This window comes from Actinoplanes sp. CA-142083, from assembly GCF_050942195.1.
Taxonomy (GTDB): Bacteria; Actinomycetota; Actinomycetes; order Mycobacteriales; family Micromonosporaceae; genus Actinoplanes.
In genome coordinates this window covers 7499784-7611150 of record NZ_CP192076.1, presented here as the reverse complement: position 1 = coordinate 7611150, position 111367 = coordinate 7499784, and the positions used below count along the sequence as shown (strand labels likewise).

Annotated in this window: 105 protein-coding genes and 2 pseudogenes (1 of these 107 running past the window's edge); 58 read left to right on the top strand and 49 right to left on the bottom strand. The window is 70.8% G+C overall.

The features are described 5' to 3' along the window. Positions 1 to 128: 128 nt before the first annotated feature. Positions 129 to 452, top strand: a complete 324-nt coding sequence (locus ACQPZX_RS34860; RefSeq protein WP_433364933.1) for an STAS domain-containing protein — start codon at positions 129 to 131, stop codon at positions 450 to 452. 145 nt (positions 453 to 597) lie between these two features. On the opposite strand, the gene ACQPZX_RS34855 is transcribed toward ACQPZX_RS34860, so the two are convergent. Continuing rightward, positions 598 to 1284, bottom strand: a complete 687-nt coding sequence (locus ACQPZX_RS34855; RefSeq protein ID WP_433364930.1) for a hypothetical protein — start codon at positions 1282 to 1284, stop codon at positions 598 to 600. Between the two features lie 189 nt (positions 1285 to 1473). Here ACQPZX_RS34855 and ACQPZX_RS34850 point away from each other — a divergent pair, with 189 nt between their 5' ends. Genes ACQPZX_RS34850 through ACQPZX_RS34835 form a run of 4 tightly spaced genes read left to right on the top strand, consistent with a single transcriptional unit; the run spans position 1474 to position 4056 of the window. Continuing rightward, the gene (locus ACQPZX_RS34850) at positions 1474 to 2172 is read left to right on the top strand and encodes an energy-coupling factor ABC transporter permease (protein WP_433364927.1); all 699 of its coding nucleotides are present in this window, start codon (positions 1474 to 1476) and stop codon (positions 2170 to 2172) included. Beyond that, positions 2169 to 2552 (top strand): PDGLE domain-containing protein, encoded by a 384-nt coding sequence (locus ACQPZX_RS34845; RefSeq protein WP_433364924.1) that lies wholly within the window; start codon positions 2169 to 2171, stop codon positions 2550 to 2552. Before ACQPZX_RS34850 ends, ACQPZX_RS34845 begins: the two co-directional genes overlap by 4 nt. Further along, a complete protein-coding gene (gene cbiQ, locus ACQPZX_RS34840) occupies positions 2552 to 3313 on the top strand; it encodes a cobalt ECF transporter T component CbiQ (protein ID WP_433364921.1) in 762 nt (253 codons plus the stop codon). The genes ACQPZX_RS34845 and cbiQ overlap by 1 nt, the downstream gene beginning before the upstream one ends. Further along, positions 3310 to 4056, top strand: a complete 747-nt coding sequence (locus ACQPZX_RS34835) for an energy-coupling factor ABC transporter ATP-binding protein (RefSeq protein ID WP_433364919.1) — start codon at positions 3310 to 3312, stop codon at positions 4054 to 4056. Before cbiQ ends, ACQPZX_RS34835 begins: the two co-directional genes overlap by 4 nt. 40 nt (positions 4057 to 4096) lie before the next feature. Here ACQPZX_RS34835 and ACQPZX_RS34830 read toward each other — a convergent pair whose 3' ends face one another. The 3 genes and pseudogenes from ACQPZX_RS34830 to ACQPZX_RS34820 all read right to left on the bottom strand — a co-directional run bounded on the left by ACQPZX_RS34830 (position 4097) and on the right by ACQPZX_RS34820 (position 6479). Then, positions 4097 to 4453 carry a hypothetical protein gene (locus ACQPZX_RS34830; protein WP_433386077.1) on the bottom strand — a complete coding sequence of 119 codons (357 nt, stop codon included), beginning with the start codon at positions 4451 to 4453 and terminating at the stop codon, positions 4097 to 4099. A gap of 541 nt (positions 4454 to 4994) precedes the next feature. Then, positions 4995 to 5381, bottom strand: a pseudogene (locus ACQPZX_RS34825) (DUF6596 domain-containing protein); the annotation flags it as partial. 180 nt (positions 5382 to 5561) lie between these two features. Beyond that, complete coding sequence (locus ACQPZX_RS34820; protein ID WP_433364916.1) at positions 5562 to 6479, bottom strand: NADP-dependent oxidoreductase; 918 nt, start codon at positions 6477 to 6479, stop codon at positions 5562 to 5564. Positions 6480 to 6550: 71 nt separating this feature from the next. Here ACQPZX_RS34820 and ACQPZX_RS34815 point away from each other — a divergent pair, with 71 nt between their 5' ends. Then, entirely contained in the window at positions 6551 to 7192 is a 642-nt protein-coding gene (locus ACQPZX_RS34815) for a TetR/AcrR family transcriptional regulator (RefSeq protein WP_433364913.1), read from the top strand. A gap of 89 nt (positions 7193 to 7281) precedes the next feature. Then, on the top strand, positions 7282 to 7689 hold the full coding sequence (locus ACQPZX_RS34810) for a hypothetical protein (protein ID WP_433364910.1): 408 nt from the start codon (positions 7282 to 7284) through the stop codon (positions 7687 to 7689). A 4-nt stretch (positions 7690 to 7693) separates the two neighbouring features. Here ACQPZX_RS34810 and ACQPZX_RS34805 read toward each other — a convergent pair whose 3' ends face one another. From ACQPZX_RS34805 to ACQPZX_RS34795, 3 genes are all read right to left on the bottom strand, one after another. Continuing rightward, positions 7694 to 8416 carry an SDR family oxidoreductase gene (locus tag ACQPZX_RS34805; RefSeq protein WP_433364907.1) on the bottom strand — a complete coding sequence of 241 codons (723 nt, stop codon included), beginning with the start codon at positions 8414 to 8416 and terminating at the stop codon, positions 7694 to 7696. A gap of 133 nt (positions 8417 to 8549) precedes the next feature. Continuing rightward, the gene (locus ACQPZX_RS34800) at positions 8550 to 9413 is read right to left on the bottom strand and encodes a GNAT family N-acetyltransferase (RefSeq protein WP_433364904.1); all 864 of its coding nucleotides are present in this window, start codon (positions 9411 to 9413) and stop codon (positions 8550 to 8552) included. Then, positions 9410 to 10327, bottom strand: a complete 918-nt coding sequence (locus ACQPZX_RS34795; RefSeq protein WP_433364901.1) for a DMT family transporter — start codon at positions 10325 to 10327, stop codon at positions 9410 to 9412. Before ACQPZX_RS34795 ends, ACQPZX_RS34800 begins: the two co-directional genes overlap by 4 nt. An 84-nt stretch (positions 10328 to 10411) precedes the next feature. On the opposite strand from ACQPZX_RS34795, the gene ACQPZX_RS34790 reads away from it, so the two are divergent. Then, positions 10412 to 10948 carry a CGNR zinc finger domain-containing protein gene (locus ACQPZX_RS34790; protein ID WP_433364898.1) on the top strand — a complete coding sequence of 179 codons (537 nt, stop codon included), beginning with the start codon at positions 10412 to 10414 and terminating at the stop codon, positions 10946 to 10948. Positions 10949 to 10963: 15 nt separating this feature from the next. Here ACQPZX_RS34790 and ACQPZX_RS34785 read toward each other — a convergent pair whose 3' ends face one another. Continuing rightward, positions 10964 to 12274 (bottom strand): hypothetical protein, encoded by a 1311-nt coding sequence (locus ACQPZX_RS34785; RefSeq protein ID WP_433364895.1) that lies wholly within the window; start codon positions 12272 to 12274, stop codon positions 10964 to 10966. 44 nt (positions 12275 to 12318) lie between these two features. Beyond that, positions 12319 to 13368: an NAD-dependent epimerase/dehydratase family protein gene (locus ACQPZX_RS34780; RefSeq protein ID WP_433364892.1), complete on the bottom strand. Its 1050-nt coding sequence runs from the start codon at positions 13366 to 13368 to the stop codon at positions 12319 to 12321. A gap of 113 nt (positions 13369 to 13481) precedes the next feature. Between ACQPZX_RS34780 and ACQPZX_RS34775 the strand changes: the two genes are divergently transcribed. The 7 genes from ACQPZX_RS34775 to ACQPZX_RS34745 are packed head-to-tail and all read left to right on the top strand — an operon-like array spanning position 13482 to position 18679. Then, positions 13482 to 14141 carry a glycosyltransferase family 2 protein gene (locus tag ACQPZX_RS34775; protein ID WP_433364889.1) on the top strand — a complete coding sequence of 220 codons (660 nt, stop codon included), beginning with the start codon at positions 13482 to 13484 and terminating at the stop codon, positions 14139 to 14141. After that, entirely contained in the window at positions 14138 to 14785 is a 648-nt protein-coding gene (locus ACQPZX_RS34770; protein WP_433364886.1) for a TIGR04282 family arsenosugar biosynthesis glycosyltransferase, read from the top strand. Before ACQPZX_RS34775 ends, ACQPZX_RS34770 begins: the two co-directional genes overlap by 4 nt. Further along, positions 14782 to 15399 (top strand): class I SAM-dependent methyltransferase, encoded by a 618-nt coding sequence (locus ACQPZX_RS34765; protein ID WP_433364883.1) that lies wholly within the window; start codon positions 14782 to 14784, stop codon positions 15397 to 15399. Before ACQPZX_RS34770 ends, ACQPZX_RS34765 begins: the two co-directional genes overlap by 4 nt. Next, a complete protein-coding gene (locus tag ACQPZX_RS34760) occupies positions 15372 to 16583 on the top strand; it encodes a molybdopterin-dependent oxidoreductase (RefSeq protein ID WP_433364880.1) in 1212 nt (403 codons plus the stop codon). Before ACQPZX_RS34765 ends, ACQPZX_RS34760 begins: the two co-directional genes overlap by 28 nt. Further along, entirely contained in the window at positions 16583 to 16975 is a 393-nt protein-coding gene (locus tag ACQPZX_RS34755; RefSeq protein WP_433364877.1) for a hypothetical protein, read from the top strand. The genes ACQPZX_RS34760 and ACQPZX_RS34755 overlap by 1 nt, the downstream gene beginning before the upstream one ends. Further along, positions 16968 to 17675: a response regulator transcription factor gene (locus ACQPZX_RS34750; RefSeq protein WP_433364874.1), complete on the top strand. Its 708-nt coding sequence runs from the start codon at positions 16968 to 16970 to the stop codon at positions 17673 to 17675. The genes ACQPZX_RS34755 and ACQPZX_RS34750 overlap by 8 nt, the downstream gene beginning before the upstream one ends. After that, positions 17672 to 18679 carry a sensor histidine kinase gene (locus ACQPZX_RS34745; RefSeq protein ID WP_433364871.1) on the top strand — a complete coding sequence of 336 codons (1008 nt, stop codon included), beginning with the start codon at positions 17672 to 17674 and terminating at the stop codon, positions 18677 to 18679. The genes ACQPZX_RS34750 and ACQPZX_RS34745 overlap by 4 nt, the downstream gene beginning before the upstream one ends. A 15-nt stretch (positions 18680 to 18694) precedes the next feature. On the opposite strand, the gene ACQPZX_RS34740 is transcribed toward ACQPZX_RS34745, so the two are convergent. Further along, on the bottom strand, positions 18695 to 19654 hold the full coding sequence (locus ACQPZX_RS34740; protein ID WP_433364868.1) for a helix-turn-helix domain-containing protein: 960 nt from the start codon (positions 19652 to 19654) through the stop codon (positions 18695 to 18697). A gap of 148 nt (positions 19655 to 19802) precedes the next feature. Here ACQPZX_RS34740 and ACQPZX_RS34735 point away from each other — a divergent pair, with 148 nt between their 5' ends. Then, positions 19803 to 20372: a hypothetical protein gene (locus ACQPZX_RS34735; RefSeq protein WP_433364865.1), complete on the top strand. Its 570-nt coding sequence runs from the start codon at positions 19803 to 19805 to the stop codon at positions 20370 to 20372. Positions 20373 to 20396: 24 nt separating this feature from the next. Here ACQPZX_RS34735 and ACQPZX_RS34730 read toward each other — a convergent pair whose 3' ends face one another. After that, positions 20397 to 20849 (bottom strand): hypothetical protein, encoded by a 453-nt coding sequence (locus ACQPZX_RS34730; protein WP_433364862.1) that lies wholly within the window; start codon positions 20847 to 20849, stop codon positions 20397 to 20399. Positions 20850 to 20892: 43 nt separating this feature from the next. Beyond that, complete coding sequence (locus tag ACQPZX_RS34725; protein ID WP_433364859.1) at positions 20893 to 21396, bottom strand: cupin domain-containing protein; 504 nt, start codon at positions 21394 to 21396, stop codon at positions 20893 to 20895. A gap of 137 nt (positions 21397 to 21533) precedes the next feature. On the opposite strand from ACQPZX_RS34725, the gene ACQPZX_RS34720 reads away from it, so the two are divergent. The 4 genes from ACQPZX_RS34720 to ACQPZX_RS34705 all read left to right on the top strand — a co-directional run bounded on the left by ACQPZX_RS34720 (position 21534) and on the right by ACQPZX_RS34705 (position 24046). Next, on the top strand, positions 21534 to 21995 hold the full coding sequence (locus ACQPZX_RS34720; RefSeq protein WP_433364856.1) for a hypothetical protein: 462 nt from the start codon (positions 21534 to 21536) through the stop codon (positions 21993 to 21995). 65 nt (positions 21996 to 22060) lie between these two features. Further along, a complete protein-coding gene (locus ACQPZX_RS34715; RefSeq protein ID WP_433364853.1) occupies positions 22061 to 22339 on the top strand; it encodes a hypothetical protein in 279 nt (92 codons plus the stop codon). A gap of 15 nt (positions 22340 to 22354) precedes the next feature. Beyond that, positions 22355 to 23224 (top strand): nucleoside hydrolase, encoded by an 870-nt coding sequence (locus tag ACQPZX_RS34710; RefSeq protein ID WP_433364850.1) that lies wholly within the window; start codon positions 22355 to 22357, stop codon positions 23222 to 23224. A gap of 9 nt (positions 23225 to 23233) precedes the next feature. Next, complete coding sequence (locus ACQPZX_RS34705) at positions 23234 to 24046, top strand: SAM-dependent methyltransferase (protein ID WP_433364848.1); 813 nt, start codon at positions 23234 to 23236, stop codon at positions 24044 to 24046. A gap of 7 nt (positions 24047 to 24053) precedes the next feature. On the opposite strand, the gene ACQPZX_RS34700 is transcribed toward ACQPZX_RS34705, so the two are convergent. Both ACQPZX_RS34700 and ACQPZX_RS34695 read right to left on the bottom strand, forming a co-directional pair. After that, on the bottom strand, positions 24054 to 24878 hold the full coding sequence (locus ACQPZX_RS34700; RefSeq protein ID WP_433364845.1) for a MerR family transcriptional regulator: 825 nt from the start codon (positions 24876 to 24878) through the stop codon (positions 24054 to 24056). Positions 24879 to 24881: 3 nt separating this feature from the next. Beyond that, positions 24882 to 26243, bottom strand: coding sequence for an amidase family protein (locus tag ACQPZX_RS34695; RefSeq protein WP_433364843.1), 1362 nt, complete (start codon positions 26241 to 26243; stop codon positions 24882 to 24884). 136 nt (positions 26244 to 26379) lie between these two features. Here ACQPZX_RS34695 and ACQPZX_RS34690 point away from each other — a divergent pair, with 136 nt between their 5' ends. Together ACQPZX_RS34690 and ACQPZX_RS34685 are read left to right on the top strand one after the other, a co-directional pair. Then, on the top strand, positions 26380 to 27495 hold the full coding sequence (locus ACQPZX_RS34690) for an acetamidase/formamidase family protein (protein ID WP_433364840.1): 1116 nt from the start codon (positions 26380 to 26382) through the stop codon (positions 27493 to 27495). 31 nt (positions 27496 to 27526) lie between these two features. Further along, positions 27527 to 27910, top strand: coding sequence for a VOC family protein (locus ACQPZX_RS34685; RefSeq protein WP_433364837.1), 384 nt, complete (start codon positions 27527 to 27529; stop codon positions 27908 to 27910). Between the two features lie 17 nt (positions 27911 to 27927). On the opposite strand, the gene ACQPZX_RS34680 is transcribed toward ACQPZX_RS34685, so the two are convergent. Both ACQPZX_RS34680 and ACQPZX_RS34675 read right to left on the bottom strand, forming a co-directional pair. Continuing rightward, a complete protein-coding gene (locus ACQPZX_RS34680) occupies positions 27928 to 28926 on the bottom strand; it encodes a Gfo/Idh/MocA family protein (protein ID WP_433364834.1) in 999 nt (332 codons plus the stop codon). A gap of 8 nt (positions 28927 to 28934) precedes the next feature. Then, positions 28935 to 29507 carry an AAA family ATPase gene (locus tag ACQPZX_RS34675; RefSeq protein WP_433364832.1) on the bottom strand — a complete coding sequence of 191 codons (573 nt, stop codon included), beginning with the start codon at positions 29505 to 29507 and terminating at the stop codon, positions 28935 to 28937. A gap of 75 nt (positions 29508 to 29582) precedes the next feature. Between ACQPZX_RS34675 and ACQPZX_RS34670 the strand changes: the two genes are divergently transcribed. The 4 genes from ACQPZX_RS34670 to ACQPZX_RS34655 all read left to right on the top strand — a co-directional run bounded on the left by ACQPZX_RS34670 (position 29583) and on the right by ACQPZX_RS34655 (position 33630). Continuing rightward, the gene (locus ACQPZX_RS34670) at positions 29583 to 30953 is read left to right on the top strand and encodes an FGGY family carbohydrate kinase (protein WP_433364830.1); all 1371 of its coding nucleotides are present in this window, start codon (positions 29583 to 29585) and stop codon (positions 30951 to 30953) included. Then, positions 30950 to 31825: a tagatose-bisphosphate aldolase gene (locus ACQPZX_RS34665; RefSeq protein ID WP_433364827.1), complete on the top strand. Its 876-nt coding sequence runs from the start codon at positions 30950 to 30952 to the stop codon at positions 31823 to 31825. The genes ACQPZX_RS34670 and ACQPZX_RS34665 overlap by 4 nt, the downstream gene beginning before the upstream one ends. 63 nt (positions 31826 to 31888) lie before the next feature. Then, a complete protein-coding gene (locus ACQPZX_RS34660) occupies positions 31889 to 32887 on the top strand; it encodes a LacI family DNA-binding transcriptional regulator (RefSeq protein WP_433364824.1) in 999 nt (332 codons plus the stop codon). Positions 32888 to 32901: 14 nt separating this feature from the next. Next, complete coding sequence (locus tag ACQPZX_RS34655) at positions 32902 to 33630, top strand: SDR family oxidoreductase (protein WP_433364821.1); 729 nt, start codon at positions 32902 to 32904, stop codon at positions 33628 to 33630. On the opposite strand, the gene ACQPZX_RS34650 is transcribed toward ACQPZX_RS34655, so the two are convergent. Further along, positions 33631 to 34617 (bottom strand): LacI family DNA-binding transcriptional regulator, encoded by a 987-nt coding sequence (locus ACQPZX_RS34650; protein WP_433385575.1) that lies wholly within the window; start codon positions 34615 to 34617, stop codon positions 33631 to 33633. A gap of 174 nt (positions 34618 to 34791) precedes the next feature. Between ACQPZX_RS34650 and ACQPZX_RS34645 the strand changes: the two genes are divergently transcribed. The 5 genes from ACQPZX_RS34645 (at position 34792) to ACQPZX_RS34625 (ending at position 39050) form a co-directional block, all read left to right on the top strand. After that, a complete protein-coding gene (locus tag ACQPZX_RS34645) occupies positions 34792 to 35571 on the top strand; it encodes an ATP-binding cassette domain-containing protein (RefSeq protein ID WP_433364818.1) in 780 nt (259 codons plus the stop codon). Next, positions 35568 to 36632, top strand: a complete 1065-nt coding sequence (locus tag ACQPZX_RS34640; RefSeq protein WP_433364815.1) for an ABC transporter permease — start codon at positions 35568 to 35570, stop codon at positions 36630 to 36632. The genes ACQPZX_RS34645 and ACQPZX_RS34640 overlap by 4 nt, the downstream gene beginning before the upstream one ends. A gap of 13 nt (positions 36633 to 36645) precedes the next feature. Beyond that, on the top strand, positions 36646 to 37680 hold the full coding sequence (locus ACQPZX_RS34635) for an ABC transporter substrate-binding protein (protein WP_433364812.1): 1035 nt from the start codon (positions 36646 to 36648) through the stop codon (positions 37678 to 37680). 196 nt (positions 37681 to 37876) lie between these two features. Further along, positions 37877 to 38236, top strand: a complete 360-nt coding sequence (locus ACQPZX_RS34630; RefSeq protein ID WP_433364809.1) for a BON domain-containing protein — start codon at positions 37877 to 37879, stop codon at positions 38234 to 38236. Positions 38237 to 38318: 82 nt separating this feature from the next. Then, positions 38319 to 39050, top strand: a complete 732-nt coding sequence (locus ACQPZX_RS34625) for a CBS domain-containing protein (RefSeq protein ID WP_433364806.1) — start codon at positions 38319 to 38321, stop codon at positions 39048 to 39050. Here the strand turns inward: ACQPZX_RS34625 and ACQPZX_RS34620 are convergent. After that, the gene (locus ACQPZX_RS34620; protein WP_433364803.1) at positions 39035 to 39289 is read right to left on the bottom strand and encodes a hypothetical protein; all 255 of its coding nucleotides are present in this window, start codon (positions 39287 to 39289) and stop codon (positions 39035 to 39037) included. The two genes, ACQPZX_RS34625 and ACQPZX_RS34620, sit on opposite strands and share 16 nt — an antisense overlap. Here ACQPZX_RS34620 and ACQPZX_RS34615 point away from each other — a divergent pair. Then, on the top strand, positions 39284 to 39505 hold the full coding sequence (locus tag ACQPZX_RS34615; RefSeq protein ID WP_433364800.1) for a hypothetical protein: 222 nt from the start codon (positions 39284 to 39286) through the stop codon (positions 39503 to 39505). The two genes, ACQPZX_RS34620 and ACQPZX_RS34615, sit on opposite strands and share 6 nt — an antisense overlap. 134 nt (positions 39506 to 39639) lie before the next feature. Here the strand turns inward: ACQPZX_RS34615 and ACQPZX_RS34610 are convergent, their stop codons facing one another. Continuing rightward, positions 39640 to 40413: an alpha/beta fold hydrolase gene (locus ACQPZX_RS34610; RefSeq protein ID WP_433364798.1), complete on the bottom strand. Its 774-nt coding sequence runs from the start codon at positions 40411 to 40413 to the stop codon at positions 39640 to 39642. Positions 40414 to 40679: 266 nt separating this feature from the next. On the opposite strand from ACQPZX_RS34610, the gene ACQPZX_RS34605 reads away from it, so the two are divergent. From ACQPZX_RS34605 to ACQPZX_RS34575, 7 genes are all read left to right on the top strand, one after another. Further along, complete coding sequence (locus ACQPZX_RS34605) at positions 40680 to 41219, top strand: ArsR/SmtB family transcription factor (RefSeq protein ID WP_433364795.1); 540 nt, start codon at positions 40680 to 40682, stop codon at positions 41217 to 41219. Next, positions 41216 to 42481, top strand: coding sequence for an MFS transporter (locus tag ACQPZX_RS34600; protein ID WP_433364792.1), 1266 nt, complete (start codon positions 41216 to 41218; stop codon positions 42479 to 42481). The genes ACQPZX_RS34605 and ACQPZX_RS34600 overlap by 4 nt, the downstream gene beginning before the upstream one ends. A gap of 57 nt (positions 42482 to 42538) precedes the next feature. Continuing rightward, positions 42539 to 43753, top strand: coding sequence for an MFS transporter (locus tag ACQPZX_RS34595; RefSeq protein ID WP_433364789.1), 1215 nt, complete (start codon positions 42539 to 42541; stop codon positions 43751 to 43753). A 44-nt stretch (positions 43754 to 43797) separates the two neighbouring features. Next, positions 43798 to 44379, top strand: coding sequence for an ArsR/SmtB family transcription factor (locus ACQPZX_RS34590; protein ID WP_433364786.1), 582 nt, complete (start codon positions 43798 to 43800; stop codon positions 44377 to 44379). 42 nt (positions 44380 to 44421) lie between these two features. Next, a complete protein-coding gene (locus tag ACQPZX_RS34585) occupies positions 44422 to 46437 on the top strand; it encodes an ATP-binding protein (protein ID WP_433364783.1) in 2016 nt (671 codons plus the stop codon). Between the two features lie 63 nt (positions 46438 to 46500). Beyond that, a complete protein-coding gene (locus tag ACQPZX_RS34580) occupies positions 46501 to 47910 on the top strand; it encodes an FAD-dependent oxidoreductase (protein ID WP_433364780.1) in 1410 nt (469 codons plus the stop codon). Between the two features lie 24 nt (positions 47911 to 47934). After that, on the top strand, positions 47935 to 48795 hold the full coding sequence (locus ACQPZX_RS34575) for an alpha/beta fold hydrolase (protein ID WP_433364777.1): 861 nt from the start codon (positions 47935 to 47937) through the stop codon (positions 48793 to 48795). On the opposite strand, the gene ACQPZX_RS34570 is transcribed toward ACQPZX_RS34575, so the two are convergent. Beyond that, the gene (locus ACQPZX_RS34570) at positions 48750 to 50987 is read right to left on the bottom strand and encodes a rhamnogalacturonan lyase (protein ID WP_433364774.1); all 2238 of its coding nucleotides are present in this window, start codon (positions 50985 to 50987) and stop codon (positions 48750 to 48752) included. The genes ACQPZX_RS34575 and ACQPZX_RS34570 overlap by 46 nt on opposite strands. Positions 50988 to 51142: 155 nt before the next feature. Between ACQPZX_RS34570 and ACQPZX_RS34565 the strand changes: the two genes are divergently transcribed. Beyond that, positions 51143 to 51967 (top strand): alpha/beta hydrolase, encoded by an 825-nt coding sequence (locus ACQPZX_RS34565; protein WP_433364771.1) that lies wholly within the window; start codon positions 51143 to 51145, stop codon positions 51965 to 51967. A gap of 4 nt (positions 51968 to 51971) precedes the next feature. On the opposite strand, the gene ACQPZX_RS34560 is transcribed toward ACQPZX_RS34565, so the two are convergent. The 12 genes from ACQPZX_RS34560 to ACQPZX_RS34505 all read right to left on the bottom strand — a co-directional run bounded on the left by ACQPZX_RS34560 (position 51972) and on the right by ACQPZX_RS34505 (position 69458). Further along, positions 51972 to 52382 carry a TIGR03618 family F420-dependent PPOX class oxidoreductase gene (locus ACQPZX_RS34560; protein WP_433364768.1) on the bottom strand — a complete coding sequence of 137 codons (411 nt, stop codon included), beginning with the start codon at positions 52380 to 52382 and terminating at the stop codon, positions 51972 to 51974. A 9-nt stretch (positions 52383 to 52391) separates the two neighbouring features. After that, positions 52392 to 53420, bottom strand: a complete 1029-nt coding sequence (locus ACQPZX_RS34555) for a polyprenyl synthetase family protein (RefSeq protein WP_433364766.1) — start codon at positions 53418 to 53420, stop codon at positions 52392 to 52394. Next, on the bottom strand, positions 53417 to 54112 hold the full coding sequence (locus ACQPZX_RS34550) for a hypothetical protein (protein ID WP_433364763.1): 696 nt from the start codon (positions 54110 to 54112) through the stop codon (positions 53417 to 53419). Before ACQPZX_RS34550 ends, ACQPZX_RS34555 begins: the two co-directional genes overlap by 4 nt. Beyond that, the gene (locus ACQPZX_RS34545; protein ID WP_433364760.1) at positions 54093 to 56264 is read right to left on the bottom strand and encodes an NAD(P)-binding protein; all 2172 of its coding nucleotides are present in this window, start codon (positions 56262 to 56264) and stop codon (positions 54093 to 54095) included. Before ACQPZX_RS34545 ends, ACQPZX_RS34550 begins: the two co-directional genes overlap by 20 nt. 3 nt (positions 56265 to 56267) lie before the next feature. Beyond that, entirely contained in the window at positions 56268 to 57449 is a 1182-nt protein-coding gene (locus tag ACQPZX_RS34540; protein WP_433364758.1) for a hypothetical protein, read from the bottom strand. 24 nt (positions 57450 to 57473) lie between these two features. After that, entirely contained in the window at positions 57474 to 60686 is a 3213-nt protein-coding gene (locus tag ACQPZX_RS34535) for an ATP-binding protein (protein ID WP_433364755.1), read from the bottom strand. A 338-nt stretch (positions 60687 to 61024) separates the two neighbouring features. Further along, the gene (locus ACQPZX_RS34530; RefSeq protein WP_433364752.1) at positions 61025 to 61999 is read right to left on the bottom strand and encodes an ABC transporter substrate-binding protein; all 975 of its coding nucleotides are present in this window, start codon (positions 61997 to 61999) and stop codon (positions 61025 to 61027) included. A gap of 204 nt (positions 62000 to 62203) precedes the next feature. After that, positions 62204 to 63493: a serine hydrolase domain-containing protein gene (locus ACQPZX_RS34525; protein WP_433364749.1), complete on the bottom strand. Its 1290-nt coding sequence runs from the start codon at positions 63491 to 63493 to the stop codon at positions 62204 to 62206. A gap of 80 nt (positions 63494 to 63573) precedes the next feature. Then, a complete protein-coding gene (locus ACQPZX_RS34520) occupies positions 63574 to 64593 on the bottom strand; it encodes a glycoside hydrolase family 5 protein (RefSeq protein WP_433364746.1) in 1020 nt (339 codons plus the stop codon). Between the two features lie 81 nt (positions 64594 to 64674). Then, a complete protein-coding gene (locus tag ACQPZX_RS34515; protein WP_433364743.1) occupies positions 64675 to 67527 on the bottom strand; it encodes a glycoside hydrolase family 3 C-terminal domain-containing protein in 2853 nt (950 codons plus the stop codon). A 76-nt stretch (positions 67528 to 67603) separates the two neighbouring features. Then, complete coding sequence (locus tag ACQPZX_RS34510; protein WP_433364740.1) at positions 67604 to 68662, bottom strand: class I SAM-dependent methyltransferase; 1059 nt, start codon at positions 68660 to 68662, stop codon at positions 67604 to 67606. Positions 68663 to 68714: 52 nt separating this feature from the next. Next, complete coding sequence (locus tag ACQPZX_RS34505) at positions 68715 to 69458, bottom strand: AfsR/SARP family transcriptional regulator (RefSeq protein ID WP_433364738.1); 744 nt, start codon at positions 69456 to 69458, stop codon at positions 68715 to 68717. A gap of 53 nt (positions 69459 to 69511) precedes the next feature. Here ACQPZX_RS34505 and ACQPZX_RS34500 point away from each other — a divergent pair, with 53 nt between their 5' ends. From ACQPZX_RS34500 to ACQPZX_RS34490, 3 genes are read left to right on the top strand one after another with little or no spacing between them, the layout of a single operon-like run. Further along, a complete protein-coding gene (locus ACQPZX_RS34500) occupies positions 69512 to 69676 on the top strand; it encodes a DUF1059 domain-containing protein (protein ID WP_433364736.1) in 165 nt (54 codons plus the stop codon). Positions 69677 to 69726: 50 nt separating this feature from the next. Then, complete coding sequence (locus ACQPZX_RS34495) at positions 69727 to 70134, top strand: hypothetical protein (RefSeq protein ID WP_433364733.1); 408 nt, start codon at positions 69727 to 69729, stop codon at positions 70132 to 70134. Then, a complete protein-coding gene (locus ACQPZX_RS34490) occupies positions 70131 to 70319 on the top strand; it encodes a helix-turn-helix transcriptional regulator (protein ID WP_433364730.1) in 189 nt (62 codons plus the stop codon). The genes ACQPZX_RS34495 and ACQPZX_RS34490 overlap by 4 nt, the downstream gene beginning before the upstream one ends. Before the next feature lie 362 nt (positions 70320 to 70681). On the opposite strand, the gene ACQPZX_RS34485 is transcribed toward ACQPZX_RS34490, so the two are convergent. From ACQPZX_RS34485 to ACQPZX_RS34470, 4 genes are read right to left on the bottom strand one after another with little or no spacing between them, the layout of a single operon-like run. Continuing rightward, positions 70682 to 71278 (bottom strand): hypothetical protein, encoded by a 597-nt coding sequence (locus ACQPZX_RS34485; protein ID WP_433364727.1) that lies wholly within the window; start codon positions 71276 to 71278, stop codon positions 70682 to 70684. Next, on the bottom strand, positions 71272 to 73164 hold the full coding sequence (locus tag ACQPZX_RS34480; protein ID WP_433364724.1) for a DUF3488 and transglutaminase-like domain-containing protein: 1893 nt from the start codon (positions 73162 to 73164) through the stop codon (positions 71272 to 71274). Before ACQPZX_RS34480 ends, ACQPZX_RS34485 begins: the two co-directional genes overlap by 7 nt. Further along, positions 73161 to 74144, bottom strand: a complete 984-nt coding sequence (locus ACQPZX_RS34475; protein ID WP_433364721.1) for a DUF58 domain-containing protein — start codon at positions 74142 to 74144, stop codon at positions 73161 to 73163. The genes ACQPZX_RS34480 and ACQPZX_RS34475 overlap by 4 nt, the downstream gene beginning before the upstream one ends. Then, positions 74141 to 75160 (bottom strand): AAA family ATPase, encoded by a 1020-nt coding sequence (locus ACQPZX_RS34470; protein ID WP_433364718.1) that lies wholly within the window; start codon positions 75158 to 75160, stop codon positions 74141 to 74143. Before ACQPZX_RS34470 ends, ACQPZX_RS34475 begins: the two co-directional genes overlap by 4 nt. Positions 75161 to 75375: 215 nt before the next feature. Between ACQPZX_RS34470 and ACQPZX_RS34465 the strand changes: the two genes are divergently transcribed. The 4 genes from ACQPZX_RS34465 to fxsT all read left to right on the top strand — a co-directional run bounded on the left by ACQPZX_RS34465 (position 75376) and on the right by fxsT (position 84794). Then, entirely contained in the window at positions 75376 to 77028 is a 1653-nt protein-coding gene (locus ACQPZX_RS34465; protein ID WP_433364715.1) for a hypothetical protein, read from the top strand. A 465-nt stretch (positions 77029 to 77493) separates the two neighbouring features. Continuing rightward, positions 77494 to 79530 (top strand): hypothetical protein, encoded by a 2037-nt coding sequence (locus ACQPZX_RS34460; RefSeq protein WP_433364712.1) that lies wholly within the window; start codon positions 77494 to 77496, stop codon positions 79528 to 79530. Next, positions 79527 to 80543, top strand: a complete 1017-nt coding sequence (locus tag ACQPZX_RS34455) for an AAA family ATPase (RefSeq protein WP_433364709.1) — start codon at positions 79527 to 79529, stop codon at positions 80541 to 80543. The genes ACQPZX_RS34460 and ACQPZX_RS34455 overlap by 4 nt, the downstream gene beginning before the upstream one ends. A 3-nt stretch (positions 80544 to 80546) precedes the next feature. Next, on the top strand, positions 80547 to 84794 hold the full coding sequence (gene fxsT, locus ACQPZX_RS34450) for an FxSxx-COOH system tetratricopeptide repeat protein (protein ID WP_433364706.1): 4248 nt from the start codon (positions 80547 to 80549) through the stop codon (positions 84792 to 84794). An 8-nt stretch (positions 84795 to 84802) separates the two neighbouring features. Here fxsT and ACQPZX_RS34445 read toward each other — a convergent pair whose 3' ends face one another. The 3 genes from ACQPZX_RS34445 to ACQPZX_RS34435 form a co-directional block, all read right to left on the bottom strand. Beyond that, positions 84803 to 86647, bottom strand: a complete 1845-nt coding sequence (locus ACQPZX_RS34445) for an HEXXH motif domain-containing protein (RefSeq protein WP_433364703.1) — start codon at positions 86645 to 86647, stop codon at positions 84803 to 84805. A gap of 318 nt (positions 86648 to 86965) precedes the next feature. Next, a complete protein-coding gene (locus tag ACQPZX_RS34440) occupies positions 86966 to 87730 on the bottom strand; it encodes a hypothetical protein (RefSeq protein ID WP_433364700.1) in 765 nt (254 codons plus the stop codon). 27 nt (positions 87731 to 87757) lie between these two features. After that, entirely contained in the window at positions 87758 to 88087 is a 330-nt protein-coding gene (locus ACQPZX_RS34435) for a hypothetical protein (protein ID WP_433364697.1), read from the bottom strand. A gap of 80 nt (positions 88088 to 88167) precedes the next feature. Between ACQPZX_RS34435 and ACQPZX_RS34430 the strand changes: the two genes are divergently transcribed. The 4 genes and pseudogenes from ACQPZX_RS34430 to ACQPZX_RS34415 all read left to right on the top strand — a co-directional run bounded on the left by ACQPZX_RS34430 (position 88168) and on the right by ACQPZX_RS34415 (position 91202). Continuing rightward, the gene (locus ACQPZX_RS34430; RefSeq protein WP_433364694.1) at positions 88168 to 89091 is read left to right on the top strand and encodes a peptidoglycan recognition protein family protein; all 924 of its coding nucleotides are present in this window, start codon (positions 88168 to 88170) and stop codon (positions 89089 to 89091) included. Next, a pseudogene (locus ACQPZX_RS34425) lies at positions 89088 to 89243 on the top strand (glycoside hydrolase domain-containing protein); the annotation flags it as partial. The gene ACQPZX_RS34430 and the pseudogene ACQPZX_RS34425, both read left to right, overlap by 4 nt. Before the next feature lie 424 nt (positions 89244 to 89667). Next, entirely contained in the window at positions 89668 to 89976 is a 309-nt protein-coding gene (locus tag ACQPZX_RS34420) for a hypothetical protein (protein ID WP_433386074.1), read from the top strand. Between the two features lie 218 nt (positions 89977 to 90194). After that, positions 90195 to 91202, top strand: a complete 1008-nt coding sequence (locus tag ACQPZX_RS34415) for a GlxA family transcriptional regulator (RefSeq protein WP_433364692.1) — start codon at positions 90195 to 90197, stop codon at positions 91200 to 91202. Here the strand turns inward: ACQPZX_RS34415 and ACQPZX_RS34410 are convergent. Then, positions 91171 to 91791 (bottom strand): dihydrofolate reductase family protein, encoded by a 621-nt coding sequence (locus ACQPZX_RS34410; RefSeq protein WP_433364689.1) that lies wholly within the window; start codon positions 91789 to 91791, stop codon positions 91171 to 91173. The genes ACQPZX_RS34415 and ACQPZX_RS34410 overlap by 32 nt on opposite strands. Before the next feature lie 103 nt (positions 91792 to 91894). On the opposite strand from ACQPZX_RS34410, the gene ACQPZX_RS34405 reads away from it, so the two are divergent. After that, positions 91895 to 92539, top strand: coding sequence for a dihydrofolate reductase family protein (locus ACQPZX_RS34405; protein WP_433364686.1), 645 nt, complete (start codon positions 91895 to 91897; stop codon positions 92537 to 92539). A 102-nt stretch (positions 92540 to 92641) separates the two neighbouring features. On the opposite strand, the gene ACQPZX_RS34400 is transcribed toward ACQPZX_RS34405, so the two are convergent. Beyond that, complete coding sequence (locus ACQPZX_RS34400; RefSeq protein ID WP_433385572.1) at positions 92642 to 93544, bottom strand: formylglycine-generating enzyme family protein; 903 nt, start codon at positions 93542 to 93544, stop codon at positions 92642 to 92644. Positions 93545 to 93552: 8 nt separating this feature from the next. Then, positions 93553 to 95055 carry an arylsulfatase gene (locus ACQPZX_RS34395; RefSeq protein ID WP_433364683.1) on the bottom strand — a complete coding sequence of 501 codons (1503 nt, stop codon included), beginning with the start codon at positions 95053 to 95055 and terminating at the stop codon, positions 93553 to 93555. A 117-nt stretch (positions 95056 to 95172) separates the two neighbouring features. Here ACQPZX_RS34395 and ACQPZX_RS34390 point away from each other — a divergent pair, with 117 nt between their 5' ends. Further along, positions 95173 to 96078, top strand: a complete 906-nt coding sequence (locus tag ACQPZX_RS34390) for an HAD family hydrolase (RefSeq protein WP_433364681.1) — start codon at positions 95173 to 95175, stop codon at positions 96076 to 96078. 161 nt (positions 96079 to 96239) lie between these two features. Here the strand turns inward: ACQPZX_RS34390 and ACQPZX_RS34385 are convergent, their stop codons facing one another. The 3 genes from ACQPZX_RS34385 to ACQPZX_RS34375 form a co-directional block, all read right to left on the bottom strand. Further along, complete coding sequence (locus tag ACQPZX_RS34385) at positions 96240 to 97247, bottom strand: helix-turn-helix domain-containing protein (protein WP_433364678.1); 1008 nt, start codon at positions 97245 to 97247, stop codon at positions 96240 to 96242. A gap of 56 nt (positions 97248 to 97303) precedes the next feature. Beyond that, a complete protein-coding gene (locus tag ACQPZX_RS34380; protein ID WP_433364675.1) occupies positions 97304 to 101005 on the bottom strand; it encodes a S8 family serine peptidase in 3702 nt (1233 codons plus the stop codon). 273 nt (positions 101006 to 101278) lie between these two features. Continuing rightward, positions 101279 to 103000: an RICIN domain-containing protein gene (locus ACQPZX_RS34375; RefSeq protein ID WP_433364672.1), complete on the bottom strand. Its 1722-nt coding sequence runs from the start codon at positions 102998 to 103000 to the stop codon at positions 101279 to 101281. 144 nt (positions 103001 to 103144) lie between these two features. Here ACQPZX_RS34375 and ACQPZX_RS34370 point away from each other — a divergent pair, with 144 nt between their 5' ends. From ACQPZX_RS34370 to ACQPZX_RS34350, 5 genes are all read left to right on the top strand, one after another. Next, positions 103145 to 104164: a LacI family DNA-binding transcriptional regulator gene (locus tag ACQPZX_RS34370; RefSeq protein ID WP_433364669.1), complete on the top strand. Its 1020-nt coding sequence runs from the start codon at positions 103145 to 103147 to the stop codon at positions 104162 to 104164. Positions 104165 to 104246: 82 nt separating this feature from the next. Continuing rightward, a complete protein-coding gene (locus tag ACQPZX_RS34365) occupies positions 104247 to 105575 on the top strand; it encodes an ABC transporter substrate-binding protein (RefSeq protein ID WP_433364666.1) in 1329 nt (442 codons plus the stop codon). Next, positions 105572 to 106411: a carbohydrate ABC transporter permease gene (locus tag ACQPZX_RS34360; protein ID WP_433364663.1), complete on the top strand. Its 840-nt coding sequence runs from the start codon at positions 105572 to 105574 to the stop codon at positions 106409 to 106411. The genes ACQPZX_RS34365 and ACQPZX_RS34360 overlap by 4 nt, the downstream gene beginning before the upstream one ends. Further along, entirely contained in the window at positions 106408 to 107256 is an 849-nt protein-coding gene (locus tag ACQPZX_RS34355) for a carbohydrate ABC transporter permease (protein ID WP_433364661.1), read from the top strand. The genes ACQPZX_RS34360 and ACQPZX_RS34355 overlap by 4 nt, the downstream gene beginning before the upstream one ends. Before the next feature lie 83 nt (positions 107257 to 107339). Further along, positions 107340 to 109337, top strand: coding sequence for a beta-galactosidase (locus ACQPZX_RS34350; protein WP_433385569.1), 1998 nt, complete (start codon positions 107340 to 107342; stop codon positions 109335 to 109337). A 7-nt stretch (positions 109338 to 109344) separates the two neighbouring features. Here the strand turns inward: ACQPZX_RS34350 and ACQPZX_RS34345 are convergent, their stop codons facing one another. From ACQPZX_RS34345 to ACQPZX_RS34330, 4 genes are all read right to left on the bottom strand, one after another. Beyond that, positions 109345 to 109659: a hypothetical protein gene (locus ACQPZX_RS34345; protein WP_433364658.1), complete on the bottom strand. Its 315-nt coding sequence runs from the start codon at positions 109657 to 109659 to the stop codon at positions 109345 to 109347. A 216-nt stretch (positions 109660 to 109875) separates the two neighbouring features. Then, positions 109876 to 110934 (bottom strand): ATP-binding cassette domain-containing protein, encoded by a 1059-nt coding sequence (locus ACQPZX_RS34340; protein ID WP_433364655.1) that lies wholly within the window; start codon positions 110932 to 110934, stop codon positions 109876 to 109878. A gap of 2 nt (positions 110935 to 110936) precedes the next feature. Continuing rightward, positions 110937 to 111092, bottom strand: coding sequence for a hypothetical protein (locus ACQPZX_RS34335; RefSeq protein WP_433364652.1), 156 nt, complete (start codon positions 111090 to 111092; stop codon positions 110937 to 110939). A gap of 105 nt (positions 111093 to 111197) precedes the next feature. After that, positions 111198 to 111367 carry the 3' end of a hypothetical protein gene (locus ACQPZX_RS34330; protein ID WP_433364649.1) on the bottom strand. Its footprint extends 304 nt past the window's final position, so only the last 170 of its 474 coding nucleotides appear in the window; the start codon falls outside the window, past its right edge — the gene reads right to left on this strand; the stop codon is at positions 111198 to 111200.

The window sequence follows — 111367 nt, the reverse complement described above, 5'->3', positions numbered from 1 at the left end:
ACACCGAGCCCATCGCCGGCGACCTTGGCTGACCATCGGATCCTTCATTCCGGCCGCGAGTCGTTTGATCGCAGGCGCCGCTGGGTACCGCGCGACCGTCGACTGGCCCGCGTACACGGGAGTGAGCGATGTCCCTGGAGTATCGGATCGAGCGCAGCGCCGACCGCGTCACCGTCACGCCCGAGGGCGACATCAGCCTCGAGACGGTCGACGTCCTGCGCGAAGTCCTCCGCCATGTCCTGAACAGTCAGAACGCCGCCCACATCGACGTGGACATGCGCGCCGTGACTTTCCTCGACTCGAGCGGTATCGGCGTGCTGATCGCCGCCCACCGAGCCGCGGCCGCCCAAAGCGTCACCCTGATGCTGAGTGAACCGACCCCGATGGTCCGCATGGTGCTGGAGATCGCCCACCTCGACGGCATCCTGCTGCGCGACAGCCCGGTCAGCTGACCGGCTGGGCAGCCACGCGAGTAGCGGTCGGTCAGCTAACGGCCGCGAGGCGGACGGCTGCGACGGTTACCAGGTCGGCGCCGAAGAGGACGACGGCCCACGCCGGGGGTGTGGACGAGGTCCTGCCGCCGGTCGGACAGGGCGGTCATGCCGTCACCGCCCGCCGGCGCAGCCGTCGCGCGATGAGCACGCAAGCCGCCGCTATCAGCAGGACGGCGCCGATCACCGCGGCGAGCTGGACCAAGGCGCTGTGGCCGCGGCCGGTCTCGGGCGCCGGGGGCGCGCCGATCAGGGTCCAGGCATGGGCGTCGTCGGTGCCTTCGTAGACGGCGCGCTGACCGCTGGGTCCGGTGGCGAGTGTCTTGTAGGCGGGGTTGAGGTCGGTGAGCATCCGTACCGTGACGGTGGCCGCCGTGACCGGGCCGGCGCAGGTGTAGTCGATCGTGGCGCCCTTGAGGCCTAGGGCGGCGACGGGTTGAACCTGTCCGGTGCAGGGGCGGGAACCGTCGGTGACGGTGATTCGCTCCAGGAGGTAGGTAGTGAGCTTCGGGGACTTCCCGATGACGCCGGGGTCGCTGTACTGGTAGTCGACGGCGCCGTCGAGGCCGATCCGATCGTTCGGCAGCAGGCCGAGCGAGACGCCGAGCAGGGTGAGGTCGTCGGGCCCGCCGGCCCGCCATTTCACGTGGACGACTTCGGGTCGCTTCGCGTCGGGGGCGATGCTCACTGTCTGCGGGTCGCCGAAGGGATGCGCCTGGGCCGGGCTGGGAACGAGCGTGACGATCCCGATGACGGCCAGGGCGATCAGCGCGCGGGTGCTGTGTAAGGCCAAGGAACTCACTCCGGGCGGTGTGGTGCTGCGAACCGGCCCAGTCTGTAAGCGGTCACGTACGCGGGAGTGATCTTGAGGGGTCGCAAGTGTGAACAATGCGCGGACTGCCATGTCGTGTCAGTTGCAAAGTCTTGGCAACAACGAAAGCAGGGCCATATGCTCCCCGGTAATCGGCTGGGGAGGGGCGGCATGGATACAGTGGCGATGCACATCGCCAACGGGATCGTGGATGGGCCGGTCTCGGCGCTGTTCGCGGTGTTCGCGGCGGTGGCTCTGGCGTTCTGCGTGTACAAGGCGCGCGCGGATCTCGATGAGCGGCTCGCGCCGATGGCGGGCCTGGTCGCGGCGTTCATCTTCGCCGTGCAGATGCTCAACTTCCAGGTGCTGCCCGGTGTCTCGGGGCACCTGCTCGGCGGCACCCTCGCGGTGATCCTGGCCGGCCCGTGGGTGGGCGCGCTGTGCGTGTCGACGGTGCTGATTGTGCAGTGCCTGCTGTTCGCCGACGGCGGGCTGACCGCGATCGGGCTGAACATCACGAACATGGCGCTGATCGGCACGGCCGCCGGTTACCTGCTGGTGGCCGGGCTGCTGCGGGTGCTGCCGAAGACGCCGGCCGGGCTCGGCGCGACCGCGTTGATCGCGTCGATCATCAGCGTGACCGTCGCCTCGCAGGGCTTCGTGCTGGAGTACGCGCTGGGCGGCACCACCGAGCTGTCGATCCCGACGATCTCGGCCACGATGGCCGGCGTGCACGTGCTGATCGGCATCGGCGAGGGCCTGATCGCGGCGACCACGGTGGCTACGGTCGCGAAGGTACGGCCCGACCTGGTGTACGCGCTGCGCCGCTTCCGTAAGCCCGCCGCCGTCGAGATCGGAGTGCCGGCATGACCAAGAAACTCGGCTGGTTCCTGGCCGGTGGCCTGCTGGTGGCCCTGCTGCTGGCCGGCGTGGTCAGCAACTTCGCCTCTTCCAGCCCGGACGGCCTGGACGCGACCGCCCGCGACGGCTGCACCTTCGACGCCAACGATGAGATCACCGGCGGCACCTGCATGCTCCAGCAGGAGCAGGGCCACCAGATGGCCGACAGCCCGCTCGCGGACTACGGGATCAAAGGCATCGACAACGCGTACGTCTCGACGGGTCTCGCCGGGGTCGCCGGTGTCCTGATCACCTTCGGGATCGGGGCGGGCGCCTTCTGGGTGCTGCGCCGGCGTGGCGGCTCGGCGACCGCGACCGCCCCGGCCGAGAAGACCGGCGCGGAGGCCTGATGGGCGCGGGCCACGCTCACCCGTTGCACCTCGACCGGGACAGCGCGGTCCATCGCCTGGCGCCCGAGGTGAAGATCGTCGCGGTGCTGCTGTTCACGATCGTCGTGGTGATCACCCCGCGGACGGAGTTCCTGGCGTTCGCGGGGTACGCCCTGCTGCTGGCCGTGGTCGCGGCACTCGCACGGGTGCCGGGCCTGTGGCTGGCCAAGCGAGCGACGATCGAGCTGCCGTTCGTGCTGCTCGCCGTCGCGTTGCCCTTCCTCGGGCACGGTGAGCGGGTCGAGTGGCTGGGCATGTCGCTTTCGGTCGACGGGCTCTACGGCGCGTGGAACATCTTCGCCAAGGGCACCCTCGGTGTGGTGGCGTCGTTGCTGCTGGCCGCGACCACCACGATGCGCGACCTGATCCTCGGTCTGGACCGGTTGCGCTGCCCGCAGGCGTTCACCCAGATCGCCACGTTCATGCTGCGCTACCTCGACGTGCTTGCCGACGACGCCCGCCGGATGCGCATTGCCCGGCTGTCACGCGGCTACGACCCCCGGTTCCTGTGGCAGGTGAAGGCGTTCGCGGTCGGTGTGGGGTCGCTGTTCCTGCGCGCCTACGAGCGTGGTGAGCGGGTCTATCTGGCGATGGTGTCGCGCGGCTACAACGGCCGGCTGCCCCTTCTCTCGGACGAGCGGACGCCGGTGGCGCAGTGGGTGACCGCCGCGGTGCTGCCGGCCGCGTCGGCCGGTATCGCGCTGGCTACGGTGCTGTCGTGACCCCTTCGCTGCGCATCGCCGGCCTGCACTTCGCCTACCCGGACGGCAGCGTCGCGCTGCGCGGCGTCGACCTGACCGTCGAGGCCGGCGAGCGGGTCGCGTTGCTGGGGCCGAACGGCGCCGGCAAGACCACCCTGGTGCTGCACCTCAACGGCATCCTGCAGGGCGGCGCCGGCGCCATCGAGGTGGCCGGCATGCGGGTCGATCCGGCCGACCGGCCCGGCCTGGCCGAGATCCGGCGCCGGGTCGGGATCGTCTTTCAGGACCCCGACGACCAGCTCTTCATGCCGACCGTGGCCGAGGACGTCGCGTTCGGCCCGGCCAACCTCGGAATCCGCGGCGACGAGCTGAACCGGCGGGTCGACGAGGCCCTCGAGGCGGTCGGCATGGCCGAGCACCGCGACCAAGTCCCGCACCATCTGTCGTTCGGGCAGCGCCGCCGGGTCGCCGTCGCGACGGTCCTCGCCATGCGTCCGGAGATCCTGGTGCTGGACGAGCCGTCGTCGAACCTCGACCCGGCCAGCCGGCGGGAGCTTGCGGAGATCCTGGAGTCGCTGCCGGTCACCGTGCTGATGGTCACGCACGATCTCCCGTACGCGATGCAGCTGTGCCCTCGCTCGGTCATCCTCGACACCGGCCGCATCGTCGCCGACGCACCCACGCGCGAGTTGCTGGCCGACGCCGAGCTGCTGCGCACCCACCGCCTGGAACTGCCGTTCGGCTTCTACCCCGCCGCGAGGTGAGGCCGGTCAGGCGGCGGCCAGGGTGAGGCTCGCGAAGTTCTTACCAGTCGAGTTGTGCGTCGGGGACCCCGGCTGAACGGGCGTAGTTCTTGACCTCCTCGCGGGCCGGGTCATCGCCCTTGCTGTAGTGGAAGACCTTGCCGGGGAAGATGACGTAGGTCTCATCGTCGGTGTCGTAGCTGGCGTACCAGCCGCGGCCGGACAGGGCGTCGGCGAGGTGGGAGGCCAACTCGGTGGGGTCGGCGTCGCTGGAGAACTCCACCAGGGTCCAAATTTTTGGTTGCTCCGCGGTGTTGTCGGCCACCTCCACGCGCGAAAGCTTGCGCAGCGTGAGCTGAGTACCTTCGAACTCCGCGCCCGGACGCAGGCTCTCGACGATTACGGCACCGTTCAGCATGGGAATCCTCTCTCCACCTCGGACTTACCGCGCGCGATCGTGAGTCCAGGGAATCACGCCGTGGCGCGTTGCCCGGAGCGCTCACGGCCTGCGGGCTTGCGTTGCGCGACGGGTGAGGTAGCGCTGCTCGGGGAGGCTCGCGGTCATCCGGGCGGCGCGCAGGTACGACTGGTACGCGGCCTCGCTGTCGCCGGACTGTTCGAGCAGGTGGGCGCGGACGGCTTCGGAGGCGGTGGCTGTGGGCCAGCCGGTCGTCGGCGTCGAGGGCGCCGAGCGCGGCGAGGCCGGCGGTCGGTCCGTGCACCATGGCGAGGGCGACGGCGCGGCTGAGCGCGACGGTGGGGCCGGGTGCGATCCGGGTGAGTACGTCGTACAGGGCGAGGATCTGCGGCCAATCGGTGCGGTCGTCGGAGGGCGCCTCGTCGTGCAGGGCGGCGATGGCCGCCTGGATCTGGTACGGGCCGACAGGGCCGGCGCCCAGGGTACGGGTCAGCAGCCGCTGTCCCTCGGCGATGGCTGCCCGGTCCCAGAGGTCGCGGCGCTGGTCCGCCAGCGGGACGAGGTAGCCGTCGAGGTCGATCCGGGCCGCGCGGCGGGCATCGGTGAGCAGCATCAGCGCGAGCAGGCCGGCGACTTCGCCATCGCGTGGAAGAAGCCCGTGCAGCAGGTATGCGAGCCGGATCGCTTCGCGGGTCAGGTCGACCCGGGTCAGTTGTGGGCCGGAGGTCGTCGTGTAGCCCTCGTTGAAGACCAGGTACAGGACGTGCGGGACCACACCGAGCCGTTCGGTCCGCTCGGCGGGGGTGGGTGCGGTGAACCGGGCGCCGGCTTCGCGGATGCGCTGCTTGGCCCGGCCGATGCGCCTCTCCATCGTCTCCGCGGGCACGAGGAACGCCGCGGCGATCTGCGCGGTGGTCAGCCCGCCCACCGCGCGGAGCGTGAGGGCGAGCTGCGAGGGCCGGGTGAGGCTGGGGTGGCAGCACAGGAACAGCAGGACGAGGTGTCGTCGGGTTCGTCCGCGGGTGGCCGCTGGGCCGGATCGAGGACTGTCTGTTCTTCGCCTCCCTCGACCGGCGGACCGCCGCGCTGCCGGTGAAACAGTGGCCGCTCACGGACGGACGCTGATGATCGTCTTTCCCTTGAGCCGCTCGGTCGGGTTGAGGGCGGCGACGGCATCGTCGAGTGTCGCGACGGTGCCGATGTTCGTGCGCAGGCGCCCGTCCCGTACCCGATTGACGATCTCGACCAGTTGGGCCCGGTCGGCCTCGACGACGAAGTCGACCGCCCGGCCGTCGGCGGGCCGTGCCTCGGCCGGCCCGACGATGGACACCAGCGTTCCTCCCGCTCGAACGAGACGTGCGGATCGCTTCTGGATGTCTCCGCCGATGAGGTCGAAGACCAGGTCGACCCCGCCGATGTCGTCCAGAGTGTCGTTCTCGAGGTCGACGAACTCCTGCGCGCCGAAGTCGAGCGCCTTCTGCCGGTCGGCGGCGCGTCCGGTGCCGATCACGTACCCGCCGAACTCACGCGCGAGCTGGGTCACCATCGTCCCGACCGCGCCGGCCGCGCCGTGCACGAGCACGCTCTGACCGGCCTGCAGGCGGCCGTGCTGGAACAGTCCCTGCCACGCGGTCAGCCCCGAGATCGGCAGGCTCGCGCCCACGGTGAAGTCGACGTCGCCGGGCAACGGCGCGAGGTTGCGTGCCTCGACGGCGACGTATTCGGCCAGGGTGCCGTCGCGATGCCAGTCCGCGAGGCCGAACACCCGCTGTCCCACCGACAGGCCCGTCGTGCCGTAGCCGAGGGCGCTGACCACGCCGGCCAGCTCGTGCCCCGGTATCGACGGCGTCCGGTCCCGGTCGCGCCGATCGGTCCAGGTCGAGGGCCAGTCCATCTCGGTCGGTACGAACCCCGACGCGTGCACCTCGACGATGACGTCGTTGATCGCCGCCGGCGGCTCGGGTCGCTCCGACAGCGTCATCCCGGCCGTTCCGGCGGCTTGATCGGTCACCACGATCGCTTTCATGGCTTGTCTCCCTGGTCATGTCTCGTCGTTGGAAATATTGGCGGGCGGAAGGCTCGGGTAACCTGGCGGCCATGGTCGACTCGCAGGTCAGGAGCGAGGGCGCCCGGCTGACCGCTCGCGGCGCGGCCACCCGGGAACGCATCGTGCTGGCCGCCGCCGAGCTGATGGCCGCCAAGGGCGTCGCTGCCACCACTCTCGACGAGGTCCGGCTCGCCAGCGGCACCAGCAAGTCCCAGCTCTACCACCATTTCGCGGCCAAGGAGGAATTGGTCCGCGAGGTCGTCACCCATCAGGCCGGCGTGGTGCTGGAACGTCAGCACCAGTTGCTGCGCGGCGTCAACTCGTTCGCCGGGCTGCGCCGATGGCGCGACGCCGTGGTGCAGCGCAACGAGCTGCGCGGCGGCGCGTACGGATGCGAGATCGGCACCCTCGCGGCGGAGCTGTCCGACACCGACGAAGCCGCCCGGCAGGCGCTGGCCGGCCACTTCGCCACCTGGGAACAGTTGCTCGCGGACGGCTTCCAGCGGATGCGCGACAACGGCACGCTGCGCGCCGACGCCGACCCGGCGACGCTGTCCGTAGCGGTGATGGCCGCCGTTCAGGGCGGCTACCTGCTGGCTCAGACGGCGCATGACACCGAGCCCATGCGGGTGGCCTTGGACATGGCGCTGGCACACGTCCAGACATTCCAAGTGGGCACAACGGGACTATAAAGTCCAGTTGCACTGGTTTGCAAATGCCCGAGTGATTGAGGTTGGACGCTATAGTCCAACGGAGAGCTAGTCACCGTCAGGGAGGGGCCATGACCGGACCGCACGAGAATGTCAAGATCTTCGGGCTTCGGCCGGTGGAGGCGGTCGCGGGCCTCGTGCCGGGCGGCAGGCATTGCGCGCCGATCATTGCGGCCTTGCCCGGGCTGGGCATCGAGACCGACATCGTCGGCGTTCTGCATGGCGCCGACGGCCTGCGCATCCTCGACCCCGAGCCGCATGGGATCGGGCAACGAGTCCTCAAGTTCTTCGAGAGCTGGGGCTACCACGCGGAGATCATCAAGCTTTACGACGAAGGGCTGCGCAAGGGCGAGTCCATGGTTGTCGTGCCGGCGGCGTACTCCGACCGGGTTGTTCTCGGCGAGCTGATGGCAGGCAACGGGGGCCACGCGGTCTTCTACTTCGGTGTCGGGCATGTGGAGTCGCTGACGGGCCCCTGACCGCTCAGATGGAGGCCATCTGCCGCTCGAGAGCCTTGGGATCGACGCGCCACGCCCGGTGGCCGTCGCGGGCCATGGCGTCCGGGAAGATGTCCTCCTCGCCCGCTTCCACGCCGTCCAGGATCGCCTGGGCGACGTCCCGCGGGCTGGTCTTCGGGATCGGGAACGCCCGGATCATGTCGGTGTCCACCGCGCCGGGGAACACCCCGTGCACGGTGATGCCGAGGTCGGTGACCTGGGCTCGTACGGCTTGGGTCATCGACGCGGCGGCCGCCTTGGAGGCGCTGTAACCGCCCATGCCGCGCACCGCGCCCAGCGCCACCAGGCTCAGCATGTTGACGATCGCGCCGCCGCCGTTGTCCCGTAGCACCGGGACGAACGCGCGGGTGACGGCGAGGGTGCCGAGGTAGTTGGTGGTCATGTCGGCGTGGATCGCGGCGAGATCGCCGGTGAGCAGATCGGCGAACTCCAGTGAACCGCCGTTGTTCACCAGCAGCGTGACATCGCCGGCGGCGGCTACGGCGGCCGTCACCCCGCCGGGATCGGTGATGTCCAGCTGCAGGGCGACCACTCGGGCGTCGGTCGCGAAGTCGGCCAGCGTCCCGGCCCGGCGGGCCGTCGCGTACACCTTCCTGGCGCCTCGATCGAGGAGTGCCTCGACGATCGCCCGCCCGATGCCGCGGTTGGCGCCGGTCACCAGCGCCGTGCCGGCGTTCACATCCACCATCTCATGCTCCGTTCGCGTTGATTGATGTGCCACGGCTACGTTCCGCCGGCTCGCGACGGTTGCCCAGAGCACTGTTCAACCCCGGGCGCCGCCAACCTGGGTCCGGCAGAACCACGCACCCCCGGCGGGCGCGTCAGCGGATCGGTCCTGACCGCTCGAGGGCCAGAACCGCCCTGGTGTAGAGCAGGTCGAAACCGCGGCGCTGGGCGTTCTGCTGTGATTTCGAGCCGGGCTGGACGGTGATGACCGCGATGTCGCAGCCGGCCGTGGCCGCGTCGGCGAGCCGGGCGGCCAGCAGGGCGTTCTGGATGCCGCGGCGCCGGAACGCGGGCGCGGTCGCGGCGCCGGTCAGCTGGGCGATGCCGTCGGCGATGTGCATGCTCGCGCCGCCGCCGGGCACCCCGTTCAGCCGTGCCAGGTAGCGCTGGACCAGCCCGGCCGCGTCACGTTCGGCGTTCTCGAGGATCTCCCGGGAGAAGTCCTCGTACCAGGGCACCCCTTCGGCGTCCGGGTGCAGCGACGCCTCGACGACGACGTCCAGCCAGGTCTCGAGCTCCTCGTCGCCGCTGGGCCGGACGTCGACGCCGGGTGGCGCCACCGTCTCCGCCGCCTGGCCGAGGGCGCGGCCGAGGACATTCTCGAACGAGACCAGCCGATAGCCCCGCCCGGCCAGCAGTTCCAGCAGCGCGGGCTCGGCCAGGCCGGCGACCTCGGCCTGGACCGGCGCGCCGTGCGCGGCGAAGGCGCGTTCGACCGCGTCGAGCTCGGCCGGATCGGGCCGGCCGGCGAACCCGAGACCGGCCACCTTGTTCAGCGGGGAGTCGGGTTCGGCGAAGCTCGCGATTCCCCCGGCGATCGCCACGGCGAAGCCGGCCTGTCGATGACGTCGGAGGGCGGCGTCGTTGCAGGCGCCGATGAACCGCGCCTCGGCGTGTTCGATGCGCCGGGCGAGCGCGACGTCGCAGAACAGCCGCGCCCGGCCTGGTTGATCGGTCATGACATGCTCCTTTCGCTGACCGGCCGGTGCGGCCGGTCGGTGAATGCGGGTTTGTCCTGCTCGTACAGCAGCAACGCCAGACCGGCGAGGATCGCCGCGCCGCCGGCGAGTTGCAGCAACGCGGGGCGGTCGCCGAGAAACAGCACGGCCGTCAGGGTGCCGACGACCGGCGTCAGGTTGCCGAGCTGAGCCGCACGGGCCGCCGGCACCCGGGCGATGCCCTGATTGAAGGTGACGCTGCCGGCCGCGCCGCAGAGGACCACGGCGATGCAGGCCGCCCAACCGGCCACCCCGACGGTGTCGAGGCGGGTGCCGCCGGTGGACCAGGACGCGGCGACGAAGGGAACCACGCTGAGTGCGCCGCCGGTGCTTTGCCAGGCGCTCTCGTTGAGCCCGGCGCCGTTGCCGTTGAAGCGGCGGGTGGCGATCAGGAACACCGCGGCGGCCAGCACCGCGAGCAGCACCAGCGTGTTGCCGAGCGTGGTGTCGTCGCCGGACGTCCCGGATCCGAGGGCGACGAGCCCGCTGCCGGCGAGGCCCGCGATCAGCGCGATCGCCGCTCCGCGGGAGAGGCGTTCACGCAGGACGACCACGGCCAGCAGCACCGAGAGCAACGGCTCGGCGGCCAGCAGCAGGCTGCCGCTGGACGCGCTGGTGCGGGCCAGGCCGAGATCGCCGAACAGGAACGCCAGGCCCGGCACCAGCGCGCCGAGCAGCATCTGCCGCAGGGCGCCGCGCCGGCGTAATCGGCCGCGCGCCGCGGCGCTGGTCATCAGCATCGCCGCCGCGCCGGTGATCTCGACCGCCAGCAGATCCACCGGGCGGACCACGCGCAACGCGACCACCGAGACGGTGGTGCTCACGCCATAGACCGCGGCCGAGACCAGCAGCAACTGTTCGCCGGTGCGCCTCATCTCCGCCTCCTCCACCTAGTAACCGCCTTAACCGTTACACTGGTTACCAAGCCGAGCAACCGATTAACGCGGTACGGTGGTTACATGGCGGCTGTCGAGGACACGGAACTGCTGCTCGCGGTGGCCAACACGGCACACGGCGAGCAGGACGAGCTCGCCGACGCCGGCTCGGTCGGCGCCTGGTGGCGTGCCCTGGGCGCGCCGGTCGCGACGGCGGGCGAGCAGCCGGTCGCACCGGAGAGCGTCGCCCTGCTCCGCGCGATGCGGGTCCTGATCCGCGGCCTGGCCCTGCGCAACAACGGGATCGAACCGGATCTCGGCGCGGTGTCCGGCTTGGAATCGCTCACCCTGCGTCTCGACCTCGGCAGTGGACTCGCGCTTCGCGCCGAGGCCCCTGGCGACCTGGCCCGGGACATCAGCGCCGCGACCGTGGCGGCACTGCTGCGCGCCACGGCGCGCCCCGATTGGTCCCGCGTCAAGGCGTGCCGCGGGGAGGACTGCCGGTGGGTCTACGTCGACAGTTCGCGCAACAGCTCCCGCCGGTGGTGCGCCATGGCGAACTGCGGCAACCGCGCCAAGGTGGCCAGTTTCCGCGATCGCCGCCGGGCGGCCCGGGCGTGACGCTTTCCGCCGGCCTCACCAGACAGTGAGCAGCAGGTGGTTGACGACCAGAGCGACCACCGCCTGCCCGGCCAGCCACCACCGGCGAGGCCGGGCCGGCACCAGGGCGGCGCCGGCCATGAGCCACACCGCGAAGGGCAGCCAGATGCGCTCCACTTCGGCCTTGCTGTAGCCGGTGAGGTCGGCGGCGAGGATCGCGGCCGCGGCGGCGACCGGCAGCAACCAGGGGGCGGCCCCGGCCGTCCGAAGGCTCAGACGCGGTGTCGCGCGGCGAAGAATCACGGCGGCGATCGGGCCTGCGGCGACGGTGAGGGCCGCGAGATTCGCCCAGACCCAATAGGCGTACGGGCGATGGGCGGCCAACCCCTGGTAATAGCGCCGTGTCACGAGGTGGTAGCCGGTCAGCCAGTCGAAGCCCGCCGCCGTGAACGCCACCACGACCACGACCACACCGGCCATCGCCCACCCCGCCGTGCGACGTCCGTGCGGGACGGCGAGCACGACGGCGGCCACGATCACAAAGATCAATACCATGCCGTACGAGAGATAGACGCTCGCGCCGAGCAGCAGGCCCCCGGCGAACGCCGCGAGCGCGGAGCGGCGGGCCAGGCCGTACGCGAAAAGCCCGATCCCCGTCGCGGTGACGCCGGCGAACAGGCCGTCGGCGGAGACACCGACCCAGACCGCGCCGGGAAACAGGGCCACGAACGGCGTCGCGGCCCGTCCCGCCCGGTCCGAACCGGCCAGGCGTACGGTGGCCGGCACCGCGACCGCGGTGAGCGCGCCCACAGCGACGCACAGCAGCCCGGCCCAGGCGCCGCCGGACAGGCCGAGCCGGTCGAGCCCGACGAAGACCAGCAGAGCTCCCGGCGGATGGCCGGCGACATGGGTGGTCCACGAGTCCGGCTGATGATCCAGGATGCGGCCGCTGAAGCCGCGCAGCATCGCCGGCACGCTGGTCACGCCGGGCACCTCGGTCAGGTACTCGGGGCCGGTGGTGAGGCGCCCGGCCACACCGCGCTGCCAGCCGTCGACCAGGGCGAGCGACAGCGTCCAGGCGACGGCGGTCAGGTATGAGACCGCCAGCAGCGTCCGCCACCGCAACCGGGCCGCGAGCCGGGACCCGTACCGGCAGACCAGCACCGCAACCGCGGCGGCGAGAGGCGTGCCCGGGCCGAGATGCGGCAGCCAGTGCGCGAACAGGGGAGCCGCGCCCGCGTGGACCGGACGCCCGGCCAGTCCCAGAAGCCCGCCGGCGAGGGCCGCGAGGGCGAACAACGCGGCCGCTGCCGCAGCGGCGTAGAGGTCGGCGCGACGCCGGCTCATCCCCGCAGCGCGACGTCGGCTCATCTCCGCAGCGCGACGCCGGCTCATCCCCGCAGCGGGGCGGAGGCGAACTCCGCGACGCCCTCGGCCAGGCCGATCCGGGCCCGGAAGCCGAGCTCGGCGGCGGCCCGGCCCGGGTCGGCCACGATGTGCCGCACGTCGCCGAGCCGGAACTCGCCGGTGGTCACCGGCTGCGGGCCGCGAGCCGTCCGGGACAACTGAGCGGCAACCTCGCCCACGGTGGCCGGCCGGCCGGACGCCACGTTGAACGCCCGCCATCCGCCGAGCGCCGCGGTGGCGGTGACCGCGGCCAGGTTGGCGGCCGCGACGTCCCGGACGTGGACGAAGTCACGACGCTGGCCGCCGTCCTCGAAGACCCGCGGCGACCGGCCGGCCTCCACCGCGGACCGGAAGATCGCCGCGACGCCGCTGTAGGGCGTGTCGCGGGGCATGCCCGGCCCATAGACGTTGTGATAGCGCAACGCCACCACGGCGCCGCCGGTCTGCCGGGCCCAGGCGGCGGTGAGGTGCTCCTGCGCGACTTTGGTGGCGGCGTACACGCTGCGGGGATCGAGCGGGGCGTCCTCGTCGACCAGTTCCGGCGCGAGCGGTTCCCCGCATCGTGGGCAGGGCGGCTCGAAGCGGCCGGCGGCAAGGTCCGCGACGACCCGGGGACCGGGCCGGACCTGGCCGTGCCGGGCGCAGGAGTAGCCGCCCTCGCCGTACACCACCATCGAGCTGGCCAGCACGAGCCGGCGCACCCCGGCCCGGGCCATCCGCGCGAGCAGGACGGCGGTCGCGAGGTCGTTGCAGCCCACGTACTCGGGCAGATCGTCCAGGTCGACGCCGAGCCCGACCATCGCGGCCTGATGGACGACCACGTCCACGCCGGCCAGCGCCGCGTCGACGGCAGCCGGGTCGCGTAGGTCACCCACGCGCACCGGAGCACCGGCGATCTCCGCCGGCAGCGGGTCGCGATGGGCGGCCGGGTGACCCCAGTCGAGGACGGTCACCTCGCAGCCGGCGCCCGTCAGCGTCTGGACGACATGGGATCCGATGAAACCGGCGCCGCCGGTCACGAGTACGCGAGTCACGGCGCCGACGCTAAGGCGTGGGCGGGGCGAGCGGGCCGCACGTCAGCGGTTCGTAAGAGTTCGTCATCGCCGCGTAAGCCCTTTCCGGGCCGTCCGTTCCTAGCGTCGGAGCCATGACCGATGTGGTGCTGCCCTGCCGGAACGAGGCGCCGGCCCTGCCCGCGCTGCTGGCCCGGATGCCGGTCGGCTACCGGCCGATCGTCGTCGACAACGGCTCGACCGACGGCTCGGCCGCGGTCGCCCGCGCGCACGGCGCCGAGGTGATCACGGTGGCCGAGCCCGGCTATGGCGCCGCGGTGCACGCCGGCGTGCTGGCCGCCGATCCGGACGACGGCGTGGTGTGCGTGATGGACGCCGACGGCTCGTTCGACCCGGCCCGGCTGCCGGCGCTGGCCGGGCCGGTGCGCGCCGGGGACGCCGAGCTGGCGACCGGCCGCCGCCGGCCGGCCGCGCGTGGCGTGTGGCCGCTGCACGCCCGGGCCGGCAACGCGATCCTGGCCCGGCGGCTGCGCCGGACGACCGGCCTGCCCGTGCACGACATCGGGCCGATCCGGGCCGTGCGCCGCGACGACCTGGTCGCGCTGGATCTGCGCGACCGCCGGTTCGGTTACCCCCTCGAGCTGCTGATCGCGGCCGGGCGGGCCGGCTGGCGGGTCACCGAGATCGACGTGGAGTACCTGCCGCGGGCGGCCGGCACCCGCTCGAAGGTGACCGGATCGGTGCTCGGCACCGCCCGGGCGATCCGCGACATGAGCCGGGTGCTGGCCCGATGAGCCGGGTCCTGGTGCTCGCGAAGGCGCCGGCGCCCGGGCGGGTGAAGACTCGCCTGTGCCCACCGTGCACGCCCGAGCAGGCCGCCCGGGTGGCCGCCGCCGCGCTGGCCGACACCCTGGACGCGGTCAGCGAATCCGGGGCGGCGGACCGCGTCCTGGTCACCGACGCGACGCTCGCGGCGCCGCCGGGGTGGCGGTCCGGGCGGCAGCGCGGCGGCCCGCTGGGCGAGCGGATCGCCAACGCGTTCGCCGACACGCGCACGCCGGGGACGGCGACGCTGCTGGTCGGCATGGACACCCCGCAGCTGACCGCCGGTCACCTCGACGCGACGCTCCGGTTGCTGAACGAGCCGGGCGGTCCCGACGCGGTGCTGGGACCGGCCGAGGATGGCGGCTGGTGGGCGCTGGGGCTGCGCGAGCCCGGCCACGCCACGGTTCTCCGCGACATTCCCACTTCAACATCGACAACCGGCTTGTGTACGCGTACCGCACTGCTCGCCCGCGGGCTACGGGTGGCGGAGCTGCCGATGCTGCGCGACGTCGACACCGCGCCCGACGCGCACGCCGTGGCCGCCCTCTGCCCGGCCGGACGACGTTTCCCCGGCGTGGTCACGGCCGAGGTCGCGACGGCGGCGGCCAGGTGAGCGCGGCCGTGGTGTTCGACGCGCTGTTCCGCCGGGCCGCGCCGGTCACCATCCGGCACCGCACCGGCCGGGAGCAGCGCTTCGATCCGGTGGCCTGGTGCCGCGACGACCTCCCGGGCGATCGGACGCTGCTCGCCCGCTGCACCGGGCCGACCCTCGACGTCGGGTGCGGCCCCGGCCGGCTCGCCGGGGAACTGGCCCGCCGCGGCTGCCCGGTGCTCGGCATCGACATCAGCGAGACCGCCGTACGCCTGGCCCGCCGCCGGGGCGCGACCGCGCTGCGCCGCGACGTGTTCGAGCCGTTGCCGGGCTCCGGCCGCTGGCAGCACGTGCTGCTGGCCGACGGCAACATCGGCATCGGCGGCGACCCGGCCCGGCTGCTGCGCCGGTGCCGTCGCCTGCTCGCCGCCGGCGGCCGGGTGCACGCCGAGGTGACCGCTCCCGGCACCGCCGGCTGGTCCGGGACGGCGGTGCTGCAGGGCGATCGCGACGTGCTCGCCTGGGCGTCGGTGCCGGTCGACGACCTGGCCGCGCTCGCCGCCGCGACGGCGATGCGCGTGCTCGACACCTGGACGGAGGCCGGCCGATGGTTCGCGACGCTGTCGCCGCGCTGACCAAGCGGGTGCGGGATCGGTGGAACGAGCCGCTGCCGTCGCCCCCGGCGGCGCTGCGCCGGGGACCGTTCCGGGCGGGGGCGTTCCCCTCACCGCTGCGCTCGGCCCGGCTCACCAGCCTGGTCGGCGTGGCGCTCGGGATCGCGTTCGCCGTCTGTTTCCTGACCGGCCTGCTCAGCCACTACATCCAGCATCCGCCGGGCTGGTTCTGGTGGCCGTCGCGGCCGGTCTGGCTCTACCGCGTCACTCAAGGCACGCATGTGGCGACCGGGCTGGCCTGCGTGCCGTTGCTCGGGGTCAAGCTGTGGTCGGTCTACCCACGGTTGTTCACCTGGCCACCGGCCCGGACGATCGCGCACGCGGCGGAACGGGCCGGGGTCGCCCTGCTGGTCGCGGCGGCGCTCTTCCAGGTGCTCAGCGGAATCCTGAACATCGCGCACTGGTACGCCCCGATGCCGTTCTTCTTCACCACCGACCATTACTGGGTGGCCTGGCTCGTGACGGGCGCTCTGCTGATCCATCTCGGCGTGCAGCTGCCGGTGATCCGCGAGGCGCTGCGCCGCCGCCCGTCCCCGTCCGTGCCCGGCGGGCTCACCCGCCGGGGCCTGCTGGCGGGTGTCGCCGCCGCGGCCGGACTGATCACGGTCACCACGGCGGGCCAGACGGTGCGCCCGCTCGCCGGCCTCGGCCTGCTCGCGCCCCGGCGACCGCACATCGGGCCGCAGGGGTTGCCGGTGAACAAGACCGCGGCGGGCGCCGGCATCGCCGTGGACGCCGCCGGCTATCGCCTGGTGGTCGCCGGCCCGGCCGGGGAGACCGCGCTCGACCTGGCCGCCCTGAACGCCATGCCGCAGCACACCGCCCACCTGCCGATCGCCTGCGTCGAGGGCTGGAGCTCCGGCGCCACCTGGTCCGGCGTGCGGCTGCGCGACCTGGTGGCAATGGCCGGCGCCGACCCCGAGCACGCCACGGTGCTCGTGGAGTCGCTGGAGCGCCGCGGCCGCTACCGGGCCGCGACGGTGCCGGCGGAGCATGTCCGCGATCCGCTGACCCTGATCGCGCTGCGGCTCGGCGGCGAGGTGCTGCACCCCGATCACGGCTATCCGGCCCGGCTGATCGCGCCGAACCGGCCCGGCGTGCTGCAGACCAAGTGGGTCGGCCGGCTCACCGTTCGCGAGGCGTGATGAAGACGAGGGTGGTGCTGGTCGCAGCGGGTGCGGTGCTCATCTCGTACGCGATGAGGGGTGTTTTCTCGGAGATCGGGGTGGTGGTTTTTCTCGGGGCGGTGCTGGTGGCGCACGACGCGCTGTGGATGCCGTTGGTGCTGGTGGCCGGGGCGCTGCTCGCCCGGACCGGCCGCTGGACGCGGATGGTGGCGCTGGTGGTGGCCTCGCTCGGTGTCGTGGCGTTGCCGCTGGTGCTGGGCTTCGGCCGGCCGGTCGACAACCCGTCGGTGCTGCCGCTGCGCTACGGACGCGACTTCGCGCTGATACTGCTGGCCATCGCGCTGGTCTCGCTGGTGCGGGCGGTGATCCGTAAGAAGTTCGCAAGGCCACGGGAACCCGGCGATGGGTAGCGTGGCCGGAGTGGGACATCGGGTTCTGGTAGTCGACGACGATCCGACCGTGAGCGACGTCGTGCGGCGCTATCTGGAGCAGGACGGCTGCGAGGTGCGGCTGGCGGGCGACGGGGCCGACGGATTGGCGGCCGTCGCGGCGCAGCGGCCCGACCTGGTCGTGCTCGACCTGATGATGCCCGGCATCGACGGCCTCGAGGTGTGCCGGCGGCTGCGCCGGCAGCTGCCCGACCTCCCGGTGATCATGCTGACCGCCCTCGGCGAGGAGGCCGACCGGGTGCTGGGCCTGGAGGTCGGCGCCGACGACTACGTGACCAAGCCGTTCTCGCCCCGCGAGCTGGTGCTGCGGATCCGGTCGGTGCTGCGCCGGGTGGCGCCGGTCGCGGACCCGCCGCCGGCGGCGATGATCAGCGACGCCGGTCTCACCCTCGACACCGCGCGCCGGCTGGCCGCCCTGGACGGGACGCCGCTGTCGCTGACCGTGCGCGAATTCGATCTGCTGGTCTTCCTGCTCTCGCATCCCGGCCGGGCCTGGTCGCGGGCCGAACTGCTGGACAAGGTCTGGGGCTGGCAGTTCGGCGACCAGTCGACCGTGACCGTGCACGTGCGCCGGCTGCGGGAGAAGATCGAGATCGATCCCGCCGAGCCGCGGCGCCTGCTCACCGTCTGGGGCATCGGCTACCGCTATGAGGTCGCATGAAGGACACCCTGCTGATCGGGTTGTACGCGCTCGCGGCCGGCGCGATCGTCGCCGCCGCGGGCGCCGCCGTGCTGCGGCTGCTGCGTGGCCGGTCGATCCTCGTCCACGTCGTGGTGCTGCTGGCCGTGACCGTCCTGGCCGCGGTCGCGGGGGTGTCGACGGTGGCCTGGGCCATGTTCCTCTCCGCCCACGACATGCGGGTCGTGCTGCTCACCGTCTGCGCCGCGTCCCTGGTCAGCCTGGCGGTCGGGGTGATTTTCGGCCGGCGTCTGGCCGCCGCGGCGGTCTGGGCCCAGCAGGCCCGCGAGCGGGAGCGCCGGCTCGAGGCCGGCCGCCGCGAGCTGGTCGCCTGGGTCTCGCACGACCTGCGGACCCCGCTCGCCGGGATGCGGGCGATGGCCGAGGCCCTCGAGGACGGCGTCGTCGCCGATCGGGTGACGGTCGCCGAGTACCACCGGCGGCTGCGGATCGAGACCGGCCGGATGACCCAGCTCGTCGACGACCTGTTCGAGCTGTCCCGGATCAACGCGGGCGCGCTGCGCCTGGTCCCGACCACCGTGCCGCTGCGCGACGTCGTCTCCGACGCCATCGCCGGCGTCGCTCCGCTCGCCGCCGGGAAGAACGTCACCCTGGTCGCGGCGGAGAACGGCTGGCCGACCGTACGCGCGGGGGAGCGCGAGCTCGCCCGCGTGGTCACCAACCTACTGATCAACTCGGTCCGCTACACGCCGGCCGACGGCACCGTGCACATCGACGCCGGCCGCGAGCGCGGCGGCGTCTGGCTGGCGGTCACCGACACCTGCGGCGGCATTCCCGACGGCGACCTGGACCGGGTCTTCGACGTCGCGTTCCGCGGCGAGCGCGCCCGCACCCCTGGCGTCGGCACCGGCGGCGGTCTTGGCCTCGCCATCGTGCGGGGCCTGGTCGAGGCGCACGGCGGCCACGTGGGAGTACGCAACACCACCCGCGGGTGCCGGTTCGAGGTTCGGCTGCCCGCGGGCTGAGCGGTCGTCCGACTGTCAGGTGTTGTTGCGGTAGTCGCGGGGCGGGGTGCCGACGTGGCCCCGGAAGGCGCGGCTGAAGTCGGCGGGGCGGGGGAAGCCCCAGCGGCGAGCGATGGCGGCGATCGTGAGGTGGTCGAGGCGGCGGTCGGCCAGGTCCTGGCGGGCTCGGTCCAGGCGGCGGGTGCGGATGTGGGTGGCGACCGTGACGGCGTGGTGCTGCTGGAAGATGCGGTGCAGGTAGCGCAGGGAGATGTGGTGTACGGCGGCGATCGCGTCGGGACTCAGCTCCGGATGGTGCAAGTTCGCCTCGACGAACGCGATGATGCGCAGGTAGAGAGTTCGGGTGGGGGAGCGCAGCGGCGGGTTCTCCCGCTCCAGGTGGTGGGCGACCACCGCGGTCGTCAAGTCGACCGCGATGCTCTCGAGGCGCAGCGCGTCGCGGTCGGTGCAGCAGGTGCGGCTGTCGGCCAGGGCGGCGAGGAACGCGGCGAGAACGCTGCCGATGCCTTCCGTCCCCGGGAGCGCGGTGGCGCAGAGGCCGGCCATCTGATGATCGGGCACGGGAAGCAGCCGCTTGGGGAATTGCAGGACGATGGTCTCCGCCGGTGAGGGCCCACCGGCGGAGACCGCCTCGAGCGGCCGGGAACTGTCGTAGATCACGAGCTCGCCGGGGCGGATCACGGCGCTGACGCCGTCTTGCGCTATGCCCTGCCGGCCGGACCGGATGAGACCGACCTGGCAATACTCCGGGTCGGAGCAGCGAATCTCTTTCGGCGACCGCCGCGCCCACAGCGACGTGTAGGCCAGCGACGTGACCTGCGCGGCCCCGAGCGGCACGGCGCCGAGGCGGGCGGTGAACGTCGCCGGATCAGGACTGTCGACCGCCGTCGGTACCAGCGACGCGGCGACGATGTCCCGCCAGGCCGGCAGGCGCTCGGGTACGGCGACCGTGGCGGTGTCGAACACAGTGAGCATGGCTCCCCGCTTCCCCCGAAGCATCTCAGGGTAGCGATGTCTGCCGATGTGCGCGGCCCGCGCACGACTGTGCGCCGTGTGCTGATGACAGGGCCCCGCGCCCGACCGAAAACTGGAAACGGTAATGCCACAACACACGGGGGCAATCATGAAAATCGTCCGACGTATTTCGGCGGTCGCGGCCGCCATGTTGATCACATTGGGGATCGCCTTGAGTCCCGCGGCGCCGGCGTCCGCCGCCGGCTTCTTCGACGAAAATGTCGAACCGGCCTACTTGCAGAACAGCGAGGCCGGGCTGTGCATGGACGACTATGCACTCAGCGGTAGCGTCTACCAGTATCCCTGCAACGCCCAGGACAATGAATGGTGGAAGTGGAGGAAGCCCTTCCCGAGTTCGGGCAACGTTTGGCATATAGGTCTTGGCGTGGGCCGTTACTCGCCACACAAGTGCCTGTACCCGGAGGGCGTGGCGTACTACTCCAGAATAACGCTCCGGATTTGCAACAACCTCAACACGCGCCAGCAATGGGCAGAGCACAAGGTGGGCAATTTCTCGTACTTCGAGAGCCTCTACGCACCCGGCAAATGCATCGGGGCGTTGGTCGGGCCATCGATCTCCGAGATGGTGCTGGCCGAGTGCGTCGTTCGACCGAGCATCCTGTTCAAGAAGGTCCTGTTGAGCCAGGGCCCGCCACCGCCCGGTCGCGTCTGGGGGTGACGGCCCGGCTGCGCCGGCGCCGGCTCAGCCCGGATCGGGCGGCACGTCGGCGGTACGCCATCTGCGCGTCAATTCAGGATCGGCGGGCACGTCCGGCCCCAGGTCGAACCCGATCCCCTCCCCGGAGCGCCACCGCAGGTCGTCCGGATAGGGCGGCGGTGCGTCGAACCGTTCGATGTACGCCGCCCACCGCCGGGCCACCACTTCCGCGTCCGCGCGAGGCATCGGCCGGCTGCGCCGCATCCGCGTCTCGACGTCGAACGGAACCGTCACGTAACAGATCACCGGCCACCGGTTGGTGACCGCCCGCCACGGCAACACCACGACGGTCGCCAGCAGGCAGAACAGGGCAGAGTACGGGTCCGCGCTGTAGCCGGGCGGCGCGGACGGCCACGACGACTCGTGGCGAGCAGGCCGCCAGGCGAGGCACTGCCGCCCGACCCGCCACATCACCCACTCGCCCCGAGCTCGGGACACGACCAGCACTTCCACATCGTCCGCCCGCCCCGCAACCCCGCCTTCACGTGGTCAGCCCGAACCGTTCGATAATCCCCGGCAACCACTCCGGCTCACCGAACTGCAGGCCGTAGCGCTCCGCGAGGCCGGCCCCCTCCCCGGCCGCCGCCGGTCCGGCCGCGATCAGCTCCGCCACCTCGCGGAAGAAATGCTCGAAACCGGCCGGGCTGATGATCTCGATCATCCGGGCGGGGACCGCGCCCGCGTTCCACATCGCGTGCAGCTCGCCGCGCGGCTTGGTGATGTATCCGCCCGGCCCCAGCACCACCTCCCGGTCGCCCGAGCGGAAACCGATCTCGCCCTCGGTGACGATCGAGTACTCGTCCTCCCGGGTGTGCAGGTGCGGCGTGACCAGCGCGCCGACCGGGAACGGGTGCTCGACGATCGCCAGCGCGCCGCCGGTGTCCTCGCCCCACAGCTTGAAATGCACGCCGATGTCGCCGAGTTCGCCCACGCGCCCGCCGCCCGGCTGCACCACGGTCAACGGCGGCGGCTCCGATGTCGTCATGCGGCGTGCTTACCGCATCCTGGAGCCGGCCGGCCACTCAATTCGGGGGACGCGTCGCGCTCGTCGACACCAAACCTTGTGGCGATCACCGAGAATGGTCGGGTACGCCCACGGTGGCGTCGGGAGGAAGTGAACGCATGATCGCGAGGCGGATCGCCACCCTGGTGACAACCCTGCTCACCTTCGCCGGCCTGGGCGCCTGCGGCAGCGTCACCACCCTCGAGGCGCGGCACAACGAACCGGTCGCGATCGCGCCGAGTCCCGCGAACAGCGCGCAAGCGACCGCGCGAGAGATCCATGCCGCCGCCCAGTCCGCCACGGGCGTAAACCACCTGCCGTCCGCCTTCCGGCTCCCGCCGGACAGCCAGGTCACTACGCTCTCCGACCACGAGTCGGGCGCCTCGTTCACGCTGACCGCGCCGGACCCGGAGGCGGTGCTCGCGTTCTACCGGCGCGAGCTGCCGCGGGGCGCCTTCACGATCGTCGCCGACCGGGCCGGACCGGACACGACCAGCCTGGCGTTCCGAAACGCCGACGGCTGGGCCGGCGAGATCTACGCCACGCCGCGGTGGGTGACGGTCGCAGTGCGGCGCGCCTGACCAACCCGGGCCAGATCACCCGCTGGTGGGCCGCAACGCTGCGGAACCCCGGCTACGGTTGGCACATGGCAACCTACTCCGGTCCGGCGAGGCTGACCCTCGCCGGCGGCACCCAGGTGTCCGGCATGGCTTCGCTCAGCACCAACCAGCGCGGAGGGATCGAGGGCTGGGGCGGCACGTTTCGTCCGGACCAGACCAGCGAGGACATCCGTAACGCGGGTGAGGGGCTTTCCTTGGAACTGCCGTACGACCAGATCGGGTCGGTCTCCGTCACCGGCGTCCGGAAGCTGCTCGCGACGCAGATCCTGGTGACACTCGCCGGTAGCGGCCCCGTACCGTTCTGATTCGGAGGTCAGCCGGTGACCCCTGCGACCCCGATGAAGATCGTCCTCGATACGGACATCGGTAGCGACGTCGACGACCTCCTTGCTCTTGCCATGCTTCTCGGATCGCCCGAATGTGATCTCACAGCGGTTTCCACCGTTTACGGCGACACGATGCTCCGGGCCCGGATGGTGCGCCGGGCGTACCGGCTCGCGCGCCGCCCGGCCCCGCCGGTCGCGGCGGGCGCGCGCCAGGCGCGATCCGGCCGGCCGGTCTGGTGGGCGGGTCACGAAGGGGCGCTGATGCCGGATCTGGCCGCGGAGCCGGTCGACGAGGCGCTTGACGCCGCGGCGCTGCTGCGCACGGGCCCGACGATCGCCGCGATCGGGCCGCTGACCAACGTGGCCGACGCGCTGGTCCAGCCGCACGGCATCGAGCGACTGGTCATCATGGGCGGGGACTTCGCCTCCGACGAGCCTGAGCACAACATCAAGTGCGACGTGGCGGCGGCGCAAGCAACTTTCCACGCCGGTGTGCCGGTGCTCGCCACCGGGATCGACCAGACCAAACGCGTCGTCCTCGACGACGACTCCATCGCGGCCATCCGATCGTCCGGCGTTCTGGGCGAACTGCTGGCCGCGGAAATCCATCAGTTCCGCGCCTGGCTCGGCCGGCCGGACAGCCCGCACGACCCGATCGCTGCCCTGGCACCAATCCGGCCCGACTTGTTCACCGTCGCACGCGGCCGGATCCAGGTGGACTCCGACGGAGTCACCACCCTGCAACGCCAAGACGACGGACCGCATCAGGTGGTCGTCGACCTGGACCCGCCGGCCGTGCTGCGCGAGATCGTCCGCCGCGTGTGCCTGGCTTCCGGGCTGCGGTGGCGGTCTGAAGTGGACTAAGGTCGCGCCATGACGCCTCCGCGGTCCCGGGAAGAACTTCTCGCCGAGCTGGACACCGGCACGCCGCATTCGGCGCGCGTCTGGAACTACTGGCTTGGCGGCAAGGACAACTTCGCCGTGGACCGGCAGGTCGGCGATCAGGTTCTGCAGATGCTTCCCAGCATCGTCGAGCAGGCCCGTGCCGACCGGGCCTTCCTGGGCCGGGCCATCACCCACCTCGCGGGGGAGCGGGGCATTCGACAGTTCCTCGATATCGGGACCGGACTGCCGTCCGCCGACAACACGCACGAGGTCGCCCAGCGGGTGGCCCCGTCGTCGCGGATCACCTACGTCGACAACGACCCGCTGGTCCTGGTGCATGCCCGCGCGCTGCTGACCAGCGCCCCGGAGGGCGTCACCGACTATGTTCAGGCCGACCTGGAGGATCCGGAGGCGATTCTGCGCGAAGCGGCCCGCACGCTGGACTTCAGTCAGCCGGTCGCGCTCGTGTTGATGGGCGTGCTCCATCATGTCGCCGACACCGACAAGGCGTACGCGATCGTCGAGCGCCTGAAAGGCGCGCTGACGCCGGGCAGCTACCTGGTGATCAACCACGCCACGAACGCGGTCTACGGCCAGGCCAGCGACGAGGGTGTACGCCATTGGAACCAGTTCGGCAAGCCGAAGATCACGCTGCGGTCACCGGAGGAGATCACTCGTTTCTTCGCCGGCTGGACTCTGCTGGAGCCCGGCGTGGTGTCCTGCTCGCGGTGGCGACCGGGCGCGGTCGACGAGACCAGCTCGGAGGTCGACGAGTTCGGCGGCGTGGCCGTCCGCGGCTGATGACGAGTCAGCGCGCGGCGAGGGGTTGCTGAAGTTCGGTGACCCACTGCGTGGGGTCGGCGGGGCATTCCAGGTAGAGCTCTCGGGACCGGTTGTCGGTGCGATAGCCGTTGGCGTCGATCCACCGACCAAGTGCCTGCCAGGCGGGTAGCACCAGATCCATGGATCCGCGATGGACCAGGGTGGCATGGTCGGCGGCGGGCAGATCCGTTATCGACAGGCCGTTGAGATCCGCGCCGTGTTCGGCGGCGATCGGCACGGCCGCGTGCGCGATGACCGTCCCGGCCGCGCCGGGATCTGCCTCGTAATAGCAGGTGAGTCGCCCCGCCGGCGTCACCTGCGCCGCGGCCAGGCGGCGGCCCAACTCGGCGCACAGCGGGTGGACGACCGGGCCGATGTCGTCGGGGTGGAAGCTGTCGGCGGTGTCGACAAGCTCGGCCATGCGCGTTGCGGGCAGGCGCTTGACCACCACCTCGTGAGTTGGCAGCCGGCCGTCGAGCTCGATCGCACGGAGCCTGGCCTCGATCTGAGCCAGCCGCTGGGCGCCGGCCGCGAGAGCGGTCTGCAGGTCGGCCCGGCGCAGCGCGAGCATGCCGCGTACCTGCTCCGTGCTGACCTGGTCGTCCAGCATCGGCCGGACCTGCTCCAGGGTGAAGCCGAGGTCCTTGAGCGCGACGATGCGGTTGAGCTCGGCCAGCTGCGCCGCTCGATAGCTGCGGTAACCGGTCGCCGGGTCGACGTGTGCCGGACGCAGCAGGCCGATCGCGTCGTAGTGGCGCAGCATGCGCACCGACACCCGGCCGAGCCGGGCGAAGTCCCCGATGGCGAACACGACTCATCCTGCCACGGGTGGCGCCGTGAATCCGCCGAGGACCTCGGTGGCCAGCTCGGCGAAGGTGATCGGGGTGTCGTCCTCGTGCGGCGGCCCGATGATCTGGGCTCCGATCGGTAATCCGCCCGAAGTACGGCCGATCGGTGCGCTCACCGCGGGCAAGCCGGCCAACGAGGCAAACGCCATCCAGAACGCCAGCTCATGGTGGACGCGCTCCCCGTACGGGATGCCGGGGTGTGGAAACGCTGTGGTGAACGTGGCCGGACACAGGAAAACGTCGACTTCCGCGAAATAGCGGCGCCATGCCGCGCGGGCGGCCATCCGGCGATCGTGCTGCTCAACGACCTGCGGCAGGGTGGCGAAGGTGGTGTCGCCGCCGTGGAAGGCGAAGAACTGCGCCACCTCGAACCCGAACGACTCGGCCTGGCCGATCGGGTCGACCCCGTCCGGCCAGCCGGCCACGATCGTCGCGCCAGCCCGGGCGAGGTCGTCCACGGCGTCCGACAGGGCGCGACCGACTTCCCCGGTCACCGCGGCACCGTCATGGTCGAGCACCACCCCGACCCGGAAGTCGGCCAGCCAGGTGTGCCGTGGCGGGGCCAGCCGCCAGGTGTAGGCCACGGCGTCCGGCTCCTCGGGCCCGCCGGTAGCGCGCAGCGCCATGCGCAGATCGCCGGCCGATCGGGCCAGCGGCCCCACCGCGGACAGGTGGGCCATGTCGGAGGCGCCCAGGGGCGGGCCCGGCGGCTGAAAGCCGCTCAACGGAACCGTGCCGGCACTGGGCTTGAGACCGTACACCCCGCAGAAGGCGGCCGGTATGCGGATGGATCCGGCAAGGTCCGAGCCGTATTCCAGGTAGGCGAGCCCGGCGGCCACCGACGCCGCGCCGCCGCCGGTCGAGCCGCCGGGTGTGCGGGTGGGATCCCACGGGTTCAGGGTCCGGCCGTACAGCTCGTTGGCGGTCTGCGCGACGTCGGCGAGCATCGGCGGCACGTTCGTGGTGCCGAGCAGCACCGTGCCGGCCTGCCGCAGCCGCCGCACCACCTCGGCGTCCCGGTCGGCCACATGGCCGGCGAAGAGCGGACTGCCCCACGTGCTCCGCATTCCGGCTACCGGGAAAGCTTCCTTGATCGTCATCGGCACGCCGTGCAGCGGGCCTACCGGCTCACCCCTCGCGACGGCTCGATCGGCCGCCGCCCCCGCGTCCAATGCCGCCGAGCGGCAGGTTTCCACCACCGCGTTCACGGCCGGATTGATCGCCTCGATGCGGTCCAGCGCCATTTCCGCCAACTCGCGCGCGGACAACCGGCCGGCGCGCATCAATGCCGCGACGTCGGTCGCGGACCGGAAAAATACGTCAGTCATGCCCTTGGTCTAGGGTCTGCCACCGTGTCAGGGTCAAGGCGCCGCTGTGGCGGTGGGCGGGACTATCCTCATGCAAGCACCCGCTCGGGTCGAAGCCCGAGGGAAATCGGACGGGTGCGAGCCCTAGGGGGTGGACATGGCCGTCCACGAGGTGCGAATCGACAGATCGAAGACGCTGCTGCAGGAGCCGGCCACCGGGCACAACCGGTGGCATCCGGGCATCGCGCCGATCGTGCGCTGCGAGCCGGGCGACGAGGTCGTGCTGGAGACCCGCGACGCGTTCGACGGGCAGATGGGTCCACAGGCGACGCTGGAGACGGTGGCCGCGCCGAACCTGGACGTGGTGCATCCGCTGACCGGGCCGGTGTACGTCGAGGGCGCCGGGCCGGGCGACCTTCTCGAGGTGGAGATCCTCGAGGTGGTGCCGGACAGCTACGGCTACACCGTGCAGGTGCCCGGGTTCGGCTTCCTGCGTGACGTGTTCCCCGACCCGTTCATCGTCCGCTGGGACATCGCGGATGGATGGGCCACTTCAAAAGACTTGCCTGGCGTACGGATACCAGGCGCCCCGTTCATGGGAACCATCGGGTTGTCGCCCGGGCGCGAGGCGCTGGCCCGGATCACGGCCCGCGAGCAGGCGGCGCTGGATCGCGGCGGGTTCGTGCTGCCACCGTCGGCGGCATCGGCCGTACCATCGGACCCGGCCATCGCCGCCGAGGCGCTGCGTACCATCCCGCCCCGGGAGCAGGCCGGCAACGTGGACATCAAGCAGCTGGCCGCCGGCACGCGGTTGTTCATACCGGTCGACGCGCCGGGCGCGCTGTTCTCCGCCGGCGACGCGCATTTCGCGCAGGGCGACTGCGAGACCTGCGGCACCGCGATCGAGATGAACGCCACCCTGCGCGTCCGCTTCGCCGTGCACAGCGGAGCCGCGCGCGACAAGGGCATCCGCGATCCCCGGTTCGCCCGGTCCGACTACTGGGTCGCCCCGGAGTACGCCGCCCCGCGCCGGTTCTTCGCCACGACCGGCATGTCGGTGGACCGCGACGGCGGCCTGCACGCCGAGGACGCCACGGTCGCCGCGCGCAACGCCCTGCTCAACATGATCGATCATCTCGGCGAGCGGGGTTTCAACCGGCAGCAGGCGTACGCGATCTGCAGTGTCGCCGTTGATCTGAAAGTGAGCCAGCTCGTCGATGTGCCAAGTTTCCTGATCTCGGCCTTCCTGCCGGAGGACATCTTCACGAAATGAGCGCAAGAGCATGCGCATGTTGCATCTCGGGTTGCGGGTCACCGACCTGGATCGGTCACTCGCCTTCTACAACGCGGTCGGTTACGCCAAGGTCGGCGCCGTTCCGGAGACGGCATTCGGCAGCCTGACCATGCTGCAGCTTCCCGGCGATCCCTTCATCAGCCTCGAGCTCGTGCACGACCCCGCGAGACCGGTTGCGGACATCGGCGCCGTCAACCACTTGGTCATCCAAGTGGAGGACCTCGGCGCCACGATCGCCGATCTCGCAACTCGGGGTGTCATGGCTGAACCGCCGGCGGACCTGGGTCCGGGAATGCGCACGGCATGGCTGACCGATCCGGACGGCTACCGGCTCGAGCTCGTGCAGTGGCCAACCGGGCATCCGGCCGGCATGACGGCCGCTGACTTCGCCTGACCGCACCTTACGAAGGGTCAGCTGGGTTGCCGGACGGGGAGGCCGGCTGCCTGGTAGATCGCGTCGATCACGGTCATCGTGCGGATGGCGTCGGCGGCGTCGGTGAGGACCGGCGCGCCGTCGCGGACGGCGGCGGCGAAGGCGTCCAACTGGTAGGCGTACGAGGATCGGCGGGACAGGTGCTCGATCCGGCGCCGGCCGTAGCGCGGTCGTACCGTGATGCGGTGGCCCAGCTGCGGCGTCAGTGGGTTGAAGACGCGCAGCTCGCCGTGGTCGCCGACCGCGCGGACGCTCAGCCGCAGCAGCTGCGACGACCACAGCGAGGCGAGGATCTTCCCGGTGGCCCCGTCGGGGAAGAGCAGGTCCGCGCGCATCGCCCGGTCGATCCCGGTCCCTCGCAGCAGGGCCCGGGCGGAGACGACTTTCTCCGGCTCGGCGCCGGCGAGGGCGCGGATCATGTGCACCGAGTAGGCGCCGATGTCCATCAGCGCGCCGCCGGCCAGGTCGAGGCGGTAACGGATGTCGGAGGCCGGGGGAATCGGCGCGGCGAAACGGGCCTCCACATGGCGTAGCTGTCCCAGTTCGCCGGAGCGCGCGATCTCCACCATGCGCCTCGCGACCGGGTGGTAGCGGTAGTGGAACGCCTCCATCACCACCAGCCCGGTGCCCTCGGCCGCGTCCTGGACGGCCCGGGCCTCGTCGGCGTTGGCGGTGAACGGTTTCTCGCACAGCACGTGCTTGCCGGCCCGGATCGCGGCGATGGTCCACCGGCCGTGCAGCCCGTTGGGCAGCGGGTTGTAGACCGCGTCGATGCCGGGGTCGGCGATCAGGTCCTCGTACGAGGTGTGCACGGTCGCGATGCCGTGTTTGGCGGCGAACCGGCGAGCCCGCGCGGGATCACGCGCCGCGACGGCGGCCACCGTCACCGCCGCCGAGTCGCGTGCCGGCCGGATGAGTGCCATCGGCGCGATCCGTGCGGCGCCGAGGACGCCGACCCGGATGATGTCGTCGGTCATGCCACCCATCATGGATCTCCAGGACCTCCCAGGGCGGCGAGGATCCGCGTCAACTGTCGCTCGGTGCTGAGCTCGCCGTCGACGGCGATCACGGGTACGGCCGGGGGAGGTGCCGGGGGTTGCGGGCGGCGATGCCGGTCGCGTTGCTCGGATCGTGCGGCGCGGCGCGCGGCGAAGAGATCCTCGTCGCCGTCGATGTGGACCATGCACAGTTCTGCGGCGCCGGCCGCCCCGCGCAGCAGATGCCAGGGCTCGCCGCCGCGCAGCTCGGCGGTGAAGGGCGCGACGAGCACGGCCCGGCCGGCGGTGTCCACTGTGTCGCGCGTTACGGCGCGAAGTGCGGCGTAGCGGCCGTCGCGAATTGCCGCGCTGTGCGGTGAAGCGAGCCAGTGGCCGCCGAGCACGTCGGCCGGAAGCCGGTCGAGCAGCGGATTCGTCAACGAGTCGAGGTCGAGCATCGGTGCCCCGAGAGCCGTCGCGAGGGCGCGGCCGAGCGTCGATTTTCCGCTGCCGGCGACGCCCGCGACGGCGACGACGAGGGTCTCGGACGGTTGACAAGCCATCGAGGAGGGCCACATCATGAGGCCATGTTACCGGTGTCATGAGCAATCGCGACACCGGTGACATGACCCAGTCCTCGTGGCAAGGAGACCGCAGTGGCAGACCCTGCCGGCGCCCCGTCACGCCTGGTCGCGGGCATCGATCTGGGCAGCACCAGCCTGAAGATGCTGGTCACCGACGTGACCGGCGCCGAGGTCGGCGGCGCCCAGGTGCCGACCCCGTGGCGCGCCGGCGCGGGCGGCTGCACCGAGATCACCGCCGGCGCGCTCCTGGCGGCAGTCCGGTCGCTGCTCGATGCCACCGCCCACGAGATCGGCCGGGTGACCTCGGTGCCGATCGATGCCATCGCCATCGCGGGCATGGCCGAGACGGGAATGGTCATCGACCCGCGCGGCGCGGCCGTCGCGCCCGGCATGGCCTGGTTCGATCCGCGTGGCGCGGAGCAGGCAGCGGCTTTTCCGGCCGAGATCCGGGCCGAGTTCGCCGGCCGCACCGGGCTGCCGCTGGGCGCGCAGGTCAGCGTGGCCAAACTCGCCTGGCTACGCGATCGCGGCGTGCCGCTGTCCGGGGCACGGTGGCTCAACCTGCCGGAGTTCGTGGCGGCCGCCCTCGGCGGGCGCACCGCGGTGGAACAGTCGCTGACCTCGCGTACCGGCCTGCTCGATCAGGACACCGGCCGGCCGTGGCCGCGGATGCTGGACGCGCTGGGCATCGACGACACCTTCCTGCCTCCGCTGGTCGACGCGGGCACGCCGTTCGGCGAGGCGCGAGCCGGGTCGGTCCCGGAGACGATGGCGGGCGCGCTGCTGACCGTCGCGGGGCACGATCACCTCGTGGCCGCCGAAGCCGCCGCCGCCGAACTGCCGGCCGACCATTACCACGTGTCGATGGGCACCGCGGAAGTCCTGCTCCGCGTGATCGACCGTCCGCTCGGTTTCGAAGCCCGTCGCCGGCTCGCCGCCCATCTGATCAACGAGGTCCGCCACGTCGTACCCGGAAAACACGTGCTCGTCGCCGGGGTCAAGACCGGACTGCTGCTGCGCCGCGTCCTGCAAGCCGCCGGCATCGTCGACCGGTCGGGCCGCGACGCCCTCGACGCCGCCGTCATGGCGCTGCCGTTCGAAGGCGAGCTGCCCGCCGACGCGATCGAGGTGTCCGGCGCCCGCAACGACGACGGCGTCCTCAAGCTGACCGTCCGCACCGACGGCGCCAGCCCCGCCGAGGTGTTCGGCGCCGTGCTGCGGCACAGCAACGACGAGATCGCCCGGCTGATCGAGGCCATGGACCGCGAACTGCCCCCGGCCGCCACCGCCACCCTCACCGGCGGCTGGACCGGCATGGCCGCCGTCCGGCGCGCGCGGGCGCGCGTCCTCCCGCCGATGACCGTCTCGACCAGAGACCAGGAGACCGCGTACGGGGCGACCCGCGCCGCCATGCGCCTGCTCAAGATGGGAACCGCACCGTGAATCAGTTGACCACCATGGAACGCCGCGGCTTGTCCGCGATCTCCACGCCCGGTGGCCGGATGCTCATCGTCGCCGCCGACCAGCGCAACGGCATGAAGGCCGCGATGAGCGACGCTCCCGGCTCGGTCAGCACGGCCGAGCTGGCCGCGGCCAAGGCCGACCTCGTCCGGTACCTGGCCAACAACGCGCCCGCGATCCTGCTCGACCCGGAGGTCGCGTTGCCGGCCGTGGTCGACGACGGCGTCCTGATCCGCGGCACGTCATTGGTAGTCGGTATGGACGCGTCCGGCTTCGAAACCGTCGACGGGCTGCGGTACACCCGCTTGGTGCCGGGCATGACCGCGCGCCGGGTCCGCGAGCTGGGTGGCGACGCCGCCAAGATGCTCTGGTACCTGCGCCCGGACAAGCAGGACGCCGGGTCCCGCGTCGCCGCGGAGATGCGCGAGCTCATCGAGGCCTGCACGGCCGAGGGCGTGCTCCTGATCGTCGAGTTGCTCACCTACCGCCTCGAGGGCGAGACCGAGCACGAGTACGCCGCCGCGTTCGCCGGGCTGGTGGCCGACGGCGCCCGGCTCGCCCGTGAGTGCGGCGCCAAGGTCCTGAAGCTGCAGTTCCCCGGCGGCGCCGAAGGCTGCGCCGCGGTCACCGCGGCCGCCGGCGGCGTGCCCTGGGCGGTGCTGTCCGCCGGCGTCGACCACGAGACCTTCCTGACCCAGGTCGCCACCGCGATGGCCAACGGCGCCGGCGGCGCCATGGCGGGCCGCTCGCTGTGGAAGGACAGCCTGTCGGTGTCGCCCGACGTGCGGCGGGACTACCTGACGAAGCGGGCACTTCCGAGGCTCTACGAGCTGGCCGCCGTGTTGGACGGCTGATCGGGTGTTGTCGCAGGTCGGATATGCTGCGGCGGCCACCGGGACGGGACGAGGAGATTTGCGATGGCGACGATGCGGGACGTGGCCGAGCGTGCCGGGGTCAGCGCGAAGACGGTCTCGCGGGTGTTCAACGACGACCCGCATGTGCTTCCGGAGACCCGTGCCCACGTGGAACGGATCATGAAGGAGCTCAACTACGTCCCCAATGTTCTCGCCACGACCTTCCGGGCCGGCAAGACGTCGGCGATCGGCGTCGCCGTGCCCGACATCGTCGACCCGTTCTTCGCGGCCATCGCCCGGGCCGTCGACGGCGTCGCCCGCGACCGGGGCGTGGCCACGCTGGTCACCAATCTCGGCAACGATCCGGCCCGCGAACGCGACATCCTCGAGTCGTTGCTCAGCCGGCGGCTCGCCGGCCTGATCGTGGCCCCGGTCGGGACCGACCACTCGTGGCTGAAGCGGTGGAAGGACAACACCCCCGTGGTCTTCGTCGACCGCGCGCCGATCGGCCTGTCCGCCGACTCCTTCGCCGACAACGACGAGGCCGGGGGCTACCTGGCGACCCGTCACCTCATCGATCACGGCCACCGGCGGATCGCGTACGTCGGCGACACCATGCACCTGTCGACCGAGGTCAACCGCCTGGCCGGGTACCGCCGGGCGCTCACCGAGGCCGGGATCGAGCCGGACGACGAGCTGCTGGCGCCGTACGTCGAGGACCGCGAGGCCACCGAGGCGGCGATGACCCGCCTGCTCGGCCTGGCCGACCGTCCGACCGCGGTCTTCTCCTCCAACGCCCGCAGCTCGATGCTCGTGGTGCACGCGCTGCCGGCGAGCGAACTGGCAGTCGTCGGGTTCGGCGACTTCCCGATGGCCGACATGCTGCACCCGGCGCTGACCGTGATCGATCAGGATCCCGACCAGATCGGCCGCCTGGCCGCGCAGCGTGTCTTCGAGCGCGTCGACCATCCGAAGCGCCGGCTGCGGCGCACCACCGTCCTCGACGTCGCGCTGATCGAACGCGAGTCCTGCAAGGTCACCCGGGCCGATCGGGGCCGGTGACAGAGGAGGCGCAGATGTACGACTTCGCCAACCGCACCATCCTGGTCACCGGCGCCTCCGGAGGCATCGGCGGCGCCGTGGTCCGGATGCTCGTCAAGAGCGGCGCCGAGGTGCTCGCGTCCGGAGCGAGCCCGGAGAAGCTGACCCCCATCGTCACGGAGACCGGCGCACGCCCGCTGCCGTTCGACCTCACCAGCGAGTCCGCCGTTCGTGACGCGCTGGGGGACATCCCCGTCTGGGGCGTCGTCAACTGCGCCGGCTTCGGCGGGGAGATCGCGTCGCCGGCCGACACCGACATCGCGGTGTTCGACCAGGCGATCGCGGTCAACACCCGCGGCGCGCTGCTGGTCACCAAGTACGCGTCCCGCAACATGATCGCCGCCGGCAAGGGTGGCGCGATCGTCAACGTCTCGAGCCAGGCCGCCCTGGTCGGGCTGGCCGGGCACATCTCGTACGCGGCCTCGAAAGCCGGCCTCGACAGCATCACCCGGGTGTCGGCGCTCGAGCTCGGGCCGCACGGGATCCGGGTGAACAGCGTCAATCCGACCGTGGTCATGACGCCGATGTCGGCGTTCTACTGGGGACGGGAGGAGATCCAGAAGCCGTTCCTCGATCAGATGCCGCTGGGCCGCTACGCCACCGAGGAGGAGATCGCCGCGCCGATCGTCTTTCTGCTCAGCGACGGCGCCGCGATGATCAGCGGCGTCTGCCTGCCGATCGACGGCGGCTACACCAGCCGCTGATCAGATACGGGCGCCGCAGCACGAGGCCCGGGCGATCAGCGGAACCGGCAGCACGATCTGGCGCCGGAGCCGGCGACGGGGATTCTCGATCCGCTCGAACAACCGCGTCGCCGCCGCGCGGCCGACCGCCGCCGGATTCTGGTCGACCACCGTCGGCGCCGGCTCGATCGCCGCCGCCAACGGGAAATCGCCGAAGCTGACCAGCGGGACGGTCCGGTGCCCCGCCGCCTGCAGGGCCGGGATGATGCCGATCGTGCTCCACGCGTTGGAGGAGAACACCGCGGTCGGCGGCGCCTCCGCGCTCATCAGGTGGACGGCGGCTGCCGCGGATTCGTCAGCGGTGATGCGTCCGATCCGGATCAGGCGGGGATCCTCGGCGAGACCGGCGTCGCGGAGCGCGTCGCGGTAGCCCCGGAGCCGCCGGGCCGTGGTGGCGGTGGTGACCCGGTCGCCGATGAACGCGATGCGGCGGTGCCCGTGCCCGATGAGGTGCTGGACGGCCGCGTACGCCCCGCCGTGGTTGTCCTCGACGACGCTGTCGGCGGTGATGCGCGCGGGTGGCCGGTCGATGAAGACGATGGCGATCCGATCCTGCCAGGGCTTCAGATAGGACTGGTCGGCGGCGACCGGCGTGCTGATCAGGCCGATGAGCCGGCGGCGCAGCAGCGTCTCGACCCGGTTCTGCTCCTCGGCGCCGTTGTTGCCGAGACTGGTGATCAGCACGGCCAGCCCGCGCGACCGGGCGATCTGCTCGATCTCGCGGGCGAGGCTGGCGAAGAACGGATCGGAGAGATCCGGGATGGCCACCCCGATCGCGGCGTCGCGTCCCGAGCGGAAGGTGCGCGCGAGCTCGTTCGGAACGTAGTGGAGCTCGGCGATGGCCTGTTCCACGCGCCGGCGGACGTCGGCCGACACGTACCGATCGTTGTTGATCACCCGGGACACCGACTTGGCGCTGACACCGGCGCGCTCCGCGACCTGTCGCATCGTGCTCACCTGCTCAGCCTCCCGTCCGCCGCGGTGATGTCACCGGTGACATTGTTTCAAGATTTTCTATCTGTCATCGGTGACAGACACCGGTGACATGTCTTAGTGTTCATTTCCAACACGTTACAAGCCAGAAACAGTCATCGATATCGGCGGCCGAAAGGCGGGCCCCTCATGGCACCCCTCCTCGAGGCGCGCGGCCTCTCGCGAAGCTTCGGACACGTCCGCGCACTGAACGACGCGTCCTTCGACGTCGACGCCGGTGAGGTGGTCGCCCTGATCGGCGACAACGGCGCCGGCAAGTCCACCATGGTCAAGGCGCTCACCGGCAACCTCGCGCTCGACACCGGCGAGCTCTATTTCCAGGGCGAGCGGGTCACCATCACCAGCCCGCACCAGGCCTCGGAGATGGGCATGGAGGTCGTCTACCAGGACCTCGCCCTGGCCCCGCATCTCAATCCGGTGCAGAACATGTTCCTGGGCCGCGAGATCCCCCGCAAAGGACTCCTCGGGGTCCTCGGCTTCATGGACGAGAAGCGGATGCGCGCGCGGGCCGAGGCCGGGTTCGCCGAGCTCGGGGGCACCGTCGCCGCCTTCACCTCGCCGGTCGGCTCGATGTCCGGCGGCCAGCGGCAGCAGATCGCGATCGTCCGGGCGATCAGCTGGGCCGACAAGATCGTGTTCCTCGACGAGCCGACCGCCGCGCTCGGCGTGGTGCAGACCAAGAACGTCCTGGACACCATCAAACGCGTACGCGACAAGGGCATCGCCGTCGTGCTCATCTCGCACTCCATGCCCCACGTGCTGGAGGTCGCCGACCGCATCCAGGTCCTGCGCCTGGGCACCCGGGTCGCCACCATGCCCGCCGAGGGGACCACCGTCGAGCAGCTGGTCGGCGCGATGACCGGCGCCCTGGACCCGCAGGCCAACAACCGCAACGGGAGCGCGTCATGAGCGTCATCGCCCCCGGCGAGCAGGCCGTCGTCGAAGCCCCGCCGCGGCAGTCCTTCCTCGGGCGCATCGGCGCCATGCAATCGGTGTGGATCCTCGGCGTCCTGCTCGTCATCGTCGCCGCCTTCTCCCTGGCGGCCGGCACCAAGTTCCTGTCCACCAGCAACTTCTCCCTCATCTCGCAGAACATCGCGGTGTGGGCCGTGCTCGGCGTCGGCATGACCTTCGTGATCGTCACCGCCGGCATCGACCTGTCGATCGGCTCGGTCCTGGTCTTCTCCTCCGTGATCGCGGCGAAGGTCATGGAGGCGGTCGGCGGCGACGGCTGGTCCACCGCGGCCATCGGCATCGCCGGCGCGCTCGTCTCCGGCATCGCCTGGGGCACGCTCAACGGCTTCCTCATCGCCAAGGCCAAGATCCCGCCGCTGATCGTCACGCTCGGCGCGCTCTCGGTCGCCCTCGGCCTGGCCCAGGTCATCACCGGCGGCATCGACATCCGTTCGGTGCCGGAGGCCCTGACCGACTTCAACACCTACATCAAGATCGTCGGCATTCCGGCGCTGCCGTTCGTCGCCCTGATCGTCGTCATCGTCGGCGGCATCGTGCTGCACAAGACGAGGTTCGGCCGCTACACGTACGCGGTCGGCTCCAACGAGCTCGGCGCCCGCCGCGTCGGCATCAACGTCGACCGGCATCTGATCCGGGTGTACGCGCTCTCCGGCGCCTGCGCCGGTCTCGGCGCGGTCCTGGCCCTGGCGCAGTTCGGCACCACCACCATCGCCGGTCAGTCGCTGACCAACCTCAACGTCATCGCGGCCGTCGTCATCGGCGGCACCTCGATCTTCGGCGGCGAAGGCTCCATCTTCGGCACCGTCGTCGGCCTGTTCATCCCGGCCGTTCTGCAGGCCGGCTTCGTGATCATCGGCGTCGAGGCCTTCTGGCAGGGCGTCGCCGTCGGATCGGTGCTGGTGGCCGCCGTCTATGTCGACCAGTCGCGCCGTGCGGCCGCCCTCCGGGGCAGTTCCCGCCCCTCGTTCCTTGCCTTGTTCAAGGCCAAGAAGTAAAGGACGACTCCCCATGAAAAACAAGATCATCGCGTACGGCGGCAGCGCCGCTCTCGTTGTTTTCCTGGCGGCCTGCACGAGCTCGAAGCCGACCGAAAGCGCCGAGAACACGGCCGCCGGCAATCCCAGCGCTCCCGCCGCGTCGGCGGCCGTGGTGCCGGACAAGGCGAAGAAGAACTACAACATCCAGTTCATCCAGGGTGTGACGGGCGACGAGTTCTACATCACCATGCAGTGCGGGATCGAGGCGGAGGCGGCGAAGCTCGGCGTCACGGTGAAGACCCAAGGCCCGCAGAAGTTCGATCCCACGCTGCAGAAGCCGATCCTCGACTCGGTCGTGGCGGCCAAGCCGGACGCCATCCTCATCGCCCCCACCGACGTCACCGCCATGCAGACCCCGCTGCAGGCCGCGGCCGCGGCCGGCATCAAGGTGATCCTGGTCGACACCACCACCGAGGATCCGTCGTACGCGGCCAGCGCCATCGCTTCCGACAACGTGGGCGGGGGAGCTGCGGCCTTCGAAGCCATCAAGAAGCTCAACCCCAACGGCGGCAAGGTCATGGTCATGTCGACCGACCCCGGCGTCTCCACCGTCGACCTGCGCATCAAGGGTTTCGAGGACGCCGCCAAGGCCGACTCGAAGTTCCAGTACCTGCCGGTGCAGTACTCGCACAACGACCCGGCGACGGCGTCCAACCTGATCACCTCCGCGTTGCAGCGTGACCCCGACATCATCGGTGTCTTCGCGGCCAACCTGTTCGCCGCCGAGGGCACCGCCACCGGCGTGCGCCAGGCCGGCAAGACCAGCACCGTCAAGATCGTGGGCTTCGACGCGGGCCCCAACCAGATCAAGGCCCTGCAGGAAGGCACCGTGCAGGCGCTGATCGCCCAGCAGCCCGGCAACATCGGCCAGTACGGCATCGACGAGGCCGTCGCCGCCCTCGACGGCGGCCAGATCCAGCCGAAGATCCAGACCGGCTTCACCACCATCACCAAGGACAACCTCAGCGGCGAGGGCGGCCAGGCCGCCTACAAGTCCAGCTGCTGACTCCGGCGGGTGCGGGTCGGCCGACCCGCACCCGTCCGCGGCTGGTTGCCGGTCGTCGGCAATCAAGCTGCCCCAAGACGGCCGTGGGCAGACCTGGGCGTGGTGGTTCTCCGCAGCGATGCTGGACAGACACAAGCATTCGTCCCCGCCGATCGGTGGGATTGTCCGGCTGCTCGGAGACTGGAGGTGTTCGGCCATGCGGCAACGGCTGGTTCGTGACGTGATGAGCCGGGAGGTGGCCGCCGGCGACCGGCCGGACGCCGCCATTCGCGACGATGTCGTCGAGCAGGTGCTGCGCCGCACTCTGTGGATCGAGCCGGAGCAGGTGCAGGTCCACGTCGACGGTGGCGTGGTCACCCTCACCGGCTCGGTGGGCCGGCGCACCACCGCCGCCATCGCCGTCCGCCTGGCAGAAGAGCTGCCGGGCGTTGTAGCGGTCGTCGACCGCATCCGCCATGACTTCGACGACAGCGCGCTGGCGCGCTCGCGCGTCGGCCGCACGCACCCGTTCAGCGCCGACCCGTTCGGCCCGGAGCGCGATCGGTTCGCGGCCTGAGCCGACGCGGGTCTGGCTATCAGCATTTGCCGATGACCGGCAATGACGGGCGCCGTCATGATGGCGCCGGGGAAGGAGAATCGTGCAGCAGTGGACTGTCCGAGACGTCATGACACCCGAGGTCCTCACGGTGGGCTACGACACGCCGCCGGCCGGGGTCATCACCACCATGACGAGGTACGACGTGAGCGCTTTGGCCGTCGTCGACCGGTACGACAGCGTGCTGGGCATCATCACCCGCACCGACGTGCTCAGCGGCATCGAGGCACGGGAACCCGAGCGGCGCCCGCGCTTGCCGTGGCGTCGGCCGGTGACGACACCATCGTTCCTCGCGCGGTCGGCCGGCGAGATGATGAGCGCGCCGGCGCTGACCGTTGCCCCGGAGGTGACGCTCGCGCAGGCCGCCCGGATCATGCGCCACGGCGCGGTCAACCGTCTTCTGGTGACCGGGGCCGGCCGCCGGCTGCTGGGCGTCGTCACCGCCGCCGATCTGCTCAAGGTCTACGAGCGTCCCGATGAGGCGATCCGGGCCGACGTATGGCAGGTGCTGACGGCCCTGCCGAGCGAGGACGTCGCGTTCGCCGTGCACGACGGTGTGGCCACGATGGCCGGGACCGTGCCGGACGCCCGGACCGCGACGGTGATCGAGCGGCTGGTCCGGGACGTGCCCGGCGTGACGGCGGTCCGGAACGAAATCGTCGCTGCCCCGCCCACGCCCGCGCCGGCCGTCCCGGCTCGCCGGCCGTACCGGCCGCTGGACGGCTGGTGGCCGAGCCGCCGACCCGACCGCCGGGAGCGTTACGTGGAGGTGTAGGCGCCCATCAACCGGATGAACGGGAAGTCGGCGCCGCGGGCCGCGCGGACGAGCGCCTCCGCGGTGCGGGCCGGATCGGCCAGGGGGCCGGCGGCCCAGAGGTGGTACGCGAGACGCTCGGCGACGGCCTCGTCGCCGCCGTGAAGGTGGTCGAGCGCGTCCGCGACGCGCAGGTGCAGCCGTACGGCACGCTGCCGGGTCGTGGTCTCGGAGATCGACTCGCGGACCAGGTCGTGCACGAACCGCACCGTCGACGGGTCGTCGGGGCTGGTCTCGAGCAGGCCGAGCGCGTGCAGCGGTTCGAGGCGCTCGAGGCAGTCGACGGCGTCGACGGCGGCGGCCCGGGACAGCAGCCGCAGGTCGACGTCGCGGCCGATCAGCGCGGCAGCCAGGCCAGCAGCGCGGCGTCGACGAGCACGCCGAGGCCGGCGACGACCCAGAACAGCAGCCGCTAGCCGGCGTGCTGGCCGATCAGCGTGCCCAGCGGCGATCCGGCGATCGCGGCGACAGTGAGGCCGCTCATCACGGGTCGCGGCGGTGTGCCTCTTCTCCTCGGCCAGACATTGGCTCTGGTACGCGTGCCCGTGCATCAGCGTGCGGCGCGTTTGATGAGGTCGGCCGTCGCGGCGGGCTGCGAAATCATCGCTACGTGCGACGCGGCGACCTCGGTGACCCGTGACCCGGCGCGCTTGGCCATGAATCGTTGCGCCGCAACGGGAATCACCTGGTCGTTGCGGGCGGCTAGATACCAGGACGGGATCGTCCGCCACGCCGGAACCCCGGACCGCTCCTCGAAGGTGCTCGCGTTCAGCGGCCGCTGGCCGGCCCACATCAGAGACGCCTTCGCCCTCGGCAGGTCGCCTGCGAACGCGTACGGGAAAAGCTCTTTCTTGATGTAGGCGTCAGCGCCGGTCGGGTGCGGGCGGAAGTCGAGCGCTTCCGGGGTGATCCTGCTGCCCGGGTAGCGGTACTGCAGATCGGGGACGGTGTCGCCCTCGTCGGGAGCGAACGCCGCCACGTAGACCAGCGCTTTCACGTTGGCGTTGCCGGTCGCGGCGTTCGAGATGACCATGCCGCCGTAGGAGTGCGCGACGAGAACAAGCGGGCCGGTGAGGGTGGCGAGGATGCTGGCGAGGTAGGCGGCGTCGGCGGCGACGCCGCGCAACGGGTTCGGCGGGGCGATCACCGGAAAGCCGGCGCGAGTCAGCTCGGCGGCCACCTCGTTCCAGCCCGAGGCGTCGGCGAACGCGCCGTGCACGAGCACCACGGTCGGTTCGGGCCGGTGGTGTGCCAGCGCGGGTTCCGCGATTACGGCGCCGGTGGCGGCCGCGGCGGTCCCGGCCAGCAAGGTTCGGCGGGTCATCGTCATGATCGTGTCCTCACGTTCGTCTCCGGCAGGCTGCGGCTGAACCTAAGGACGGGCACACGACGATCAGTGAACGGCCGAATTCACTGGCCGGGAAGTCGGCTCGCCTAGAGTGCCGGCGCGGGACCCTCGGTGGGGGTGATCGGTCCGGCACGCCACCGGCCGACGCGTCCTCGATCTGCCGATCACCCTCGACAAGCTGCTCTGAGCCCCGGCGAAAAATCTGCTTGCGCAATGGTCAAGAATCGTTGACCATTGAGCGCATGCCTGCCGATGATCTCCCAGAGACGTTCCACGTCACCACTGACGAGCAGCTACGCGCCGTCTCCAACCTCACGCGTCACCGGATCATGGCCGTGCTGCGCTTCGAGCCGGCGACGATCACGCAGATCGCCGAACAGGTGGGTCTGGCGAAGGGGAGCTCCAGCTATCACGTGCGGCTGCTCGAGCGGGCCGGCCTGGTCAAGGTGGTGCGGACGCGGAAGGTGCGCGGGGTCACCGAGCGGTACTACGCGATGGCCGCGCGGACGATCGAGCTGCCGGATCCGGGGGTGGGGCAGCCGGATGTGCTGATGCGGCACGCGGTGGCGGACCTGGAGGCGGCGCCGCCGGAGGGCGAGCGACACGTACGGATGGCACATCTGCGGCTCACCGCGGACCAGTTCGCGGCGCTGGGGGCGCGCCTGCAGGCACTGGCGGACGAGTACCGGGAATTGTCCGATCCGTCGCTGCCGGACGCCTCATTCGTCTTCGCGCTGTTCCACCCGGCGCCGCGCGAGCAGGCCGAAGGTGAGGCCAAATGACCTCGGACGTTCGACCGTTGCCGACCGGGTTCGGACGGCTGTGGACCGCACAGACGATCTCCTCGCTCGGCGACGGGGTGTCGTATGCCGCGCTGCCGCTCCTCGCGTTGACGTTGACCCGGGATCCGATGGCGCTCGCCGTCGTCACGGCCGCCGGAACGCTGCCGTGGCTGCTCTTCGGGGTGCTCGGCGGTGCGCTGGTGGACCGCTGGGAACGCCGGCGCACGATGTGGGTCGTGGACGCGGCACGGGCGGTGCTGCTCGCCGTGCCGGCGACGGCGGCCGCGTTCGACGTGCTGAGCATTCCCCTGCTCGCGGTCGTCGCCTTCCTGCTCGGCCTCGGCGGGCTCTTCTTCGACACGGCCGCCACGGCCTATCTGCCGGATCTGCTCGGCCGCGACCCCGCGCTCCTGGAACGCGCCAACTCGCGCCTGCGCGGCGCCCAGACCGCCGCGTCCGGCTTCGCGGGGCCGCCCGCCGGCAGTGCCCTGCTCGCCCTCGGGCGGGCGGTTCCGCTGCTCGCCGATGCGGTGTCGTTCATGGTCTCCGCACTGCTCGTACGATCCTTGCCCGCCATGCCCCGGCCGGTGCCGGAGGTTCGTGAGTCGCTGCTGCGGCAGGCGCGGGCCGGCGCCTCGTACGTGTTCCGGGATCAGTTGCTGCTCGGGCTCGCGCTGCGCCCGGCGGTGGGGAACGTCGCGTTTCTTGCCGTGGAGACCGTCCTCGCTCTCTTCGCGCACGACCGTCTCGGCATCGGCACCTACGGCTTCGGCCTGCTCCTCACGGCGGAGGCCACCGGCGGCCTGCTCGGCACGGGCATCGCCTCCTTCCTCGGCCGGCGACTCGGCACCGGCACCGCTTTGACCGTCACGGCCGCCGTCGAGGGACTCGCCATCCTGGGCCTTGCCGCCGCCTCGACCCCGTACGTCGCCGGCCTCGCGCTCGCCGTCTGCGGAGCGGGCATGGGCGCCACGATGGTGCTCGGCCCCTCCCTGCGACAGGCGATCGTTCCCGCCCACCTGATGGGCCGGGTCGCGTCCACCTCCCGCATGCTCGCCATGTGCGCCGCCCCGTTCGGCGCCTTCCTCGGCGGCTGGCTGGCCTCCACGTTCGACGTGCGCACCCCGCTCTACGCCGCCGCCTGCCTCCTGCTCGCCATGACGGCTGTCACGGCGACCATGACCAGCAACCGCCGGGTGGAGGCGGCGCTTCGTGGCGCTGCCGACGATCGCGTGCGGGAGGGCGCCGTCATAAATAGATAAGCGTAAGATCCAGTAGCAGTCTACTGGAAATGCGGCAACCGCCCTAGTCTCCGGATGATGAGCGACAGCGTGCTGCAGCAGCGGAGCGGACGCCCGGTCTATCGGTGGTACGTGGGCGGCCAAGCCGTCTCGGTTCTGGGCGACCAGGTCTGGTACGTCGCGTTGTCCTGGTCGGCGGTGCAGCTGGCCTCGCCGGGGGTGGCCGGTGCCGTCATGGCGGTCTCGGCGGTGCCGCGGCTGGCGTTCCTGCTGCTCGGCGGAGCGGTCGTCGATCGGCACGACGGCCGGCGGCTGATGATCGGCAGTGACCTGCTGCGGTGCGTGGTGGCGCTGGTCGCGGCGGTGGTCGCCGGCTGGCAGCCGAGCATCGCGCTGCTCGTGACGGTGGCTTTCGTGTTCGGGGCGGCCGACGCGATCTTCCTGCCCGCGGCGGCCGCCGTGCCGCCACGCCTGCTGGCGCCGGCCGATCTCAGCCGGGGCGCGGCGCTCAACGCGCTGGCCGCACGCCTGGCCCTGACCGTGGGGGCGCCGTTGGGTGGTGTGCTGGTGGCGGCGGGTGGACTGCCGGTGGCGTGCGTGGTGGACGCGGCCACCTTCCTCGTGTCGGTGATGGCCCTGCGCCGCCTGCCGCCGGGCCCGGCCGCCGGGCCCGGGAGCGAGCCCGTGACGGTCGCGCTCCGGTCGGGCCTGCGGTATCTGGGCCGGCATCGGCTTTTGCGTACGGTGTTGCTCGTGTCCCTGCTGACGAACCTGGGTTTCGTCGGCCCGATGAACATCGGACTGGCCCTGGTGAGTGACCAGCGCGGGTGGGGGTCGGCGGGCGTCGGAGCGCTGCTGGCCGGCTTCGGCGCGGGCGCAGTGGCCTCGTCGTTGGTGATGCTGCGGGTGCGGTGGCGGTGGAGCGTCGGCGTCGCGATGGCGGTCGGCATCGCCGTGCAGGGCCTCGCGGTGCTGGCCGTCGCGGTCGCCGGCCGCTTGGAGACCACCGTGGCCGCGACGGTTGTCGTGGGTCTGACCAGCGGTGTTGTCGGGATCCTGAGCAGCGCGCTCACTCAGGCCCGCACCGACGACGCGTTCCGGGGCCGGGTGGGCAGCGTGAGCTCGTTCGCGAATCTGGGCGTGACCCCGCTCGCGATGGCCGTGACGGGGGTCGCGGCCGATCGGATCGGCACCGTGCCGGCGTTCGTCGCCTGCGCCGGCCTTGAACTGGTCGGGGCCGCTCTGTGCCTGACAGTGGCGGACCTGCGTAAAGCTAGCCTGCCGCAGGCCTGACTGTTTCCGGCTGGGCGTCCCGGACGGCCATAGGCTAGCGGCTTATGAGCGACTCCGTGCCGCAGCGGCGGATCACCGATCCGCGAGTGTTGAATGGCCTCGCCCAGCCCGTCCGGCAGCGGCTCTACCGGCTGCTCTGCCAGTTCGGTCCGGCCACCGGCGGCACCCTGGCCAAGCGACTGGGCGCCGACCCGGGGCAGGTCAGCTATCACCTGCGCGAGCTGGCCCGGAACGGCTTCGTCGAGGACGTGCCCGAGCTCGCCCGGGACCGCCGGGAACGGTGGTGGCGCGCCAGTCCGGGGTCCACCACCTGGTCGTTCCTCGACTTCACCGACCCGGAGGCGCGCGCCGTCGCCAACCTGGCCAAGGCGCAGATGGTGATCGACGAGTTCGAGCGATTGCGCCACTTCGAGCAGAGCCGGGAGACCTGGAGCGAGGACTGGCGACGAGCCGTGATGAGCAGCGAATCGTTCCTGCGGCTCACGCCCGGCGAGCTGGCTTCGCTGACCGGCGAGCTGCTCGCCGTGCTCACCCGCTGGTCCGAGGCGACCCGGGACCGCCCGATCGAGGAGGACCGGTCGGCGGTGTCGGTTTTCTTCCACGCCTTCCCGGAACGCGACGCATGACGAGTGCTGGTCCATTCCGTCCCGGGGGTCGAGACTGATTCGGTGGTGACTACCGTCCTCGGGGATGTCATCGAACGGGCGCGGCGGCGGAACTTCGTCGGCCGCCGGGACGAGCTGCGGGCGTTCGGCGACGCGCTGAGTGGGCGGTCGTCGCGGCGGGTGCTGTTCGTGCACGGTCCGGGCGGCATCGGGAAGACCACGCTGCTCCTGGAGATGTCCGCCCGGGCCCGCGCCGCCGGCCGGGTGCCGGTGCTGCTGGACGGGCGGGAGATCGATCCGTCGCCGGAGGGCTTCCTGCAGGCTGCCGAGGAGCCGGGGACGGTGCTGCTGGTCGACTCGTACGAGCATCTGGGCGCCCTCGACGGCTGGCTGCGCCGCGAATTCATCCCGGGGCTGCCGGCCGACGGGCTCGTGGTCCTCGCCGGACGCGAGGCCCCGTCGGCCGCCTGGCGGGTGGATCCGGGCTGGCGGCAAATCGTCGCGATCCATCAGGTCGACCACCTCGACGAGACCGACAGCGCGGATCTGCTCGCCCGGGCCGGCGTCACCGAGCCGGCTCGGCAGCGGCTGCTGACGCTGGGCCGCGGCCACCCGCTGACCCTCGCGCTGCTGGCCGACGTGGCCGGCGGCGGTGCCGTCCCGGAGAGCCTCGCCGAGGTGCCCGATCTCATCTCGGTGCTGCTCGAGTCGCTGCTGCGCGACGCGCCCTCGGAGGCTCACATGACGGGCCTGGCGACGTGTGCGCGGGCCTGGCTGACGACGGAGGACCTGCTCCGCAAGACCGTCGGCGCGGAGGCGCCCGAGGTGTGGGGATGGCTGCAGCGTCGCCCGTTCGTGCATTGCCGGCCCGGTGGGCTGACCCCGCACGATCTCACCCGGGAGGTCCTGGAGGCGGAGTTCGAGCGCCGTTCACCGGACCGGTACCGGTCGCTGCACCGGATCATCCACGATCATGTGGTCGCCGGCATCCGGGCCACGACCGGTCTCGATCGGCAACTGCTCGCGCAGCAACTGGCGTACCTGCACCGGCGTAGCCCGCTCACCGACGCCTACTTCAGCTTGCGGAGCCAGGGCACGGCGGCGGTCGTGCCGGCCCGGCCCGAGGAGTACGCGCCGATATTGGAGCTGATCGACCGTGGCGAGGGCCGGGTGAGCGCGACGCTGGCCGAAGGATGGTTCGCCGACGAGCCGGACCACCTGAACGTGGTGCGCACCGAGGAGGGCGTCGTCGGTTTCGCGTACGGGATCTTCTGCCCTTGCGGTTCGCCGATGGAGGAGCGCGATCCCGTCGTCCGGGCGATCCTCGACTACATCGCCCGGACCGCGCCGACACGTCCCGGCGAGCGCGTCGACATCGGCCGGTTCTGGTCCGGTATCCGCGAGGCGCAGCGGGACAAGTACGCGTTGCTGGCCGGCTCGGTCAGCTCGATCATGATTTGGTGCACCGAACCGGTCGCGTGGTCGTTCGTGGTGTCGGTCGACCCTTCGTACTGGGGGCCGTTCTTCGACTACCTCGGCTTCCGGCCGCTCGTCGAGGTCACCGTGGCGGGCCGGCTCCATGTCGCGTACGGGATGGACTGGCGCCGTTTCCCGGTCGAGGCCTGGCTCGATCTGATGAACGAGCGTGAGCATCAGGGCGGCACCGGGCCACCACCGGACTCGGCGCTGCGCCCGCCGCCGCTGTCCCGGGCGGCGTTCGGTGACGCCGTACGGTCGGCGCTGCCGAACCTCCATCGCCCCGACCGGCTCGCCGGTTGCCCGCTCGTCGGCAGCCGGCTCGGCGCCGACGCCGGCGAACTGCGCGCGAGCGTCGTGGCGGCGGTCGGCCGGCTCGCCGGCACGCCGAAGGGTGACCAGCTCCGGGCCGTACTGAATCGGACGTTTCTCCGGGCGGCCCCGAACCAGGAAGCCGCGGCCGAGGTCCTCGGCCTGTCGTTCAGCACCTACCGGCGGAACCTGGCGCGGGCGGTGGAGCAGGTGACCGAGCTGCTGTGGGCGATGGAGATCGGCACAGCGGACCCGACCGGCGTCGGTGAGCAGGAGATGAGCACCGATTGACCTGGAGAACGAACAGGCGCCCGGGCCACGATGCCGCCATCGGCTCATCGATGGAGGTGCGACATGGCGCGGATATTGGTTCTCGGGGCGGGCCTCGCCGGCCTGGGCACGGCGATGCTGCTGGCTCGCGACCGGCACGAGGTGATCATCGTCGAGCGCGACTCGGCCGGACCGCCGCCGGCGGCCGACACCGACGCTGCCTGGAACGAGTGGCAGCGGCGCGGGGTCAATCAGTTCCGGCTGCCGCATTTCATGTTGCCGCGCTGGTGGCAGCAGGTGCGCGAGCAGCTTCCGGAGGTCGGTGACGCGCTGAAGGCGGCCGGCGCCCGCCAGGTGAACTTGTGGGAGATGTTGCCGGCGGAGCGGCGCGGTCCGATCCGCCCCGGCGATGAGCGGTTCGACACCGTCACCGCCCGCCGGCCGGTGCTCGAGGCCGTACTGTCGGCCGCCGCCGAGGCCGCCGGAGTGACTATCCGGCGGGGCATCGCGGTCACCGGCCTCACCACGGACGGGCGCGCGCGGGTCCCCCGGGTGACCGGCGTCCTGACCGCGGACGGCACGGCGATACCCGCCGATCTGGTGGTGGACTGCGGCGGCCGGCGCTCGGCGCTGGCCTCCTGGCTGCAGGCGGCCGGCGCCCGCGCGCCGGTCGAGGAACGATCGGACTCCGGCTTCGTCTATTACGGCCGGCACTTCCGGTCCGGTACGGGCGACCAGCCGGCGGCGCTGGCCAACCTGCTGCAGAGTTACGACTCGCTGTCGGCGATCACGTTGCCCGGGGACAACGGCACGTGGAGCGTGGTGCTGGCCACCGCGAGCCGGGACAAGGCCCTGCGGGGCCTGCGCGAACCGGCCCGCTGGCACGCGGCCGTCGCCCGTTATCCGCTGATCGCCCACTGGGCCGACGCCGAACCGATCTCCGGCGTCGACGTCATGGCCGGCATCGAGGACCGGTACCGGCGCCTGGTCGCCGACGACGAGCCGGTCGCCACCGGCGTGGTCGCGGTCGGCGACGCCTGGGCGTGCACCAATCCCTCGGTCGGCCGGGGCGCCTCGATGGCGATGATCCAGGCCGGGCTGCTGCGGGATCTGCTGCGCGAGACCGACCCGGCCGACCACGACAAGGTCGCCCGCCGGTTCGACGAGGCGAGCACGCAGGTCGTCGAGCCGCTGTATCGCGCGACCGTCTGGAACGACCGGCACCGGCTCGCGGAAATGGCCGCGGACGCCGCCGGTACGCCGTACGGCACCGACGATCCGCGGTGGCCGATGAGCAAGGCGCTGTTCGCGGCCGGCCTGGCCGACCCGGAGCTGGCCCGCGGTTACGCGTCGATCGCGGCCTTCATCGCCACGCCCGACGAGGTGTTCGGCGCCGCCGGCGTCGTCGACCGGGTCATCGCCCTCGGCATGGGGGCACCGCAATATCCACTGCCCGGCGCGACCCGCGGGGAACTGCTGGCCGCGATCGCCTGACCCGTGACTCCCGAGGTGGACACGATGGACATCAACGTCAACGACATCACCCTGTACGTCCGCGACACCGGCTCGGGTGTGCCGGTGGTCCTGCTGCACGGGTGGCCGGACACCGGCGACCTGTGGCAGCGCCAGGTGCCGGCCCTCAGCGAGGCCGGATATCGCGTCATCACCCCGGACCTGCGCGGCTTCGGCCGGTCCAGCAAGCCGGCCGACCTGGCCGCGTACGCCGCTCCGGTCATGGTCGGCGACGTGCTGGGCGTGCTCGACGCGCTGGACCTCGGCTCCGCCCACCTCGTCGGCCACGACTGGGGCGCCGCCATCGCCTGGATGACGGCGGCGTTGGCACCCGACCGGGTTACTTCGATCACCGCGCTGTCGGTCGGCCATCCGGCGGCGTTCGGTTCGGCCGGCCTGCGACAGCGGGAGAAGTCCTGGTACATGCTGCTGTTCCAGTTCGCCGGCGTCGCCGAGCGGTGGCTGTCCGACGACGGGTTCCGCAACCTGCGCGAGTGGTCGGCGCACCCGGACATCGAACCGGTCGTCGAGCGGCTCGCCGATCCGGCCGCGCTGACCGCCAGCCTCGCCCTGTACCGGGCGATCCTGCCGCCGGAGTCGCTGGTCGAGGCGGGAGTGCCGCTGCCGCCGGTAACCGTGCCGGCGATGGGCGTCTGGAGCAGCGGCGACGGCGCGCTGATCGAGGAAGGGATGACCGGCTCGGCCGAGCACGTGACCGGCCCGTGGCGCTACGAACGCGTCGAGGACGCCGGCCATTGGCTGCAGGTCGACGCTCCCGACCGGGTCAACGAGCTCCTGCTCGACTTCCTCGGCCAACATGCTCAGGGCAGGGGCACCTTCGCCCAGTCGGTGTCCGAGGCCAGATAGAAGCTCGGGTACGACGGCTGGTTGTAGGTGGTCTGCTGCCGGGCCACCTCGACCCGGTACTGCGGGTCGTGCATCAGCGTGTAGAGCTTGTGGCCGGTCAGCTCGGTGCTCAGGTAGATGCGGATCGCCGTGCTGTCGGCCGTACGCAGCAGAAGTTCCTCTCTCCAGTCGCCGAAGATGTCCGCGATCAGCGAAGCGGTGCCCTTGGTGCCGTTGTTGGCCAGCGTGCCGGTGGCGGTCAGCAGCGGGCCCCGCTTCCAGTCGTCGATCGTCGGGGTGACGTCGATGGCGCCGTTGAGGATCTGCGTGGTCATGTCGCCCGCCCAGCGGATGCTCTGGTTGGTGCCGGGGATATTGCTGGTGAGCACCTCGCCGGTGGCCTTGTGCAGGCCGAGCGCGTCGGAGCCGCCGGGCAGGCTGGCCCAGTTCTCGATGCCGCGCACCTCCGGCAGCACGTCGCCGATCATCGCCCGCCCGGTGTCGCGGCCCGAGTAGGCGCCGAAGAGCACCTCGCCCGTCGCGGCGTCGCGCATGGCCATCCCGTACGGCGCGAAGGTCGCGCCCTCGTGTGCGGTGAAGATCTCCAGCCCGGGCCGGTCGGGATCGATGTCGGTGACGTGCATGGCGTCGCCGTGACCGAGGCGCACGTACTCGCCCGGCGCCGCGCTGCCCTCGGGCAGGGTGTCGAAGGACGAGTAGAGCAGGGAGCCGTCGTTGTCGATGGTCGCGCTGCCGTACACGATCTCCTGTTTGCCGTCGCCGTCCACGTCGGCCACGCTGAGCGAATGGTCGCCCTGGGTGGTGATCGTGGCGAATTCCGGGTTGGTTCCGTCCCGGCCGTGCGGCGAGTCGTTGAACGGGTTCGTCATCGGCACCCAGCCCGAGTCCACATACCAGTTCTCGGTGAGCCGGTGACCATTCCACCCGTACGCGATGATTGTTGTTCTTGTGTAGTAACCGCGGGCGAAAATCGCGGAGGGATGCCGCCCGTCGAGGTAGGCGACGCCGGACAGGAATCGGTCGACCCGGTTGCCGGGCTCGATCCGGGCCATCGCGTAATCGCCCCACATCAGGCCGTCGTCGGTGCGGCCCGGCTTGTACCGGACGGTTTGCAGTTCCCGTCCGGTCGCTCCCTCGAACACGGTCAGGTATTCCGGCCCGTCCACGATGAAACCGGCGAAGTTCCGCAATGCGTTGCGGGTGCTGCGGGCCGGCGCATAGACGTCCATGAAGTAGTCGGCCAGCGCTCTCGCGTCGCCGTATCCGGGCGCGAGACCCAACGCCTGCTCCACGGTCGCCGGCCAATGCCCGGCCACCACCTCGGGATGTTCCGGCCAGCCCTCGAACATGCGCACCACGTGCTCGTAATAATCGGCGGCACTCATGCGATAGTCGTCGGTGTTGCGATAGCCGGCCTCGAGGTCCGCCTTCGGCATGGAGATGTACTTCTCGGACGCCACCGAGCCGTCGTGCCGGTATCGGGTGATGCGCGTGCCCGGGGCGGTCTTGAACATCATTTCGGAGCGGCCGTCGCCGTCGAAGTCGTAGACCAGGAACTGCGTGTAGTGGGCACCCGCCCGGACATTGACACCCAGGTCGATGCGATAAAGCTGAGTGCCATCCATCTCGTACGCGTCGACGTAGACGTTCCCGGTGTAGCCGACCTGAGAGACGTCCTTGGAGTTGGACGGGTCCCATTTCACGACGTATTCGTATTGGCCATCGCCGTCCACATCGCCGACGCTCATGTCGTTGGCCGAATAGGTGTACGCCTCGCCGGCCGGGGTGACGCCGTCGGCTGGCTTGTTCAGAGGCAGGTCGTAATGATTGCTCGACCACGGCGTAGCGCTCGCGCCGCGGCCGCCCCGGACCGGCGCGACCCGGTATCTCGACGCCGCGGTGCCGGATTTGTCGAGGTAATTGGTGCTGTCGGTGACGGTGGCGATCCGCCGCCCGTCCCGGTAGACGTGGAAGTCGACTCCGGTCACGCCGGTCGCCGAGTGGCCGGTGGCCTCCGGCCCGAGCAGCCGCCAACTGAGGAAGACACCCTCGGCGGTGGCCGCGGCGACCAGGCCGCGGTCGAGGCGTTCCAGCTCGATGCCGGCGTGGTCACCCGCCTGCGCGGGTGCCTGCGAGCCGGCCAGGATCAGGGCCGCCGCGAGGACGACTCGGGCGGTACGTCGAAAGCTCATCCGGGTCTCCACGGGGCGGAGGTAAGCGCTTTCCAGGGAGTCTCCATCGATGTCCATCTCTGGTCAACCGGGTCGCGCTCGTTTTCCCGGCGAAAGGTTTACGGCGAAAGGTTTACGATGCGGCGCACGCGCGCACAACTACCCCTGGAGCCCGCATGACCGAGACGCACGCCGAGGATCGGCTGGACTCCGGCCAGTACTGGCAGAGCTGGAGCGGCGAGGCGCCCGCCGGACTGGTCATCGTGGTGCACGGCGTGCACGAGCACGGCGGCCGGTACAGCGCGGTCGCCGAGCGACTCGTCGCGGCGGGCTACGACGTCTACGCCGTGGACCATCCGGGGCATGGCCGGTCGCCGGGCAAGCGGGGCAACATCACGAGCATGGCCGCGGCCGTGGACGGCGTCGACGCGTTGACCCGCCTGGCCGCGGAGCGCGTCCCGGACGTGCCGGTGTTCGTCTTCGGGCACAGCCTCGGCGGGCTGATCGCGCTGCAGTATCTGACCGGAAAGCCCGCCGGCCGGGTGCGCGGCGGGGTCATCTCCGCGCCGGCGCTGGACACCAGCGCCGCCACCACGGTGCAGAAAAGGCTGGCGCCGATGGTCTCCGCCCTGGCGCCCAACCTCGGCATGCTGGCGCTCGACCTGGAGGCGATCAGCCGTGACCCCGAGGTGGTCCGCGCCTACCGCGCCGATCCGCTGAACTACCTCGGCAAGATGACCGCCCGCACCGGCACCGAGCTCATGCTGACGGCCACCGCGATGCCATCCCGGCTTCCAGGGCTCACGCTGCCGCTGTTCGTCCTGCACGGCGGGGCGGACCGGCTCGTGCCACCGGCCGCCGCCGACGTCGTCCGCGAGCACGTCGGCTCACCGGACGTCACGTTCAAGATCTACGAAGGGCTCTACCACGAGCCTCACAACGAGCCGGAGCGCGACCAGGTGCTTGCCGACATCGTGAGCTGGCTCGACGCCCACCGATGACGGCCTATTGCTCGCGGAGCTTGCCCCAGACGTGCCAGCGCTCGATCTCCACCTGGACGCTCACCCGGGGACGCTCGCGGTTCGGATACGCGTCGCCGGTGTAGTGCCGGGCCAGGCGGTCGATGTCGGCCAGGCCCTTGTCATCGGTGATGGAGACGACCCGGCCTTGCAGGCTCACGTGGGTGTACCAGTCGTCTCGCGCCAGGACGGTCAGCGAGATCCGCGGGTCGGTGTGCAGGTGCTTGAGCCGCGCCCGCTTGGCGTCGAGGCCCAGCAGCACCCGGCCGTCCTCCTCGAGGAGATACCAGGTCGCCACCGACACCGGCCGGCCGTCGGCGGCGACGGTCGCCATCACGGCGGGGTTTGGCAGGCGGAGAAGGTCGACGACCGGCTTCGGCAGGGGCTCATCAGGCATGACGTGAGCCTAGATCGTGAGGAAGACACGAGGGTGTGTTCTCGCTCGCAGGCCGGTGACGAGGTCGAAGAGGAACTCGAGGGCCTCGCTGGGCGGCAGGCCGCCGAACAGGTGGCGGAACTCGGCGAGAGCCAGGCCCGCCAGGGCGCCCGCGGACTCGCGCGCGTGGTCCAGGCTGCCGTAGTGCTCTATCAGGTCGCGCACGATCGTGCCGCGGGTCGCGGGCGGGCCCTCGCCGCGCGGGCCGATCGAGCGCAGCACCAGCGCGCGGTCCGCCGGGCTCGCGACGCGGAGCAGATGCAGCAGAGGCAACGTCGGCTTGCCCTCGAGAATGTCGCCGGCCACGTCCTTCCCGTACGTCGATGTGGCTTCGAGATTCTCGAGGTCGTCGTGGATCTGGAACACGGCGCCGAGGGCGAACCCGAAGTCATTGAGGCGGTCGAGGTCGGCCCGGCCCCGGGAGCCGATCAGAGCCCCGATCCGCAAGGGGTGCAACGCCGAGTACCAGCTGGTCTTGTCGCGGACGAGGGCGAGGTAGTCGGCGTCGCCCAGGTCGTAGCGGCCGGCGGCGATCCACGCGAGCTCCGCGGCCTGGCCCTCGGTGGTGCGCAGCAGCAGGTGCGCGAACTCGGCGGTGACGGCGCCCGCCACCTCGCCCGGCCAGCGCCGGCCACCCTTGGCGATCGCGACGAGGGCGAGCGCCGACAGGGCGTCGCCCACGTTGATGGCCCGCGCCGTGCCGACCACCTCGTGCATCGTCGGCAGGCCACGTCGCCGGGCGCTCCCGTCCTCGATGTCGTCGTGCACGAGAAAGGCGCTGTGGAGCAGTTCGAGAGCCACGGCGGCCGGCAGCGCCTCGGCGGGGGAGCCGCCGTGCAGCCGGCATGCGGCCAGGCAGAGCAGCGGCCGCATGCGCTTGCCGCCCCGCAACGGGTAGTCGGCCACCAGGTCGTAGTGCCCTCCGGGAACCCCGTCCTGGCGGAGCGCATCGCCGAGCGCGGCCTCGATCAGGGCGCGGTCGGCGGCCCCGGCGTTCATTTGATGATCGTCCGGACGACGATGCTGCCCACGCCGTCCACGATGAGCAGGGAATCGGTGAACGAGCCGACGGGCAGCTGCGGGCCGGTGACGGTCAGGAGAACCTCGGCACGGCTCCGCGGGCCGACAGTTAGCTTCCTCGGCTCCGGCTTGATGCTCGCACCCTGCGGTCCTCCGGTTCTGAGGACGCGGACGGTGGCCTCCGAGACGGTGGCCGCGCCGCGATTGACTACCCATGCCGACTGCACCACCTTTGCCCCTGCGGCTACCTCCACGGTTATCTGCCGAGCCCGATCGCGGTTCGGTTGCTCGGCCGTGGTCCCGACCGTCTTGTTGGCGGTGTCGATGAAGATCGACCCGACGAAGCTCACCAGCGTGGAGAGCTTGTCGAGGTTCTCCCGCCGCTGATCGGGGTGACGGTCTAGCTCGTTCTTGGCAGCGACGGCGACGTCGAGGAAGGACGACACCAGGTCGTTGGCCAACCTCCCACCTCGCTCCGCGAACTCGTCGCGCTGCTCCGCCGGCATCTGGCTCATCTGTTCGCCGGCTTTCCGGGCGATGTTGAGCGCGTCGCCTTTGATGTCGGTGAGGAAGCTGGAGAGGGTGGAAGAACCCTCGTCCGCGACGTCCAGTGCGAGCTCGAGGGCCTCCGAGACGAGCCGCGATCGTTGGTCATCCGGGGGTTGGGACATGACCGTCACCTTCCTTGACGTGGGACCGCCCGATGATGGGTACGGGAAGACGCCCCATGATCGCCTCCGCCGCGAGCATTCCTGAGATCGTGGCCGCTTCGACGCAGCCGGCGTTGATCACGCAGCGCGTCCAGTCGCCGGCGATCATCAAGTTGTCGTAGCCGGTATCGCCGGGCTCGAGCCGGTAGCGGACCGACCCGGGCACCGAGAGCACGTACCGGTCCGAGGGCTGAACGTTGCCGCGCACGTACCGGGCCTTCTCGATGCGCTGGTCGAACAGGCCCGTGGCGGGGTCGGCGGCCCCCGGCCAGAGCCCGACCACCTGAGTCCGCAGGAAGTCCTCCGCATTGGCCAGAACGGATCCCCACCGGCGCTGGACCCACGCGGCCGGATCCTGGCCCGGGGCCGGCGCGCTGCCGTCGGGCGCGTCCGGCAGAACCGCGCAGAGGTAGAGCACCGTCGCCGCGTCGACCCGCTCATGGAACCGCAGCTCCGGCATGTCCGAGAAGGTGTCGTAAGGCGCCGTGTAGCCGCCCACGACCGCGTCCTCGTACCAGCCGAGCTTCTCGGCCGACCGGTCGACCCAGATCTGCATGGCCTGGGTGGCCGTCGTGCGGACATGGTCGACGAGATCCCGCCAGGCCGGCCGCTCGTCGACGAGTCTTTTCGCTACGTGCTCGACGGTGCCCAGGGGCAGGCCGAAAACCACGAGATCGCCCGGGTCGAGCTTCTCGTACTCCTCCTTGCCCGGCGCCGCACCCCAGTAACTCTCGAGCGACTCGGCGGCCTCCGCCGTCCATCCCTTCGGCTGAGCCGGCCAGCATTGCAGCCATCCTGGTGGCATCCGGCCGCCCGCGGTGACCTCGACGGCCAGCAGCCTGTCTTCCGGCTTGCGGGACGGGTCACCGTCCTGGTGGCGGAAGCGGAAGCCGGCCACCCGGTTCTCCTCGGTGATGATTTCGGTGATCTGGTGGAAGAACTTGAATTTCACGCCGCGCTTGTGCAGAAGCTCGTAGAGGGGCGCGAACACGACGTCGCCCATGCCGGAGTTCAGCTTCCACATGATTGCGCCGCGGTAGGTGAAGAAGGCGCGGAAGAGGGTCCGCATCGCGGTGCCGGCGCCGCAGGACCCCAGATCGGCGTCGCCTTCCTCATAGGCGAAAGGCAGGTCGTAGGCGAGGGTGCGCACGAGGGAGGACCGCGTCGATTCGGCGAGCGCGCCGTGCAGCTGCAGCCAGGTGCGGAACTCGACCTCATCGAGCCGTTCGAAGTCCTCCTCGGCGGCCACCCGCTCGTGGAGCAGGCCGCGCACGATCGCGAGCATCACGTCGGCCAGCGCCCAGAGCCGGCGGACGGCCGCGCGGTCGGTGACGAGGCGCTCGTCGAGCCGCAGGCGGACCGCGTCGAGCAGCCGGCCCCCGACGGTCAGGGCCTGAACCACGATGTCGTGCAGCTCGCCGTCCTCGCCACGGTCCGTCATTTGCACCCAGCGCGCGACGATTGCCGCAATGGCCCGCGAGGGCCCGGCGGTCAGGCCGTCCGCGTCCGCGAGGCGCTGCCCCGCGCCGACGAGGATCTCCTCGAACTCGTTCCCGCCGGGCTCGATGGAGCTTTCGATCAGGTGGCCCTCGTCGGCCGCGCTGCGCAGGACGGTGGCCACCAGGGCCGCCGAGCGGGTCAGGAGGGTCTCGAGGTACCAGCCGAGGTCCCAGTCGGGAGGCTCGGAGATCAGGTCGCGGTCCCAGGGAGACGCGTCGTCCTCCGGGAACGTCGCGATCCACGGCCGCCAGCCCGGCGCCTCGTCCTCGACGATCCCGATCGAGCTGATCGGCCGGAACGCGGTCTCGATCCCGTGCATCGTGGTCGACCACCGCGCCTGCCCCTGCTCCGCAAGCGTGTTCAGCTCGGCGTGGCAGTCGCGCAGCATACGGAAGGCATTTTCGTAGTAGCCGAACCAGATGTGCAGCCCGTGCTCCTCGATGCGGTCGTCACCCGCGCCGCGTCCGCTCGCGCCCTTCCCGCCCAGGCGCCAGCCTTGCTGGTACAGCTCGATGTCGTAGCGTTCCCGCACCTCCGGCGACCCGCTGAGGAAATAGGCGGCCGTCACGGCGGCGGTGCCGCCGCCGAGGATCGCGATCCGGGGTTTGGTCATCGGTCACCGCCTCGGCCAAAGAATCATGGCCCGTAGCACGTCGAACGTGGCGTCCTCGCCGGACAGCAGACCGACGACGGGCCGAGTGACGACAGCGCCGATGTCCGGTTCGATACCGAACAGCTCCCGCGCGAAGGCGAGGTTGAAGGTCCACGGGAGCCCGAGGCTGAAGTTCTCCGCCGACTGCGCCTGCAGGGCGTCCGCGCTGTCCGGGACCAGTCGGCCGATCACCGTCGACTGGTAGGTGGCGAAGGCTTCGCGCTCCGGGTCACGGAACTGGCGCAGGAAGACATAGGGGACGTCGGATCGGATGCGGCTGAGGAACGCCGTGTCCGGGTCCTCGGACGCGACGGTGGCGGCCACGGCGCTGACCCTGTTCGGTGGAGCCTTGCCGGTGACCGGGGATGAGGCGCCCTCCACACGCCCTCCTGGAAAGATGTCGATGTCGTCGGGCCGGACTGCCGGATGTGCGGCGCGGGGAGCCTCGGTGGCGTAGGTCGTGCGACCCGCCGCCTCGCCCTGACGGAACTCCAGCACCTTCGTCAGTGCGAACTCGGCCTCGCTCGCCGTGCCGGACGGCAGCTTGAGGTCGTAGGCATGGACAGATGCGGTGTGTTCCCATCGCCGCCGCGGGCCGAACAGCGGCCGGTATTCCACGCCGTTCCCTGGCGCCTTGCCGTTCCCCGGCGCCTCGCCGTCGGCGGCGAACTCCGCGTGCTGCTTCGGGTAGCCGTAGACCTCGCGACCGGTCGTAACCGCCGTGGGCAGCCCGTTGAGCACGTACGGCAGATACCAGTACGGCATGCCCGTCTGATCCTGGATCTGCACCATCACCGCAACTTCGGTCTGATGCGCGTAGACACTGGTGATTCCCGGAAGCTTGTCGAGCGGCTTCACGGACTGGCCCGGCGCCGGCTTCGAACGCATGGAGCCGACGTCGATGCAGGCGAACCCCACCACGGTGCTCGCCAGTTCGAAACGCAAACCGCGCCCGGGGTGGTGCCGGTAGTAGAAGTCCGCGGGCGCGTTCAGCGCCCGATCGACGACGTTTTTGAGCGCCACCGGGTCGCCGTAGCAGAGGAAGATATCCATCCCCGCGTTGTCGACGATGTAGGGCGGCGGGAAGGCCGGGTCACCGGCACGGTTGGCGTATTCGGGGAGTTCGCCTCCCCTGATCGATGGCATGGCCGCACCTTCCGCTCGGAAGATCTACCGTGGGGTCAAGAACGCCGTTGCTTCGGTGAGCTCCGCCGGCCCAGGTCGTCCGGCCCACCATCCGACGGCCGTACCCAGCTCTCCAGAAGAAGGGTCCGCGCACCGCACGGCGAACACACCCCTGCGACCGAGATCTGTCAGGGCACGCGACACGTAGACGCGGGCGCCCTGGTGGTACGCGACGCGGACCGCGTCCTCGAGGTCTCGCACAACGTGGTCGTCGGGCTCTCCACGCGCCGCCCGGATCAGGGCCCGCAGGCGGAGCAGTTCGGCGTCGTACACGTGCTCGTTATTGCGGTGCGCCGCCTCCTGCGCTTCGAGGACGGCGGTCAGCGCGGCGTCGACCGCACCGGCGGCGAGCCGCGTCGCTGCCAGCCGGCCGAGGAAGTACGGGAGCATCAGACCCGCTCCCGCCCCCTGCCAGGCGCCGATCATGTCCGGAAGACCCGGGACCGCGGGGTCGGGCGTCCCGAGCTCGCCGAGCCCGATGGTCAGGTGCAGGTAGCCGGCGGCCTGCCAGGTCCGGAAGCCGTGCTCGGTCGCCAGCGCGATGGTCGACCGGGCCCGCGAGACGGCCGTCGAAGGGTCCTCGTTCAGCTGGGCCAGCCAGGCCGAGTACGCGTAGACGAAGGCCAGCGTGAAGGTACCCCGGCCGCCGGGTACGGCCTTCGCCTCGTCGATGGCCCGAGTGATCGAGCGGTCCGCCGCGACCGGGTCGCCCCGGAGCCACTCGATCACCCCGATGAGCGCCCTGCTGACGGTGTGGGGATCGTTCGGCAGCAGCTCGGCCCGCGACTCCAGGCCGGCCACGAGCTGCTCGCCGGCCTCGTCCAGCCGGCCCTGGAAGAAGAGCACGTAGCCCGCCATCGCGGCGGTGGTGGCGGCGAGCTGCGGATCGCCCAGCTCGTCGGCCATGCGGCGGGCCCGCGCCACCAGGTCCGCCGCCCGGTCCAGGTCGCCGCGGACCATGAAGAACGACCAGAGGCCCCAGATCGCCGCCGACCACTCCGTCGAGGCGGGAAGCGATCGGCCGATCTCGTCCGCGCGCTCGAACGCCTCGCGCGCGGGCGCCGAGCTGTACCCCAGCGTGACCGAGGAGCTGATCCCGAGCCCGATCTGCAGGCCCAGCTCGTTCAGGGCGCGGTCGGGCAGGCCGGGCACGGCGTCGAGGAGCCGCAGCGCGCGGCCGTACTGGTCGATCGCCTCGAGGTTCGCCCCGGTCTGCCCGGCCTCCCGGGCGGACCGGGACCACCAGCGCAGCGCCTGCGCCGGCTCCGCGCCCTCCTCGAAGTGCGCGGCGACCACGGCCGGCGACTCGGCGTGGCCCAGCCCGTCCCAACCGGCGAGGACGTCGGCGCAGCGGCGGTGCACGTTCCGCCGGACGTCGCGCACCTGACGGTCGTAGGCGGCCTCGCGCAACAACGTGTGGCGGAAGCGGTAGCTCGGCCGTCGCGAGGAAGGCGTTCGCACGAGCACATGTCGCTCGATCAGATCGGTGAGGTACCCGTCGAGCCGATCGCCGATCCGTCCGCTCACGGCGGCCAGCAGCTCGTGGTCGACCTGCGTCCCGATGACCGCCGCTGTCGAGGCCACCTCGCGGGCGCCGGCCGGCAGCCGGTCGAGCCGGGCCGTCAGGACGCCGCTCAAGGTGACCGGCACCGCCGAGCCGTCGGCCTGTTCGGCCGACCAGCTCGCCAGCTCCTCGAGGTAGAGGGGGATGCCGTCGGCGCGGTCGGCGAGCTGGGCGACCTGGCCGGGCGGCGCGCCGATCAGGATCCCTTCGATCACGGCCGCCGCCGCCGTGTAGTCGAGAGGACCGACGGCCAGCCGCGTCACGTCGCCGGCGAGCTCGGGGCCTTCCGGCCGCGAGGTGACGAGGATGCCGACGGCGGGCCCGCCGCCGGCGATGATCCTCTGCAGCAGTTCGAGGCTGGACGGGTCGGCGTCGTGCAGGTCCTCCACGACGAGGAGCAGCGGCGCCGCCGCGCCCACCTCCTCCACGAGCCGGGCGAGCGTCGACAGCGTCCGTTCGCGCAGCTGCTCCGGGAGCAGCTCGCTCGTCTGCTCCACTCCGAGCAGCGAGGCGAGCACGGGCAGCGCCGCGTCGAGGTCGACACCGAGCACACCGAGCCGGTTCAGCCGCTCCCGGAGCATCGATCGCGTGAGCTTGGATGCCGCCGGGCGGATGTTCAGGAGCCGGCGAACCGCCGTCACGACGGGATGGAACGGCACGTGGCGTCGCAGGGATGAGCAGTTCAGCACGATCGACCGGCCGCCGGAGGCGTGCGCCACGTTCACCAGGTGGTCGGCGAGCCGGGACTTCCCGATGCCCGGTTCGCCGATCAGCTGGACGCAGCGCCGCTCCCCGGCCAGGACCGCCGACCAGACCTCACCGAGGAGCGCGGTCTCCCGGTCGCGGCCGATCATGGCTCCGCCACCCGGTCGGTGCGGGCGGGCCGCGGTAGCGCCGATCGAGCCGAGAGCCCGGTGCACCACCATGTCGCTCGGCATGCCGCGCAGCCGGCGCGGCCGGCCGGCCCGCAACACGATGTCGCGGTCCACCAGGCGGCGAGTGACGTCGGAGACGACCACGGTGTTGGGCCGGGCGATGTGCTGGATCCGGCTCGCGATGTTGGGCGGGTCACCGACGATCGAGTCGCTCGTGGTCCAGTCGCCGGCACCCAGGGCGCCGACCACGACGAGGCCCGTGTCGATGCCGATGCGGATCTGAATTTCCGTCCCGAACCGCTCGAGGAACTCGGGGCGCCGGGCGACGATTTCGTCCACTATCTCCAGACCTGCGAGGACGGCCCGGCGAGGGTCGTCCGCGTGCGCCTCCGGATAGGAGAAGAAGGCCATGATGCCGTCGCCGAGGTATTGGGCGACCCGGCCCTCGTAGGTAGTGATCGCATTTACGCAAATGGAATGTAACGCCTGAAGTACCTCGCGATAGCCCTCGGGTCCCAAAAGTCGTGGAAGACGGGTAGAACCGACGAGATCGGCCATAAGGACGGTGAGCACCCGGCGCTCGCCGTACGGATCGGCGGCGAGATCGAACTGTTTGCGGGCGGCGATCATGAGGTTCAACGCCGCGCCGTGGCCAGGGTCGATGGCCAGTGCCTGGCCCGCCAGGGCGATCGCCTGTGACCATGAACCCTCGTCGAATGCGGCTCGCGCTCGCTGGTAATGCGCTTCGGCCTGATCCATCGCAAGCCCCCTGTCGATCTTCGAAATCGTTCGGCGCCGGCCGAGAAATGATTGCGAATGAGGAAGTCGATCAGCCGGGTCCGATCGGCGGCGCCGAAAGACCCGCAGGAGAGCACATGGTCGCGCCATTCTCCACAAGACTCAAATGCTTTTGTGAGGCCCCTTCCGAAGGTGATCGCGTGGACTACCGGACATCATCCACCCCGCGTCGAGGGCGCGGACCGATCATTTCCGGCAGATCATGGACATCGGACAGCCGCGAGGCGCCCCGTGATCGCCATCCCCGGCGTGGCCGGCCCGCTCGTGGTCGAGCAGGCGGCCACGCCCCGCCGCGAAGATCAGTACTCGCGCTCGTGGATGTAGTCGTTCACATTGTCGGGGAAGAACACCATTTCCTCGGTGTCGACCCGCATGGGCACGGGGAGCCCGAGGAAAACGTCCTTTATCAACCTCATCAGCTGCGGGCCGATCAGGGGGTTGCACTCCACGATGTAATTGATTCTTCCCTTGGACAGCGCGATCAGGCCGTCGTGGATGGCGTCGATCGTGACGACCTTGATGTCCTTTCCGGGCCGTTTGCCGGCGGCCTCGATCGCCGCCAGCGCGCCGATTCCCATGTCGTCGTTCTGTGCGAACACCACGTCGATGTCCCGCCGGGATCGGAGCACCGCCTTCATCGCGGCCTCGCCCTCCGGCCGGGAGAAATTGCCGTTGCGCGACGCGACTATGCGGAACCTCGGGTCGCCGCCCAGCCCTTCCAGGAAGCCGGCCTTGCGCTGGACCGCCGGCGCCGATCCCGCGGTTCCCTCCAACTCGACGATGTTCACGGTCTTGCGGGTCGTCCGGAACTCGCCCTTCACCCAGACGGCGGCGCTGCTTCCCTCGGCCGTGAAGTTCGAGCCGATGGAGGAGACGTAGAGGCCGGGCTCCGACGTCCGGATGGCGCGGTCGGTGAGGATGACCGGGATCTTGGCCTGCCTCGCCTCGCGCAGCACGTCGTCGTAGCCGTTCTCCACCACCGGCGAGAAGGCGATGACGTCCACTTTGTCGCGGATGAACCCTTGGATGTCGGCTATCTGTTTCTCCCGGCTCAGCCCCGCGACCGCGAAGATGAGCCGGACGTTCTCGATGCTGAGTGAGTGCTTGATGGATTTGGTGTTGGCCGCCCGCCAGAGGCTGGATTCCCCGATCTGCGAGAAACCGACGGTGATCTGGCCCTTCTTCGCCGGCCTCACCTTCACATTTCCGTCCTGGCCGCACCCGCTCAGGGTCAGCGCCACGACCAGGCACAGGAAGACCATTCTTCTATTCATTCGGTTGACTCCTCGGTACGTCGCAACGGCATTTCCGGGCAATGCAGCGACGCGGGACAAACCCATGGCCGAGGAGAGCTCACGGGTTCGCATCAGGAGGGGAGATACGCCTTCGCCGGCGTCCGTCATCCCGCAGCACGAAGGATGTTAACGTTCTCAATCGATTCGTCAAGGCCCACATCGAACGCCTATATATAGGGATATCTATCTTTGTCCGGCGGCGGCCGCGGCCAGACGCTGGAACTCGTCCGCGGCTCCGTTGAACAGGAAATCGACGGTCTGGGTCATGGCGATCGCCGTGAGGTCGCGGTGGGGGTCGTTGAACCAGACGGTGCCGTAGCCGCCCTCCCAGCCGTAGCGGCCGGGCCCGGAGATCTCGTCGGGGGTGACGCTGACGGCCATGCCGTATCCCCAGCCTCGCCCGGTGAGGGGGAACGGGCCGGCCTCGGCGAGCTGCTGCGGGGTGAGGTGGTTGGTGGTCAGACGCCGGATCGACCGGGGCGACAACAGGCGCCGGCCGCGGTGGACGCCTCCATCGAGCAGGAACCGGCTGAAGGCCAGGTAGTCGTCGATGGTGGAGGCCAGGCCGGCGGCGCCCGAAGGGAAGGCGGGCGGCCGGGTCCATTCGCCGGGTTGCGAGCCGGGTTGCGGCTGCAGCACTCCCGTCTGTGGATCTGTTGCGTAGAGACCTGGTAGCCGCGCGGCGTCGGCGGGCGAGAGGGAGAACCCAGTAGTGCTCATGCCCAGCGGGCGGAACAGCCGGCGACGGAGGAAGTCTTCGAGCGGTTGGCGCGCGGCCCGGGCGATCAGGACACCCAGCACCAGGGCGGCCGAGTTGTACTGCCAGCGCTCGCCGGGCTGGTGCATCAGGGGCAAGGTGCCGAACCGCCGGATCCACTCGTCCGGGCGCAGTGGCGTGCGGGGGTCGGGCTGGTCCATCACCAGCTGCAGGTCGGTGGCGGCGGTGATGATCGGGTACGGCGGCTGGAAGGTGGGCTCGAAGATCATGCCGTGTCCCATCCGGAACGTCAGCAGGTCTTCGACGGTGATCGGGCGGGCCGCCGGCACCGTCTGGTCGAGCGGCCCGTCGATCCGGGTGAGCACCCGCCGGCCGGCCAGCTCGGGCAGCAGCCTGTCGACCGGCTCGTCGAGCGACAGGCGGCCGTCCTCGACCAGCATCATCGTGGCGGCCGCGATGATCGGCTTGGTCAGCGAGGCGATGCGGAACGGCGTACCGCGCCGCATCGGCTCGTCGCCGCCGAGTGCCAAGGTACCGATGGTGTCGACGTGCAGCTTGCCGCGGTGCGCGACGAGGTAGACGACGCCAACGAGCTCGCGCCGCGCGACCCGGGCCGCCATCGCGTCGTGCAGCCGGGCGATCCCGGCCCGCCAAGGCCCGCCACTGGCCGCGGCCGGACCGCCCGGTATGACCCCCGTTGCCAGCGCCGAGGTGCCGATCGCCGCGGCACTGGTCAACAGTGTTCGCCTGTTCATGTCGGATCCCTCCATGGTCGGATACCAAGGGAGACCGTGGCGGCGACGTGAACTCATCGATGGCGGGGCTTCTAAAAACGTCAGAGTCCCCAGCCGTACCTGATCCGGCCGGCGCCGCTGCTGTTGCGGACGGTCAGGTTCTGGTTGGTGCCGCTGCCCGACCGGGAGTACATGGAATACGGGTCCCAGGTCTTGCCGGACGCGATCTTGCCGCCGATGGCCGGCCAGTACACGCCGCCCATGCCGAGGGCGCGCTGGCGTTCGGTGACCGCGCGGAGGTAGCGGACGAAGTTGTCGGTGCTGCTCGCGTTGTTGTAGTTGAGGCCGTTGTCCATCTGGGCGCCGTACTCGGTCAGGACCGCCCGCGAGGCGCAGTTGCCGAGACGGGTGTTGAAGTCGCTGAGCCACTGTTCGTAGGTCTTCGTGCCGTAGAAGAACGCGTAGTAGTGATAGGACAGCAGGACGCCGCTGAACCGGCTGTCGTTGCACAGGTCGCGCAGGTCCTGGCTGTAACCGGTGCCGCCGATGAGGATCCGGCCCTTCGGCACCGAGGAATGGGAGCTGATCCACGAGGCGGCGAAGTTGCGCCAGTCCGCCGAGCTGTAGCCGTGCGGCTCGTTCATCGGCTCGAAGTAGACCTGGCCGTTGGAGCCGTACGCGGAAACCACCGTGTTCCACATCGCGTTGAACGCGCTCGTATTGGTGATCTTGCCGCCGGAGGCGGCGCCGTCCTCCCAGTAGGCGAGGATGACCTTGAACCCCCGGCCGGTCGCGGCGTCGATCGTGCCCCGGTAGGCCGTCCACCAGGTGGTGCCGGCGTCCTGGGTGTTGATCGGCAGCCGGACGGTGTTGACCCCCATGGCTGCCATGCCGTTGTAGATCGCGTTGGCCTTGGCCTGGACCGTGCTGTAGCTGTCGGAGCTGCTCAGCCCCTCGAGGACGTGAGTGCCGGTGGTGAAGTTGTCGCCCACGCGGGCCCAGTTCATGCCCTTGAACTGGTTGGTGGCCGCGGTGGCTGGTGACGCGCCGCCGACGGCGGCGACCGAAACCAGCGTCACCGCGGCCAGAGTGCTGACGAGGAGACGTCGTGTGTTGGTCATGGTTCCTTTGGTAGGGCAAGCGAAAGAACCACGCGATTGTTCGAACCGATCCATCCACAAACGAACATGCGCGAACAGGGATCAGGGGTACAGGTTCAGTTCGGCGATCGACCACCAGGAGGATGCCGAGCCGGTCTGCGTGATGCGCAGGTAGCGGGCGGTCTGGCTGCCCGTCGTGGCGGTGACCACGGCGGCGGTGCCGGCGCCGGTGCCGGCGGCGCGCCAGGTGCTCCCGTCCGACGACACGTCGATGCGGTAACCGCGGGCGTAGTCGGAGGCGCTGCCGCCGGAGTCCATCACCACCTTGGCGAACGTCCGGGGCGCCGCCAGGTCGAGCGTGACGGTGTTGCCGTTGGTCATCGGGGTGCCGGAGCTCCAGCGGGTGGCCGCATTGCCGTCCAGCATCCGGGCCGGGACGTCGGTGGTGCTGGTGGGCGAGGCGGTTGCGATCCATCCCGTACGGGTCAGCGGCGCTGAGCTGGAAGAGCCGATCGTCACCGAGCCGGTGAGCCGGATGTCGCGGGAGGACGCGCCGACCATGATCTGGTTGTTGCCGGTCGCCGCGGTCCAGGCGCCGTTCCAGTACTGGAAGCTGCGCGCGTCCAGCGTGACGGTGACCCGCTGGGTCTGTCCCGGCGCGAGGCTCACCTTGGCGAAGCCGCGCAGGTTCTTCGGCGGCTCGCCGGTGGACGACGGCTGGCCGACGTACACCTGGGCCACTTCGGCGCCGGCGCGCGTGCCGGTGTTGCTGACATCGAACGACACGGCGACGTTGCCGGACGCGTCGGGCGTGCCGACCGTCAGGTTGGCGTACCCGAAGGTCGTGTACGACAGGCCGAAGCCGAACGGGAAGGCGGGCGCGATGTTCTGCCGGTCGTACCAGCGGTATCCGACGTCGATCCCTTCCGAGTACTGCACGGTGTTGTTCTGTCCCGGCCACTGGGCGGCGGTGCGCGCGGGCACGTCGGCCAGCGAGGCGGGGAAGGTCACGGGCAGCTTGCCGGACGGGGTGACGTCGCCGAACAGCAGCGATGCCAGCGCGTTGCCGTACTCCTGACCCGGGTACCAGGCCTCGATGATGCCGCGGACCGAGCCGGCCCAGGGCATCGTGACCGCGGAGCCGCTGTTGACCACGACGACCGTGTTCGGGTTGGCCGCGGCCACGTCGGTGACCAGCTGGTTCTGGTCGGCCGGCAGGTTGATGTCGGAGAGGTCGCTGCCCTCGGACTCGAACCTGTTGACGAACACCACGGCGAGGTCGGCGGCCCGGGCGGCGGCCACCGCCTGGTCGTGGCCGCCCGCGCTGGGCAGTTTCCACTGCTGGCCGGCCGAGCCGTTGCAGGCGCCGAGCGTCAGCTGGGTGCCGTTGGTGGAGGCGCCGGCGGTCAGGCACTTGCCGGAACCGGTGTTGACCAGGGTTCCGTTGGTGGCGGTCCATTTCTGGGCGTTGGAGCCGTTGCAGTCGTACAGCTGGATCCTGGTGCCGTCGGCGGTGCCGGCGCCGGTCACGTCCATGCATTTGCCCAGCGCCTGCAGGCTGCCGTTGGACGCGGTGGTCCACGACTGCGCGTTGGTGCCGTTGCAGTCGTACAGCTGGATCGGGGTGCCGTTGGCGGTGCTCGCCGCCGCCACGTCGATGCACTTGCCGGCGAGTCCGGTGATCCCGGCGCCGGCGGTGCCGGGCGCGTAGGTCACGGCGATGCCGCTGCCGGCCCGGTTCACGATGCCCTGGTACGGGCTGACCGAGCCGGACGGGTTCACGCCCGCGCTGCCGCCGCCCTGGTACATCGGGGCACTGCCGCCTCCGGTCCCCACGACCGCGATGCTCTTCGTCGTGGCGGGCACCGGCAGCACCGCGTTGGCGTTCTTCAGCAACACACTGCCGTCGGCGGCGACCTGGCGGGTCAGCGCGGTGTGCGCCGCCGAAGTCACGGTGCTGGCCATGCTGCCGCTCTGCGTACGGTCGAAGAGCCCTCGCCGGAACATCGGGGTGAGAACGCGCCGCACGTGGTCGTCGATCGTCGCCGGCGACACCTGGCCGTTCGCCACCGCGGTGGTCAGGGCGCCGCCGTAGTAGGTGCTGCCCGGCATCTCCATGTCGAGCCCGTTGTTGGCCGACGCGACCGTCGAGTGGGTGGCGCCCCAGTCCGAGGTGATGAAGCCGTCGAAGCCCCACTCGGCCTTGAGGATCCGATTCTGCAGAGGCCCGTTCTCGCAGGCGAACGGCCCGTTGATCGCCGAGTACGAGCACATCGCCGAGTCGGCGCCGCCCTGCTTCACCGACGTCTCGAACGCGGGCAGGTAGATCTCCCGCTCGGCGCGGTCGGAGACGATCGCGTTGTCCGCGGCGCTGTTGCGGGAGGTTTCCTGGTTGTAGACGGCGTAGTGCTTGACCTGGGCCATCGGCCCCTGGCCCTGGATGCCCTGGATGTCGGCGGCGCCCATCTGACCGGCCAGGTAGGGGTCCTCGCCGAACGACTCGAACGCCCGTCCCCACCGGGGGTCGCGGACGATGTTGATGGTCGGCGCCAGCACCACATTGGTGCCCTTGCCCCACTGCTCGGCGCCGAGCGTGCCGCCGTACTGCTTCATCAGGGCGGTGTCCCAGGTCGCCGCGCCGGCGACCGGAGCGGCGAGCTGGGTCACGCCGGTCGCGCCGTCGCCGACGCCGACCGGCCCGTCCTGCAGGCGCAGGGCGGGGATGCCGAGGCGGGTGTTGGCCGGCACGCAACCGGCGTAGCCGCAGGACCCGCCGCCGTGCGTCATGGTCAGTTTCTCGGCCTGGGTCATGGCCGCGAGCAGCAGGTCGGCCCTGGCGCCGGGTGCGAGAGAGGTGTCCATCCAGGGTGGATCGGCGGCCTGGGCCGGGGAGGCGGAGAGAGCGGTGGCGGCCAGCACGGTGGCCACGACCGCGGCGAGTTGTCGTCGCAACACGGGGAACTCCCTGGGGATAGGGATGGGGGACTTTCAGCATGGCTTCATTCAGGCCATGATGGAAGCCCCCGGTTCCTCAGGGCCGGGCCTCGTAGACGATGTTGAAAGGCGTCTCGGCGACCCTTCCGAAGACGCCGAAGCCGGCCTCGGCCACGATCCGGGCGATCGGCTCTTCGCCGGCCTGGTTGCCCAGCGGATCGGCGGCATTCTCGGACAGCGCGTGTGGCACGCACAGGAACGTGGAGAAGGAGTAATAGATCCGGCCGACCGGGTTGAGGTTCTCGGACACCGACCGGCCGGCGAACGGTTCGACGATCATCCACACGCCGTCGCCGGCGAGCGACTCGCGGATGTGCCGGGCGGCGCCGACCGGGTCGCCCATGTCGTGCAAGCAGTCGAATGTCGTGACGAGCCCGTACCGGCTGCCCGGGAAATCCTGGGCGGTGGCGGTCCGGAAGTCGACCCGGTCGACCAGGCCGGCGGCGGCCGCCGCCTTGCGGGCCAGCGTGATCGACTCCGCGTGCGAGTCGAATCCGGTCACCGTCGTCGCCGGGTACGTTCGCGCCAGGAGCGTCGTCGACGTTCCCAGTCCGCATCCGACGTCGGCCACGGCCGTACCGGATTCCAATCGCGCGGCCAGGCCGTCGATCGCCGGGATCCAGGCGCTCACCAGATTCGCGACGTAACCGGGCCGGTAGAACCGTTCGCACCCGGTGAAGACGCCGGAGTGGTGATCTCCCCAGGCGACGCCCTCCCCAGTCCGGAAGGCGCTGCGGATCTTGTCTTCGTCGGCGATGCAGGCGACCGCGAGCTCGAACGCGCCGGGCAGCGCCAGGCCGTCGGGGTCGGCGAACGCCGTCGCTTGGGCGACGCTGAGCCAGTACCGCGAGGTTGCCGGATCGTAGGACACGTAGCCGCCCGCGGCCTGGCCGGCCAGCCATTCGCGGACATATCGCTCGGCAGTGCCGGACTTCCTTGCCAGCTCGGTTCCCGTCATGGGGCCGTGGTCGGCGAGGGTCCGGTACAGGCCGAGCCGGTCGCCGAGGACGACGTTGCCGGCCGACATGGTGGCGCCGAGGTCGCCGACGAACCGGCCCAGCAGGTCGTCGAGTTCGGTCTCATCGATAGCAGTCATGCCGTGCAGCCTGGCCGGGCGGCGTTGGCGCCCGGTTGGCAGAACATTGGCGCTAGCGGAGCAGCCCGGCCCACGTCTCCTGCAGAGCCGGCGACGGGCTCACGCCGAGCTCGTCTCGCAGTACGGCTCGAAGGTGCTCGTACTGCGCCAGGGCTTCCGCCACATTGCCGCGGGCAACCAGCGCGCGCATGAGAAGCAGATGCGCGGTCTCGCGGAGTGGCACGTGCTCGATCAGTCGGCGCGCGGCCCGCTCGGCGGCCGCCAGCTCGGTCCCGCCCAGCTCCAGGCAGGCTGTCGCGTAGCTTTCCAGTGCCCGCACGTCGACCTCGGCCAGCCGGCGGCGCCAGACCTCCGACCAGGGCGCCTCGGCCTCGGGCAGGAATCCGCGCCGGGCCACGAAATGGGCGGTCAGCGCCGGCGCCCAGGCAGCCCGCCAATCGCCTCGCGCGACCGCGCTCTCGGCCGCGTGGACAGCCGCCAGCGCCATCTCGACGTCCACGGTCGCCGGCTCGGGAAGAACCAGGCACAGGCCCGCGCGTCCCACGATCACGTCCGGTTCCACGATCGTGCGCGCCTTCGATATCAACGCGTTGAGCGCGTTGCCGGCCGACGGCGGGGGCTCGTCGCCCCAGAGCGCGTCGATCAGCGCGTCCCGGCTGACATGCTGGCCCCTCTGCAGCACGAGGTACGCGAACAGCAGCCGGCCCTGACGGCCACGCAGGGCGTGCTCCACCCGGCGCCCGCGAAGCTCGACGGCGAACGTTCCACACAGCTGTACGCGCGATGGCTCTGGCACTCTGGACACCTCGTGGCAGACTCGGCCAAAGAGTACGCCCGGAGGTATCGGTGATGACCCGGCAAGTCCGATGCGAGTGTGGGTTCGTCGCTCGTGGCGACTCCGACGACGCCGTGATCCAGCTCGTTCTGGCGCATGTCGCCGCCGATCATCCCGACCTGGTCGAGCTCGAGACCGCCGACTACATCCGAGGCTGGATCGAGCTGCTCCCAGAATGAATATGTAAGGGACGCTTGACCATATGGAAGGTTCACCTTACATTCGTCATGTGACGAAACAGGAGCAGCAGGACCACGTGACACGCGCGGCTCGACGCGCGGTCCTCATCGACGGCATACCCGTGTCCGCCCTGGGTGTCGTGGCCCTGGCGCTGGGCAGCAGTCCCGACCAGACCGCCACGCAGAAGGCCTGGTGGATCGCCACCACCGCCGCGTTCACCCTCGCGGTGGCCTGGGTTCTGCTGCGGGCGTTCCGGCGTGCCGACGAGTACCTACGCAAGATCCAGCTGGAGAGCATGGCGATCGCGTTCGCCGTGGTCCTCGTGGCGCTGCAGGTGGTCACCTTGCTCGATGCCGCGGGCGTCCTTCGAGTCGAGCAGGCCGCGCAGCTGATCGTCATCGGCGGGGTGGCGATCTGGCTCGGCATCGCCGACCTGCGTACGCGTTTCCACCGATGAAGAACCGGCTGCGGGAGCTGCGGGCGGCCCGCCGCTGGAGCCAGGCCGACCTGGCCGACCGATGCGGAGTCTCCCGGCAGGCCATCAACGCCATCGAGACCGGGAAGTACGACCCGAGCCTGCCGCTGGCGTTCACCCTCGCGCAGGTATTCGGCATGACCATCGAAGAGATCTTCCTGCCCTGAAGGGCGGATTCCGTAGTCCGCAGCCATCGGGCGCATCTACAGCAACCTGACGGTCAGCAACGACTTCGACGAGAGCACCCAGACCAGCGGTCATCAGGCCGTGGCGCTGCAGCTCGACTCGGACCGTCGGTGCTGCACAACGTGCGCCAGATCTACGAGAAGCGCTCCACCGGCGGGCCCATCACCGCGGCGTACGGATTCCTGTTCTGCAAATCCACGATCACCGGCGCCGGCAGCGTGGCGGCAGGGCGCCCAGGTGGTCTACCGCGAGTCGAGCCTCAGCGGCACGATCAACGTCGCCCAGCCGTGGACCGACATGGGCGACGACTGGAATCCGATGTGACGCGATTTCGCTGGGTGCGTCAGGTGCCGAAGGGGAGCTTCACGCTTCCGGACGCGACGGTGCCGACGACGTCCGGGAAGAAGTCGTCCTGTCTGGTCGTCTGCTGCCGTTCCAGGCGTACGTCGGCCTCGGCGCTCTGCGCCGCGGTCAGGCTGTAGACACGGCCGGCCCGTTTCGCGTCGAGAGGGGCGTCCGGCGGAATGGTGACGGTCAGGGTGTCGGCCTTGCCGGTCAGCTTTTCGCGCGGGTAGTAGTCGGTGTTGCCGTCGCCCCAGTCCACCTCGACGAAGAACCAGTAGACCCGGTCAGGGGCCAGGTTCTCCGGCGGCGTGACGGCAACCTCGACGGTCCGGTCGTCGACCGGTCGTGGGGACAACGCGAACAGGCGGCTGCCACCGGCCTTGCTCGACGCGGCCGGCGAAGCGGTGGCCGGCGAAGCGGTGGCGGTCGGGCCGGGCGCGGGTGTCACGGGTCCGGGCTCACGCCGGCCCTGCTCGTCTCCGATGTAGGCCAGCAGGGCGATCACGACGCCGACGACGGTGACGGCTCCGATGAACTTCTGATTGGCCAGGAAACGCAGGCGTCCGGAAGACAGGTGAGTGGCGATGATCAACACCTCGCTTTTGAATAGGTCCGAAGGGCGCGCCGCACCTGATCGGCCGACCGCCACGCCTCGCGGGCGTCGGCGGCCGAGCACGGCTGTGTGCTGTACAGCGCCCGGTCGGCGAGCCGGCTCAGCAGTTCCCCGGCGTTCTCCGCCGCGCCGAGCCGGTCTTTGATCCGGTCGTGCAGCAACCCCGGCGTCAGCGTTGCTCTGCTGACGCCGGGCGGCGCCACCTGCGCGTTGAGCACCTCTCGCCAGGCGGCGGCCACCCGGGCATCGGACGGGCCGGGCCGGTAGCGCCGCCAGGCCCGGCCGACGACCGGCGTCGCCAGGTACGCCATCGCGACCACCAGGACCGCGACCGCGATCCACAACCACGGCAGCCCTGGTCCGGGCGGATGCTTCGGTGGCGACAAGGCCTCCGCACCCGGAGGCGCGACCGGCCCCGCGACGTCGGGCGGCGGCGGCCCGTCCGGGGGCGGTGGCTTGTCCGGTTCGCTTGGCGGCGGCGTCGGGTTATGAAGCACCCAACCGCCGGCGTCTCGCAGTTCGGTCCACACCCGTACGTCACGCGCATGCACCGTGGCCCCGCCGGCGAACCCGATCACGAGTCGGGATGGGACGCCGCGCAGGCGCATCGCCAGCGCGTACGCGGTCGCGAACTGCACCGTCGTGCCGGTGCCGCCCGAAGCGAGCAGGCCTGCGACCGCCGGCGCGGCCGCGCTGCTGGGCGCGCCGCGGACGTTGCGGCGGCCCTGGCGCAGGGCGGTCTCCACCGCGTCAGCCTGTTGCGCCGCAGTCATGCCCGCCCGCAGCGGTACGGAGTCGACAAACCCGCCCACCGCCGGCCGCAGACCGTCGGGAACCATCAGGGCCGCCGTCGATGCCGCGCCCGCCGAGAGGCCGGGCAGCGACGTGACCGAATAGCTGGCGCCCGCGGCCAGCGATCGCGAGGTGAGCAGGACGCCGGTGTCCGGGTCGAGCGCCTCCACCGGAGGCCCGATCCGAAGCGGCCGGTCGACCGCCGGCAGGTACGGCCCGCGCAGCGACTCCACCGTGATCGTCTGCCGCACCGCGGTAGCCGGTACCCTCCCGCGGTTCGGCGGCACGCCCAGCCCGGCGGCGACTGGCCGCCCCGACGAACGCCACGTCAGCCCGTCGTAGTCGTCCAGGACCGCCAGCCGCCACCGCTGCACCGGTCCGCCGGTCGCGGTGAACAGCACCTCTCCGGCCGGGGCCGACAGCCACCCACCCACCTGGTCGAGCACGTCGACGCTGTCCGCGACGCGAGCGGGGCTGCGGAAGTGATCGCGCGGATCCGCCGCGTCGGCCGCCGGGCGCTGCGGCACGATGAGCAGCGGCGTCCCGGCGAAAGCGGCGGCGACGAGGGCGGCGATCATCGACCCACCGACGCGCCGACGGCCGGCCACGAGCAGCAATCCGGCGGCCGCGAGACCCAGGCACACCGGCACGATCTGATCGTCGAGCCCGGCGGCGACCAGGCCGTACGCGCCCGTCATCGTCGCCGGAACCAGCGCATCGAGTCCGCCGGGCCGTCGCCGCGCCAGCACCGACCCGGCCGCGGCGGCCACGCAGGCCAGCATCGCCGGCACGACCACCAGATCCGGCGGCAGCGGCAGGGTGAGACGCAGCGCTCGCCCGAAGCCGGTGGTCAGGCCCGCATCGAGGTGAGCCGGGTGCGAAACCACCACCGACACGGCCGGTGCGATCAGCAGCGCCGGCACCGCCCACCAGCCGGCCGGCAGCAGGGCCGCCACGACGACCGAGGTGATCAGGACCGTCCAGGCCACCGGGGCCCGCAACTCGAAGGCCGGCAGCATCGTCAGTCCGGCCGCCGATGCCCCGGCCGCGACCGCCAGTCGCTCGGCAATCTTCACCGGCCCGTCCATCCCGCCCAGGCCGCGGCCGCGTCGGCGAGTGCACCCGAACCGCCGACCCCAAGGATCAAAACCTGGCTCCCGTACGTCGTCCGCAGTTCTTCCTCGGCATCGGGCTCGGCCGTGATCACCGCGACCACGCCGCCGGTTCGTCTCGCCGCCGGCGGCCCGGTTCGTGGCGTCAGCCCGATCAGCTCCTCGCGTCCGACCGGCTCGGTCTCGCCATCGAGTGCCACCTCGATGCCGGCAAGCAGGAACGAGTACGCGAGATCGACTGCCACCTCGAACTCTTCCCGCCGATCCGGCCCGCGCGGATCGAGGACCACGACGTGTTCCTCGGCCAGTGCCGCGGTGAAGTGCCGCACGTACAGGGCGCCGTCGCTCGAGCGGGCCGACGCCGCCCAGTCGACGTGCCGCAGATCGTCGCCCGCCTCGTACTCGCGCAGTCCGGCGAGCGCCGCGCCAGCGCCCACCCCGATACGCGCCGGCCGGTTGTCCTCCTCCGGATCGATCACCTCGGGCGGCTCGGCCAGCTCCACGTGCCGCGGAAAGACGGTGATCTCGGCGCGACCGCCGGTGGAGGACATGATCCACCGCCACAGGCCGAGCGGCCCGACGGCCACGACCCGTTCCACCTCGACGATGAGGCGACCGCGGGGCAGCGCGGGCGATGTCCACCGGGCCGGCTCCCGGCCACCGACCGCGAGCTCCGCGAACTGCTCGCCCACTCGCAGTTGAGCCACCGCCCGTGCGTTCGCCGCGATCGACACCGTGACCGAGTCGCCGCGCACCACGGTGCGCGGCTCGACCGTCAGCTCGAGCCTTACCGACCGTCCCGGCAACGGGGGAAAAGGCAGCCCGAGCACCAGCAGCGCGAGACACACGGCCGCCACCGCGTACCCGGCCGGGTAGCCGAGCCCGGCGCCGCCGGTCAGGGCGATCAGGCCGCCGGCGCCGAGGATCGCACCGTTCGGGGTCATCCGGGGAACCGCCCCTGTCGCACCACCGCTTGACGGACCCTGACGTCGTTAACGACCCGGCTCACCACCGCCCGTTGCGCCTCGGCGGACCCGCGCTTCCCCCGGTCGGCGAGCACCATGCGATGGGCGAGGACGTCGACGGCGATATCACGGATGTCGTCCGGGCTCACATACGGCCGGGTGTCGCCCCGCGGCTGCCAGCGCAGCAGCGCGTTGACCCGTGCGGCGCGCAGCAGGTCTACCCCGGCGCGGGGACTGGCCCCCAGCGCGATCTCCCGGTCGTCGCGAGTGGCGTCCACGATGTCCAGCAAATAGTCGTACACCGGGTCGCTGACCTCGACCGATGCCGCGTACGCGGTCATCGCGCGCAGATGGCCGATCGGCATCGCGCCGCCCGTGCCGCCCTCGCCCTTGCCGTGCGAGCGCAGCATCTCGCGGGCGGCCTCCCGGTCCGGGTAGCCGAGGGTCAACCGCAGCAGGAACCGGTCCAGCTGCGCCTCCGGCAGCGGGTAAGTGCCCAGCGTCTCCTGCGGATTCTGCGTCCCGATCACCAGGAACGGGTCGGGCAGCATCTCCTCGTGCCGGAACGTCGACACCCGGTGCTCCTGCATGGCCTGCAGCAGCGCGGACTGGGTCCGCGGCGCACAGCGGTTGATCTCGTCGAACAGGACGATGTTCGCCACGATCGGGCCCGGCCGGAACGTGAACCTCCGGGTGTCCGGCTCGAAGATCGAGGTGCCCAGGATGTCGCTGGGCAGCAGGTCGGGCGTGCCCTGGATGCGGCCGGTGGTGCCACCCTCGATCACTGAGGCGAGCGCGCGGGCCAACGTCGTCTTGCCTACGCCGGGCACGTCGTCCAGCAGCAGGTGGCCGCCCGCGAACAGGCACAACAGTGCCCGCCGCACCTGGCCGGTCTTGCCGAGCAGGACGCTTTCCACCCGCTGGATGAGCCAGTTGAAGCCCGCTTGGAAGTCCTCGAACCTCATGGTCGGCGCCGCCGCGTCGCTCGTTTGCATCCGGTCTCCTTGTGTCGGCGGGCCCGAGGCTAGCGGTGCGTGCGGACGTTGTGACCAGGAGTCATCCGATCGATGTCCGATGTGGCCGTTCGGCGTGTGCGACGCCGGACGATCCGCCGCGGCAGCCGTCCACTCGGGCCGACGACTCCGAGCGTTCGAAGGCGGGACGGTGCACGCGATCGTCCGTAGAGTGCCCTCCGAGCGAGGTGACGGAAGTGATAAATCACCCCTATCGGCGGTCGTGGCAGCGCGGCCGCATCGCGTACGCCGGCGTGCTGCTCGGCGTGCCGGTGCTGCTGGCCACGGCGGTGTTCGCGGGTGGCCGAACCCCTGCCGTGGCCCCGTCGCCGGAGTCGGCCACGATGTGGCTGGCTTCGGCGGACGGGCGTCTGGTGCGGGCGAACGCGCTGGTCGACACTCCGTCCGCGCAGATCGTCGCGCAATTGTCGTTCCCGGCGGCACGGTCTGGTGTGCGACTGGTGTCCGCGGCGAACCATCTCGTCGCGGCCACGGCCGACGGCTCGCTCACGCCGGTGGACACACGAACGCTGCGTGCGGGCACGGCGTCGGCGGCGCTGGGTGGGACGGTCACTGTGGGCGGTGCGCAGCTTTTTCGCGTACGGGATCAGGCAGTTGATCTGATCGATGCCGCCACTCTCCGGCCGACCGCGACCCGGCCGGTCGCCTCGATCGTCAGTTGGGCCGCCGCGCCCGGAGCGCTCTACGCCGCCACCGCCGGCGGCGCGGTCACCCGGGTGGACGCCGACGACTCCGAGCAGGTGCGGCAGCCCGGCGGCGACGCGCCGTTGCTGACCGGGATCGCCGACGGCGTGGCCGGATACGACGGGCACAGCATTTTCGTCGTCCGCGGCACCGCGGCCAAGACGGTCGTGCACGACGTGCCCGGCACGGCCAGGGGCTTCGGGGCGTCGCCGGACGGGCATTCCTTCGCTCTTGTGTCCGGGCAGGAGCTGGTCGTCGTCGCGTTCGGGAAGCAGTTCCGGCGTGCATTGCCGTTCGCGGCGGGCTCACCGGTGATCGAGGGCGGCGTTGTCCATCTGCCCGACCCGCGCGCCGGTGTCGTGCGCCGCTTCCGGGTGGGGGAGGGGCTGGCGGAGGAATCGGCGCTGGAGTTCGGGCACCCGAACCTGACCCTGGACGTGCACCGCAACCGGCAGTTCCTCTGGTTCGACGACATTCGCGGGCCGGCCGCGTGGGCTGTCCACGACGGGCAGACCCACAAGATCGTGAAGTACGCGGCGCCTCAGCCGCGGCGAACGACGGCCGCGCCTTCGCCGTCGCCCATTTCGTCGTCGCCCTCGCCCTCGCCCTGGCCCTCGATCAGCCGCTCGCCCACGTCATCACCTTCGGTTTCGCCATCACCCTCGGCATCACCATCGCGCTCGCCGTCGCGCTCCCGGTCGCCCTCGCCTTCGCGCTCACCCAGCAGGTCCCCCTCCGGTTCTCCCTCGCCCAGCGAGGATCCACTTGAGCGGTGCGGTGGACAGCCAACCGCGCTGCGGGTGCGGCAGCAGAACTCGACCGGCGAGAATCCGCGTATCGACGTCGACATCTGTGAGCGGGCGACCGGCGGCGACGAGTACTGGATCGTCAGCCACAGCTCGGGCCAGTGGTTCGCCAAGACCGAGATTCACGGCGAGGGCCGGTACACCGTCCACCTGCTGCATGGCTCCGGCACGGCCGGTCAACAGCGAGACTTCGTCATCGTGGCCGGCCGCACCTCGTCCGGCCGAACCTGGTTACGAGAAAACCTGGCCGCAGACCTCGCCGACGACGCCAGTTTCCCCCGGGACGATCTGGCCGCCGGCGTCGAGACCGTCTCCGAGGCGGTCGCCTCCACCTCCTGAAGATTCGCCGGAGGCCGGAGATCGCCACCGAATTCGTCATGCGGTGGAATCGGTGGTTTGCGCTCCATCTTGCAATCTTCTCCGGGTGAGACAATGACGTTGATCGCTGGCGGATTGAGATCTTGAATACCTCAGTTACGGGCTGGCAGCGAGGATTTGCGGCTCGTTCCGATGATTCCGTCGTTGCAACCGATCGTTGTGCGGGGTGCCCGACTCTGTAACACTGTGGTGGCCGGGGTATTGCCAACAGTGAATGTTGATCTCACGTAGATTGGGGTCGTGAGTTGACCTGCAAGCGATCGATTTCGGCTGCCATATCCCCTGGTGGGAGGCGTGTTCTCCGGTCGCCGGTCTCGTGAGATGGCATCACCTGATCGGGACCTCCGGCGTGCGACGGCGGAGAGCGACACATGGCCCGACGTGACTATTGGGATCATCGCCGCACTGGCTATCGAGGGGGCGGCAATGCGCACGCTGATGGCCGGTCCCCAGTCCGTTCGCAGGCAGGACGACCCGAACGAGTATCGCGTCGGACATCTCGATAGCGCCGAGCCCGGCCGGCCGCATCGGGCGGTGCTGGTCACGCTCGCCGACGGCGATACCCGCAATGCGGCCGCCACCTGTACGGACATGTTGCGCAGTTTCCCGCACGTCCGTTGTGTGATCATGGTGGGTATCGCTGGTGGCGTGCCGGCGCCCCGGCAACCGCAGGAGCACGTGCGGCTGGGCGACGTGGTGGTCGCGTTCGATGGCATCGTCGATTACGGACATGTCAAGCAAGGGCCGAGCGGTGCGGAGCCGCGCCGTCCGGTGAGCGGCATCTCGATGGATCTTCGGCGGGTCGCTCAGCGGATCCAGGCGGACCAGTTCCTGGGCAAGACCCTGGACTGGGCCAAGCTGCTCACGTCGCCCGACGACTACCCGATGGCCGTGTTCGCCCGTCCGCCCGACAGCGCGGACCAGGTGCATCGTCACCGCCGAGTGGTCCCGCATCCCGACCGGGCGGTCTCCGGGCATCCCGAGGGACTTCCCAAGGTCCATTTCGGTGCGGTGGGGTCCGCCGACGTGCTTCTCAAGAGCGCCGATCTGCGTGATGAGCTGGCCGCCCGGCATCGGGTGCTGGCCTTCGAGATGGAGACCGCCGGCGTCGCGGCGGGGGTGGCGAACCGAGGGGTCAACTGGTTCGTCGTCCGCGGCGTTGTCGACTACTGCGACGAGTACAAGAACGACGTCTGGCATCACTACGGGTCCCTGGTCGCGGCGGGCGGTGTGCGGGGGATCCTCGCGCAATGCGCGCCGTTCCCGGTGTGGCGGCTGGAGCCGGACGGGGCGCGCAAGCTGCTGCCCGATCCCGAGATGGACCGGCTGCGTGAATACCTCGACCAGGCGGGCGGCGTCGACGGCACGGCAGTGTGGCAGGCTGCGGCGGCCAACATGGTGGCACCTCTGCCGGAGCCGGCGACTCTGGCCGAGATGGCCGTGTCGCTCGCCGGCCAGAACGCCGGACCCGACCGCATCCCGCCGCTGGTGGCCTTCGCCGAGCACGTCGCCGCACGAGCGCCGCACCGGCTGGGCGGCCAATTGCGCGCCTGGACCGACCGGGTGGCGCGGCAGATCCTGCACATCGGCGAGCTGATCCCGGACTATCGGCGGGCCGTCGAAAGGTCCCTCGAATCCCAGGGCGCCGACGGCCGGCCGCCGATCCGGCCCTGCCTGCTCATCCAGATCGAGCGGGACGGCATCGAGAGCGGAAGTTGCCAGGTCCGGTACTGGATCCAGCGACAGGCGAGCCGCTGGGATCCGGAGCCGACCGATCCGCAGCAGACCACGTTCCGCGAGCTGGAGAAGGTGCTGCAGGCGGCGATCCGGCATGCCGAGTCCACCTGGCGCGACCTCGGTGACGAGCCGGTCGAGATCGAGCTCCTGCTGCCGGCCAACCTGATCAACACCGCGGTCGAATGGTGGCACACCGAGCTGGGCACGGCCGCGCCCGTCCCGCTCTGCCTCGATTACCGCGTTGTGGTCCGCAGCCTCGACCGCATGCGCCGCCCGCACCGCCAGCGTTTCTGGAACCAGCGATGGCGCTCGCTGTGGCAGGACCCGTCCCAGCATCGAGTGCACTGGGGCCGCCCCGAGCAGGGCGAGGACGACCTGGGCCCGTGGGCGGCCCAACTGCGGGAGGACCGCAACCTCACCACCGTCGTGCTCGGCAGCTCCCCGGACGACGAGTCCGGCGGCGAGGAGCTCCAGGCGGCCCTTCGGGCGGGGATACCGGTGATCCTCTGGGACCACCGGCCCGGCCCTCTCGATGCCAAGGTGGCCGGGCTCCTCGGCGCGCTCGTCGCCGGACCGCCGGAGGATCTCGCCGACGGTGTGCGCATCCTGCGCCAGAACGCCGGCCTGCTCGCCCCGCACGAGCGGGATCAGCATCCGGGCCGGCACCTCGCCCTGCTGTGGGACGACCCGGACCGCAACGTCTACGACACGGGAGTGCAGCCATGACGACGGCCGAGCATCCGCCCGCCTGGTGGTTCTATCGCGGCGACGGCATTCCCACGTCGGACGAGCCCCGGCTCGGGCTGCCCGATCCGCCGGCGTGGCGCAGCTTCGACGGTGAGCCTCTGCAACCGCCGCCGCCGGAGCTCGACGCCGACATCACCCGCAAGCTCGGCCGGTTCGACGCGCAGCCGGTGCGCCGCGCCGACCCTAACGAATGCGACATGGTCAACGCGGCGCTCTGGCTGCGCCGGCCGCTGCTCGTCACCGGCAGCCCGGGCAGCGGCAAGTCCGCCATCGCCTTCCGCATCGCCCGCGAGCTGCGCCTCGGCCGGGTGCTGGAATGGTCGATAACGAGCCGTACCACACTGCGCTCCGGCCTGTACGAATACGACGCGATCGGGCGGGCCCAGGGCAATCGGGCCGACGGCGGCGCTCCCGTGCGCACCGGCGACTTCGTCACGCTCGGGCCGCTCGGCACCGCGCTGCTGGCCTACGAGCGGCCGCGGGTCCTGCTCATCGATGAGCTGGACAAGAGCGACATCGACCTGCCCAACGACCTGCTGCACATCCTCGAGAACGGTTACTACTCGGTGCCCGAGCTGGTGCGGGTGAGCAGCCGCGAGACCGAGGCTTCCGTCTACACCGACGACCCGGACCGCAGGGCCGTGGTGCACCAGGGGCGGGTGCACTGCCGGGCCTTCCCGATCGTCGTGATCACCAGCAACGGCGAGCGGGATTTCCCGCCGGCGTTCCTGCGGCGCTGCCTGCTCCTCAACCTTCCGGCGCCCGGCGCCGACGACCTCGCGGCCATGGTCATGGCCCAGCTGCCGTTCCTCGAGGACGACCAGCGGCGGCTGATCGACGACTTCCGCGCGCGCTCGCCCGACGACTCCCTAGCCCGCGACCAGCTGCTCAACGCCGTCTACCTGACCGCCTCGGGCGTCTACTCACAGGATCGCGAGGCCTGGCAACGCCTTGTCACCAGCATCTGGCACTCACTGTCGCTGGAGCGCTAGCCGATGAACAGCCCTGACCTGCAGCCAGACGCCTACCAGATCGTTGACGCGGTCTGGCTGGCCGCGATGACCAGGGGCGAGGGCGACGAGCAGGTCACGGAAACAGAACACCCCACTGGCCCCGCGATCGGCGGGCACGAGCCCGGAGCCGACGGCGAGACCCGGGCGCCCGCAACGGCCGCGGCCGCGGTCTCGCCGCCGGCCATCGACGGATCGTCGGCCGGCGCGGCGGGACGTCTGGTCCGGCACCCCGCCGAGATCCCCGGCTTCGCCGGGAGCGTTCTGCTCGGCGCCCTGCCGTCCGGTCGCCGTCTCGCCCGGTCGCTGAACTTGCTCAAGCGGCGGGTCCACTCGAACACCAGCTCGGAGCTGGACGAGGACGCCACCGCCGAGTGGGCGGCCGACACCGGTGTATGGCTGCCCCGCTACCAGCCGGCCGAGGAGCGCTGGCTCGGACTGACGATGATCATCGACGCGAGCGCGTCGATGGCAGTGTGGCGGCCGACCCTGACGTCCCTGCGGCTCATGCTCGAACGGCACAGCGCCTTCCGGGCCGTGCGTACGTTCCTGCTTGCCGCCGACAGCGGGGGAGAGCCCCACGTCTACGCACCCAACGGTGGCGCCCGCAGCGCCGCCGAGCTGCTCGACCCGTCCGGCCGACAGATCTTCCTGGTGGTCACGGACGGCCTCAGCGCGGTGTGGCGGCAGCCGGCCCTCGACACGCTGCTGCGGCTCTGGGGCAGTTGCGGGCCTCTCGCGCTCGTCAATCCCTTCCCCCAGCGGCACTGGCGCTCGGGCAATCTCATCCCGCGCCCGTGCCGGCTCCGGGCGCCGCGCCCGGCGGCGTCGACTGCCCAACTGCAGACCCGCTACCCGCGCGAGCTGAGCAACCTGTTCGACCCGCCGGTCCCACGCGGGTCGCTCGCGGTGCCGTTGATCGAGCTCAGCCCTCGCTGGCTGACCTGGTGGGCGCGGCTGGTGACCGGTCCGCCGGCCTGGACGGATGCCACGGTTCACGTGGTCGACCCGAGCACCCCTCCGGACCTGGCAGACCCCGGCGATGAGATCGAGCCCGAGGCCGCCGTGTCCGGCTTCCGGCGTACGGCGCCGCAGGCCTTCCGTCTTGCCACGCTGCTGGCCGCGGCGCCGCTCGAACTGCCGCTGCTGCACAAGCTTCAGCGCATCCTGCTGCCCGGCTCGGAACCCCAGCACCTCGCGGAAGTGCTGGACAGTCCACTGGTGCGCCGCACGGACGACGCCGGCACCGCCTTCGAATTCGCCGACGGGGTCCGCGAGGTGCTCCTCGCCTGCGCGAGCCGCGACGACTCGGCCCGGGTTCTGCGCACCATCGCCGCTCATCGGCCGGGCCGCTCAGCCGAGGCGATCGAGGCGCCGCACAGCGCTCCCGACCCCGAGGTCACCGACGGCTCAGTCGCGCTCGACCGTATCGAGCTCGTCGTGCTCAACGCGATGTCGGGCCCGTACGCGGTGCGGGCACAGCAGTTCCGCAAGGCGATCGACGCTTACGACAGGCGCATCGCGATGCCTGACGAAAACACACCAACCGAGGACCGTGCCTTCCCCAGCACGGACGTGGCGGAAGGCGGTGATCCCGTGCCCGCACAGCCAGAACCGGAGCGCCCGATCGGCGTGACCGGCGAGCCCCCGTTTCCGATCCACGAGGACTTCGGCCTCACCGGCAGCCTGTTGCCGGACGAACGGCCGCTGTCGCTCCAGGAGATCGTCGAAGGGCAGAGCCCCGACCAGGCGCCGGAGGTCTGGGGGAACGTCCCACCCCGCAATCCGGTCTTCACCGGCCGGCGGGCGCTGCTCGAGCAGCTGGAGACGCGACTACGCACCCAGAACGTGGCGGCTGTGCTGCCGCAGGCCCTGCACGGCGAGGGCGGCGTGGGTAAGTCGCAGATCGCTATCGAGTACGCGTACCGGCACCGTAACGAATACGACGTCATCTGGTGGGTGCCGTCGGAGCGGCCGGCGCAGATCCTCGCGTCGCTGATCGAGCTCGGCAACCGGCTCGGGCTCGACGTCGGCAACGAGGTCATCTCGGCCGTTCCGAAGGTTCGTGAGGCGTTGCGCGCGGGAACGCCGTACGGAAACTGGCTCCTTGTCTTCGACAACGCGGAGAACCCGGACAGGGTCCGTGGTTACTTCCCGGAGGAGGGGACCGGCAAGGTTCTCATCACCTCGCGCAACCAGGCGTGGAACCAGATCGCGGAGTCGCTCGAGGTGGACGTCTTCACCCGGGCCGAGAGCACGCGGCTGCTCCAGCGGCGTAACCCGTCGCTGCCGGCCGCCGACGCCGACCGGCTGGCGGACGCGCTCGGCGATCTGCCCCTCGCGATTGAACACGCATCCGCCTGGCTGCACGCCACCCAGATGGCCGTGAGCGATTACCTCGCCCTCATTCGGGTGAAACAGGCGCAGCTGGCCGAGCTTGACCTGGCGCCGGGCTACGAGATTCCCGTCGCTGCGGCGGCCAATGTGGCCCTTGACCGGCTGGTCGTGGAAAATCCGGCGGCGTTGCAGCTGCTGCAGGTCTGCTCGTTCTTCGCTCCTGAGCCGATCAGCCGCGACCTTTTCGAGGGTGTGCGAGTCGCCATGGGCGCACCCGAACTGGACGAGGCGTTGAAGAATCCGAGCCGGCTCAACCAGGCCATCCGTGACATCCAGAAGTACGTGCTGGCGCGGATCGATCACCGCAGCAACAGCCTGCAGCTGCACCGGTTAGTACAGAAGGTCCTTCAGGACAGCATCCCGGCCGATCGGCGCCTCCTGATGGAACACGGCGCCCACATCCTGCTCACCGGCGTCAAACTCGGCGACCCCGCGGACGCCGAACAGTGGCTGCGCTACCAGGCGCTTGCCTCGCACCTGATCGCTTCCCAGGCGTGGGCCTGCGAGGACGACTGGGCGCGAGACGTGGTGATCAACCTGGTGAGATTCTATTTCTACTGGGGGGACTACGGCACCGGCCGCGATCTTGCCCGGCAGGTCGTCGACGACTGGCGCGTCCGGCTTGGGGCCGAGCATCCGCAGACCCTGAGCGCGGCCAAATGGCTGGGCTATTACTGGTGGGTGCTGGGCAACTTCGCGGACTCCGCCGCCATCCAGCGCGAGACCCTCCAGATCTATTTGGATTCGTTCGGCCCCGATGACGAGGGAACCATCGACGCGATGCGCATGGTTGCCATGTCCCTGCGGGTGTCGGGTGACTTCACCGCCGCCCGGGATCTCGACCTCCGAGCGTTCCGCACGGCGCGCATCAGGCTCGGCGACGACGATCCCGAAACCCTGAGCACCGCCCACAATCTCGGCGTGAGCCTGAGGATGACGGGGGAGTTCCGGGTCGCTCGGCAACTCGACGCGGACACATATCGACGGCGGATCGCGGTGCTCGGGCATGACCATCCGGAGACGCTCCGGACGCTGAACAACCTCACTATCGACGAGCGTGAGTGTGGCGAGTACGTCCGATCCCGGCGGATGGTGGAGGACAACTACAACCGGTACGCGCGCTTGTTCGGTGTCGGGCATCAGGAGACCATCCGGGTCGCACGGAACCTGGCAGTGGCGCGACGCCGGGCCGGCGACCATGTTGGAGCTTTCAAGCTGGCCGAGGACACCATGAACCGATTCCGCGAGCGGTTCGGTCCCACCCAGCCGGACACGATCGCGGCGGCGCTGAACTTCGCGGTGGATCTGCGCGAGTCCGACGACCTGCCAAGGGCGCGGGAACTGGCGGAGCAGACCGCGGCCGACTATCGCGAGACGCTCGGCGCGGCACATCCGTACACTTTGTACGCTCGAACCAATTTGGGAATCGTGCTGCGTCTGCTGGGACTGGCCGATGAGTCCGAGGTCCACAATCGGGCCGCCTGGGAGGAGCTCAGAGACAAGCTGGGCACCCGGCACATGTTGACGCTCACTTGTGGCATCAACCTCGCCAGCGACCTGGCCGTCCAGGGACGGCACCAGGAGGCGTACGACCTCGACGCGGAAATCCTGGATCTGTGCCAGGACCTCATCGGTCGCGAGCACCCTTCGACCTTGGCCTGCTCGCTCAACCTCTCGTTCGATCTGACCGCGCTCGGGCGGGAGGAGGAGGGCACGACACTTTTCGACGAGACAATGCTGGCCTACGCGCAGGTGCTTGGCGGAGAACACCCGGCGATCCGCGCGGCCCATGCCCGGGAGCGAGCGAACTGCGACGTCGACCCTATGCAGTTCTGATCGGCGGATCATCCATCGGCGGCCAGAACTGGTGCGAGCCGACGTGCCACTTCGACCGGCGTGGTCGCGTGGCTGACCACTGTGGCGGCGTAGACGGCCCGAACCAGATCGGGGCGTCGGTGGAGGATGTCCGCGGCGAGGGAGTCGCCCTCAGCGGCGAGACTCACGGCGAGGCCGACCCAGGCGCGCGCTTCATCGTCCGAGATGGGGTTCTGCTCGTCCGTGTCGATTCGGCTCAACGCGCCGGTGAATGCTTTCCGCGCAGCCTTCGCATCCTGAGCCAGCAAGGCGTTCTCGCCCACGACAACCGGGTCGGAACTGCTGGGCGCCGGGCCGCCGCCGATGGTGGCATGCCGGCGGGCCGCTACGGGAATGCGCTGCCGCCAGCGCAGCTCCGGGTGCGGGCTGATCGATGCCGAGGCCACGGTGTCGGCACTCGAAAGCTGCTGCTGCTGCTCGAGCAGCCGGGTAAGGGTGGTGATCTCTTCGTCCCGGGGCCGGAAATGCCGTAGACGCCAGCCGATCCGGTGGCTGTCGGCGGTGATCTGGGCGAGCCGTTCGATCCGCGGCTCGACCGCCTCAGCCGGCTTGGCCAGCCATTCCTCGACTTCCTCCCGGAGGCCTTCGAGGAGCTCGCGTCCGGCTTCGGTCAGGCCGTGGGAGGTCAAGCCGATGCGGACGGATTCAGCGGTCTGCTTAAGGGCGTAGGAGTACTCGAACGCGGCGATCTCCCGTTCCTCGCCGGTCACCTTCTGAGTGCGTGTCCGCCAGAACCGGGCGATGCCGAAGAACGCATAGATCCCCTGGATCAGACCGCCCAAGGGCCGCGGATCATCGCGCCACGGGGCGTAGTAGAGAGACCCGTCGTCCGGCTCGGTCAGGCGGATCAGGTGGAGGAGCGCACCCAGCTTGATGTGCTGATACTCGTGAATGAGGGAGACCGCCATGGTGACCGCGTCGGGTGGCTCGGAAACCATGACGCTTCCGAAGGCCTCCCCGTTGGAGGCGCTCCGGGTGCTCCAGCCGGGTAGGTGTTTGAGCGGCACGATCGAGGTGACACCGTCCGCCATCGCCGCGGCGTCGGCCGGGTAGTCGCGGCAGAGAATGGTCCAGGAGTCTTCGATCAGCTGCAGCCAGCGGGCGAACCCGGCCGGGTCGAGCCGCGCCGGCGGAACCGGATCACCGAGATCGCGGAGCGGGTCGATGTCGTCCAGGAGCACGCGAAGACGAAGATCCCCGCCGGTCTCGACTCGTCGCAGGGGCCACCAGACGGGGCCGGAAAGCTGATCGTCATCGGACCCATCGGCGGCGACGATCAGCTCCTGAGCGCCGTCCTGGAATCGGACCTGCCCGTCGGCGGTCGTGGCCTCCACCGTCTCGGAACCGGCATCGGGGAATCGCGCGAGTCCAAAGGTGTGGACCATGACGTGGCCGTCCCGCAGCGGGAGCAGCGTCGACCAGGCCAGGCCCGCTCGGGCGGCCGCAGCCAAGGCGATCGCGTGCACGACGCCGAGATCGAGGAAGAGTGGCGCCTGGCTTTTGGCTCCACCCCGCAGTCGTCGCAACGCGTAGGCGCATCCGCTGCCGACGCCCGGGTCCATCAAGAGATCGCGGATGGCGTCCGGGGCTGTTCGCTGAGCCTCGGCCAGGACCTTCAGCACGGCGTCGACCGGTGCCAGTGGCCCGAGCGCGCCGGGCCGTTCCTCGATCTCCTTGATCAGGGTGCTCACCAGAAGAAGGCGCCTGCTCTCCTCCGTGGTTCGAAAGTCGCGCGTGATCTCGGCCGAGCCGCCACCCCGGGCCAGGACAGCGAACGAGTCGGCGGATAGGCGGTGGCGAGCGACGGTATCCATCGAGTGGAGTTCCTCTTCAGGTGGCGAGTCCGGGGATCGGGCGTCAGTCGGCCCGTCCTGGTGGCCCCGAGCCGATATTCGGGCGGGGACGCTCGACCTGGCCGATCAGGACCCGGCGATACGGCTCCAGAAAGCCCTGGAGCGGCGCATGCAGGCAGAGCTCGTCGAGCGTTGCCCCACGTAGATCCGCTAAATCGGTCTCTATCGCTTCAGTCTCGTCCAAAGCATCCCCAACAGTAAAAATCCCTCAAAACGGACTCCCCCGACGCTATCGTAGACGGTCGAGGTTGCAGCCGCCTAGGAGACCGAGCCGAGCCGTCAGAGGCTACCGAAAAGGCACGCTTCTTTGGTTAAGAATAAGCGGCGGTCCTGCGGTAAGACTCCCCGCGCATCCATGGCCGCTTGAGCGTTCACGCGACTAGTGCTGGTAGCAGAGTCGCCGTGTGGCGGCAAATGGGTTCTGAGTGCAGCATCCCTTTCCTGCCGGCGTGCGGCCACGGATCCCTCGATCGGGTGTGTCCTGGCTGTCGGCGCCTCCCAGGTCATCATCGGCCGGAAGCTGCGCAGCAGGCCCTCGGTGCCCTCGTCCAGCAGGACGCGGGCCCGGCGGGAGCGCTCCGCCTCGATGAGCGCCCGCGCGTCCGCCCAGAAGGGGGCCACCACGGCGTCGAAATGAGATCGGACGGCGGCCGCCACCCGGTCGACAGTCGCCTGGTCGCCCTCGGCCAGCAAGCCCAGCCACGACGGGACGGGACCGCCCGCCGCGACCAGGCGTTCCGTGTCCCGCCGCAGCTGGGCGACGGGCGTCGACCGCAGTGCCTCTATGCCGGCGGGCAAGCCGGAGGCGGCCGCGGCGGGAGTGAGGAAATCCGGGTAGTACGCGGGGCGGACCAGCGGCATCAGGATCTCGAGGTCGGCCCGGTTGATCGCCCGCAGCGCGTGCCGGCGCCACCGTCCGAAGGCCAGCGTCGGCCCTCGGCGGCGGAGCCGGAACAGGCTCAGCACGGTTTCCCAGAGCGGGTCGGGTTCGGCGGCGATCCGGACCCGGACGAGGTCGGCCGGAGTGAAGTGGATGCGCAACACGTCGGTTCCCCGTCACCGCCGGTGTATTTACGGAGGTGAGTATATGTGGCGGCTCTCCGTCACCACCACGACGTGTATTCGAAGCTCTGGTAGCGGTTCCACTCGGGACCGATCCAGCCCCAGCCGTAACAGGCCCGCAGCGTACGCGTCCAGTTCGCCTTGCCGGTCCACTCCTGCGAGCCGGATCCCGGTCTTCGAGGCCACGAACTCCCGCACCGTGGTCACCGGCGAGCACCCGGAGGTGTTCGGGTCCTCGCCCTCGGCCAGCGCGGGCGAACCGATCATCAACGTCCCGGCAGCGACCGTGACCAGCACCAGCGCCGTTTGCGCGATCCGGCGCCGTATCCCCGTCTGCACATGTCCTCCCAAGAAGCTTCGACAGCCGTACGGGATCGACGATCGTCACCGACGGGAGACTCGGGCAAGATGTTTTAGGGGTGTTCGAGGAGCACACGTCGGATGACGAGTTCAACGGGGACATCGGGTACAACTTCCTGATCTGCAGGCACGGTGAGATCTTCGAGGGCCGAGGGTTCGAACGCGGCGAGGCCAACAAGTGCGGCCATATCGGCACCTATGGACGCAACGCCAACTTCTATTCGATCTGCGCGATCATGCGCGCCGACCACACGGCGTCCGAGCCGATGCTCAGGGCGTACCGGGACCTCATCAATTTCCTGCGCACCGAGGCGCCCCGCCTCACCGGCCCGGGGATCCTGCCGCATTCCTTCCACTACGAAACGAAGGAATGCGACGGCGTCACCGACTACGAGACGACCGAGTGTCCCGGCAACCTCACGATGTATGCCCAGCCGGGCTCGACGATCGATCCGTCCGCGCCGTGGACCGGGCTTGCCGACATCCACGTCTACGCCACCCAGAAATGGGTGAACGCGGTCTGCCAGTTCGCTCCCGGTTATATCCGTTGTCCGGAGGACGGGCGGACCGGCTGGAGCACGGTTCTCTCGTTGACTCAAGGGCTGCAGTGGGAGCTCGGCATCTCGCCGACCGTGCAGAGCTTCGGACCGGGCACGTTCAACGCGGTCAAGGCGCGCAACACGCTGCCGGCGGACGAGACCAACAAGAATCTCATCGCCTTCTACAACGGCGCGCTCTGGTGCAAGGGCTACTTCGCGGCGACGAACCTGAGCGGCTGGTCGATGGGGACGGAGGCCGCGTTGCAGCAGCTCTACACCGACGCCGGACTGTCCTGGTCGGACACGACGATGCGCCGGAAGATGTGGCCGCACATCTGCAAGGCGCTGATGCGGATGGACCAGTTCAAGAAGGTCCCCGGCGGTGACGCCGAGATCCAGCACATCCAGCAGCGGCTGAACGCCCGGTACGTGGTCGCGGCGTGAAGGACGCGCTCGCCGAGGCCGGCAACTACTACTCGTTCGGCGTCTACGGATCCCGCAACGTGTGCATCCGGATCTCGCACGAGGTCGTCGCGCGCTGGTCGCTGGTCTCCGGGATGTCCTGGGGCTACTCCGGCAACCTCGGCTCCCGCTGCCCGACAACTGGTCGTTCAACCAGATCCGCGAGTACAACTTCCAGCCCGGCTGGGGCCTGGACCACGACGTCTGGCGGGAGAACGCCGACCCCGGCGTCTCCTTCCTCGAACCCGGTCAGTGAGGATCACGATGGTCACCCGACGCAGTCTTCTCGGCGCCGCGGCGCCGCGGCGCTCGCGCTCGTCCCCGTCCCCCTGACCCGCTCCGCTCCCGCCGCGGCCCGGACCCCCGGCGCCGGTGCGATCACCACGTACCGGATCGAGGGCTCGCGGGCGTCGGTCGCCCTGCGCGAAGGCGACGCGGGGGCGGTGCTCCTGCACGTCGCCCGCCGCTGGCACTACGAGATCGCTCCCCTCGACACCGGCGAGGGCGGCGGCATCGAGGGCTACCGGCAAGGACGTACGGGCAAGGCCGCGTACGGCGGTGGCACTGCACCCGCGCGCGTACCCGATCGGCGGCAGCGAGACGTTGTGGCCGCACCAGGAGGCGGTGGTCCGCGACATCCTGCTCGACTGCGAGGGCACGGTCGTGTGGGGAGGCGACCTCAAACCCGCGTCGGCCGGGCATTTCCACGTCGCAGCCGCCCCCGGCGACAAGACCCTGACCCGGGTCGCCGCACGGGTTTCTCCTACGGCGCAGGCCAGCTCCCGCATCCGGCGGGCCGGCGCTGCCGCCGACCCGGCCATCCCGTCCCGCCGCCGGCAAGCGCTGCTCCTGCCTCGCGGAAACTGACACGAGCCCCGTCGCCCATCGGGCGGCGGGGCTGATCTGGTCGGACTTGCGGCCGTGCCCGCGAGAGTGCCTCGGTGAACAGCCGCAGCGACTCCGTTTCGGTGGCCTCGGTGGCCGCGAAATACATGCCGCTGGCCGCGATGCTGGCGAGATTCAGAAGTATGGTTCCCGGAAGTACGCCTCTGTGATTTCGGCGGGGGCGTCCTAGGGTGGCTCTCATGCAGACTCTGCAGGAGCCGCGGCGTGTCCTGGTTGTCGCCTTCGAGGCGGCGGAGCTGCTCGACATCGCCTGCGTGGTCACGGCTCTGCAGTTCGCCAACCATTTTCATGGCCGCACGATCTACGAGCCGGTGGTGGCGTCGCCGGGCGGGACCCAGATCCGTACGGCGACCGGCCTGATCTTGAACGCGCAGACCAGCCTGGAGCGGGCCCGGGGGCCGTTCGACACCCTCATCGTGTCCGGCGGCACCGGGTACGTGCAGGCGATGGAGAACGCGCCCCTGGTGGCCCACGTGCGGCGCCTGGCCCGCGAGACCCGGCGGGTCGCTTCGGTGTGCACCGGCGCGGGTGTGCTGGCGGCAGCGGGGCTTCTCGACGGGCGTCGTGCGGCCACGCATTGGGACCACGCGGCCTTTCTGAAAGAGCGATTTCCCCGCGTACGGTTCGACAGCGACCCGATCTTCATCGCCGAGCCGGACGTCTGCACCTCGGCGGGGGTGACCGCCGCGCTGGATCTCACGCTGGCGTTCATCGAGGCCGACGTCGACGCGGCGCTCGCGCGGGACGTGGCCCGGCAGCTGGTGGTCTACCTGCAGCGGCCGGGGAACCAGGCCCAGATGAGCATGTTCACCGCGCCCCGGCCGGTGGCGAACACCGTGGTGCAGGACACGGTCGCGTACGCCGGCGCGCATCTGGACCAGGAGCTGACGACGGCCTTCCTGGCCGGCCGGGCCGGGGTCAGCGAACGGCATCTGAGCCGGCTGTTCCTGCGGGAGCTGGGGGTCACGCCGGGCCGGTTCGTCCGCCGCGCCCGCACCGAGGCCGCCGCTCACCTGCTCGCCGGCACCGACCTGACCGTGGAGGCCGTCGCGCGACGCTGCGGTTTCGGCACGGCCGAAGCGCTGCGCCAAGCCTTCGTCAGCGCGACCGGCGTCTCGCCCTCGCACTACCGCGCGACCCAGTCACACACTGCGGTCAGCGGGCCGGACGGTATGTCACGTGGGTGACCGAGCTCGTTGCCCGCGACTTCACCTGCCGCAGCTGTAGCGGCGGGACGCCCTCGAACAGCCGCGCGCCGCCGCCGATCGTGAGCGGCACGATGTGCAGCCGCAGCTCGTCCACCAGGCCGGCGGCCAGGTACTGGTTGATGGTGGCCGCGCCGCCCAGGATCGAGACATCGCCGTCCCCGGCGGCGGCTCGTGCCTGCGTCAGCGCCGTTTCGATTCCGTCGGTGACGAAGTGGTACGTGGTGCCGCCGGCCATGGGCTGGGGCTCGCGAGCGTGGTGGGTGAGCACGAAGACCGGTGCGTGGAACACGGGATTGTCGCCCCACCAGCCGTTCCACGGGCGGTCCCAGGCGCCGCGCACCGGGCCGTACATGTTCCGCCCCATGATGACCGCCTTGTAGGCGCCGATCTCGGCGATCTCGTCGGGGTTCTCCTCCGGCTGGTCGAACATCCAGGCGTGGAGCCGGTCCCCGAACCCGTCGCCGCCGTCGTCGCCGAACGGGCGCTGCTCGGTCTGGTTCGGCCCCGCCACGTAGCCGTCGGCCGAGACGGTGATGTTGGCGACGACGATGCCGCCCTGCGTGCTCATGACTGATTCCTCCTGTGGTGTTCGAACGACGTGCTGCCCAAGTTTCCGGACCCGAGCGAGCCGGCGAAATGCGTGCCGGGCCGGTTCGGCGGAGGGTAGCGGCATGTCACGTCTCCGCGTTCACAACTTCGCCATTTCACTGGACGGCTACGGCACCGGCGAGGGGCAGAGCCGCGAGGCCCATTTCGGCCACGCCGGCGACCGGCTCCACCGGTGGATGTTCGCGACCCGCTGGTGGGACCCGTCCGGCACCAGCGGCGTCGACGATGCTTTCGTCAGCCGGCACGACCCGGACATCGGCGCCGAGATCATGGGCGCCGGCAAGTGGGGCCACCCGGGCTGGCACGAGGACCCGGACTGGAAGGGCGCCTGGGGGGACAATCCGCCGTTCCACACTCCCGTCTTCGTCCTGACCCACCACCCACGCCCGCCGATCGAGATGGACGGCGGCACGACCTTCCACTTCGTCGACGGGTCGCCCGCCGAGGCGCTCGCCGCCGCCCGCGAGGCCGCCGGCGGCAAGGACGTACGGCTGGGCGGCGGGCCCACCGTGATCCGCGAATTCCTCGCCGTCGGCCTGGTCGACCACATGCATGTCGTCGTGGTCCCGATCCTGCTCGGCCGGGGCGTGCGACTCTGGGACGGTTTGGAAGGCCTGGAGAACGACTACCAGATCGAGTCCACCCCGTCGCCGTCCGGCGTCACGCACTTGACCTTCACCGCCCGCGGAGGGCGGACCGACAGATGACATGCCGACAGCCTGGTCAGGCCGCCGGGAGTGGGCAACGGGCCGCGCGGCGGAGGTCTGAAATCTTGGTGTCCGTGTCACTACGCCGGGCAGCCACACGCCCTAGCTCGGCGCGACGCAGCGGAAGCCGATGTGGCTCATGCCGGTGTCGACCATGTGGGGGCGGCGCGCGGCCGGGCGGTAGCGCAGGCAGTAGGAGTCCGCGCACAGGAACGAGCCGCCCTTGATGACCTTGCGAGGGATCCGCATCTGGGGCTGCGCCGGGTCGTAGCTCTCCTCGGGCCGCCCGCCGCGTGGATCTTGGGGGAGGCAGCAGGCGGAAAGGCCGGCCCAGCGCTCTTGGGTGTACCAGTCCTGGGTCCACTCCCAGACGTTGCCGGCCATGTCGGCCAGGCCGTAGCCGTTGGGCGGGAAGGAGCCGACCGGCGCGGTCCGGCCGTATCCGCTCTCGGCGCGCCAGGGGAAGTCGCCGTGCCAGTAGTTGGCCCGCCGCCGGCGCGGCGTCTCCGGGTCGTCTCCCCAGGTGTAGGTGGCCCCGTCGAGGCCGCCGCGGGCGGCGTGCTCCCACTGCGCCTCGGTGGGCAGCGCGAGCCCGGCCCAGGTCGCGTAGGACTCGGCGTCCTCGTACGCGACGTGCACCACCGGATGGTCAGCGCGGCCGTCGAGGTCGCTGCCCGGCCCTTCCGGATGCCGCCAGGACGCGCCCGGCGCCCACACCCACCACTGGCTCAGGTGGCGCAGGTCGACCGGGCCCGGCGTGCCGGTGAACACCATCGAGCCGGGCACGAGGTTCTCGGCCGGGGCGCCGGGGAAATCGGCCGGATCCAGGGGCCGTTCGGCGACCGTACGATAGCCGGTCGCGGCGACGAACGCGGCGAAGGCGGCGTTCGTCACCGTGGTCCGGCCCACCCGGAGGTCGCCCACTTCCACCTTCCGGGCCGGCGCCTCCTCGGGGTAATGGTCGTCGGAGCCCATCCGGAACACGCCGCCGGGCACCAGGACCATGTCGTCGTTCACGCGCTGGGGATCCCGGACTGCAGCTTCGCGAGCACCTGTTCGAGGCTGAAGCTGGCGGGCTCCTGCCGGCGGGGGAACTCGGCGAAGGTCTGCAGCGTCTCGGCGACGAACGCCTGCATCGGCACGCAGAGCCAAGCGTGATCGAGGACCCAGTCGTAGTAGGTGTTCGAGGTGACGTCGGCCCGCTCGTACGGGTCGGTGCGCAGGTTGAAAATCTTGGGCACGCGCAGTTCGGTGAAGGGTTCGGCCCACACCCGCAACGTGCCGGTGGCGCGCTGCTCCAGGAACACCAACTTCCAATTGCCATACCGTACGGCGGTCAGGTCACCGTCGTCGGACACGTAGAAGAAGTGCTGCCGCGCGCTGGTCTCGCTCTGCCCGGTCAGGTAGTCGAGCTGGTCGTGGCCGTCGAGGTGGACGTGATATCGGGTGCCGTCGAGGTCGGCGCCGGCCCGGAGCTGGGCGGCGATGTCCGGCACGCCGGCCGCGGCGAGCAGGGTCGGGAACCAGTCGGCGTGGCTCACGATGTCGTTGAGCACGGTGCCCGGCGCTATCCGCCCGGGCCAGCGGACCACCGAGGGCACCCGATAGGCGCCTTCCCAGTTCGTGTTCTTCTCGCCCCGGAACGGTGTCATCCCGCCGTCCGGCCACGTGTTCATGTGGGGCCCGTTGTCGGTGGAGTACGCGACGATCGTGTTGTCGGCGATGCCCAGCTCGTCGACCAGCGCCAGCAGCTCGCCGACGACCTTGTCGTGGTCGATCATCGCGTCGTGGTAGTCGGACTGCCACCGCCCGGCCTGCCCCCGGCTCTCCGGCTTGACGTGCGTGCGGAAATGCATGTGGGTGGCGTTGAACCACACGAAGAACGGCTGCTCGGCGGCGGCCTTCTCCCGGATGAACACCGAGGCGGCGGCCACGAACTCGTCGTCGACGGTCTCCATCCGCTTCTTCGTCAGCGGGCCGGTGTCCTCGATGCGCTGGGTGCCGTCCTTGCCGGCCCAGGAGTGGATCACGCCGCGCGGCCCGAACCGCTTGCGGAACTCGGGGAACTCCTCGGGCCGCGGGTAGTCCTCGAGCTCGGGCTCCTCCTCGGCGTTGAGGTGATAGAGGTTGCCGAAGAACTCGTCGAAGCCGTGCACGGTCGGCAGGTGCTCGTCGCGGTCGCCGAGGTGGTTCTTGCCGAACTGGCCGGTCGCGTAGCCGTGCTCCTTGAGCGCCGTCGCGATGGTTGGATCCTCGGCCTGGATGCCCACGGTCGCGCCCGGCATGCCCACCTTGGTCAGTCCGGTACGGATCGGGTTCTGCCCGCAGATGAAGGCGGCCCGCCCGGCGGTGCAGCTCTGCTCGCCGTAGTAGTCGGTGAACCGGGCGCCCTCCTCCGCGATCCGGTCGATGTTCGGCGTCCGGTACCCCATCAGCCCGTCGCTGTAGCAGCTCAGGTTGGAGATTCCGATGTCATCGCCCCAGATGACCAGGATGTTGGGCCGGTCCGTCGGCATCGCTGACCTCCGCGTCGCGCCTTGTGCCTGCCCGCCCGAGTCAAGCGGCGCCGCCGCGCGGGCGCCTCATCCCGCCCGGGTGAGGCGCCGACCGGCCCGATCGCCGATGGTCGACGCATGACTTTGCCTGGCTGGCGGGATGGTCACGCCAAGGAAGCGGTCCTCGAGTTCGTCCGGCGCGCCGTCGCGGAGGTGCCGGTCGAGGAGCGGGTTGCCGTCTTCGACAACGACGGGACGCTGTGGTGCGAGAAGCCCATGCCGATCCAGCTGGACTTCATCCTGCGCCGGCTGGCCGCGATGGCCGAGGCCGACGCGGCTCTCCGGGACCGCCAGCCGTGGCGGGCCGCGTACGAGCGGGAGTACGGCTGGCTCGCCACGACCCTCGACGAGCACTATGCCGGCGACGATCGGAACGTCCGGGTTCTCGCGGCCGGCATCCTCGCGGCGTACGAGGGGATCACCGTCGAGGACTTCGAGGCCCAGTCCGAGCGGTTTCTCCGCGAGGTCAAGCACCCGACGCTCGGCCGCGAGTACCTCCGCTGCACCTACGCCCCGATGATCGAACTGCTCGATCACCTCGCCGCCAACGGCTTCACCAGCTACATCGTGTCCGGTGGCGGCCGCGACTTCATGCGGCCGATCAGCAACGAGGTGTACGGCATCCCGCGCGAGCGGGTGATCGGCAGCACCGTGGCGCTCGAGTACCGCAGCGACGAGCACGGCGGCACGGTCATCCACAAGGCCGAGGCCGATTACCTGGACGACGGCCCGGAGAAGCCGGTCCGGATCTGGAGTCGGGCCGGCCGCCGCCCGCTGCTCGCCGCGGGCAACTCCAACGGCGACATGGCCATGCTCAACTTCGCTCAACGGCCCGGCAAGCCGTCCCTGAGACTGCTTTTGAAACACGATGATTCCGTACGGGAGTTCGACTACATCTCGGGTTCCGAGCAGGCGCTGAAGGAGGCGGAGCGGCAAGGCTGGACGGTCGTCAGCATCCGCGACGACTGGGCGACGGTCTTCTAGGGTCTGTCCTGCCGATCGCGCGGGAGTGAGGCGAGGTCCAGGTGGTGGCTGGCGTCGGCCGCGAAGCGGTCGCATCCCGGTGTTGGATTCGGCCGTTTCGCGGACGCCGCCAGCCACCACCTGGGCCACGCCGCAGCCCCTCGTGATCGGCAGGACAGACCCTAGGCCCAGCCCTTGCGCGCGGCGTGCCAGCCGAGCTGCACGCGGGTGGAGACGCCGGCCCGCGCCATGAGGTCGTGGATGCGGCGCTGCACCGTGCGCAGCGACAGCCCGAGCTTGCCGGCGACGGCCTGGTCGGTGAGCCCGCTGAGCAGCAGCGCCAGGATCCGCCCGTCGATCTCGTCGATCTCGGCCGGCCCGGCGCCGGAGCCGGGCAGCAGCGGATAGCCGCGTTCCCAGAGCGCGTCGTAGAAGGCGAGCATCGCGTCGAGCAGGCCGCTCGGGTGGATGAGCACCGACGCCGGGGCGGTGTGCTGGTTGTGCCGCAGCGGCAGCATCGCCACCTCCCGGTCGACGATCACCGCCTTGACCGGCACCCGGTCGACCACCCGGATCTCGAGCCCGGCGGCGGCGCTGGCGATGGCGTCGCCGACCATGCCGGGCGGGTCCAGCACCCGCCGGTCGATGATCGCCCGGCAGCGGACGCCGCGGCGCAGGCACTCGTCGCGGGCCACGTTCTCCCGGTGCGGCACCACGGACAGATGGGGCACCACCAGGGAGAGCACCTCCGTGCGGGCGGCCTCCTGAAGCTGCGCGAACCGGTGCCGCACCGCGCTCACATCGGTGATCACCTCGATGACGTCGGAGGCCGTCCGCCCGGCGCTGGCCGACCGGTACGTCTCGGCCAGCGCCGCGATGGCCAACTCCGCCGCCCGCAGATCGTCATGCCTGCTCCGCAGCAGCCCACCCAGCGCGATAGCCGGCGGCGCCGCCGCAAAAAACACCAGCCCATCCCCGGCGGGCGCAGCAAACCGCGCCGGCCCGTCCCCGACTGGCGCCGGCTGCTCGGTGGCCAGGCCGCGACCGACCAGGCCGGCCATGGCGGTGGCCAGCGCGGACCGGGAGAGATCGGACTCGTCGAGCAACTCGTCCAGGGTGGCCACGCCGCCGGCGACGAGCAGGCGATAGGCCTGCTCCTCGGCGGGATCGAGACCCAGGGCGGCGAGCATGCTCCGAGGGTACGAGCGGAGGCCGCGGCCGCCAACGGACCGCGGCCCTTCGCCGCTCATCTGAGGCCGTACGCCCTGATCACCTCCTGGGTGACCGCGTTGCCGGCGCTGTCCCAGGCGCGCGCCTTCAACGACACGTAGCCGTTGCGCGGCGCCATGAACGACGCTGTGCCGCCGGTCAGCGCGGCCGGGCGCCAGGTGACCCCGTCGTCGAAGGACACCGAAAGCGTCGCCCCGGCGATCTTCCCGGCTCCGACCGCGCCGGGCAGGTGACTCGCGGTCAGCCCGATCGACTGCCGCCCGCCCGGCACGTTCCCGGACAGGTCGGCCCCGACCCGGTAGTCCAGCTGCAGAACGGGCATCAACTCGACCTTGCCCGGCCCCACCGGCAGCGACTTGACGGTCCAGACGGTGTGGGTGCGTGGCGACAAGCGGAAGACCGCCGGGTCCCGGCTCGCGACCAGATCCATCGTGTACGTCGCCGGCCCGGCCGGGATCGGATAGAGCGACGCCGAGGCCCAGTCGGAGGTGCTGACCAGCTTGCCGTCCTCGTACACCTTCATCTGTTTGGTGTCGCCGTCCTGGAGATATCCGGCATGGTCCGCGCCGCCGTCGGCCCACGGCTGGACGTTGATCGCGATGGAGAGGTCGTCGCGGGTGGACGACCAGTAGCCGCCGCCGTTGCGGGGCCGGACGATCGGGCCGAACCAGTCGCTGACCGTACGGTCGCCGCGCCGCAGGGCGTGCACCTCGGCGCTGGCCACCAGGTTCAGCCCGGGTCCGGTGACCGCGGCCTCGGCCCACTCGGTGCCGGGCTGGGCCGAGGTGTAGTCGACCCGGGTGCCGGGCATCGTGGCCCGCAGCAGGGCGCCGAGGCCGTACGTACGGTATGGCCGGTAATCCCAGCGGAACTCGCCGCTCGGATAGCGGGTGCGCCCGTCGAGGCTATGGAACCGCATGTCGACCGTCGCCAGATCGGCGGGCCGAGGCCGGTAGGCGAGGTTCTCCGGAATCCGGCCCGGATGCGGATCGACCAGGTCATAGACGTACGGCGAGTCGGGCACCCCGGCCACGGCGAGGCGCAGCCGGCCCTGCCGCGCCCGCGGGATCAGGCTGGCACCCTCTCGGGCGGTCACCGACACCACCGGAACGGCGCTGTAGCCGCCGTCGTCGGTGCCTACATAGTCGGGGAGCTTGCCGGGCCCGTCGTTGACCACGATGAGCAGCTTGGCGCCGGCCGCCGCCGCGTTCCGGGCGCGCTCGGCGCCGGTCAGCGAGTCGGACCGGGTCACCAGCACCGCCCGGCCCTTCGCTCGGAGGCCGGCATAGTCCTCCGGAGCTCCGTTGCCGGCGTAGACCGCGTCGAGCTCGCCGCGCCCGTCGTAGAGCGCGGATCCGGCGAGACCCAGGATCATCAGCCGCCGGCCGCGGTCGGCGACGGTGAGCAGCGGGTACGCCTTGCGCCAGCGGGCCTCGAACTCGAAGTCGCCGGTGGTGACCGGGGCGGTGGGCAGCGCGTACATCGTGTCGTAGACGGCGGGCAGCATGTACTGGCCGGCTATCACGCTGTCGGAGCCGAAGCTGCGGTACCAGTTGAGGAACAGCATGCGGTCCTCGGCGGTGCGCGGCACCTGGGCGGTGACCTCGCGGGCCTTCCGGGCGTCGAGCACCAGCGACTGGCTGTGGTCCAGCACCACCTCGGGCGCGCCCAGCAGGGCCAGGCCTTCCGAGTCCGGCCCGTGGCTGCCGGCCACGTCGGCGTAGGCCACCACGCTGTACGTGCCGCCGCGCAACCGCAGGTCGGCCGTGCCCTCCACGAAGACGTAGGTCGGGTCGGGGACGCCGGCCTGCTGGAGCTCGACGTACCCGGACACCGGCGCGCCGGCCCGGTCCTTCACGTCGAGGTGCAGGGTGTACCGCTCGTCCTCGCGGTAGAGCCCGACCGGGGTACGGACCGCGGCGCCGGTCGCCCGGTCGGTGGCGACGACCTGGCCGAGATACCGGCGGCCGGGGGCGGCCAAGTCGGGCCGCGCGCTCGCGGTGACCGCCGCCGTCCCGTGCGCCGGCACCGTGACCGACGTGGCCGAGAGGCCGAACATTCCGTCGGGTGCGGGCTGCCCGGCGTCCGCCCGCGGGTCCGTGTCGTAGGGTCCGCCCGCGACGGCCACCGACTCCAGCAGATCCACGGTTACCGGCGTATCGCCGCTGTTGGCGTACGTGATGGTCTTTTCCGATGTTTTGTTGTCGTCGTGCGGCCAGGCGTCGAAGCCCAGGTAGGCCGAGCCGGTCGCGGTGATCGTCGCGTGCAGCGCGGCGTTGACGTCGGCCCGGCCCGCGCCGGACTGGTAGGCGGTGGTGGACAGCTGCCGGGAGCTGCTCATCAGCGCGTCCTTGAGCTGCGCGGCCCTCCACTGCGGATGCTGCTCGGCGAGCAGGGCGGCGGCCCCGGCCACGTGCGGGGTGGCCATCGAGGTGCCGCTCAGGGTCTGGTACCAGCCGGAGTCGGCGGTGCCACCCGCCTTGGCGGCCAGGATGTCGACGCCGGGCGCGGCGATGTCCGGTTTCAGGGCGTAGTCGCCGATGCGGGGGCCCATCGACGAGAAGTACGCCAGCTGGTCGTCGGAATCGACCGCCGCCACGGTGAGCGCGGCGTCCGCCGCGCCCGGCGCCGAGATGGAGGCCTCGCTGCCGGTGTTGCCCGCCGCGACGACGAACAGCGCGCCGGTCTGCTCGGTCAGCCGGTTCACGGCCTGACTGAGCGGGTCGCTGCCGTCGCTCGGGGACGACCCGCCGAGGCTCATGCTGATCACACGGGCGCCCTGGCCGGCCGCCCACTCCATGCCCGCGATGATCCACGAGTCCTCGCCGTACCCCGCGTCGGCCAGGACCTTGCCGACCAGCAGGTCGGCGCCCGGGGCCACGCCGCGCTCGGCGCCGCCGGAGGCGCTGCCGCTGCCGCCCACGGTGGACAGCGTGTGCGTGCCGTGGCCGTTGCCGTCGCGGGCGGTCTCGCCCGGGACGAAGCTGACGGCCTGGCTGACCCGGCCCGCGAGGTCGGGGTGGTCGAGGTCGGCGCCGGTGTCCAGCACGGCGACCTTGACTCCGGCGCCGTCGATCCCGGCCGCCCACGCGGCCGGGGCGCCGATCTGCGCGGTGCTCTGCGCCAGGTCGGCGCGCTTGCGGCCGTCCAGCCAGACCTTGCCCGGTTTGGCGACCACCGCGGTCCAGGCCTGCCGGGTGCTGTTCTTGGCGACACGCACGGCCCGGCCGTGGATGCTCGGCAGCGCGCGGACCGCGCGGGCGCCGGCCGGGACGCTCGGCAGGGCCGCCGCGGTGGGGGAGGACAGGATCAGCGGCACGCCGTCGCTGTGCGCGTCGTCGTAGCCCTGCTCGATCAGCGTCGTCACGTCGAACAGCCGGCGGTCGACCCGGTCGGCGGCGAGGTACGGCAATGCCTCGTCCGGCAGCACGTACAGGTCCTTGCCGATCGTCTCGGCCCGGACGCCGCCGCGCGCGCCGCGGGGCCGGGTGACGTCGACGGTGTGCTTGCCGCCGCCGGCGTCGGACACCCGCACGACGTCGCCGGTCACGAGCGTGACGGTGTGGGAGATGCCCGGGACGGCCCGGGCGGCCGGGGTGACGGCTGCCGGCGGCCGAGCCGGCGTCGCGGCGCCGGAGAGCAGGAGGAGGGCGGCGACGCCGGCCACGAGCGCGGTCAGCGCACGTCCGGATCGCCGCCCGGGCTGGAGGAGACTCATGGCGACCGGTCTACCGGCCCGGAGGCTCCTCCCGGAATCCTCCGGGCCTGGCGAGGACACGCATTGGCGGCGACCCGCCGTCGCTCAGGACAGGATCAGCAGCGCCCGCAGGAACATCAGCAGAGCCGCGCCGAACGCCACAATGACGACAATGACGGCGACGACCGGCCAGAGAGGCGGCTTGGTCACGTCTCGCACCCCCATCCGGAAACCATCCGCCAAATTAATCGGGCCGGGGGAGGCGGACTTCATCTCGTGCGGATGACGTCGCTCCTAAACCACCAGCTTCCACTCCTGGGAACCGTCGGAACGCACGGTTTGAAGGGTCAATGGCGCGCCCGCGGACGCGCCGGTCAGATAGAGCGCGGGGTTGGCCGCCGATTGGAATCGGTAGTAGCCGCCGGTGGTGGCGACCAGCTTCCAGAGGCCGGCCGTGGTGTTGTCGACCCACTGGCCGATGCGCTGGCCGGCGGTGGCGTTGCCGGTCCAGATCGCGGCGGCGCGGCCGCCCGACTTGTTCAGCAGGGTCGCGGCGCCGTCCGGCTTGGTCACCAGGTGCCATCGCTGGGTGTCGGCGGCGCTCGCGTTCTCCAGCGCGACGTCGGGGACGTCCCCGTTGCCGAGGTTCGCGTCGTTGGTGTGGTTGCCGGTGCCGATCACCTGGGCGGTGAGCCGGTTGACGACCTGGTAGTACGTTCCGGCCGAGTGGCCGAGGTCGAGGTCCGCGTAGACGATCGTCGACACCCCGCGGTTGCTCAGGATCGAGATCCGGCCGGTGCGCTGCTCGTACGTGAGATTGCGGCTGTATCCCGCGCCGACGGTGGTCTGATACTCGGTCCAGACGCCGTCGCTGCGCCCGCTCGCGTTGACCCAGACGTTGCCGCTCCCGCCCGCGTTGTAGACCAGGCGGCCGTCGGGGAGCCGGATGACGACGGGGCTGCCGCCCTGGGCGAGCGGGTGCGATCCGGCGCTCACCGGCAGGGTGCTGATCCCGGCGCCGCCGACGCCCCAGAAGGTCAACGGGCTGCCGGAGACCTTGAACCGGACGTTGTCGCCCCCGCCCCAGTACTCGTACGTGAGAAGGAATTTGCCGTCGGTGGTCGGGACGACGTTGGTCATGCCGGGCCGCCCGGTCCCGAACACGTCGGCCACCGCGCTGCTCCAGGCGGCGCTGGTGCCGTCCCACGTGCGATGGGCCAGGATCTGGTTCCTCGAGTCGGCGCCGGTCGTGTTGGTGGCGGACAGAATCGGTGCGCCCGTCGATCCCATGCCGGTGTAGTCGTTCTCGTCCGAGTAGTAGGCGACGAGCTTTCCGCCGTACACCGTGAGGTAGGGCTCCCAGACCGGGTCGACCTGCCGGTAGGTGTTGGCCGCCGCGACGTTGACCCCGATCGCGCCGGCGCTGCCGCCCTGCCAGCCGCCGGCCGTGATGATGTTGAGGAAGCGGAAGGTCACACCCTGGTCGTTGCTCGCGAAAAGGGCGATGGCGACGTTCGACCGGTCGCCGTCGTTGCTCGGCACCCAGTTCGGATCGGCCGCCTTGTGCTCCTTGTAGTAGTAGTCCTCGCCGGAGACCACCGAGGCGAGCAGCACGGTCCCGGCGGCGAGCTGCCCGACCGCCTGCGGCAGCACATACAGGTACGGGTTGGTCCAGTTGCTCGGGTACGCGCCGCCGGGCGCCTTCACCTCGGAAAGCGCCTGCCACGTCGTACCGTCGTCGTCGCTCTTGTAAATGGGCAGGGTCTCGCCGGCTGCGCCGCCGGTGGACGGAACGACGGTTGCCTTCTCGAACGAAGCGAGCAGCCGGCCGCTCGGCAGTTGCGCGGCCTTGGGGTAGATCGCACAGTTGCCGCGGCCCTTGAGGCAGGGCTGGGAATCGGGCAGCTGGTAGATGGTGCCGCCGGTCGGCGCGTAGGCCCGCGCGGGGGCCGCCGGCAGCAGGAGCAGGGCGGCGCCGGCGAGCGCGGCCGCGATCCGCCTGGGGAACGGTTCCACAACGTCTCCTCGGAAACGAGAAGGGACAGGAGTGGGGAGTGCCTTGATGTCTACGTAGTCATCGGCTAGAAGTCAAGGGCTTGACGAATCCGGAACGACTACGTAGACATGTCGGCGACTACGTAGTCACCGAATGGAGAGATGATGGCCGAGACGGGCAGGCGGCGAGCGGGCGGCACGGATGTGGCCCGGCTCGCGGGCGTCTCGCAGAAGACGGTGTCCCGGGTCTTCAACGACGAGCCCAATGTCACCGAGGAGACCCGGGCCCGGGTGCTGGCCGCCGCCCGCCAGCTCGGCTATCGGCCGAACGCCGCGGCCCGGGCCCTGCTGACCGGCCGGCACTACCGGATCGGCGTGGTCTCCCTGGGCACCGCCCATTTCGGGCCGTCGTCGCTGCTGGTGGCGCTCGAGCGGGCCGCCCGCCGGGTCGACTACTCGCTCAGCGTGGCCAACTCGTTCGAGGAGGACGCCACCGGGCTCAAGGCCGCGGTCGACAACCTGCTCGTGCAGGGGGTCGACGCGATCATCCTGTCCGAGCCGGTCGACGACGAGGGCAACGAGACCCTGGTGATCGACGTGCCGGTGCTGACGCTGGGCGCCGCGCCGGTGGTGCAGGCGCCGACCGTGCTGTCGGTGCGGGCGGCCGAGGGCGGCGACGCGGCGGCCGAGGTCACGCGGTACCTGCTCGGCCTCGGGCACCGCACGGTCCACCACATCGCCGGGCCGCAGCGCTGGTGGGCGGCCCGCGAGCGCCGGCAGAACTGGCACGACACCCTGGTCGCGGCGGGCGCCGAGGTGCCCGGGCCGCTGACCGGGGACTGGACCGCGGCGAGCGGTTACGAGCTCGGCCGCCGTCTCGCCCGCGACCCGGGCGTCACGGCGATCTTCGCGGCCAACGACGAGATGGCCATCGGCGTCATCCACGCCCTGCACGAGGCGGGCCGGGACGTGCCCGGCGACGTGAGCGTGGTGGGTTTCGACGACATCCCGGTGGCGGCGCACGTGTGGCCGTCGCTGACCACGGTCGGCTCCGACAACGAGGAGCTCGCCGAGGCCGGCCTGCGGTACCTGACTGATTTTCTCAACGACCCGGAGCATGTGCCGCCGGCGCCGCCCAAGCACCTGCACCGGATGGTGATCCGCAACTCCACCGCAAGCCCTTAGAGAGAAAGGCCGCCGCCGACCGGCCCACCGGCTGCGAACCCCGGGCCGGCGGCAGCGGCCGACTGACACGGAGGAGCACCCCATGTCACGCTCAGTTTCCCATTGGCGACTACTGGCCGCCGCGGCGGCCTCGATTCTCGCGCTCTCCGCCTGCTCCGGTACGGCGGAGAAGACCGCGCCGGTCGACGTCGACAAGGCCATGACCACCCCGACCACGCTGACCTTCTGGACCTGGGTGCCGGACATCGGGAAGGAGGTCGCGCTCTTCGAGAAGAAGTACCCGGCGATCAAGGTGAATGTCGTCAACGCCGGGCAGGGCGCCGACGCGTACACGAAATTGCGGACCGCCCTGAAGGCCGGCTCCGGCGCGCCGGACCTCGCGCAGATCGAGTATCAGTACATCCCCACGTTCTCGATCACCAAGAGCCTCGTCGACCTGCGGCCGTACGCCGCCGAGGCGAACAAGGCGAAGTTCGTCGACTGGACCTGGAGTCAGGTGACCGGGCCGGGCGGCGAGATCCTGGCCTACCCGCAGGACACCGGCCCGATGGGCATGCTCTACCGCGCCGACCTCTTCGAGAAGTACGGCATCGGAGTGCCCCAGACCTGGGACGACTTCGCGGCCGCCGCCCGCAAGCTGCACGCGGCGAACCGGAAGATCTACCTCACCAACATGTCGGCCAACGAGGCCGCCGGCTGGCACGGGCTCATGTGGCAGGCCGGATCCAAGGCGTACACGGTCGACGGCAGCACCGTCGGGCTCGCGGTGAACGACGCCGCCTCGCAGAAGGTCGCCGATTACTGGGGCGGCCTGGCCAAGGAGGGCGTGGTCTCCACCGACCCGGACTTCACCGACAACTGGTACCAGGGCTTCACCAACGACAAGTACGCCACCTGGCTGACCGCGGCCTGGGCGCCGGTGTTCCTCGGCGGCAGCGCGAAGCCGACCGCCGGCAAGTGGCGGGCCGCGCCGCTGCCGCAGTGGGACGCCTCGCAGCAGGTCTCCGGCAACTGGGGCGGCTCCACCACCGCCGTCATCACCGGCACGAAGAACGCGACCGCGGCCGCGAAGTTCGCCGAGTTCCTCAACACCGACCCCGAGACCACCAAGATGTTCAACACCGTGCAGAACTTCTTCCCGGCCACCAAGGCGCTCCTCACGGACCCGTCCTTCGCCGGGCAGAAAAACGACTTCTTCGGCGGCCAGCAGGTCAACCAGGTCTTCGCCGGCATCAGCGGCACGGTCGACAGTGGGTGGCAATGGCCGCCGTTCCTGGACCAGTCGGTGAAGGACTGGACCGAGACGGTCGGCACGGCGCTGGCCGACAAGGGCGATGCCCCGGGCGCCACCGGCCAATGGCAGCAGCGGCTCACCTCGTACGCCAAAGACCAGGGTTTCACGGTGCGATGACCAAGCGGGCCGGGTACGTCTTCGTCGCGCCGTTCCTGTTCTTCTTCGTCCTGCTGTTCCTGCTCCCGCTCGGCTACGCCGGCTACCTCAGCCTGTTCAAGGACCAACTGGTGGGCGGGACCGTCTTCGCCGGTCTCGCCAACTACACCCGGGCCCTGACCGACCCGCAGCTCTTGCGAGGCGTCCTGCGGGTCGGCCTGTTCTTCGGCATCCAAGTCCCGGTCATGCTGGCGGTCTCGCTCGGCGCCGCGCTGGCCATCGACAGCGGGTTGTTGCGCATGGCGCGGGTGTTCCGGCTGGGCGTCTTCATTCCGTACGCGGTGCCGAGCGTCGTCGCGGCGCTCATGTGGGGATACCTCTACGGGCCGAGTTTCGGGCCGCTCGCCCGGTTCGGCGTGAACCTGCTGACCGACTCGGCGATGCTGCCGGCCCTCGGCAACATCGTCACCTGGGAGTTCGCCGGATACAACATGATCATTCTGTACGCGGCGCTGCGAACCGTCCCGGCCGAGCGCTACGAGGCGGCGGCGGCCGACGGGGCCGGCCCGTGGCGGACGGCCTGGCACATCAAGATCCCCGCCCTGCGGCCGGCCCTGCTGCTCTGCCTGGTCTTCTCCGTGATCGGCAGCTTCCAGCTGTTCGCCGAGCCCAACCTGATCCAGCGGCTCGCGCCGACCGTCGTCAACTCCTCCTACACCCCCAACCTGTACGCCTACAGCCTCGCCTTCACCTCGCAGCAGGTGAACTACGCGGCCGCGGTCTCGTTCCTGCTCGGTTTCGTGATCCTGGTCGTGTCGTACGCGGTGCTGCTGACCGCCGGCCGGAGCCGCCGATGACCCGCCACAGCACCGTCCTGACCCTCGGCATGGGCGCCGTCCTCGTCTACTTCCTGTTCCCGCTGTTCTGGCTGGTGGTCGCGGCCACCAAGACCACCGGCGATCTGTTCTCGACCTTCGGCCTCTGGTTCGGCCACGACTTCTCGCTGGTCACCAACGTCCGCGAGACCTTCACCCACAACCACGGCGAGTACGCCCGATGGATGGCGAACACCCTGGTGTACGCCACGGTCAGCGCGGTCGGCGCGTCCGCGCTGGCCACGTTCGCCGGCTACGGCTTCGCCCGCTACACGTTCCGCGGGCGGGGCGCGCTGCTCGGCCTCGTCCTCGGGACGATCATGGTGCCGACCACGGCGCTGGCCATTCCCACGTACCTGCTGTTCAGCAAGGCCAGCCTGGTCAACACCCCGTGGGCGGTGATCCTGCCGTCGCTGGTCAGCCCGTTCGGCCTGTTCCTGATGTGGGTCTACGCCCGGGACGCGGTCTCGGACAGCGTGCTCGAGGCGGCCCGCATCGACGGCGCGGGGGAGCTGGCGATCTTCTTCCGGGTCGTCCTGCGCAGCCTCGGGCCCGGCTTCGTCACCGTCCTGCTGTTCACGCTGGTGGCGACCTGGAACAACTACTTCCTGCCGCTGATCATGCTCAACGATCCTCGCTATTACCCGATCACCGTCGGCCTCAGTTCGTGGTCGGCGCAAGCGGTCGGGGGCAGCGGGGCCAATGCCGGGTTGCTCGCCTGTGTGGTCACCGGTTCTCTGCTTTCGGTCATTCCGCTGATCGCGGCGTTTGTTCTGCTACAGCGCTACTGGCAGTCCGGCCTCTCCGCCGGGGCTGTCAAGGAATAGGGGAATTCGTGTCTGTTCTTTTCGGTGCGGCTTATTACCACGAGTACCGTCCCTCTGCGTCGTTGGAGGCCGACCTGGATTTGATGGCTGACGCCGGCTTCACGGTTATTCGTGTGGGCGAGTCGGTGTGGTCTACTTGGGAGCCGTCTGATGGGTGCTTTTCGCTCGACTGGCTTCAGCCGGTGCTCGACGGTGCTTCGGCTCGGAACATCTCGGTCATTCTGGGTACACCGACGTACGCCGTACCGCCATGGCTCGTCCGGATTTATCCGGAAATAGCAGGTGAGCGCGGGACCGGTTCGCGGATCCCGTGGGGCGCCCGGCAAGAAGTCGACTTCACCCATCCCGCCTTTCGCTTCCATGCCGAGCGGGTCATCCGGGCCGTGGTCGGGCGCTATGCCACGCATCCGGCCGTCATCGGATTCCAGGTCGACAACGAGCCCGGCCTCGAACTGCTGCACAACGAGGGAGTCTTCCAACGCTTCGCCGACCACCTACGTATCAGTTATGGCAGCGTCGAGCGCCTCAACGAGGAATGGGGACTCGTCTACTGGTCGCACCGATTGTCCACCTGGGCCGACCTGTGGCGGCCCGACGGCAATGCCCAGCCGCAATACGAGCTGGCCTGGCGGCGATTCCAGGCCCGCCAGACCGACGAGTTCATCGCGTGGCAGGCCGCCATCGTCCGCGAATACGCTTCGGCTTCGCAATTCATAACCACCTGCATCGCGTACGACCGCCCGGCGGTCGACGACCGCACGGTGACCGCGGCCCTGGATGTCACGTCGGGCAACGCGTACTACGTCATGCAGGACGGCCTCGCCTTGCCGGACACTCGCACGCCCACCCAGACCTGGACCACCGACGGCGTCTGGGCCCTCTACCTGACCGCGGACCGCATGTACTCCTCGCGCCAGGAGCCCTTCCTGGTCACCGAGACCAACGCCGGCTCGATCGGCATGTCCTGGGACAACCGGCCCGCGTACGACGGCCAGTGGCGGCAGGCCGCCTGGGCACTCGTCTCCCGCGGCGCCCGGATGATCGAGTACTGGCACTGGCACACCCTGCCGTTCGGCACCGAAACCTACTGGGGCGGCGTCCTTCCGCACAGCGGACAGCCCGGCCGCACGTACCGCGAGCTCTCCCGCCTCGGTGCCGAGCTGGAGCTGCTGGATTCCTTCGTCCCCGACGCCGATGTAGCCGTGGTCATCGACGTCCCCACCCAGTGGATCATGCAGAAGTTCCCGGCTCTGTCCCACCCCGACGGCACGCCCGACGAGCGCGCCTACCAGGGCCTGGTCGAGCCCTTCTACCGAGGGGCCTTCGACGCCGGCCTGCAGGCCCGCCTGTTGCACGCCCCCCAGCTCGGGTTCGACGTCGCCGACGCCGTGCGCCGTTTCCCCGTGCTGATCGCCGCCGGCCTCTACCTGGCCTCGGACGAGACTCTCGACTGGCTACGCGATTACGCCGAGGCCGGCGGCCACCTCATCCTCGGCCCCCGCACCGGCTACGCCGACCTGGAGGCCCGCGCCCGCCCCGACCGGATGCCCGCCCGCCTGGCTTCGGCCGCCGGCGCCTGGTACGACGAGTTCAGCAACCTCCGCACCCCCATCGAGGTCACCACCGACCCGGAACACCTCCCCGTCGCGGACGGCGCCACCGCGACCCGCTGGATCGACGGCCTCAACGCCGACGGCGCCACCGTCTTGGCCACGTACCAGCACCCGCACTTCGGCCGCTGGCCCGCCGTCACCACCAACGCCGCCGGCCGGGGCCGCATCACCTGTGTCGGCACCGTCCCCGACACTCGGCTGGCTTCGGCACTACTGCGCTGGGCCGCGTCGGGTCGCGTCACCGTGTGGTCCTCCTTGCCCGCCACGGTCACCTGCACCAGCGGCACTACTCCGGATGGCCGCCGCCTGCGCTTCGTCCACAACTGGTCCTTCGACGAGACCAACTTCCCGGCACCCGTGGACTGCCGCGACGTCCTGACCGGCAAGTCCGTCCCAGCGGGCGACGAGATCGAGCTGTCCCGCTGGGACGTCCGCGTCCTGCTCGAAGACCCCGGGACCGGGAGCTGACCGCGCGTCATCCGGCCAGCGGCGCACCGCTGCGGACCGCGGAGACCACGTCGAGGACCGCCCGGGCCGTGGCGGCTGCGTCACCCCGCGCGTCGATCAGGCTCGCGTGAGTGGCGCCGGGGACGATCCGGTGCACGCTGCCGGTCGACAACGTGGCCAGGTGGTTCTGGGCCGCCGTCCAGGCGGCGTCATGTCCGTCGCCGGCCGTCAGGACGAGCAGCGGCTTGCCGGCGAAGTCGGTCAGAGCGGCCGCCTGCCGCACCGCCGCGCCCGCCACGGCGTACTCGTCGATCGTGCTGCGCAGGCTGCTCGCGGTCGCCATCCGGGCGCTCACCTCGCCGCGGGAACGCGGCGGCAGGCCGCCGGCGAACCTGGGCCACGTCGAGGCGGCGCTCGGCGACGCGGAACAGGCCGAGCGGTACTTCGCGGAGGCCCACGTCGCGGCCGTGCGGCTCGGCGCGGACGGCAACCCGGTCGCGGCCCTGGGGGAGGGGCTGCTGGCCCGGCAGCGCGGCGAATACGAGGCCGCGCGACGCCACTACGCGAGGGCGCAACGCCTGGCCACCCGGGCGATGAAGAAGGTCGCGAAGACGGCCACGAGGCCGGTGACCAGGGTGGTGGCGGCCAGCGCGATGGCCTTTCCGGCGACCAGATGCGCACGCCGGGGAACGGCCGCGAGCGTCGGCTTGATGGTGCCGGTGGCGTACTCGCTGGTCACGGAGAGCACGCCCAGCGTCGCGACGGCGAAGGCGGCGGCACTGACGCCGGCCAGCGCGCCACCGAAGGGATCCGCCGTCACGGGCTCGCCGGGAGTGGCGGACGGGTCCTGCGCGATGGTGCCGACCGCGGACAACGCGCCGACGGCGACGATGAGCAAGGCGCTGGTGAGGGTGGCGGCCAACTGAAGCTGAGCGGCCTGCGGGCTACGAACGCGCACCGCGGCGGAGGCGGCGGTCATCTCGGCCATCGACACGTCGGCGATCAGCCGGCCGCGACCCAGGATGATCAGCTGGTCGGCGGTCAGCGCCATCTCGCTCATCAGATGGGAGGAGACGAAGACGGTCCGGCCCTCGGCCGCCAGCCCGCGCAGCAGGCCGCGGATCCACCGGATGCCGTCCGGGTCCAGGCCGTTGACCGGCTCGTCCAGCATCACCACGGCGGGATCGCCGAGCAGCGCGGCCGCGATGCCCAGCCGCTGGCCCATGCCCATCGAGAAGCCGCGGGTCCGCTTGCCGGCCACCTGCTCGAGGCCGACCATGCCGAGGACCTCCCGGACCCGCTGCCTGCCGAAGCCGCCGGTGGCGGCCAGCGCCAGCAGGTGGTGGTAGGCGCTGCGGCCGGGGTGGAACGCGCGCGCCTCCAGCAGGGCGCCCACCTCGCGCAGCGGCGCGGCGTGGTCGGCGTAGGGGCGCCCGTTGACCAGGACCTCGCCGCGGGTGGGATGGTCCGGGCCGAGGATCACGCGCATGGTGGTCGATTTGCCGGCGCCGTTGGGACCGAGGAATCCGGTCACGACACCCGGGCGGACGGTCACGGTGAGGTCGTCGACGGCGGTCTTCCCGCCGTACGTCTTGGTGAGGCTCTTGATCTCGATCATGATCAACCCTTCGAGGCTGGGGAGGCCGGCGCCGCGTCGAGCGCCGTGGGAAACGCGATCGCCGTGCCGAGCACGATCGCGGACACGATGAGGAAGAACGAGGCCGCGTAGGCGGGTAACGCCCACAGGCCCAGCTTGGCGGCTCGCGTGGGAAACATGTCGATCATCTCCGGGAGGCGAACCGGCGGCAGGTCCGCCGGTCACCTCACCGTGCGCGGGGGCGCTGTCGCCGCCCTGTCGCCTCGCTGTCGCCGATGGGGCCGTCAGGGGTGGAGATCGAGCAGTTGCTTGGCATGTCCGGGCAGTTCGACCTGCGCCAGGCCGGTGATGATGTCCCTCAGCGGCAGCGGCCGGTCGACCAGGACCGTGTTGCCGGAAATGAGCAGGGCCGGAATCGGCGTGTCCAGCTCGGTGTCGCTGAGGGCCGGCCCGA

What these genes read in the sequence shown, in the direction of transcription:
- ACQPZX_RS34860 (WP_433364933.1), top strand. Translation starts at nt 129, where the DNA reads ATGTCCCTGGAGTATCGGATCGAGCGCAGCGCCGACCGCGTCACCGTC.
- ACQPZX_RS34850 (WP_433364927.1), top strand. Translation starts at nt 1,474, where the DNA reads ATGGATACAGTGGCGATGCACATCGCCAACGGGATCGTGGATGGGCCG.
- ACQPZX_RS34845 (WP_433364924.1), top strand. Translation starts at nt 2,169, where the DNA reads ATGACCAAGAAACTCGGCTGGTTCCTGGCCGGTGGCCTGCTGGTGGCC.
- cbiQ (WP_433364921.1), top strand. Translation starts at nt 2,552, where the DNA reads ATGGGCGCGGGCCACGCTCACCCGTTGCACCTCGACCGGGACAGCGCG.
- ACQPZX_RS34830 (WP_433386077.1), bottom strand. Translation starts at nt 4,453, where the DNA reads ATGCTGAACGGTGCCGTAATCGTCGAGAGCCTGCGTCCGGGCGCGGAG.
- ACQPZX_RS34820 (WP_433364916.1), bottom strand. Translation starts at nt 6,479, where the DNA reads ATGAAAGCGATCGTGGTGACCGATCAAGCCGCCGGAACGGCCGGGATG.
- ACQPZX_RS34815 (WP_433364913.1), top strand. Translation starts at nt 6,551, where the DNA reads ATGGTCGACTCGCAGGTCAGGAGCGAGGGCGCCCGGCTGACCGCTCGC.
- ACQPZX_RS34810 (WP_433364910.1), top strand. Translation starts at nt 7,282, where the DNA reads ATGACCGGACCGCACGAGAATGTCAAGATCTTCGGGCTTCGGCCGGTG.
- ACQPZX_RS34805 (WP_433364907.1), bottom strand. Translation starts at nt 8,416, where the DNA reads ATGGTGGATGTGAACGCCGGCACGGCGCTGGTGACCGGCGCCAACCGC.
- ACQPZX_RS34800 (WP_433364904.1), bottom strand. Translation starts at nt 9,413, where the DNA reads ATGACCGATCAACCAGGCCGGGCGCGGCTGTTCTGCGACGTCGCGCTC.
- ACQPZX_RS34795 (WP_433364901.1), bottom strand. Translation starts at nt 10,327, where the DNA reads ATGAGGCGCACCGGCGAACAGTTGCTGCTGGTCTCGGCCGCGGTCTAT.
- ACQPZX_RS34790 (WP_433364898.1), top strand. Translation starts at nt 10,412, where the DNA reads ATGGCGGCTGTCGAGGACACGGAACTGCTGCTCGCGGTGGCCAACACG.
- ACQPZX_RS34785 (WP_433364895.1), bottom strand. Translation starts at nt 12,274, where the DNA reads ATGAGCCGGCGTCGCGCCGACCTCTACGCCGCTGCGGCAGCGGCCGCG.
- ACQPZX_RS34775 (WP_433364889.1), top strand. Translation starts at nt 13,482, where the DNA reads ATGACCGATGTGGTGCTGCCCTGCCGGAACGAGGCGCCGGCCCTGCCC.
- ACQPZX_RS34770 (WP_433364886.1), top strand. Translation starts at nt 14,138, where the DNA reads ATGAGCCGGGTCCTGGTGCTCGCGAAGGCGCCGGCGCCCGGGCGGGTG.
- ACQPZX_RS34760 (WP_433364880.1), top strand. Translation starts at nt 15,372, where the DNA reads ATGGTTCGCGACGCTGTCGCCGCGCTGACCAAGCGGGTGCGGGATCGG.
- ACQPZX_RS34755 (WP_433364877.1), top strand. Translation starts at nt 16,583, where the DNA reads ATGAAGACGAGGGTGGTGCTGGTCGCAGCGGGTGCGGTGCTCATCTCG.
- ACQPZX_RS34750 (WP_433364874.1), top strand. Translation starts at nt 16,968, where the DNA reads ATGGGTAGCGTGGCCGGAGTGGGACATCGGGTTCTGGTAGTCGACGAC.
- ACQPZX_RS34745 (WP_433364871.1), top strand. Translation starts at nt 17,672, where the DNA reads ATGAAGGACACCCTGCTGATCGGGTTGTACGCGCTCGCGGCCGGCGCG.
- ACQPZX_RS34740 (WP_433364868.1), bottom strand. Translation starts at nt 19,654, where the DNA reads ATGCTCACTGTGTTCGACACCGCCACGGTCGCCGTACCCGAGCGCCTG.
- ACQPZX_RS34735 (WP_433364865.1), top strand. Translation starts at nt 19,803, where the DNA reads ATGAAAATCGTCCGACGTATTTCGGCGGTCGCGGCCGCCATGTTGATC.
- ACQPZX_RS34725 (WP_433364859.1), bottom strand. Translation starts at nt 21,396, where the DNA reads ATGACGACATCGGAGCCGCCGCCGTTGACCGTGGTGCAGCCGGGCGGC.
- ACQPZX_RS34720 (WP_433364856.1), top strand. Translation starts at nt 21,534, where the DNA reads ATGATCGCGAGGCGGATCGCCACCCTGGTGACAACCCTGCTCACCTTC.
- ACQPZX_RS34715 (WP_433364853.1), top strand. Translation starts at nt 22,061, where the DNA reads ATGGCAACCTACTCCGGTCCGGCGAGGCTGACCCTCGCCGGCGGCACC.
- ACQPZX_RS34705 (WP_433364848.1), top strand. Translation starts at nt 23,234, where the DNA reads ATGACGCCTCCGCGGTCCCGGGAAGAACTTCTCGCCGAGCTGGACACC.
- ACQPZX_RS34695 (WP_433364843.1), bottom strand. Translation starts at nt 26,243, where the DNA reads ATGACTGACGTATTTTTCCGGTCCGCGACCGACGTCGCGGCATTGATG.
- ACQPZX_RS34690 (WP_433364840.1), top strand. Translation starts at nt 26,380, where the DNA reads ATGGCCGTCCACGAGGTGCGAATCGACAGATCGAAGACGCTGCTGCAG.
- ACQPZX_RS34680 (WP_433364834.1), bottom strand. Translation starts at nt 28,926, where the DNA reads ATGACCGACGACATCATCCGGGTCGGCGTCCTCGGCGCCGCACGGATC.
- ACQPZX_RS34675 (WP_433364832.1), bottom strand. Translation starts at nt 29,507, where the DNA reads ATGATGTGGCCCTCCTCGATGGCTTGTCAACCGTCCGAGACCCTCGTC.
- ACQPZX_RS34660 (WP_433364824.1), top strand. Translation starts at nt 31,889, where the DNA reads ATGGCGACGATGCGGGACGTGGCCGAGCGTGCCGGGGTCAGCGCGAAG.
- ACQPZX_RS34655 (WP_433364821.1), top strand. Translation starts at nt 32,902, where the DNA reads ATGTACGACTTCGCCAACCGCACCATCCTGGTCACCGGCGCCTCCGGA.
- ACQPZX_RS34650 (WP_433385575.1), bottom strand. Translation starts at nt 34,617, where the DNA reads ATGCGACAGGTCGCGGAGCGCGCCGGTGTCAGCGCCAAGTCGGTGTCC.
- ACQPZX_RS34645 (WP_433364818.1), top strand. Translation starts at nt 34,792, where the DNA reads ATGGCACCCCTCCTCGAGGCGCGCGGCCTCTCGCGAAGCTTCGGACAC.
- ACQPZX_RS34640 (WP_433364815.1), top strand. Translation starts at nt 35,568, where the DNA reads ATGAGCGTCATCGCCCCCGGCGAGCAGGCCGTCGTCGAAGCCCCGCCG.
- ACQPZX_RS34635 (WP_433364812.1), top strand. Translation starts at nt 36,646, where the DNA reads ATGAAAAACAAGATCATCGCGTACGGCGGCAGCGCCGCTCTCGTTGTT.
- ACQPZX_RS34630 (WP_433364809.1), top strand. Translation starts at nt 37,877, where the DNA reads ATGCGGCAACGGCTGGTTCGTGACGTGATGAGCCGGGAGGTGGCCGCC.
- ACQPZX_RS34610 (WP_433364798.1), bottom strand. Translation starts at nt 40,413, where the DNA reads ATGACCCGCCGAACCTTGCTGGCCGGGACCGCCGCGGCCGCCACCGGC.
- ACQPZX_RS34605 (WP_433364795.1), top strand. Translation starts at nt 40,680, where the DNA reads ATGCCTGCCGATGATCTCCCAGAGACGTTCCACGTCACCACTGACGAG.
- ACQPZX_RS34600 (WP_433364792.1), top strand. Translation starts at nt 41,216, where the DNA reads ATGACCTCGGACGTTCGACCGTTGCCGACCGGGTTCGGACGGCTGTGG.
- ACQPZX_RS34595 (WP_433364789.1), top strand. Translation starts at nt 42,539, where the DNA reads ATGAGCGACAGCGTGCTGCAGCAGCGGAGCGGACGCCCGGTCTATCGG.
- ACQPZX_RS34590 (WP_433364786.1), top strand. Translation starts at nt 43,798, where the DNA reads ATGAGCGACTCCGTGCCGCAGCGGCGGATCACCGATCCGCGAGTGTTG.
- ACQPZX_RS34580 (WP_433364780.1), top strand. Translation starts at nt 46,501, where the DNA reads ATGGCGCGGATATTGGTTCTCGGGGCGGGCCTCGCCGGCCTGGGCACG.
- ACQPZX_RS34575 (WP_433364777.1), top strand. Translation starts at nt 47,935, where the DNA reads ATGGACATCAACGTCAACGACATCACCCTGTACGTCCGCGACACCGGC.
- ACQPZX_RS34570 (WP_433364774.1), bottom strand. Translation starts at nt 50,987, where the DNA reads ATGAGCTTTCGACGTACCGCCCGAGTCGTCCTCGCGGCGGCCCTGATC.
- ACQPZX_RS34565 (WP_433364771.1), top strand. Translation starts at nt 51,143, where the DNA reads ATGACCGAGACGCACGCCGAGGATCGGCTGGACTCCGGCCAGTACTGG.
- ACQPZX_RS34560 (WP_433364768.1), bottom strand. Translation starts at nt 52,382, where the DNA reads ATGCCTGATGAGCCCCTGCCGAAGCCGGTCGTCGACCTTCTCCGCCTG.
- ACQPZX_RS34555 (WP_433364766.1), bottom strand. Translation starts at nt 53,420, where the DNA reads ATGAACGCCGGGGCCGCCGACCGCGCCCTGATCGAGGCCGCGCTCGGC.
- ACQPZX_RS34550 (WP_433364763.1), bottom strand. Translation starts at nt 54,112, where the DNA reads ATGTCCCAACCCCCGGATGACCAACGATCGCGGCTCGTCTCGGAGGCC.
- ACQPZX_RS34545 (WP_433364760.1), bottom strand. Translation starts at nt 56,264, where the DNA reads ATGACCAAACCCCGGATCGCGATCCTCGGCGGCGGCACCGCCGCCGTG.
- ACQPZX_RS34540 (WP_433364758.1), bottom strand. Translation starts at nt 57,449, where the DNA reads ATGCCATCGATCAGGGGAGGCGAACTCCCCGAATACGCCAACCGTGCC.
- ACQPZX_RS34535 (WP_433364755.1), bottom strand. Translation starts at nt 60,686, where the DNA reads ATGGATCAGGCCGAAGCGCATTACCAGCGAGCGCGAGCCGCATTCGAC.
- ACQPZX_RS34530 (WP_433364752.1), bottom strand. Translation starts at nt 61,999, where the DNA reads ATGAATAGAAGAATGGTCTTCCTGTGCCTGGTCGTGGCGCTGACCCTG.
- ACQPZX_RS34525 (WP_433364749.1), bottom strand. Translation starts at nt 63,493, where the DNA reads ATGAACAGGCGAACACTGTTGACCAGTGCCGCGGCGATCGGCACCTCG.
- ACQPZX_RS34520 (WP_433364746.1), bottom strand. Translation starts at nt 64,593, where the DNA reads ATGACCAACACACGACGTCTCCTCGTCAGCACTCTGGCCGCGGTGACG.
- ACQPZX_RS34510 (WP_433364740.1), bottom strand. Translation starts at nt 68,662, where the DNA reads ATGACTGCTATCGATGAGACCGAACTCGACGACCTGCTGGGCCGGTTC.
- ACQPZX_RS34500 (WP_433364736.1), top strand. Translation starts at nt 69,512, where the DNA reads ATGACCCGGCAAGTCCGATGCGAGTGTGGGTTCGTCGCTCGTGGCGAC.
- ACQPZX_RS34490 (WP_433364730.1), top strand. Translation starts at nt 70,131, where the DNA reads ATGAAGAACCGGCTGCGGGAGCTGCGGGCGGCCCGCCGCTGGAGCCAG.
- ACQPZX_RS34475 (WP_433364721.1), bottom strand. Translation starts at nt 74,144, where the DNA reads ATGACCCCGAACGGTGCGATCCTCGGCGCCGGCGGCCTGATCGCCCTG.
- ACQPZX_RS34470 (WP_433364718.1), bottom strand. Translation starts at nt 75,160, where the DNA reads ATGCAAACGAGCGACGCGGCGGCGCCGACCATGAGGTTCGAGGACTTC.
- ACQPZX_RS34460 (WP_433364712.1), top strand. Translation starts at nt 77,494, where the DNA reads ATGCGCACGCTGATGGCCGGTCCCCAGTCCGTTCGCAGGCAGGACGAC.
- ACQPZX_RS34455 (WP_433364709.1), top strand. Translation starts at nt 79,527, where the DNA reads ATGACGACGGCCGAGCATCCGCCCGCCTGGTGGTTCTATCGCGGCGAC.
- fxsT (WP_433364706.1), top strand. Translation starts at nt 80,547, where the DNA reads ATGAACAGCCCTGACCTGCAGCCAGACGCCTACCAGATCGTTGACGCG.
- ACQPZX_RS34445 (WP_433364703.1), bottom strand. Translation starts at nt 86,647, where the DNA reads ATGGATACCGTCGCTCGCCACCGCCTATCCGCCGACTCGTTCGCTGTC.
- ACQPZX_RS34415 (WP_433364692.1), top strand. Translation starts at nt 90,195, where the DNA reads ATGCAGACTCTGCAGGAGCCGCGGCGTGTCCTGGTTGTCGCCTTCGAG.
- ACQPZX_RS34410 (WP_433364689.1), bottom strand. Translation starts at nt 91,791, where the DNA reads ATGAGCACGCAGGGCGGCATCGTCGTCGCCAACATCACCGTCTCGGCC.
- ACQPZX_RS34405 (WP_433364686.1), top strand. Translation starts at nt 91,895, where the DNA reads ATGTCACGTCTCCGCGTTCACAACTTCGCCATTTCACTGGACGGCTAC.
- ACQPZX_RS34400 (WP_433385572.1), bottom strand. Translation starts at nt 93,544, where the DNA reads ATGGTCCTGGTGCCCGGCGGCGTGTTCCGGATGGGCTCCGACGACCAT.
- ACQPZX_RS34395 (WP_433364683.1), bottom strand. Translation starts at nt 95,055, where the DNA reads ATGCCGACGGACCGGCCCAACATCCTGGTCATCTGGGGCGATGACATC.
- ACQPZX_RS34390 (WP_433364681.1), top strand. Translation starts at nt 95,173, where the DNA reads ATGACTTTGCCTGGCTGGCGGGATGGTCACGCCAAGGAAGCGGTCCTC.
- ACQPZX_RS34385 (WP_433364678.1), bottom strand. Translation starts at nt 97,247, where the DNA reads ATGCTCGCCGCCCTGGGTCTCGATCCCGCCGAGGAGCAGGCCTATCGC.
- ACQPZX_RS34380 (WP_433364675.1), bottom strand. Translation starts at nt 101,005, where the DNA reads ATGAGTCTCCTCCAGCCCGGGCGGCGATCCGGACGTGCGCTGACCGCG.
- ACQPZX_RS34370 (WP_433364669.1), top strand. Translation starts at nt 103,145, where the DNA reads ATGGCCGAGACGGGCAGGCGGCGAGCGGGCGGCACGGATGTGGCCCGG.
- ACQPZX_RS34365 (WP_433364666.1), top strand. Translation starts at nt 104,247, where the DNA reads ATGTCACGCTCAGTTTCCCATTGGCGACTACTGGCCGCCGCGGCGGCC.
- ACQPZX_RS34360 (WP_433364663.1), top strand. Translation starts at nt 105,572, where the DNA reads ATGACCAAGCGGGCCGGGTACGTCTTCGTCGCGCCGTTCCTGTTCTTC.
- ACQPZX_RS34355 (WP_433364661.1), top strand. Translation starts at nt 106,408, where the DNA reads ATGACCCGCCACAGCACCGTCCTGACCCTCGGCATGGGCGCCGTCCTC.
- ACQPZX_RS34350 (WP_433385569.1), top strand. Translation starts at nt 107,340, where the DNA reads ATGGCTGACGCCGGCTTCACGGTTATTCGTGTGGGCGAGTCGGTGTGG.
- ACQPZX_RS34345 (WP_433364658.1), bottom strand. Translation starts at nt 109,659, where the DNA reads ATGGCGACCGCGAGCAGCCTGCGCAGCACGATCGACGAGTACGCCGTG.
- ACQPZX_RS34340 (WP_433364655.1), bottom strand. Translation starts at nt 110,934, where the DNA reads ATGATCGAGATCAAGAGCCTCACCAAGACGTACGGCGGGAAGACCGCC.
- ACQPZX_RS34335 (WP_433364652.1), bottom strand. Translation starts at nt 111,092, where the DNA reads ATGTTTCCCACGCGAGCCGCCAAGCTGGGCCTGTGGGCGTTACCCGCC.